The organism is Amycolatopsis sp. CFH S0740, from assembly GCF_004522315.1.
Lineage (GTDB): Bacteria > Actinomycetota > Actinomycetes > Mycobacteriales > Pseudonocardiaceae > Amycolatopsis > Amycolatopsis nivea.
The window spans coordinates 167,523-282,125 of the sequence record NZ_SDLS01000002.1 but is presented as its reverse complement, the minus strand read 5'-3'; the positions used below and the strand labels follow the sequence as shown (position 1 = coordinate 282,125).

The 114,603-nt window shown below is 68.4% G+C and carries 101 protein-coding genes, 1 tRNA gene and 1 riboswitch (2 of these 103 running past the window's edge); of the genes, 43 read left to right on the top strand and 59 right to left on the bottom strand.

What is annotated here, in order from left to right:
• The 4 genes in view from folE to folK are tightly spaced (at most 26 nt apart) and all read left to right on the top strand, a layout consistent with a single transcriptional unit that may run on beyond the window.
• On the top strand, nt 1–116 hold the 3' portion of the coding sequence (gene folE, locus EIZ45_RS04600; protein WP_037808279.1) for a GTP cyclohydrolase I FolE. 499 nt of this gene lie to the left of the window's left edge; 116 of the gene's 615 nt are visible here — the last part of the coding sequence; its start codon lies off the left edge, out of view; its stop codon occupies nt 114–116.
• 26 nt (nt 117–142) lie between these two features.
• Nucleotides 143–949, top strand: a complete 807-nt coding sequence (folP, locus tag EIZ45_RS04595) for a dihydropteroate synthase (protein ID WP_134662162.1) — start codon at nt 143–145, stop codon at nt 947–949.
• The gene (gene folB / locus EIZ45_RS04590; RefSeq protein WP_037808275.1) at nt 942–1,301 is read left to right on the top strand and encodes a dihydroneopterin aldolase; all 360 of its coding nucleotides are present in this window, start codon (nt 942–944) and stop codon (nt 1,299–1,301) included. The genes folP and folB overlap by 8 nt, the downstream gene beginning before the upstream one ends.
• Nucleotides 1,298–1,792 carry a 2-amino-4-hydroxy-6-hydroxymethyldihydropteridine diphosphokinase gene (gene folK, locus EIZ45_RS04585; RefSeq protein WP_134661997.1) on the top strand — a complete coding sequence of 165 codons (495 nt, stop codon included), beginning with the start codon at nt 1,298–1,300 and terminating at the stop codon, nt 1,790–1,792. The genes folB and folK overlap by 4 nt, the downstream gene beginning before the upstream one ends.
• Before the next feature lie 32 nt (nt 1,793–1,824).
• Here folK and EIZ45_RS04580 read toward each other — a convergent pair whose 3' ends face one another.
• On the bottom strand, nt 1,825–2,763 hold the full coding sequence (locus EIZ45_RS04580) for a MerR family transcriptional regulator (RefSeq protein ID WP_167754082.1): 939 nt from the start codon (nt 2,761–2,763) through the stop codon (nt 1,825–1,827).
• Nucleotides 2,764–2,833: 70 nt separating this feature from the next.
• On the opposite strand from EIZ45_RS04580, the gene EIZ45_RS04575 reads away from it, so the two are divergent.
• The 7 genes from EIZ45_RS04575 (at nt 2,834) to EIZ45_RS04545 (ending at nt 10,385) form a co-directional block, all read left to right on the top strand.
• Nucleotides 2,834–3,286 carry a DUF3180 domain-containing protein gene (locus EIZ45_RS04575; RefSeq protein ID WP_134661995.1) on the top strand — a complete coding sequence of 151 codons (453 nt, stop codon included), beginning with the start codon at nt 2,834–2,836 and terminating at the stop codon, nt 3,284–3,286.
• 69 nt (nt 3,287–3,355) lie between these two features.
• A complete protein-coding gene (locus EIZ45_RS04570; protein ID WP_081684628.1) occupies nt 3,356–5,218 on the top strand; it encodes a DUF6779 domain-containing protein in 1,863 nt (620 codons plus the stop codon).
• A gap of 665 nt (nt 5,219–5,883) precedes the next feature.
• On the top strand, nt 5,884–6,990 hold the full coding sequence (locus EIZ45_RS04565; protein ID WP_134661994.1) for a PrsW family intramembrane metalloprotease: 1,107 nt from the start codon (nt 5,884–5,886) through the stop codon (nt 6,988–6,990).
• Between the two features lie 259 nt (nt 6,991–7,249).
• Nucleotides 7,250–8,152: a Rossmann-like and DUF2520 domain-containing protein gene (locus tag EIZ45_RS04560; RefSeq protein WP_043827142.1), complete on the top strand. Its 903-nt coding sequence runs from the start codon at nt 7,250–7,252 to the stop codon at nt 8,150–8,152.
• Entirely contained in the window at nt 8,149–9,057 is a 909-nt protein-coding gene (panC, locus tag EIZ45_RS04555; protein WP_037808266.1) for a pantoate--beta-alanine ligase, read from the top strand. The genes EIZ45_RS04560 and panC overlap by 4 nt, the downstream gene beginning before the upstream one ends.
• Nucleotides 9,058–9,069: 12 nt before the next feature.
• Complete coding sequence (gene panD / locus EIZ45_RS04550) at nt 9,070–9,564, top strand: aspartate 1-decarboxylase (RefSeq protein ID WP_043827144.1); 495 nt, start codon at nt 9,070–9,072, stop codon at nt 9,562–9,564.
• Between the two features lie 47 nt (nt 9,565–9,611).
• Complete coding sequence (locus tag EIZ45_RS04545) at nt 9,612–10,385, top strand: type III pantothenate kinase (protein ID WP_037808260.1); 774 nt, start codon at nt 9,612–9,614, stop codon at nt 10,383–10,385.
• Here the strand turns inward: EIZ45_RS04545 and EIZ45_RS04540 are convergent.
• Nucleotides 10,382–11,116, bottom strand: coding sequence for an SDR family oxidoreductase (locus EIZ45_RS04540; RefSeq protein ID WP_043827145.1), 735 nt, complete (start codon nt 11,114–11,116; stop codon nt 10,382–10,384). The genes EIZ45_RS04545 and EIZ45_RS04540 overlap by 4 nt on opposite strands.
• 141 nt (nt 11,117–11,257) lie before the next feature.
• Here EIZ45_RS04540 and EIZ45_RS04535 point away from each other — a divergent pair, with 141 nt between their 5' ends.
• On the top strand, nt 11,258–12,112 hold the full coding sequence (locus EIZ45_RS04535; protein WP_134661993.1) for a sigma-70 family RNA polymerase sigma factor: 855 nt from the start codon (nt 11,258–11,260) through the stop codon (nt 12,110–12,112).
• 3 nt (nt 12,113–12,115) lie between these two features.
• On the opposite strand, the gene EIZ45_RS04530 is transcribed toward EIZ45_RS04535, so the two are convergent.
• A complete protein-coding gene (locus tag EIZ45_RS04530; RefSeq protein ID WP_043827147.1) occupies nt 12,116–12,430 on the bottom strand; it encodes a multidrug efflux SMR transporter in 315 nt (104 codons plus the stop codon).
• Between the two features lie 33 nt (nt 12,431–12,463).
• A riboswitch (guanidine-III (ykkC-III) riboswitch) is annotated at nt 12,464–12,526 on the bottom strand.
• A gap of 49 nt (nt 12,527–12,575) precedes the next feature.
• Nucleotides 12,576–13,340, bottom strand: a complete 765-nt coding sequence (locus tag EIZ45_RS04525; RefSeq protein ID WP_240690553.1) for a class I SAM-dependent methyltransferase — start codon at nt 13,338–13,340, stop codon at nt 12,576–12,578.
• A gap of 82 nt (nt 13,341–13,422) precedes the next feature.
• On the opposite strand from EIZ45_RS04525, the gene lysS reads away from it, so the two are divergent.
• A complete protein-coding gene (gene lysS / locus EIZ45_RS04520; protein WP_043827339.1) occupies nt 13,423–14,931 on the top strand; it encodes a lysine--tRNA ligase in 1,509 nt (502 codons plus the stop codon).
• Between the two features lie 162 nt (nt 14,932–15,093).
• Nucleotides 15,094–15,447 (top strand): Lsr2 family protein, encoded by a 354-nt coding sequence (locus tag EIZ45_RS04515; RefSeq protein WP_037354752.1) that lies wholly within the window; start codon nt 15,094–15,096, stop codon nt 15,445–15,447.
• A gap of 119 nt (nt 15,448–15,566) precedes the next feature.
• On the opposite strand, the gene EIZ45_RS04510 is transcribed toward EIZ45_RS04515, so the two are convergent.
• Nucleotides 15,567–16,394, bottom strand: a complete 828-nt coding sequence (locus tag EIZ45_RS04510) for an AraC family transcriptional regulator (RefSeq protein ID WP_134661991.1) — start codon at nt 16,392–16,394, stop codon at nt 15,567–15,569.
• A gap of 68 nt (nt 16,395–16,462) precedes the next feature.
• On the opposite strand from EIZ45_RS04510, the gene EIZ45_RS04505 reads away from it, so the two are divergent.
• Nucleotides 16,463–17,032 carry a TIGR03086 family metal-binding protein gene (locus tag EIZ45_RS04505; RefSeq protein WP_134661990.1) on the top strand — a complete coding sequence of 190 codons (570 nt, stop codon included), beginning with the start codon at nt 16,463–16,465 and terminating at the stop codon, nt 17,030–17,032.
• Between the two features lie 18 nt (nt 17,033–17,050).
• On the opposite strand, the gene EIZ45_RS04500 is transcribed toward EIZ45_RS04505, so the two are convergent.
• Nucleotides 17,051–17,866, bottom strand: coding sequence for a (2Fe-2S)-binding protein (locus EIZ45_RS04500; RefSeq protein ID WP_134661989.1), 816 nt, complete (start codon nt 17,864–17,866; stop codon nt 17,051–17,053).
• 374 nt (nt 17,867–18,240) lie between these two features.
• On the opposite strand from EIZ45_RS04500, the gene EIZ45_RS04495 reads away from it, so the two are divergent.
• Complete coding sequence (locus EIZ45_RS04495; protein WP_037808241.1) at nt 18,241–20,790, top strand: ATP-dependent Clp protease ATP-binding subunit; 2,550 nt, start codon at nt 18,241–18,243, stop codon at nt 20,788–20,790.
• Nucleotides 20,791–20,853: 63 nt separating this feature from the next.
• Complete coding sequence (locus EIZ45_RS04490) at nt 20,854–21,843, top strand: hypothetical protein (RefSeq protein ID WP_134661988.1); 990 nt, start codon at nt 20,854–20,856, stop codon at nt 21,841–21,843.
• Between the two features lie 6 nt (nt 21,844–21,849).
• On the opposite strand, the gene EIZ45_RS04485 is transcribed toward EIZ45_RS04490, so the two are convergent.
• Complete coding sequence (locus EIZ45_RS04485) at nt 21,850–22,242, bottom strand: hypothetical protein (protein WP_134661987.1); 393 nt, start codon at nt 22,240–22,242, stop codon at nt 21,850–21,852.
• Nucleotides 22,243–22,299: 57 nt separating this feature from the next.
• On the bottom strand, nt 22,300–22,725 hold the full coding sequence (locus tag EIZ45_RS04480) for a helix-turn-helix domain-containing protein (RefSeq protein ID WP_037808236.1): 426 nt from the start codon (nt 22,723–22,725) through the stop codon (nt 22,300–22,302).
• A gap of 133 nt (nt 22,726–22,858) precedes the next feature.
• Between EIZ45_RS04480 and EIZ45_RS04475 the strand changes: the two genes are divergently transcribed.
• Nucleotides 22,859–24,640: an Hsp70 family protein gene (locus EIZ45_RS04475; protein WP_134661986.1), complete on the top strand. Its 1,782-nt coding sequence runs from the start codon at nt 22,859–22,861 to the stop codon at nt 24,638–24,640.
• A 3-nt stretch (nt 24,641–24,643) separates the two neighbouring features.
• Here the strand turns inward: EIZ45_RS04475 and pcp are convergent, their stop codons facing one another.
• Together pcp and EIZ45_RS04465 are read right to left on the bottom strand one after the other, a co-directional pair.
• Entirely contained in the window at nt 24,644–25,249 is a 606-nt protein-coding gene (gene pcp, locus EIZ45_RS04470) for a pyroglutamyl-peptidase I (protein WP_134661985.1), read from the bottom strand.
• The gene (locus tag EIZ45_RS04465; protein ID WP_134661984.1) at nt 25,246–26,691 is read right to left on the bottom strand and encodes a M1 family metallopeptidase; all 1,446 of its coding nucleotides are present in this window, start codon (nt 26,689–26,691) and stop codon (nt 25,246–25,248) included. The genes pcp and EIZ45_RS04465 overlap by 4 nt, the downstream gene beginning before the upstream one ends.
• Nucleotides 26,692–26,837: 146 nt before the next feature.
• Here EIZ45_RS04465 and EIZ45_RS04460 point away from each other — a divergent pair, with 146 nt between their 5' ends.
• A complete protein-coding gene (locus EIZ45_RS04460) occupies nt 26,838–30,020 on the top strand; it encodes a BTAD domain-containing putative transcriptional regulator (RefSeq protein WP_134661983.1) in 3,183 nt (1,060 codons plus the stop codon).
• 69 nt (nt 30,021–30,089) lie between these two features.
• On the top strand, nt 30,090–31,109 hold the full coding sequence (locus tag EIZ45_RS04455; protein WP_134661982.1) for an amidohydrolase family protein: 1,020 nt from the start codon (nt 30,090–30,092) through the stop codon (nt 31,107–31,109).
• Here the strand turns inward: EIZ45_RS04455 and EIZ45_RS04450 are convergent.
• A complete protein-coding gene (locus tag EIZ45_RS04450; protein WP_134661981.1) occupies nt 31,098–31,511 on the bottom strand; it encodes an SRPBCC family protein in 414 nt (137 codons plus the stop codon). The two genes, EIZ45_RS04455 and EIZ45_RS04450, sit on opposite strands and share 12 nt — an antisense overlap.
• 115 nt (nt 31,512–31,626) lie before the next feature.
• Here EIZ45_RS04450 and EIZ45_RS04445 point away from each other — a divergent pair, with 115 nt between their 5' ends.
• The gene (locus EIZ45_RS04445; RefSeq protein WP_134661980.1) at nt 31,627–32,436 is read left to right on the top strand and encodes a helix-turn-helix domain-containing protein; all 810 of its coding nucleotides are present in this window, start codon (nt 31,627–31,629) and stop codon (nt 32,434–32,436) included.
• Between the two features lie 73 nt (nt 32,437–32,509).
• Here EIZ45_RS04445 and EIZ45_RS04440 read toward each other — a convergent pair whose 3' ends face one another.
• Nucleotides 32,510–33,316, bottom strand: a complete 807-nt coding sequence (locus tag EIZ45_RS04440; RefSeq protein WP_037808218.1) for an ABC transporter permease — start codon at nt 33,314–33,316, stop codon at nt 32,510–32,512.
• Nucleotides 33,313–34,290 carry a daunorubicin resistance protein DrrA family ABC transporter ATP-binding protein gene (locus EIZ45_RS04435; RefSeq protein ID WP_037809320.1) on the bottom strand — a complete coding sequence of 326 codons (978 nt, stop codon included), beginning with the start codon at nt 34,288–34,290 and terminating at the stop codon, nt 33,313–33,315. The genes EIZ45_RS04440 and EIZ45_RS04435 overlap by 4 nt, the downstream gene beginning before the upstream one ends.
• Before the next feature lie 108 nt (nt 34,291–34,398).
• On the opposite strand from EIZ45_RS04435, the gene EIZ45_RS04430 reads away from it, so the two are divergent.
• Both EIZ45_RS04430 and EIZ45_RS04425 read left to right on the top strand, forming a co-directional pair.
• Nucleotides 34,399–35,352 (top strand): endonuclease/exonuclease/phosphatase family protein, encoded by a 954-nt coding sequence (locus EIZ45_RS04430; protein WP_134661979.1) that lies wholly within the window; start codon nt 34,399–34,401, stop codon nt 35,350–35,352.
• A complete protein-coding gene (locus EIZ45_RS04425) occupies nt 35,349–35,783 on the top strand; it encodes an acetyltransferase (protein WP_037808217.1) in 435 nt (144 codons plus the stop codon). Before EIZ45_RS04430 ends, EIZ45_RS04425 begins: the two co-directional genes overlap by 4 nt.
• Here EIZ45_RS04425 and EIZ45_RS04420 read toward each other — a convergent pair.
• Nucleotides 35,770–36,573, bottom strand: a complete 804-nt coding sequence (locus EIZ45_RS04420; RefSeq protein ID WP_134661978.1) for a Sir2 family NAD-dependent protein deacetylase — start codon at nt 36,571–36,573, stop codon at nt 35,770–35,772. The two genes, EIZ45_RS04425 and EIZ45_RS04420, sit on opposite strands and share 14 nt — an antisense overlap.
• A complete protein-coding gene (locus EIZ45_RS04415; RefSeq protein ID WP_134661977.1) occupies nt 36,566–36,874 on the bottom strand; it encodes an antibiotic biosynthesis monooxygenase in 309 nt (102 codons plus the stop codon). Before EIZ45_RS04415 ends, EIZ45_RS04420 begins: the two co-directional genes overlap by 8 nt.
• Between EIZ45_RS04415 and EIZ45_RS04410 the strand changes: the two genes are divergently transcribed.
• Nucleotides 36,873–37,100: a hypothetical protein gene (locus EIZ45_RS04410; RefSeq protein ID WP_134661976.1), complete on the top strand. Its 228-nt coding sequence runs from the start codon at nt 36,873–36,875 to the stop codon at nt 37,098–37,100. The two genes, EIZ45_RS04415 and EIZ45_RS04410, sit on opposite strands and share 2 nt — an antisense overlap.
• A gap of 19 nt (nt 37,101–37,119) precedes the next feature.
• Here the strand turns inward: EIZ45_RS04410 and EIZ45_RS04405 are convergent, their stop codons facing one another.
• Complete coding sequence (locus tag EIZ45_RS04405; RefSeq protein WP_134661975.1) at nt 37,120–38,541, bottom strand: M1 family metallopeptidase; 1,422 nt, start codon at nt 38,539–38,541, stop codon at nt 37,120–37,122.
• 57 nt (nt 38,542–38,598) lie between these two features.
• Between EIZ45_RS04405 and EIZ45_RS04400 the strand changes: the two genes are divergently transcribed.
• Nucleotides 38,599–39,351: an alpha/beta fold hydrolase gene (locus EIZ45_RS04400; protein ID WP_205669810.1), complete on the top strand. Its 753-nt coding sequence runs from the start codon at nt 38,599–38,601 to the stop codon at nt 39,349–39,351.
• A gap of 46 nt (nt 39,352–39,397) precedes the next feature.
• On the opposite strand, the gene EIZ45_RS04395 is transcribed toward EIZ45_RS04400, so the two are convergent.
• The 4 genes from EIZ45_RS04395 to EIZ45_RS04380 form a co-directional block, all read right to left on the bottom strand.
• A complete protein-coding gene (locus EIZ45_RS04395; RefSeq protein ID WP_134661974.1) occupies nt 39,398–40,351 on the bottom strand; it encodes a peptidoglycan recognition family protein in 954 nt (317 codons plus the stop codon).
• 90 nt (nt 40,352–40,441) lie between these two features.
• Nucleotides 40,442–41,317 carry an A/G-specific adenine glycosylase gene (locus EIZ45_RS04390; protein WP_134661973.1) on the bottom strand — a complete coding sequence of 292 codons (876 nt, stop codon included), beginning with the start codon at nt 41,315–41,317 and terminating at the stop codon, nt 40,442–40,444.
• 23 nt (nt 41,318–41,340) lie between these two features.
• Entirely contained in the window at nt 41,341–41,832 is a 492-nt protein-coding gene (locus EIZ45_RS04385; protein ID WP_037808204.1) for a carbonic anhydrase, read from the bottom strand.
• A 106-nt stretch (nt 41,833–41,938) separates the two neighbouring features.
• Nucleotides 41,939–43,039: a LacI family DNA-binding transcriptional regulator gene (locus EIZ45_RS04380; RefSeq protein ID WP_037809317.1), complete on the bottom strand. Its 1,101-nt coding sequence runs from the start codon at nt 43,037–43,039 to the stop codon at nt 41,939–41,941.
• A gap of 178 nt (nt 43,040–43,217) precedes the next feature.
• Between EIZ45_RS04380 and EIZ45_RS04375 the strand changes: the two genes are divergently transcribed.
• Genes EIZ45_RS04375 through EIZ45_RS04365 form a run of 3 tightly spaced genes read left to right on the top strand, consistent with a single transcriptional unit; the run spans nt 43,218 to nt 45,856 of the window.
• A complete protein-coding gene (locus EIZ45_RS04375; RefSeq protein WP_134661972.1) occupies nt 43,218–44,132 on the top strand; it encodes a metal ABC transporter solute-binding protein, Zn/Mn family in 915 nt (304 codons plus the stop codon).
• Nucleotides 44,132–44,968 carry a metal ABC transporter ATP-binding protein gene (locus EIZ45_RS04370; RefSeq protein ID WP_037808198.1) on the top strand — a complete coding sequence of 279 codons (837 nt, stop codon included), beginning with the start codon at nt 44,132–44,134 and terminating at the stop codon, nt 44,966–44,968. Before EIZ45_RS04375 ends, EIZ45_RS04370 begins: the two co-directional genes overlap by 1 nt.
• A gap of 3 nt (nt 44,969–44,971) precedes the next feature.
• On the top strand, nt 44,972–45,856 hold the full coding sequence (locus EIZ45_RS04365; RefSeq protein ID WP_037808196.1) for a metal ABC transporter permease: 885 nt from the start codon (nt 44,972–44,974) through the stop codon (nt 45,854–45,856).
• On the opposite strand, the gene EIZ45_RS04360 is transcribed toward EIZ45_RS04365, so the two are convergent.
• The gene (locus tag EIZ45_RS04360) at nt 45,853–46,437 is read right to left on the bottom strand and encodes an NAD(P)-dependent oxidoreductase (RefSeq protein WP_134661971.1); all 585 of its coding nucleotides are present in this window, start codon (nt 46,435–46,437) and stop codon (nt 45,853–45,855) included. The genes EIZ45_RS04365 and EIZ45_RS04360 overlap by 4 nt on opposite strands.
• A gap of 57 nt (nt 46,438–46,494) precedes the next feature.
• Here EIZ45_RS04360 and EIZ45_RS04355 point away from each other — a divergent pair, with 57 nt between their 5' ends.
• Nucleotides 46,495–46,893: a helix-turn-helix domain-containing protein gene (locus tag EIZ45_RS04355; RefSeq protein WP_134661970.1), complete on the top strand. Its 399-nt coding sequence runs from the start codon at nt 46,495–46,497 to the stop codon at nt 46,891–46,893.
• Here the strand turns inward: EIZ45_RS04355 and EIZ45_RS04350 are convergent.
• The 4 genes from EIZ45_RS04350 to EIZ45_RS04335 form a co-directional block, all read right to left on the bottom strand.
• Nucleotides 46,847–48,163, bottom strand: coding sequence for a hypothetical protein (locus tag EIZ45_RS04350; RefSeq protein WP_037808193.1), 1,317 nt, complete (start codon nt 48,161–48,163; stop codon nt 46,847–46,849). The genes EIZ45_RS04355 and EIZ45_RS04350 overlap by 47 nt on opposite strands.
• Before the next feature lie 53 nt (nt 48,164–48,216).
• The gene (locus EIZ45_RS04345; RefSeq protein WP_134661969.1) at nt 48,217–49,440 is read right to left on the bottom strand and encodes a DUF445 domain-containing protein; all 1,224 of its coding nucleotides are present in this window, start codon (nt 49,438–49,440) and stop codon (nt 48,217–48,219) included.
• A gap of 48 nt (nt 49,441–49,488) precedes the next feature.
• Nucleotides 49,489–50,664: a DUF445 domain-containing protein gene (locus EIZ45_RS04340; RefSeq protein WP_051171477.1), complete on the bottom strand. Its 1,176-nt coding sequence runs from the start codon at nt 50,662–50,664 to the stop codon at nt 49,489–49,491.
• A gap of 81 nt (nt 50,665–50,745) precedes the next feature.
• The gene (locus EIZ45_RS04335) at nt 50,746–51,975 is read right to left on the bottom strand and encodes a DUF445 family protein (protein ID WP_134661968.1); all 1,230 of its coding nucleotides are present in this window, start codon (nt 51,973–51,975) and stop codon (nt 50,746–50,748) included.
• 129 nt (nt 51,976–52,104) lie between these two features.
• Here EIZ45_RS04335 and EIZ45_RS04330 point away from each other — a divergent pair, with 129 nt between their 5' ends.
• Nucleotides 52,105–53,970: a hypothetical protein gene (locus EIZ45_RS04330; RefSeq protein ID WP_134661967.1), complete on the top strand. Its 1,866-nt coding sequence runs from the start codon at nt 52,105–52,107 to the stop codon at nt 53,968–53,970.
• A gap of 526 nt (nt 53,971–54,496) precedes the next feature.
• Here EIZ45_RS04330 and EIZ45_RS04325 read toward each other — a convergent pair.
• The 4 genes from EIZ45_RS04325 to EIZ45_RS04310 form a co-directional block, all read right to left on the bottom strand.
• The gene (locus tag EIZ45_RS04325) at nt 54,497–55,936 is read right to left on the bottom strand and encodes an FGGY-family carbohydrate kinase (RefSeq protein ID WP_134661966.1); all 1,440 of its coding nucleotides are present in this window, start codon (nt 55,934–55,936) and stop codon (nt 54,497–54,499) included.
• Nucleotides 55,933–57,264 (bottom strand): MFS transporter, encoded by a 1,332-nt coding sequence (locus EIZ45_RS04320; RefSeq protein WP_167756340.1) that lies wholly within the window; start codon nt 57,262–57,264, stop codon nt 55,933–55,935. Before EIZ45_RS04320 ends, EIZ45_RS04325 begins: the two co-directional genes overlap by 4 nt.
• Before the next feature lie 76 nt (nt 57,265–57,340).
• On the bottom strand, nt 57,341–58,135 hold the full coding sequence (locus EIZ45_RS04315) for a DeoR/GlpR family DNA-binding transcription regulator (protein ID WP_037808176.1): 795 nt from the start codon (nt 58,133–58,135) through the stop codon (nt 57,341–57,343).
• A gap of 7 nt (nt 58,136–58,142) precedes the next feature.
• Complete coding sequence (locus EIZ45_RS04310; protein ID WP_134661965.1) at nt 58,143–58,754, bottom strand: histidine phosphatase family protein; 612 nt, start codon at nt 58,752–58,754, stop codon at nt 58,143–58,145.
• A 102-nt stretch (nt 58,755–58,856) separates the two neighbouring features.
• Here EIZ45_RS04310 and EIZ45_RS04305 point away from each other — a divergent pair, with 102 nt between their 5' ends.
• The 6 genes from EIZ45_RS04305 to EIZ45_RS04280 are packed head-to-tail and all read left to right on the top strand — an operon-like array spanning nt 58,857 to nt 64,874.
• Nucleotides 58,857–59,540, top strand: coding sequence for an HAD family phosphatase (locus EIZ45_RS04305; RefSeq protein ID WP_134661964.1), 684 nt, complete (start codon nt 58,857–58,859; stop codon nt 59,538–59,540).
• Between the two features lie 3 nt (nt 59,541–59,543).
• Nucleotides 59,544–61,229 carry a dihydroxyacetone kinase family protein gene (locus EIZ45_RS04300; protein WP_134661963.1) on the top strand — a complete coding sequence of 562 codons (1,686 nt, stop codon included), beginning with the start codon at nt 59,544–59,546 and terminating at the stop codon, nt 61,227–61,229.
• Nucleotides 61,229–61,684 (top strand): ribose-5-phosphate isomerase, encoded by a 456-nt coding sequence (locus tag EIZ45_RS04295; RefSeq protein WP_037808168.1) that lies wholly within the window; start codon nt 61,229–61,231, stop codon nt 61,682–61,684. Before EIZ45_RS04300 ends, EIZ45_RS04295 begins: the two co-directional genes overlap by 1 nt.
• 53 nt (nt 61,685–61,737) lie before the next feature.
• Nucleotides 61,738–62,778, top strand: coding sequence for a 2-hydroxyacid dehydrogenase (locus EIZ45_RS04290; protein ID WP_134661962.1), 1,041 nt, complete (start codon nt 61,738–61,740; stop codon nt 62,776–62,778).
• Nucleotides 62,775–64,223, top strand: a complete 1,449-nt coding sequence (locus EIZ45_RS04285) for an FGGY-family carbohydrate kinase (RefSeq protein ID WP_134661961.1) — start codon at nt 62,775–62,777, stop codon at nt 64,221–64,223. Before EIZ45_RS04290 ends, EIZ45_RS04285 begins: the two co-directional genes overlap by 4 nt.
• Nucleotides 64,224–64,874: a class II aldolase/adducin family protein gene (locus EIZ45_RS04280; protein ID WP_037808161.1), complete on the top strand. Its 651-nt coding sequence runs from the start codon at nt 64,224–64,226 to the stop codon at nt 64,872–64,874.
• Between the two features lie 16 nt (nt 64,875–64,890).
• Here EIZ45_RS04280 and EIZ45_RS04275 read toward each other — a convergent pair whose 3' ends face one another.
• From EIZ45_RS04275 to EIZ45_RS04220, 12 genes are all read right to left on the bottom strand, one after another.
• Nucleotides 64,891–65,256, bottom strand: a complete 366-nt coding sequence (locus EIZ45_RS04275; RefSeq protein ID WP_037808158.1) for a hypothetical protein — start codon at nt 65,254–65,256, stop codon at nt 64,891–64,893.
• Nucleotides 65,257–65,272: 16 nt separating this feature from the next.
• A complete protein-coding gene (locus EIZ45_RS04270; protein ID WP_134661960.1) occupies nt 65,273–65,833 on the bottom strand; it encodes a hypothetical protein in 561 nt (186 codons plus the stop codon).
• A gap of 58 nt (nt 65,834–65,891) precedes the next feature.
• Nucleotides 65,892–67,325, bottom strand: a complete 1,434-nt coding sequence (locus tag EIZ45_RS04265) for an MBOAT family protein (RefSeq protein ID WP_037808156.1) — start codon at nt 67,323–67,325, stop codon at nt 65,892–65,894.
• 576 nt (nt 67,326–67,901) lie between these two features.
• Nucleotides 67,902–68,573, bottom strand: a complete 672-nt coding sequence (locus EIZ45_RS04260) for a TetR/AcrR family transcriptional regulator (protein ID WP_134661959.1) — start codon at nt 68,571–68,573, stop codon at nt 67,902–67,904.
• Nucleotides 68,574–68,612: 39 nt separating this feature from the next.
• Nucleotides 68,613–69,569, bottom strand: coding sequence for a 23S rRNA (guanosine(2251)-2'-O)-methyltransferase RlmB (gene rlmB, locus EIZ45_RS04255; protein ID WP_134661958.1), 957 nt, complete (start codon nt 69,567–69,569; stop codon nt 68,613–68,615).
• Between the two features lie 30 nt (nt 69,570–69,599).
• A complete protein-coding gene (gene cysS, locus EIZ45_RS04250; protein ID WP_134661957.1) occupies nt 69,600–70,985 on the bottom strand; it encodes a cysteine--tRNA ligase in 1,386 nt (461 codons plus the stop codon).
• A 44-nt stretch (nt 70,986–71,029) separates the two neighbouring features.
• On the bottom strand, nt 71,030–71,716 hold the full coding sequence (locus tag EIZ45_RS04245) for an HAD family hydrolase (protein ID WP_043827186.1): 687 nt from the start codon (nt 71,714–71,716) through the stop codon (nt 71,030–71,032).
• A 55-nt stretch (nt 71,717–71,771) separates the two neighbouring features.
• The gene (locus tag EIZ45_RS04240) at nt 71,772–73,244 is read right to left on the bottom strand and encodes an ABC transporter substrate-binding protein (protein WP_134661956.1); all 1,473 of its coding nucleotides are present in this window, start codon (nt 73,242–73,244) and stop codon (nt 71,772–71,774) included.
• Nucleotides 73,241–75,238, bottom strand: coding sequence for a hypothetical protein (locus EIZ45_RS04235; RefSeq protein WP_134661955.1), 1,998 nt, complete (start codon nt 75,236–75,238; stop codon nt 73,241–73,243). Before EIZ45_RS04235 ends, EIZ45_RS04240 begins: the two co-directional genes overlap by 4 nt.
• A 180-nt stretch (nt 75,239–75,418) precedes the next feature.
• On the bottom strand, nt 75,419–75,883 hold the full coding sequence (ispF, locus tag EIZ45_RS04230; protein WP_043827349.1) for a 2-C-methyl-D-erythritol 2,4-cyclodiphosphate synthase: 465 nt from the start codon (nt 75,881–75,883) through the stop codon (nt 75,419–75,421).
• A 5-nt stretch (nt 75,884–75,888) separates the two neighbouring features.
• Nucleotides 75,889–76,533, bottom strand: a complete 645-nt coding sequence (locus EIZ45_RS04225; RefSeq protein ID WP_167756354.1) for a 2-C-methyl-D-erythritol 4-phosphate cytidylyltransferase — start codon at nt 76,531–76,533, stop codon at nt 75,889–75,891.
• Between the two features lie 67 nt (nt 76,534–76,600).
• Nucleotides 76,601–77,092: a CarD family transcriptional regulator gene (locus tag EIZ45_RS04220; RefSeq protein WP_009084200.1), complete on the bottom strand. Its 492-nt coding sequence runs from the start codon at nt 77,090–77,092 to the stop codon at nt 76,601–76,603.
• Nucleotides 77,093–77,366: 274 nt separating this feature from the next.
• On the opposite strand from EIZ45_RS04220, the gene EIZ45_RS04215 reads away from it, so the two are divergent.
• Nucleotides 77,367–78,047, top strand: a complete 681-nt coding sequence (locus tag EIZ45_RS04215; protein ID WP_134661953.1) for a hypothetical protein — start codon at nt 77,367–77,369, stop codon at nt 78,045–78,047.
• Nucleotides 78,048–78,093: 46 nt separating this feature from the next.
• Nucleotides 78,094–79,455, top strand: coding sequence for a DNA repair protein RadA (gene radA / locus EIZ45_RS04210; RefSeq protein ID WP_037808135.1), 1,362 nt, complete (start codon nt 78,094–78,096; stop codon nt 79,453–79,455).
• Here the strand turns inward: radA and EIZ45_RS04205 are convergent, their stop codons facing one another.
• The 6 genes from EIZ45_RS04205 to EIZ45_RS04180 all read right to left on the bottom strand — a co-directional run bounded on the left by EIZ45_RS04205 (nt 79,456) and on the right by EIZ45_RS04180 (nt 87,473).
• Entirely contained in the window at nt 79,456–80,550 is a 1,095-nt protein-coding gene (locus EIZ45_RS04205; protein ID WP_134661952.1) for a hypothetical protein, read from the bottom strand.
• Complete coding sequence (locus EIZ45_RS04200) at nt 80,547–81,152, bottom strand: RNA polymerase sigma factor (protein ID WP_043827190.1); 606 nt, start codon at nt 81,150–81,152, stop codon at nt 80,547–80,549. The genes EIZ45_RS04205 and EIZ45_RS04200 overlap by 4 nt, the downstream gene beginning before the upstream one ends.
• A 39-nt stretch (nt 81,153–81,191) precedes the next feature.
• Nucleotides 81,192–81,725: a hypothetical protein gene (locus EIZ45_RS04195; RefSeq protein WP_037808127.1), complete on the bottom strand. Its 534-nt coding sequence runs from the start codon at nt 81,723–81,725 to the stop codon at nt 81,192–81,194.
• A gap of 130 nt (nt 81,726–81,855) precedes the next feature.
• Nucleotides 81,856–84,390, bottom strand: a complete 2,535-nt coding sequence (gene otsB / locus EIZ45_RS04190; RefSeq protein ID WP_167756339.1) for a trehalose-phosphatase — start codon at nt 84,388–84,390, stop codon at nt 81,856–81,858.
• 41 nt (nt 84,391–84,431) lie between these two features.
• Nucleotides 84,432–85,883, bottom strand: a complete 1,452-nt coding sequence (locus EIZ45_RS04185; RefSeq protein ID WP_037808125.1) for a trehalose-6-phosphate synthase — start codon at nt 85,881–85,883, stop codon at nt 84,432–84,434.
• 84 nt (nt 85,884–85,967) lie between these two features.
• On the bottom strand, nt 85,968–87,473 hold the full coding sequence (locus EIZ45_RS04180; RefSeq protein WP_134661950.1) for a threonine/serine exporter ThrE family protein: 1,506 nt from the start codon (nt 87,471–87,473) through the stop codon (nt 85,968–85,970).
• A 209-nt stretch (nt 87,474–87,682) separates the two neighbouring features.
• Between EIZ45_RS04180 and EIZ45_RS04175 the strand changes: the two genes are divergently transcribed.
• Nucleotides 87,683–87,758, top strand: a tRNA-Thr gene (locus tag EIZ45_RS04175).
• Between the two features lie 268 nt (nt 87,759–88,026).
• Here EIZ45_RS04175 and shbA read toward each other — a convergent pair.
• A complete protein-coding gene (shbA, locus tag EIZ45_RS04170) occupies nt 88,027–88,698 on the bottom strand; it encodes an RNA polymerase sigma factor ShbA (RefSeq protein ID WP_134661949.1) in 672 nt (223 codons plus the stop codon).
• Nucleotides 88,699–88,977: 279 nt separating this feature from the next.
• Here shbA and EIZ45_RS04165 point away from each other — a divergent pair, with 279 nt between their 5' ends.
• Nucleotides 88,978–90,699, top strand: coding sequence for a class I SAM-dependent DNA methyltransferase (locus tag EIZ45_RS04165; protein ID WP_370318114.1), 1,722 nt, complete (start codon nt 88,978–88,980; stop codon nt 90,697–90,699).
• Nucleotides 90,700–90,706: 7 nt separating this feature from the next.
• Here EIZ45_RS04165 and EIZ45_RS04160 read toward each other — a convergent pair whose 3' ends face one another.
• The 7 genes from EIZ45_RS04160 to EIZ45_RS04130 form a co-directional block, all read right to left on the bottom strand.
• The gene (locus EIZ45_RS04160; RefSeq protein WP_240690552.1) at nt 90,707–92,758 is read right to left on the bottom strand and encodes a UvrD-helicase domain-containing protein; all 2,052 of its coding nucleotides are present in this window, start codon (nt 92,756–92,758) and stop codon (nt 90,707–90,709) included.
• Nucleotides 92,759–92,869: 111 nt separating this feature from the next.
• On the bottom strand, nt 92,870–94,069 hold the full coding sequence (locus EIZ45_RS04155; RefSeq protein WP_134661946.1) for an McrC family protein: 1,200 nt from the start codon (nt 94,067–94,069) through the stop codon (nt 92,870–92,872).
• Nucleotides 94,066–95,871 (bottom strand): DUF4357 domain-containing protein, encoded by a 1,806-nt coding sequence (locus EIZ45_RS04150; RefSeq protein ID WP_134661945.1) that lies wholly within the window; start codon nt 95,869–95,871, stop codon nt 94,066–94,068. The genes EIZ45_RS04155 and EIZ45_RS04150 overlap by 4 nt, the downstream gene beginning before the upstream one ends.
• Nucleotides 95,871–99,998, bottom strand: a complete 4,128-nt coding sequence (locus EIZ45_RS04145) for a DNA methyltransferase (RefSeq protein WP_134661944.1) — start codon at nt 99,996–99,998, stop codon at nt 95,871–95,873. The genes EIZ45_RS04150 and EIZ45_RS04145 overlap by 1 nt, the downstream gene beginning before the upstream one ends.
• Entirely contained in the window at nt 99,998–102,889 is a 2,892-nt protein-coding gene (locus tag EIZ45_RS04140; protein ID WP_240690551.1) for a DEAD/DEAH box helicase, read from the bottom strand. The genes EIZ45_RS04145 and EIZ45_RS04140 overlap by 1 nt, the downstream gene beginning before the upstream one ends.
• A 24-nt stretch (nt 102,890–102,913) precedes the next feature.
• Nucleotides 102,914–109,150 carry a protein kinase gene (locus tag EIZ45_RS04135; protein WP_134661943.1) on the bottom strand — a complete coding sequence of 2,079 codons (6,237 nt, stop codon included), beginning with the start codon at nt 109,148–109,150 and terminating at the stop codon, nt 102,914–102,916.
• Nucleotides 109,151–109,668: 518 nt separating this feature from the next.
• On the bottom strand, nt 109,669–109,947 hold the full coding sequence (locus EIZ45_RS04130; RefSeq protein ID WP_134661942.1) for a hypothetical protein: 279 nt from the start codon (nt 109,945–109,947) through the stop codon (nt 109,669–109,671).
• A 241-nt stretch (nt 109,948–110,188) separates the two neighbouring features.
• On the opposite strand from EIZ45_RS04130, the gene EIZ45_RS04125 reads away from it, so the two are divergent.
• The 3 genes from EIZ45_RS04125 to EIZ45_RS04115 are packed head-to-tail and all read left to right on the top strand — an operon-like array spanning nt 110,189 to nt 112,001.
• Nucleotides 110,189–110,527, top strand: a complete 339-nt coding sequence (locus EIZ45_RS04125; RefSeq protein WP_134661941.1) for a helix-turn-helix transcriptional regulator — start codon at nt 110,189–110,191, stop codon at nt 110,525–110,527.
• 2 nt (nt 110,528–110,529) lie between these two features.
• On the top strand, nt 110,530–111,372 hold the full coding sequence (locus EIZ45_RS04120) for an ImmA/IrrE family metallo-endopeptidase (RefSeq protein ID WP_240690550.1): 843 nt from the start codon (nt 110,530–110,532) through the stop codon (nt 111,370–111,372).
• Nucleotides 111,369–112,001 carry a hypothetical protein gene (locus EIZ45_RS04115; protein WP_240690549.1) on the top strand — a complete coding sequence of 211 codons (633 nt, stop codon included), beginning with the start codon at nt 111,369–111,371 and terminating at the stop codon, nt 111,999–112,001. The genes EIZ45_RS04120 and EIZ45_RS04115 overlap by 4 nt, the downstream gene beginning before the upstream one ends.
• Here the strand turns inward: EIZ45_RS04115 and EIZ45_RS04110 are convergent.
• The 4 genes from EIZ45_RS04110 to EIZ45_RS04095 form a co-directional block, all read right to left on the bottom strand.
• A complete protein-coding gene (locus EIZ45_RS04110; RefSeq protein ID WP_134661940.1) occupies nt 111,988–112,251 on the bottom strand; it encodes a hypothetical protein in 264 nt (87 codons plus the stop codon). The genes EIZ45_RS04115 and EIZ45_RS04110 overlap by 14 nt on opposite strands.
• A gap of 51 nt (nt 112,252–112,302) precedes the next feature.
• The gene (locus EIZ45_RS04105) at nt 112,303–112,917 is read right to left on the bottom strand and encodes a DUF4190 domain-containing protein (protein ID WP_037808111.1); all 615 of its coding nucleotides are present in this window, start codon (nt 112,915–112,917) and stop codon (nt 112,303–112,305) included.
• A gap of 72 nt (nt 112,918–112,989) precedes the next feature.
• Complete coding sequence (locus tag EIZ45_RS04100) at nt 112,990–113,559, bottom strand: helix-turn-helix domain-containing protein (RefSeq protein ID WP_037808109.1); 570 nt, start codon at nt 113,557–113,559, stop codon at nt 112,990–112,992.
• Between the two features lie 66 nt (nt 113,560–113,625).
• Nucleotides 113,626–114,603 carry the 3' portion of an MFS transporter gene (locus EIZ45_RS04095; RefSeq protein WP_043827198.1) on the bottom strand. The gene runs 348 nt beyond the window's last position, so 978 of the gene's 1,326 nt are visible here — the last part of the coding sequence; its start codon lies off the right edge, out of view — the gene reads right to left on this strand; the stop codon is at nt 113,626–113,628.

The window sequence follows — 114,603 nt, the reverse complement described above, 5'->3', positions numbered from 1 at the left end:
TGCGCGGGATCCGCAAGCCGGGTTCGCGGACCACCACGTCGGCGGTGCGCGGGATGCTGCGTTCGTCGGCGACGTCGCGGGCCGAGGCGATCGAGCTGATCCGGGGGCGCCGGTGATCCCCCGGCCGGGGCGCTGCGCCGTGATGGGCGTGCTGAACGTGACGCCGGATTCGTTCTCCGACGGCGGCCGCTACCTCGATCTCGACCAGGCGCTGGAGCACGCGCGCGAGATGTGGGCGCGCGGTGCGGACCTGATCGACGTCGGCGGCGAATCGACGCGGCCGGGCGCTTCGCGGGTCGACGCGGAGACCGAGGCCGCGCGCATCTTGCCGGTGATCCGGCAGCTGGCTTCCGAGGGCGTCGTGCTGTCGGTCGACACCACGCGGGCCGCGGTCGCGGAAGCCGCGGTGGCGGCCGGTGCGAAGGTGATCAACGACGTGTCCGGCGGGCTCGCCGATCCGGCGATGGGGCGGGTCGCGGCGGAAACCAAGGCGCCGTGGGTGCTGATGCACTGGCGCGGGCACAGCAAGGACATGAACGCGCTGGCCACGTACACCGACGTCGTCGCCGAGGTGCGCGACGAGTTGCTGCAGCGGGTCGACGAGGCGATCGCGGCCGGGGTTGCCGAGAGCGAGATCGTGCTCGACCCGGGTCTCGGGTTCGCGAAGCACGCCGAGCACGACTGGGTTCTGCTGCACGGGCTGGATGCGTTGCTGGACTTGGGTTTCCCGGTTTTGGTGGGTGCCTCGCGCAAACGCTTCCTCGGCCGTCTGTTGTCCGGAAAGGACGGTGTGCCGAGGCCGCCGGACGGTCGCGAGGTCGCCACCGCGTCGATCTCGGCGCTGGCCGCGGCGGCGGGCGCTTGGGGCGTGCGGGTGCACGAGGTGGGGGCTTCACTGGACGCCGTGGCGGTGGCCGCGGCCTGGCAGCAAGGACGGGCCGATGGCTGACCGCATCACGCTCACGGGACTGCGCGTGTTCGGCCGACATGGGGTCTTCGACCACGAGAAGCGCGACGGACAGGAATTCGGCATCGACATCGTCGCGTGGCTCGACCTCGGGCCCGCCGCGGCATCGGACGACCTGACCAAGACGCTGCACTACGGCGAACTGGCCGAACTGGCGGCGGGGATCGTCGCCGGGGAGCCGTACGACCTGATCGAGAGCGTCGCCGGGAAGATCGCCGACGAGGTCATGCGCGACGATCGGCTGACCGCCGTCGAGGTCACCGTGCACAAGCCGTCCGCGCCGATTCCGCTGACCTTCGACGACGTCGCGGTCACCGTCCGGCGGGAGCGGTGAGCCGCGCGGTCCTGTCGCTGGGCTCCAACCTCGGCGACCGGCTCGGCTACCTGCGCAGCGCGGTCGACGCGGTGCGCCCGGCGCTTGTCGCCGTGTCCGGCGTGTACGAGACGAAAGCCTGGGGCGTCGAGGATCAGCCGGATTTCCTGAACGCGCTGTGCATCGTCGACGACCCGGCGCGCGACCACTGGGCGTGGCTGCGCGCCGGGCAGGCGGCCGAACAGGCGGCGGGCCGGGTGCGCGAACTGCGCTGGGGCCCGCGCACGCTGGATGTCGACATAGTGACAGTGCAGGGCGTGACGTCCGACGATCCGGAGCTGCTGCTGCCGCATCCCGGGACCCCGGACCGGGCGAGCGTGCTGATCCCGTGGCTCGAGATCGATCCGGACGCGGAGGTTCCCGGGCACGGCCGGGCCGCCGACCTGCTCGCCCGGCTGCCGGAAGCCGACCGGGCGGGCGTCGTCCTGCGGCCCGGCCTGACCCTGTCGTGAGTGCCTAGGCCGGTTCTAACCGGCTTGGACGCTCACGAGGCCCGCAGCGCCGCCAGCAGGAACTGCACTTCCTCTTGGCGGCTCGGGATGGCGGGCCAGCCGTTGATCGTCGCGAGCAACTGCCAGTACCGCTCGGCGCGCGGATCCGCCCCGACGGCGATCCCGTCGGCCATCCGGTTGCGGACCGCCGGGTCGGCCGGGTCCTGGTCCGGCCGGGCCGAGGCGGTCGCGATCGCGTCCGCCAGCGCCCGTCCGGCCGGGGAGCCCGGCGCGTGGCCCGCGTCGAGCGCGGACCGGGCGTCGGTCATCCAGGCGGCCCAGTTTTCCTGCTGAGCCTTGGTCGGCTGCTCGTACTCGCCCGCTTCCCGCGCGGACGAATGCCGCTCGCTCATCGTGCGGATGGACTGCCGGAATCCGGGGTCCTGCACGAGTTCGGCGAACTCGATCCAGGCTTCCAGCTGTTCCGGCGTCGGATCATCCGGAAGATCCGGTTTCGCCGACTGCATTCGCGCGTAGAACTCGGGATCGACATCGAGCCCTTCCATCATTTCGGCCCAGAACTCGTCCACCAAACGGCGGCGTTCCTCGTCCGGCATTTGGGCGATGCGATTCATCAGCTTCACTTCCTCCAGCTCGGAATCCCGTTTCAGCACCGCGCGCAATACCGCGCGGCGCAGCCGCAACCGCCGGATCTGCTCGTCGAGCGCGTCGACGTGGCTCGTCGCCAGGTCGCGCACCGTCGTCTCGCGCGCCAGTGCGCGGGACACGTCGGGCAGGCCGATGCCCAGCTCGCGCAGCGTCCGCACCAGCTCCAGCCGGGCGAGCGCGTGCGCGTCGTACAGCCGGTAGCCGGCTCCGGTCCGCTGCGTGGGCGGGAGCAGGCCCTCGTCGGAGTAGAACCGGATGGTCTTCACCGGCAGCCCGGTGCGCCGGGAGAGTTCGCCGATCGTGAAGACCGTGGTCGCAGGCATGTCAGGCATCGTGGAGTCTCCAGTCGCTGGAGAGTCAAGCCTGCCAGAACGGGCTCGGTACGGTGGAGTCATGCACTTCACGCGGTCCCGGGACCTGGTCGTGGCCGCGGCCCTCGGCCTCGCCGTGGTCTATGTGCTGTTCCAGGCCGCTTACGGCGATCTGCCGCAGCTGCCGTTGCTCGCCGGGGTGACCTTCGCGGTGCTCGCGATCGCGGAGGCGGGGTTGGCGCTGTCGATCCGGTCGCGGATCAAGTCCGGCCGGGTGCACGGCAACGCGGTCGGGATCGCGCGGGCGGTGGCGCTGGCGAAGGCGTCTTCGCTGGCCGGGGCGTTCCTCGGCGGCGGCTGGCTGGCCGCGTTCATCTATGTTTTCCCGCGACGTGACGAACTCGTCGCCGCGGTCTCCGACAGCAAGTCGGCGGTCGTCGGGGTGGTGTCGTCGGCGCTGCTCGTAGCTGCCGGTTTGTGGCTCGAGCACTGCTGCCGGACGCCACCGGAGGACCGTAAGGGAACGACCGGTTAACGCTTCGATGGCGCCGCTCGAAGTACCGACTAGGTCTCATTCGGATCACCGGAAGGTACGGTGTCAGGCATGACTGGCGTGGGTGACGACTCGCACGGCCGCCGCCCTGGCAGGCCGTGGCTTGTCGTCGGATTGCTCCTCGCCGTCGGCGCCACCCTCGCGTTGGTGCTCAGCGACGACCTCCGGTACCTCCGGCTCGGGATCGTCGCGGCGCTCTGGGCTGCCCTGATCGGCGCCTTCCTGGCTGTCCGGGCCCGCAAGAACGCGGCGCACAGCGAGGACGCGGTCGCCGAGGCGCAGGCGGTATACGAACTCGAGCTGGAACGCGAGATCGCGGCCCGGCGGGAGTACGAACTCGAGCTCGAAACGGAAGCGCGCGAGGCCGCGCAGGCACAATCGCGCGAAGAATTGGATGCGCTGCGTGCCGAAGTGGCTGCGCTCCGCGAAAGCCTGCAGTCGCTGTTCGGAGGCGAGGTGCTGCTCGAACGCGTCGCGCTCACCGCGCAGGCGACCCGGATGCGCTCGCTGAACGACGAGCAGCGGCTCGTTTCAGCCGGTTCGGAAACCAAGAACGGCAATGGCAAGAAACCGGCTCAGCTGCTCGCTCCGAAGAAGCCGGTGGTCGATGTTCCGGAGCGGCCGACCGAATTCATGGACCGGGTGCTCGACGCGGCTCCCGCGGAGCGTCGCCGGACTCCGGCGAACGGGACGGCCAAGACCAATGGCGTCAAGGGGACTTCCGGTGCGAACGGCTCGATCAGCGCTGGACTGAACGGTTCCGGACCGAATGGTTCCGGATCGAATGGCGACCGTTCGACCCAGCTGCGTACCCAGCAGATGCCGCGGCTCAAGCCGAAGCGGCCGGAACCGCCTGCCGAGCCGGAGCCGTTCGAGGACGAGGTCGAAGCGGGCAGCCCCGCTCCGCGCGGTGGCCGCGATCCTCGGGCCAACCTGGCGGAGGCGTTCGTGCCCCGCGGCGACTCGGGTCCGCACGAGGGGCGGGCCAGTGTGGCGGATGCCTTCGCTGCGCGTGAGCCGCGGAATGGAGCGCCGGATGCCGCACGGCCCACTCGTGGTGGTGCGCCGGAGCCGCAGGTCGAGCGTGGGCCTCGGGGTGGTGCGCCGAAGCCGCGCGCTGATCGTGCGCCTGAGCCGTATGAAGCTGAGCGTCGTTCGGCGGGTGACTCTGGGTCGCACGTGATTCCGGAGCCGTTCGAGCAGGACGGTGGCAGGGCGCGCAATGTGACTGAGCCGTTGCCGCGTGAGGCTGAGCGGGTTCGGGAGCCGCGTGGGCCGCGGCCCCAGAAGGAAGCTGTGGAGACGTCTCGGCGGCCTGAGGCGCAGCCGACCCGGACTGTGGCGCCGGTGAACAAGCCGGAGCCGGTCAAGGAGGATCGGCCGGTGCCCCGGTTGGCGGCACGGCCCGCGCCGCAGCGGGAGGAGCGGCCGGAAGCTGCTGAGCAGACTGCTATTTCCCGGCCTGCTGAGCCTGCTCGGCATGCTGAACCGGCTCCGAAGGCGGAGAAAGCGGTGCCGGAGAAGGAAACCGCGGTGGAGTCGCAGACGCGGGCTCCGTCTCGGTTGGAGCAGTTCTCTCGGTCGGATTTGTCGCCGTTGGCGGAGGACACGCCTACTGGGCGGCATGGGGCTCCTGGGGCGGATGGGGTTAATCCGACGTTGCCGGAGTCGGTTCGCAGTTCGGTGAGCAACGGGACTGGGGGGCGGCGTCGGCGGCCTGAGGGGGAGGCTGTTTCGGCTTCGTCTGGGGGGCGGAGGAGGCGGCCTGAAGGGGAGCCGCCTGCTTGGGAGGCTCCTGCTGAGGAGGCTGCCTCGGCTGGGCATCACGCTTCTGGGCGGTCGGTTACTGAATTGCTTGCGGCTAATGGGAAGACGGAGGGGAGTCCTCGGCGTCGGCGTCGGGCTGAGGATTGATCGGGCTGTTTCGGCTCGTCGCCTGGCGGCGACATTGCGCCCATTGTTGCGTGGGGCACCCCGAAGCTTGATTGTGCTGACGGTCTGGGGTGGCTTGTCAAGGCGGGAAAGATGCCTTGACAAGCCACCCCAGACCGCAGGGGAGCTTCGTATCGGGGTGCGGGGGTGGTGTGGGTGCACTTCGAGTCGGGTGCATCGGTGGCGGTTTCGTTGGTGGTGGGGCTTGCGCCCCAAAGTGGCGTTGGGTGCATGTGGCGCACCCAATGTGGCATTGGGGGCATCGCGGGCGGCGCGCAGCGGGAGTCGTGAAGGAGCCCTTCACCCCCGGCGGGTGGTCGTGAGGGGAACCCTGAGGGAATCAGAGTCAATGAGGGTGGCCCTCACGTACCTTCACCGGGGTCACGCGGCCCGGGCGGCCACGTCTCGACCGCACCCGCAACCTCGCCTTAAGTTTCTGGCATTGGGAATCAGATTCCGTCAGGGTGGCCTCACGAACTTCTGGGGCGCGAGATGAGGGTCACGAGGCATCGCGCGGAGGGCTGAACCCGGTGCGCCCAACCGGCATCCCTTGGGGGGCCTGCGTATGGTGACCGCTCGTGAACGGCACCCTTTCTGCCACGCCGCCTGGGTCTGCGTCCACCGGCTCTCGTTCGCGGCATATCACCGTGCTCCTTCCGGTGCTCGGGTTGATCGTCGTGGCGTTGTGCGGGCTTTTTCTCTTCGGGCTCGCGACTGCGCGCGTCGGGTGGCTGGCGGTCGCGATCGGGGTGGTCGCTGCGTTGGTGCCGGTCGGCGTGGTGGTTGCCGGGTTGCTCTGGGTTGATCGCTGGGAACCGGAGCCGGCGAAGCTGCTGCTGATTGCTTTCGCTTGGGGCGCTTGCATTGCCACGGTCACCGCGCTGCTGATCAATACCGGGGCCGAGGCGTTCGGTGACCTGCTTCTCGGAGGTGGCAACGGCAGCAAGGTGAGTGCGCTCGTCTCCGCGCCGTTGGTCGAGGAAGCCGCGAAGGGCGTGTTTGTCCTGTTGATCTTCTGGCGGCGCAACGAGGAATTCGACGGGATCGTCGACGGCGTCGTCTACGCGGGGTTCGCGGCCGCTGGGTTCGCCTTCACCGAGAACATCTATTACTTCGGCCGCGCCTTCGCTGACCACGGCTTCGGCAACGGGACCAGTTCCGGCGTGCTTGCCGCTTTCCTCGTGCGTGGGGTGCTTTCGCCGTTCACGCATCCGCTGTTCACCGCTATGACCGGCATCGGGTTCGGGATCGCGGCGCGGTACGCGCAGCGGTGGGTTCGGATTCTCGCGCCGCTCGCCGGGTATCTCGCCGGGGTCTTCCTGCACGCGCTCTGGAACGCGGCGGCCACGCTCAACGGCGGGAAGTCCTTTCTCACCTTGTACTTCCTCGTGATTCTGCCGCTGCTGATCGCCGCGATCTACGTGATCGTGGTGCAGCGGAGGCGAGAACAGCGGATCGTCGCGGCCGCGTTGCCGAAGATGGCGGCTGCGCGGTGGATCGCGCCGTCGGAGATCGAGTTGCTCGCCAGTCTTCCTGGGCGGCGGCAATGGCGGAAGCAGGCGCGCAAGCAGTCCGGGCGGGCGGCGGCGCGGGCGGTAGGCCGGTATCAAGCGAGCGTGACCGAGCTCGCATTCCTTCGTCGTACTCGGCTGCGCACCGAGCAGGACCGGCAGCGGCAGGAAGAGTTGTTGCAGGCACTGCGGGACGCGCGGGCGGATGCGGTGCGATTGGCGAACAATCGCGACAGTCGGTGAACATTCCCCGTCCGGGGTAGCTCGACCGTGCCAAAAGTGGCGCTCCACCGGGGGATTCGAGGGTACGGCGACCGCGGGAAGCCGAACGCCAATAGGGTACGGGCGCGATTGGACGCCCCGGGTGAAGCTGGTCACCCGGGCACCTCGATCCAGCCGGGTCGGGGCTACTCTCGCGCCGTCGTCTGGTACCCGCGACGAAAGAGCGGGACTGGAACGAACACGAGGAGTTTCGAGCCATGAGCGTCCACAGGCGCACGCCATGAACCGACCGGCCCGCCTTGCCGTGGGCGTCGTTTCCGCCGGCCGCGTGGGCAGTGTCCTCGGTGCGGCATTGGCCAGGGCAGGCCACACCGTAGTCGCCGCTTCGGGGCTGTCCGCGGCCTCGCTGAACCGCGCGGAACGGCTGCTGCCGGATGTCCCCTTGCTGCCGCCCGACGAGGTCGTGCGGAGAGCGGATCTCGTCTTGCTCGCGTTGCCCGACGACGCGCTCGCCGGCACCGTCCGTGGTCTGGTCGCTACGAATTCGGTACGCGCGGGCCAGATCGTGGTGCACACCTCGGGTGCGCACGGCATCGACGTGCTGGCCCCGGTCGCGGAAGCCGGCGCGCTGCCGCTCGCGCTGCACCCGGTGCTCACCTTCACCGGACGCGAGGAAGACCTGGAACGCCTTGTCGCGGCAAGCATCGGCGTCACCGCGGCACCGGACGACGACGCGGCGTGGAACGTCGGCGAGGCGCTCGCCGTCGAGATGGGCGCCGAACCGGTGCGGGTTCCCGAATCCGCGCGGGCGCTGTATCACGCGGCGCTGGCGCACGGCGCGAATCACCTGATGACGCTGGTCGCCGACTGCACCGAAACCCTGCGCGGCGCCGGAATCGGGCATCCGGAACGACTCGTCGCACCGCTGCTTTCGGCGGCATTGGACAATGTCCTTCGCCACGGGGACCGCGCCCTCACCGGACCGGTCCCGCGTGGTGATCTCGGCACCGTCCGCAAGCACCTCGACGTGCTCACGGACCGGGCGCCGCAGATCGCCCCGGCCTACCGGGCGCTGGCCCGGCGCACGGCGCAGCGGTCCCGCGCGGCGGGCCTGCTCGATCCCGCGGCCGCGGGCGAACTGACCGATCTTCTCGCCGACCCCGCTGAAGGACAGACCCCGTGACGACACCGAAATTCCAGCGCGGAACGCTCAACACGTTCCAGCCGCCCGAGCACATCAGCAAGGTGAGCTGGGGCCTGCGCAGCGTCGGCCGGAAGGTCGCGCTCGTGCCCACCATGGGCGCGCTGCACGACGGCCACCGCGAGCTGCTGCGCCGCGCGAAGCGGCTGCCGAACACCGTCGTCGCCGCGTCGATCTTCGTGAACCCGTTGCAGTTCGGCGAGGGCGAGGACTTCGAGGCGTACCCGCGCCAGCTCGAAGCCGACTTGGCGACATTGTCCGAAGCGGGCGTCGAACTGGCCTTCACGCCGAAGGCTTCGGACCTGTACGCGGACAACGCGATGGTCACCGTGAACCCGGGCCCGCTCGGCGACGAGCTCGAGGGCGCTGTGCGGCCCGGGCATTTCTCCGGGGTGCTGACGGTCGTCGCGAAGCTGTTCAACCTGCTGCGCCCGGATTACGCGTTCTTCGGGGAGAAGGACTACCAGCAGCTGGTGCTGATCAAGCGGATGGTGGCGGACCTGAACATCGACACCCGCGTCATCGGGGTGCCGACGGTCCGGGAACGGGACGGTCTCGCGCTGTCCTCGCGCAACGTCTACCTGACGCCGGAACAACGGGAAGACGCCGTGGTGCTGTCGGCCGCTCTGTCGGCCGGGGCGCACGTCGGACGGGACGGGGCGGAGGCCGTGCTGGACATGGCGCGCAAGACGCTCGCGGCCCGTCCCCAGGTGGAAGTGGATTACCTGGAATTGAGGGGAACCGATTTGGGGCCGGCGCCCGTCGACGGAGAGGCGCGGTTGCTGGTCGCGGCCCGGGTGGGGAGTACCCGGCTGATCGACAACGCGGGAGTGCTGCTCGGAAAAGCCGTGGAACATCCGAGCGGGGATCCGGACGCAGGGGAATAGGGAGAGTCCACGATGTATCGCACGATGCTGAAATCGAAGATCCACCGGGCCACGGTGACCCAGGCCGACCTGCACTACGTGGGCTCGGTCACGGTCGACGAGGACCTGATGGAGGCCGCCGATCTGCTCGAGGGCGAGCAGGTGTCCATTGTGGACGTCACGAACGGCGCCCGGCTGGAAACCTACGTCATCACCGGCGAGCGCGGCAGCGGCGTGCTCGGCATCAACGGAGCCGCCGCGCACCTGGTGCACCCGGGCGACCTCGTCATCCTGATCGCCTACGGGCAGATGGACGACGCGGAGGCGCGCGCGTACCGGCCGCGAGTGATCTTTGTGGACGATTACAACCGGATCGTCGAGCGCGGGGACGACCCGGCGCACGCCCCGGACGGATCGGGCCTGCTGAGCGGCACGGTCACGCTGCCCGAAGAGGACACGATGACCTTCCCGGTGGCCGAGACCGCGGACGCGCGCCGGCTCGACGCGTTGCTGCACGCCGAAAACTGACCGATCGACGGCGGACGATTCGCGGGCCGCGGTAAGGAAAGACCTCGTTGCTGCTCACTGTCGACGTCGGGAACACCAACATCAATCTCGGTCTCTACCAGGGAACCGAGCTCCTCGGCGACTGGCGGATGCGCACCGACGCGCAGATGACCGCGGACGAACTCGCGCTGACCATGCGGGGCTTGCTCGGCCCGCACGCCGACGCGGTCACCGGGATCAGCGCGCTGTCCACGGTTCCCGCGGTGCTGCGGGAATTGCGGGTGATGCTCGGCCGCTATTACGCGCGGGTGCCGAAGATCGTCGTCGAGCCCGGCGTGCGCACCGGCGTCGCGCTGCTGGTGGACAATCCGAAGGAAGTCGGCGCGGACCGGCTCGTGAACACCCTCGCCGCGCACCATTTGCACGCCACCGCGTGCGTGGTGGTCGATTTCGGCACCTCGACGAACGTCGACGCGATCTCGGCCCGGGGCGAATTCCTCGGCGGGGCGTTCGCCCCGGGCATCGAGATCTCGGTGGACGCGCTCGCCGCCCGCGCGGCCGCGCTGCGGAAGGTGGAACTCGTCCCGCCGCGTTCGGTGATCGGCAAGAACACCGTGGAATGCCTGCAGTCCGGCATTCTGTACGGGTTCGCCGGTCAGGTCGACGGGCTCGTGCGACGGATTGTGCGCGAATTGCAGCACGACAGCGCAGAACCGGTCACGGTGATCGCCACCGGCGGGCTCGCCCCGTTGGTGCTGGGCGAATCCGAGACGATCAAGGAGCACGTGCCGGACCTGACGCTGCTCGGCCTGCGGCTGGTGTACGAACGGAATGTGCGTTAGCCGATCTGCTCGGCGAGGTAATCCTCGAAAGTGCGCGCGCCGGTGTCCGCGTCGAGGTTGAGGTTGCCGCCGGTGCGATAGACCTTTCCGGCTGCGCCGGGAATGCGCACCGGCATTTTCAGCCGCCGTCGTCCGCGAGCCCGCACATACTTGTCGACCAGCTCGCCCATGCCGTACACCTTGGGCCCGGCGAGATCCCGTACCCGCCCGGCCGGATCGCCGAGCGCCAGCTGTGCGATCCGCTCGGCCACCTCCCGGACGTCGACCGGCTGGAAATTGATCGCGGGCACCGGCACGACCGGCAGTTTCGCCACTGTCTGCACGGCATTGAGGCAGAAACCGTGGAACTGGGCCGCGCGGAGGATGGTCGAGGGCACGTCCGACGCGGCGACGAGCTTTTCGGCCTCGTGCTTGCGGCGAAAATAACCCAGCGGCACCACGTCCGCGGCGATCACCGAAATGAAAACCAGGTGGCCGACTCCGGCGCGTTCGGCCGCGCGGACCAGATTCCCGGTCGCGACGTCGTCGCCCTTCGGACCGCCCGCCAGGTGCACGACCACGTCGGCTCCGTCGATCGCGGGAGCCAGGCCTTCGCCGGTCATCAGGTCGCAGGCGAACCGGTCGGGGCCGTTCGCGGTGCGGCTGAGGACGCGCACCTTCGCGTCGCCGAGCGCGGGAACGACCAGTGTGCCGAGGGTTCCGGTGCCGCCGGTGACCAAGATCGTCGTCATGGCAATTCCTTCCGGGTACAGTGCCGCTGGGCTTGGGCACTGGGGGTGTCCTACTGGGATGAACCCGGCCGAGGCTGGAATGTGACAGCGCGGCCTTGGCCGCTCCGTTGAGGGTGGCGGTGGGGCGGGGAGGGGTGACAAGTGGACGAGAAAAGCCTGCTCGCGGCCCAATTCGAGGAGCAACGTCCACGGTTGCGCGGAGTCGCTTACCGGATGCTCGGGTCGCTGAGCGAGGCCGACGACGCGGTGCAGGAAGCCTGGCTGCGCGTCGACAGCGCGGACATTTCCGCAGTGCAGAATTTGCCTGCCTGGCTCACCACCGTGGTCGCGCGGGTGTGCCTGAACCTGTTGCGCACGCGCGAACGCCGTCGGGAGGATTCGCTGGACGCGTTCCCGCTCGACCGCGGCGACGACGGCGCGGACCTCGCCGAAGAAGCCCAGCTGGCCGATTCCGTCGGCCTGGCGATGCTGGTAGTGCTCGACGTCCTCGGCCCGGCCGAGCGGATCGCGTTCGTGCTGCACGACATGTTCGCCGTGCCCTTCGAGGACATCGCGCAGATCCTGGACCGCAATCCGGCGGCGGTCCGGCAGCTGGCCAGCCGAGCCCGCCGCCGGGTCCGTGGCGGGGAAGCCGGGCCTGCCGATGCGAGCAAGCGGCGCGGGGTCGTCGAGGCGTATCTGGCCGCGGCTCGCGAGGGAGACTTCGCGGGACTGTTGAAGGTGCTCGACCCAGACGTCGTGCTGCACTCGGACACCGGCGCGGCACCGGTGGTGCTGCGCGGCGTCCGAGCGGTCAGCAAGGGTGCGCTGCTCGCTTCGGAAATGGCGCGCAGCACGCAGGTCGCGGTGGTCGACGGCGTTCCCGGATTGGTGCTCGCCCCGCGCGGCAGGCTGGCCGTGGTCCTCAAGTTCGTTTTCGACGGCGACCTGATTGCCGGGATCGACGTGATTTCCGCGCCGGAACGGCTGCGCGGGCTGGAGATCACGCTCGGATGAAGCTCAGTGGAACAGTTTCAGCCCGACGACCCCGGCGACAATCAGCACGAGACAGGTGATCCGGCCGACGGTGAGCGGATCGTTCATCGCGACGATCCCGTACACCGCGGTTCCCACCGCGCCGATGCCGACCCACACCGCGTATCCGGTGCCGAGCGGAATTTCGCGCAAGGAATACGCGAGGCCGGACATGCTGAGCAGCAGCGCGCCGCCGAACAACACGCTCGGCCAGAGCCTGCTGAAGCCTTTCGAGGTGCCGAGCGCCGCGGCCCACACGGTTTCGAGAAATCCGGAAACAACGAGAATGAGCCAGGCCATGATCGAGAACCTTTCGCAGTGACGGATGCGTTCACTGCGCCGTCTTGTCGTCACCGGGTACGACGCGCTCGTCCGGGGCGGGAGCACCGCCGCTTCCGAAATTAGCACTGCGGAGCCGCGACGAGGTGGTGATTTCGGTCGCCGCTCAGCCCCGGCGAGCCCGCATAACCGTCGTGACCAGTGGATAGTCGAATTCGCCTGTTCCCGTCTCCGGAACGGATTCCAGGTACTCCCTGGCTCGCGCGAGCGTCCGGTCGCGGTCCGGCTCCGAAGCGACGAGCAGATGCGAATGCGTGGCCACGGTCGCCAGCAGCGAATCGATCGAGCGGCGGTGCTGGTGGGCGAACCGCTCCTGTTCGAACGGGCCGAAGCCGTCCGCGCGCAGCGTTTGCTCCGCGTCGGCGAGGTAGCGGCTGGTGCCCGTGCGGATGATCCGGGCGAATTCGAGCACCCACGGCACTGATTCGTCGTCGTGATTCCACAGCGCCACGACGGCCCCTCCCGGCCGCAGCACCCGGCGGATCTGCGCGAACGCCGGCGTCAAATCGAACCAGTGCAGGGCCTGTCCGATGAACACCGCGTCCGCCGACGCGTCCGGCAGCGGAATGTCCTCGGCCTTGCCGAGCAGCGCGGGAACGTCCGGCAGTCGCCGGGACAGTTCGGCGAGCATGTCCGGATCGGGCTCCACCGCGGTCACCGAGCGGCCGAGGCCGGCCAGTCCCGCGGTGAGTTTTCCGGTGCCCGCGGCGAGGTCCAGCACCTCGCGTACCGGTCGGTTTGCTCCGGACATCCCCCATTCGAGTGCGGCCGGGGGATAGCCCGGCCGGTGCCGGGCGTACGCGCCTGCCTGGTCGCCGAACGAAGAAGCCCGCCGGGCGTGCAGTTCCGCATCAGTGCCGGGATCGCTCACGAGTAACCACCCTAATACCGTGAGTGCCCCGGTAGGGGAATCCGGTTGACGCGGTTCACCAGCGGCTTCGTACGCTATGGCCATGACCGAATTCCCCGCGTCCGACGCACTGCCCGATGACGACCTGCCCGAACAGATGCGGGTGCGCCGGGACAAGCGCGACCGGATAATCGCGGAGGGCGCCGATCCTTACCCGGTAGAGGTTCCGCGTACGCACACTCTCGCGCAGATCCGTGCCGAACATTCCGGTCTCGAAGCCGACACCAGCACCGGTCAGTCGGTCGGCGTCACCGGTCGCGTCATGTTTCTCCGCAATACGGGCAAACTGTGTTTCGCCACTCTTCGTGAGGGCGACGGCACGGAACTGCAGGCGATGCTGAGTCTCGCGCAGGTCGGCGCCGAGTCGCTCGCCTCGTGGAAGTCCACTGTCGATCTCGGCGACCACGTATTCGTGCACGGCGAGGTGATCACCTCGAAGCGCGGCGAGCTTTCCGTGCTGGCCGACAGCTGGCAGATCGCGGCGAAGTCGCTGCGCCCGCTGCCGGTGGCGTTCAAGGAGCTGGCCGAGGAAACGCGAATCCGGCAGCGTTATGTCGATCTGATTATGCGGCCGAAGGCGCGCGACGTGGTGCGCACGCGCTCCGGCGTGATGCGTTCGCTGCGCGAGTCGTTCCACCGCCGGGGATTCACCGAGGTCGAGACGCCGATGCTGCAGACGCTGCACGGCGGAGCCGCGGCCCGGCCGTTCGTCACGCATTCCAATGCCTTCGACCTCGATCTGTTCCTGCGCATCGCGCCGGAGCTGTACCTCAAGCGCTGTGTGGTCGGCGGGATCGAGAAGGTTTTCGAGATCAACCGGAACTTCCGCAACGAGGGCAGCGACTCCTCGCACTCGCCGGAGTTCGCGATGCTGGAGTACTACGAGGCGTACGCCACTTACGACACGAATGCCGTGATGACGCGCGAACTCATCCAGGAGGCCGCGGAGAACGTGCTCGGCACCCAGGTCGTCACTCTCGCCGACGGAACCGAGTACGACCTTTCCGGCGAATGGACGACACTCGGCATGTACGAGTCGCTCTCGGAAGCGCTCGGCGAGGAAGTGACGCCGGATACTCCCGCCGAAACACTGCACAAGATCGCCGCGGCGCGCGAGATCGAGGTGGATCCCAAGCTAGCGCACGGCAAACTCGTTGAGGAACTGTGGGAACATCTCGTCGGCGACGGACTGCACGCCCCCACATTTGTCCGGGATTTCCCGCTCGAGACGTCTCCGCTCACCCGGCAGCACCGCACCCGCGCGGGCGTGGCCGAGAAGTGGGACCTGTACGTGCGCGGATTCGAACTCGCCACCGGATACTCCGAGCTGGTGGATCCGGTCGTGGAACGGCAGCGGCTCACCGAACAGGCGCGGCTCGCCGCTGCCGGGGATAGCGAGGCCATGCGTCTCGACGAGGATTTCCTCCGCGCGCTCGAGTACGGAATGCCGCCGAGCGGCGGGGTCGGAATGGGGATCGACCGGCTGCTCATGGCACTGACCGGGCTCGGTATCCGGGAGACGATCCTCTTCCCGCTCGTACGCCCTGAATAGGTCGCGGCCCCGTCGCACGGTCGGATTTTCTCAATGCGGATTTGCCTACGGCGGGGCAAGCGGGTATTAATATGGGTGTCAAAGACTTCTGTAGCTCGGGGCTTGCCCCGAAACCAGATCATGTAGCCAGATCATTCGGGCAAGCCCCGCAGGAGGAATCAGATGGCACAGAAGGTGCTGGTCTCTCTGGTCGACGACCTCGACGGCAGTGAGGCGGAAGAGACCGTTGAGTTCGGTTTGGACGGTGTGAGCTACCAGATCGACCTGTCGAGCGAAAACGCCGAGGAACTGCGGGACGCGCTGGCGCAGTATGTCGAGCACGCGCGCCGCGCCGGCGGCCGCAAGCGCGCGCCGCTGCGTCCGGTCGCCGGCGGCAAGTCCCCGGCCCGCCCGGCCGCGGTCGACCGCGAGCAGAACCAGGCGATTCGCGCGTGGGCCCGCAAGAACGGTTTCCAGGTTTCCGACCGCGGGCGCATCCCGTCGGAGGTCGTCGAGGCTTACCACAAGAAGAACTGACCGGGCATTTCCGGAACTCGCGGATGCGGTCCTCCGGTTAGCGAACCGGAGACCGCCTTCGCGGACTGCCTGCCAAACGGCCGTCGGGAACATTCCCGGCGGCCGTTTGGCGTTCCGTATTAGTTTCCCGGCTTTGCGCCGTCCGGCGCGCCCGACATCAGCCGGCGAGCGGAGCGCGCGTACTCCGCGGGAGGCGCTCCGGTCACCGTGCGGAAATCGCGGATGAAGTGAGGTTGGTCGCTATAGCCCAGCCGAGTCGCCAGATCTGCGTAATCCGGCGGGATCGGTGCGGCGAGCAACCGAGCCGCTTCGTTGAGGCGGTAAATCCGGATCGCCCACTTCGGCGTTGTTCCGACGTGCTCGGCGAACAACCGCTGCACCGCCCGGACGGACAGTCCGAGTGCCGCCGCCAGTTCCGCGACCTTGGTGATCCCGGGATCCGCGGCGATTGTTTCCACCGCGTCGGCGGCCTCCCGGGTCGCGCGCGGAATGGGACGGCGGCGTGCGATCAGCAAGTTGTCGATTGCATTGATCATTTCCGCGTCGGTCCGCGCATTCCGGATGGATTTTTCGGCGAGCGCGGCGTCCGGCCCGAAGACCTCGGCCACGTCCGCCGCGCGATCGGCGAGGGTGCGCACCGGGGCGTCGAGGAACGGGCGGAAGCAGCCGGGCCGGATCCTCGCCCCGATCCCGTGCACGCGTCCGGTGAGCCGGTGCGTGAAAAGCTGGTGCGCCGGACCGTAAACCCCGCACGCGCCGGGAAAGAACGTCACGTGCACTGACAGATTCGGCAGCACGTGCTGGTCGTGGGGTTCGGTCAGGTCCCAGCGCAGGATCCAGTGGTGTTCCACGAATTCGCGCAGTTCCGGGGCGGGCGGATGCCGGGTCAGCGTGAACTTGGTGCGAGCCGTCCGCTCGTTCAGGATGCCGCTCGGGATCCGCCGCATGGCTGAAAACAGTAGTGCGTCGCGTAATTTCAAGACGGCCGCCGAGCCCGGGTGGTTGGCTCGGGAGCATGTCGAATCACTCCGGACTGCTCGCCCCGGCCGCCGCCGAACTGCGGCGCGTCGCGGCGGCCGCCCCGTCGCTGACCGCGCCCACCGCGTGCGCCGACTACGACGTTCGCGGCCTCCTCAACCACCTTCTCTACTGGGGCCCGTGGCTCGCCGCCGCGATCCGGCACGAGCCTTACGAACCGCCCGCGCCGACCGAAGCCGAGGCGTCCCTCGTCGGCGACGACTGGCCGAAGGCGTTGGAAGCGATGACCGACGACGTGCTCGCCGCGCTCGCCCCGGCAGAGGCGTGGACCGGCACCATCACGTTCGGCGGCTCCGAGTTGCCCGCCGCGGTCGTCGGAGACATGGTGCTCGGCGAGCTGGTTTGCCACGCCTGGGACCTGACGCGGGCGAGCGGCACTGAGCTGAACTGTCCGGACGAAACTGCCGAGGTTGTCCTCGCGTTCGCGGCGGGGATGGGCGAGGAGGCCCGTAAGGGCGGCGTCTTCGGCCCGGAAGTCGCGGTGCCGGAAACCGCGCCGGTGCTGCATCGGGCGCTCGGCGCGACGGGCCGGGACCCCTACGCCTGAAATTTCACTCGATGGAGATCATCGGGGGCAGGTGCGCGGACAGCTGTCGCATTCCGCCTCGCCGGGTAGGAGATAGGAGAAGCAACAGCTCTCCCGGCGGCGCTCCCAAACCCGGTGTCCGTCGTCGTTGACCGCCATTCGCAAGGTGGACGCCGAGGTCAGCGGGCGGTACTGCGCGTCGAGCACCAATGCGGCATCCGCGACGCCAGCGCCTTCGGCCTCGGCTGTCCCGCCTTGCCGGCCAACCCGCCACAGCGCGCCGTCCAGCGCGTCTGTGGCGGCTGCCCAGAGCATGCGGCGGCCGAGGCGGGTGCCAGGAGCGTAGGCGCGGACGAAGCGGGCAGCGTGGCCGACGAACTGCGCGCGCAGCACCGCGGCAAGCGCGCGCTCGTCGCGGACGACGGTGGCCTCGGCGCGGACACTGCCCGGGTCCGTGGGCAGGCAGTAGAAGGCGTCGCTGAGCACGGCCATGCCCTCGGGATGCGGCCGGTCGGGACCGAGGCCGAACGCGAGCTGCTCCGGCTTCAGCGACGGCACCCGGCGCTCGTGGTGCAGCAGCAGCGCGCCCACGTACGCGGGGACGTACAGGTACCAAGACATCACGTAGCTGGCCGCCGTGCGCGCGGGTGCCGCGCCGTGCTGGTCGAGGAGCCAGTCGGTCAGCCGGGACCGCCACTCGGCGAACAGCTCGGGCTGTTCCAGGAGGTCAGCGCAGCGGAACCAGCCCTCGGGGACGTCGCGGCGCAGTTCGTACCGGGCGCTGGTGCGCAGCAGGGAGGACTCGAGACCGTCGCCGATCTCGCGGGCGTCGTCGCGAGAGCGCTGCGGGTTCACCGGTCCACCCCCTGTTCTGGGCACAGCTTGCATTAGGTGTGCCTAACCTTACATACGGCGCGGCATTGCGCCAATCGGGTGGCCAAGGGGTGAGACCACCCGGACGCGCGGGGGTGTTCGCGCTGAGCGGACAGGGGCGCCGGGGCGGAATCCTGATCCGGTCCCGTACGTTCGAGAGGGAGTAAAGGTGCAGCGCAACCGGATGAGCAGCGGTGACCGACCGGGTCGCCGTCCGGGTGCGAACGGGCCGCCAGAAGCCGTAGTGGTACGCAAGCGCGACCGCTTGGCTACTAGAGTGGTCTCACGGTGCTGTCCGCCGCGGACGCGATCCGCGGAGGTTACGGGCCGCCGACGCAGCAGTCGAGGGAGTGCGCATGTTTGAGAGGTTCACCGACCGCGCGAGGCGGGTGGTCGTCCTGGCCCAAGAAGAGGCCCGGATGCTCAACCACAACTACATCGGCACCGAGCACATCCTCCTGGGTCTGATCCACGAGGGTGAGGGTGTCGCCGCCAAGGCGCTGGAGTCGCTGGGCATCGCCCTCGAGGGCGTGCGCCAGCAGGTCGAGGAGATCATCGGCCAGGGCCAGCAGGCGCCGAGCGGGCACATCCCGTTCACGCCGCGGGCGAAGAAGGTGCTGGAGCTGTCGCTGCGCGAGGCGCTGCAGCTCGGCCACAACTACATCGGCACGGAGCACATCCTGCTCGGCCTGATCCGCGAGGGCGAGGGCGTCGCCGCCCAGGTGCTCGTGAAGCTGGGCGCGGACCTCAACCGGGTCCGCCAGCAGGTGCTGCAGCTCCTGTCGGGCTACCAGACCGGCGAGAAGTCCGCCGAGAGCGGTTCCGGCCGCGGCGAGGGCACCCCGTCCTCCTCGCTGGTGCTCGACCAGTTCGGCCGCAACATGACCGTGCTCGCCCGCGAGGGCAAGCTCGACCCGGTCATCGGGCGCGGCAAGGAGATCGAGCGGGTCATGCAGGTGCTGTCCCGCCGGACCAAGAACAACCCGGTGCTCATCGGCGAGCCCGGCGTCGGCAAGACCGCCGTCGTCGAGGGGCTCGCGCAGAGCATCGTCAAGGGCGAGGTGCCCGAGACGCTCAAGGACAAGCAGCTCTACACCCTCGACCTGGGCTCGCTGGTCGCCGGTTCCCGGTACCGCGGTGACTTCGAAGAGCGCCTGAAGAAGGTGCTCAAGGAGATCAAGACCCGCGGCGACATCATCCTGTTCATCGACGAGCTGCACACGCTCGTCGGCGCGGGCGCCGCCGAGGGCGCGATCGACGCGGCGTCGATCCTGAAGCCGATGCTGGCCCGCGGCGAGCTGCAGACGATCGGCGCGACCACGCTCGAGGAGTACCGCAAGTACATCGAGAAGGACGCCGCGCTGGAGCGCCGCTTCCAGCCGATCCAGGTGGGCGAGCCGTCGCTCGAGCACACGATCGAGATCCTGAAGGGCCTGCGCGACCGGTACGAGGCGCACCACCGCGTCTCGATCACCGACTCGGCGCTGGTCGCGGCCGCGACGCTGGCCGACCGCTACATCAACGACCGGTTCCTGCCGGACAAGGCGATCGACCTGATCGACGAGGCCGGGGCCCGGATGCGCATCCGCCGGATGACCGCTCCGCCGGACCTGCGCGAGTTCGACGAGAAGATCGCCGACGTGCGCCGGGACAAGGAGTCCGCGATCGACGCGCAGGACTTCGAGCGGGCCGCGCGCCTTCGCGACGAGGAGAAGCAGCTCCTCGGCCAGAAGGGCGAGCGGGAGAAGCAGTGGAAGGACGGCGACCTCGACGTCGTCGCCGAGGTGGACGACGAGCAGATCGCGGAGGTGCTGGCCAACTGGACCGGCATCCCGGTGTTCAAGCTCACCGAGGAGGAGACCACCCGGCTGCTGCGCATGGAGGACGAGCTCCACAAGCGCATCATCGGCCAGGAGGACGCGGTCAAGGCCGTCTCCCAGGCGATCCGCCGTACGCGTGCGGGTCTGAAGGACCCGAAGCGCCCGTCCGGTTCGTTCATCTTCGCCGGCCCCTCCGGTGTCGGTAAGACCGAGCTGTCGAAGGCGCTGGCGTCCTTCCTGTTCGGCGAGGACGACGCGCTCATCCAGATCGACATGGGCGAGTTCCACGACCGCTACACCGCTTCGCGGCTGTTCGGCGCCCCTCCGGGCTACGTCGGCTACGAAGAGGGCGGGCAGCTGACCGAGAAGGTGCGGCGCAAGCCGTTCTCGGTGGTGCTTTTCGACGAGATCGAAAAGGCGCACCAGGAGATCTACAACACCCTCCTGCAGGTGCTCGAAGACGGCCGCCTCACCGACGGTCAGGGCCGCACGGTCGACTTCAAGAACACCGTGCTGATCTTCACCTCGAACCTGGGCACCTCGGACATCTCGAAGTCCGTGAGCCTCGGCTTCTCCTCCGGAGCGGATTCGACGAACCGCTACGAGAAGATGAAGCAGAAGGTCAACGAGGAAATGAAGAAGCATTTCCGTCCGGAGTTCCTGAACCGGATCGACGACATCATCGTCTTCCACCAGCTCAACCAGGAACAGATCATCCAGATGGTGGATCTGATGATCGGCCGGGTCGAGACGCAGCTCAAGGCCAAGGACATGGAGATCGAGCTCACCGAAAAGGCGAAGGCGCTGCTGGCCAAGCGCGGCTTCGACCCGGTGCTCGGCGCCCGTCCGCTGCGCCGCACGATCCAGCGCGAGATCGAGGACCAGCTGTCGGAGAAGATCCTCTTCGGCGAGGTCGAAGCGGGTCAGATCATCGTGGTCGACGTCGAGGGCTGGAGCGGCAACCCGGAGGACCGCGACGACGAGGCGCACTTCACCTTCCGCGGGGAGAAGCGTCCGTCCTCGGTTCCCGACGCTCCGCCGGTGAGCATCGGCGCCGCCGAGAACGGCGAAGCCGAGAACGAGTGAGTTAAGCAAGGAAAAAGGGCGGCTCCCAGGTTTGGGGGCCGCCCTTTTCTCTATTGTCGGGTTATGGGGTCTTCTTCGAGAATCTCGCGGCACGCCACGGCGAGCACCGGTCTTTCGCTGCTGAGCGACCGGCAGCTCACCGAACGGCTGGAATCCGCCGAGGTGCTGTCGGAAGGAATCGGCGGCACCGGTGCCCGGCTGGATGTCGACGGAGTCCCAGTCTTCGCGAAGCGGGTTCCGCTCACCGCACTGGAGCGGCAGTATCCGCATTCGACGGCCAATCTCTATGGCCTGCCTGCCTTTTGCCATTACGGCCTAGGCTCGCCGGAGGGCTCGGCGTGGCGGGAGCTGGCGCTGCACACCATGGCGAACGGCTGGGTCCTCAGTGGCGCGTGCGAGAACTTCCCACTGCTGCACCATTGGCGGATCCTAGCCGTTCCATCGGGCCGGGTGCCAGACCGTCCGTTGGAAGAAGATGTCGAGTACTGGGGCGGTTCCGCGGCGGTCCGCAGGCGGCTCACGGAATTGCGGGACGCGTCGTCGAGCGTTGTTTTGTTCTGCGAGTATTTCCCGACCAATGTGCATCGGTGGCTGCCTGGCCATCTGGATCAGGTCGAGCGCCTTGCCGGGCAGGTCGCCGAGACGCTCTCGTTCCTTCGTGCACAGGGAGTTCTGCACTTCGACAACCACTTCGAGAACTTCCTGACCGACGGCGAGCGGTTCGTCCTGACCGATTTCGGCTTGTCCTTCGCGCGCCGGTTCGATCTGACCGCGGAGGAGATGGCGTTCGCGGAGCTGAATGCGGGGCATGACCGGGCTTACGGGTCGATGTATCTGGTGAACTGGCTGGTGACCGAGGTGTGCGGGACGTGGGACCGAGAGAGCCGCCTGACCGCGGTCCGCCGCACGGCTGCCGGGGAGCTTTCGTTGCCCTCGCCGGTTGCTGAGGTAGTGGCTCGCCATGCTGCGGCGGCGGTGGAGATGAACGCCTTTTACGGGCGGTTGCTGGAGGACCGGGAGACGCCTTTTCCGGCGGAGGTTTTCGCGGGGTAGGCGCGACTAAATATCGAACGCGATCTCGCGGCGACGAATCATCGATGCGCGCGAAGAATTCGTTCGAGGTGTAGATCTCGTAATCGAGGATCCGGCGACGGCGGCTGCGTGGATGTGCCGATCGAAGGGATCGGTCAGAGCGACAGCGTCCTGCCCAGACGGGTAGTCGTCGATCCGGCCGTCCATCGTTCCGGCGATCGCGTCCCGGATTTTGGTGATCTCGGTTCCGCTGAGGCCGGAATTTCGCCTGCGGATGCTCGGGATGGTCTCTGCGAGAATGTCCTCGGTGTAGAAAACGTGGAACATGCTTGCGTTTCCCGTGTCCTTGAGCAGAAGCAGCCAGTCTCGGAGCGTTCTGGCGTGCAGGACATTGGCATCGGGAAGCACGCGCGTGGGCATCGCACCACGATACGAGGGCGAAATTTTCGCGGGGCGGCCCCTCCTGTTCGATTCTGACTATTCGATGCCGAGTTGGTCTTCGATCGCGAGCAGGTCGTTCAACGCGTCTCGTTGTTTGCGCAGTCGTTCCCGGCGGAAGGCGAGAACGTCGTCGCGGCGAAGTTTGGTGTGGCTGCCGGTTCGGGTGCTTGGCAGGTCGCCGGCGCGGACGTGTTTCATCAGCGTGGTCCTGGAGATTCCGAGCAATTCCGCGGCCACGGTGGTGGTGATGACCTCCGGCATCGCGCCGACGGTCACGGTTCCGCCCTCGGCGACGATGGAGATGATCTGGCGCAGCAGTTCGCGGATCTCGCCACCCAGTTCGACACCGTCGAGCGTGACCTGGCCGCCCGCGTCGGCGATCAGTTCCGCGGCGGCGTGTGCCTCCTGCTGGGCGCGCGGGGTCGCGAACAATGACTCTCGCGCGGTGGTGGTCGGTGTCATGATCTCTCCGGTTCACGGCTGTTGACGTACTCAAGTGTGCCTCAGCTTCACTTATGTTGGCAACTTGGTTTCAGTTATATCTGTCACCAGGGCCCATGAGACGATGCGGTGGGGTTTTGGGGAGGGGAACTGCGTGGACGTCCTGTCGATCGACTTCGGTACTTCCAGCACGGTCGGCGTCTTGGCGGCTTTCGGGCGCGGGCCGCGGGCTATTGAGGTTGACGGGTCGGTCACCATGTCTTCCGCGGTGTACGCGGAGGAGGACGGGCGGCTCGTCGTCGGGCAGGACGCGGAGCGGCGGGCTCGGCTGGATCCCAGCCGGTTCGAGCCTAATCCCAAGCGGCGGATCGACGACGGTGAGCTGCTGCTCGGGGATCAGGCGGTGCCGGTCGTCGACGCGTTCGCTGCCGTGTTGCGGCGGATGGGCGAGGAGGCCGAGCGGCAGCTCTCCGGGGTTCCGGACGAGGTGCGGTTGTCGCATCCGGCAGGCTGGGGTGCGCAGCGGCAGCAGACGCTTCGGGCTGCCGCGGGGAAAGCCGGGTTCGTTCAGGCGCGGTTGGTGCCGGAGCCGGTCGCGGCGGCGGCGCATTACGCGACTCTCCGCGAAACGGGTGCGCCTAGCGGGCCGATCGCGGTGTACGACCTCGGCGCGGGCACGTTCGACTGTGCGGTCGTCGGCGCGGGTACCGCGGTTCTGGCGGAGGACGGGTTGCCGGATCTCGGCAGTCTCGACATCGACCAAGCCTTGCTAGTCCATATTGGACGGTCAGTGTCGCACGCGGATCCGGCACAGTGGCAACGGCTTCTTCGGCCGCAGACGACCAGTGACCGGCGGTTGCGGCGGGTGTTGCTCCAAGACGTCCGCGACGCCAAGGAAAGTCTTTCCCGGCACGCGCATACCGAGGTGCCGATGCCGGATCCGTTCGGCGACGTTCTCGTCACCCGCGCCGAATTGGAAGCGTTGGTTCGGCCGAATCTGTTGCGCAGTGCGGAAATGCTCGCGGCGACGATCGCCCGGGCCGGGCTTACGCCGGATCGGCTCGGGGGCGTGTATCTCGTCGGCGGGCCCAGCCGGATGCCGTTGCTGGCTTCGCTGGTCGGGTCGACGCTTGGCGTGGTGCCGACGACCGAGGACCAGCCGGAGACGGCGGTCGCGTTCGGCTTGCATCACGTGGATGTGCGTCCGGCAGCGGCCATGCCCGCGCCAGCACCGGCATCTTGGCCGCCCGTGCAGCAACAGCCCATGCAGCAACAGCCTGCTCAGCAACTGAACCAGCGGCCCCCAGCCCCCATGCCGCCCCCGCAGGGATGGCAACAGCCGCATCAGAAGAAGTCCCGCAAACCGCTGATCATCGGCGCGATCGCCCTGACCGTGCTCGTCGTCGCCGGGATCGTGACCGCTGTCCTCGCCACCCGCGGCGACGACAAGCCCGCGGCCAACCAGCCAGTCGTCCCGCCGAACACCACCACCTGCGCTGGTTCACAACCAGCGCTCCCCGGCGAAAACGGCCTCACGAAGTGCATCCGCCGCCTGGCCGGTCCGACTATCCAAACCCGCGCCACCTGCTCCGACGACCCGGAACTGGCGAAAGCCCTAGGCGCGGTACGCAGCGCGCTGTGCCGCTTCCCGGACAAGACCACCGTCGCGTTCCACGAAGGGCTCACCCTCGCCCAGGTCGAGCCGAGCGCGCGCAAGGACATGGCAGGCCGCATCGAGACCGACACCTGGCGCACCCGCACCGGGCTGAGCGGCCGCTACGTCGCGGGAGTCGGGCCGAAGCTCGGGCTGCTGATCTACCAGGCCGACGGCATTCCGGTGGTCGGCACGGTGATGGACACCAGCCCGTCGCACACCAGCCGCCGGCCACAGGACCTGGTGCAGTTCTTCGAGAAGACCGTCCAGCCTGGCGAATAGAACTCAGTACAGGGTGCCTGCCGAGGTGGCCACGTCCTCGTGCACGGTCAGCGCGGTGTCCGCCACGATCTCGAGCGCTCGCGCGATCGAGTCCAGCGGCATCCGCGCTTCCTCCGGCACGTGCACGAAACCGCCGCGCAGTCCGGGAAACTCCGTCGCGATCAGGTGCATCAGGCCGTAGAAGACTTGATTGCACACGTACGTCCCGGCGGTGTACGACACGGCCGCGGGCAGCCCCGCCGACTCGATCGCCGCGACCGCCGCTTTCACCGGCAGCGTGGTGAAGTACGCGGACGGCCCGCCCTCGACCACCGGGACGTCGACCGGTTGCGCGCCTGCGTTGTCCGGGATCCGGGCGTCGATCAGGTTGATCGCCACCCGTTCCGGCGTGACGTGCTGGCGGCCGCCGGCGAGCCCGGCGCACACGACCAGGTTCGGCCGGTGCGCCAGGATCGCGGCCCGCAGCGCCGGCAGCGACGCGTCGAACTCGCACGGCAGCTCTACCGCCACCGTGTCCGTCCGCCGCGTCGCTGCCAGCGAAGCAGCCTGCCAAGAAGGGTTCGTCGCCGCGCATGCGAACGGCGCGAACCCGGTCAGCAGAACCGTCACTTGGCGGCCGGCTTCAGGTCGCCCGGGTAGAGGTACTCGTCGGACGGCTTGCCGTTGCCGTAGATCCACGCGTCGAAGAAGCCCTGCAGGTCCATGCCGGACACCTTCTCACAGTACTTCTGGAAGTCCTGCATGCTCGCGTTTCCGTCGTGGTGCAGGCGGTTCCAGGTCTTGAGCACCTGGTCGAACGCGTCCTGTCCCATGTACTTGCTGAGCGCGTGCAGCATGACCGGGCCCTTGGAGTACACGTAGGTGAACTCGTGGCCGGGGCCCATGTCGTACAGCTTGCCCGCCCAGAACGAATCGCTGGCCGACGCGACCTGGTCGAGGTACCTGGCGTCGAGGTCGGTGCCGTTCTTCTGCGCCCACAGCCAGGTCGCGTAGGAGGCGAAGCATTCGTTGAGGCAGACGTCCTTCCAGTGGTCGACGGCGACCGTGTCGCCCCACCACTGGTGCGCGTTCTCGTGCACGATCGTGCCGATGTTGCCCGCGCGGCCGGAGTAGATCGGCCTGCTCATCGTCTCGAGGGAGAACCCGATCGGCTCGGTCAGGTAGATGCCGCCCGCGGCGTCCACCGGGTACTTGCCGAACTTCGATTCGAGGAAGTCGAGGACCTCGGGCAGCTGCGCGTCGGCCTGCTTCGTGGCGTCGGTGGTGCCCGGCGCGTACGCGCTGACGATCGGGGTGCCGTCCGCGCGCTTGCGCTGGTTGAAGGTCCACTTGTCGATCGCGACCGTGGTCATGTACGGCGCGGTCGGGGTGTCCTCCGCCCAGACGTGCGTGGTGCCCGCGCGCGTCCGGTACTTGCCGACCTCGCGGCCGTTGGCGATCACGCCCCACTCGTTCGGGACGGTGATCGACAGCCGGAACTTCGCCTTGTCGCGCGGGGTGTCGTTGACCGGGTACCAGGTGGTGGCCGACTTCGGCTCGCCCGCCGCGAACGCGCCGCCGGACTTGGTGAACTGCCAGCCGTTCTTGCCGAGGTTCGGGTCGTCGATCGCGACCGGGACGCCGTGGTAGGCGACCTCCGTGGTGAACGGAAGGCCCTTCCACAGCGGCAGCCTCGGCGTGATCACCAGTTCGTGGTCGCCGGTGCGGGTGAACTTCGCGGGAATGCCGTTGACCCGGACCGCGTCGACGGTGAGGCCCCGCAGGTCGAGGTCGAACGAGCTGAGCGACTGGGTCGCCTTCGCGTGGACCGTCTGGACGCCGGCGAGCTGGTGGGTGTCGGGAGCGTAGTTGACCCTGAGGTCGTAGTCGGAGACCTCGTACCCGCCGTTGCCGTCTTGCGGGTAGTAGCTGTCCCCGGCGCCGTCCGAACCGGGCGTGGGCTTGTCCCAGCCGGCCGGTCCGGCCGACGCGATCCCAGTGCCGAGCGTCAATGCGGTGAGGGTGGCTGCGACGGTCACTGCCGGGCGATGCCAGCGGTGCAGTGCTCTCATGGGCGCTCCTGTGTCTGCGGGTGAATCCTCCGCAACGTAGCGCCGGGAAGCCGGGCAGTAACCGCTTTGGCCGCAGTTTGTCCCGAAAGTCCACACTTACGTCGGGCCCCGACACGGCGAGGGCGTTGTCTGGAAAGGTGGACCTCATGCGCGTCGCGCTGCTGGGCCCGCTGCGAGCGGAGGGGGAGGACGGCACGCCGATCGACATCGGCGGAGCCCGCCTTCGCATGCTCCTTTCCCGGCTCGCGCTCGACGCCGGCCGCGCGGTTCCCGCCGAGGCGCTGATCGACGGTCTGTGGGGCGCGGAACCGCCTGCGGACGCGGCCAATGCGCTCCAGTCGCTGGTCTCGCGGCTGCGTCGCGTGCTGCGGCCCGCGGGGGCCGAGCTGGAGTCGGTCAACGGCGGTTACCGGCTCGCGGTGCCGCCGGAAGCGGTGGATCTTCACCGGTTCGAGCAGTTGTCCGCCGAGGGGCGCCGGGAACTTGCCGCTGGCCGGGACGGCACCGCCGCCGAATCGCTCGCCGCCGCGCTCGCGTTGTGGCGAGGACCGGCGCTCGCGGACGTGCTGGACGCGCCGTTCGCCGCCGCGCCCGCGACGCTGCTGGAGGAGCGGCGCACGGAGACCGCCGAGGACTGGTTCGAAGCCGAGCTGCGACTGGGACGGCACGCGGACGTGCTCGCGGAACTCACCGCCGCCGCGCAAGCGCATCCGCTGCGGGAACGGTTGGCCGGCCTGCGAATCCGTGCGCTTTCCGCGGCCGGCCGGCAGGCCGACGCGCTCGCCGCGTATTCCGCGATCCGGACGACGCTGGCCGACGAACTGGGCGTCGACCCGTCGGCGGAACTGCAGGAAGTGCATCTGCGTGCGCTGCGCGGCGAGTACACGCCGGTCGCCGCGGTGGTCGACCGGTTGCCGCAGCGGCTGACCAGCTTCATCGGCCGCACCGACGAGCTGAAGCTGCTGGCCGAGCTGCTCGAAGGATCCCGGCTGGTCACGCTCGTCGGCCCAGGCGGCGCCGGCAAGACCCGGCTCGCGACGGAAGCGGCTTCGCGGCATCCGGCGCACTCGCGCGGGTTGGTGTGGTTCGTGCCGCTGGCCGGTGTGCGGGACGCGGAAGACGTGCTGACCGCGCTGCTCAACGCGTTGGAGGTCCGCGACATCCGGACGACGGAGACCGACGCGCGACGTCGGCAGGTCGATCCGTTCGAGCACGCGGTGGAGACGCTCGGCGGCGCGGAAGCGTTGCTGGTGCTGGACAACTGCGAACACCTCGTGGACACCGCCGCGGAGCTGGCCGAGAATTTGCTGCGCCGGCTGCCGGCGTTGCGGGTGCTCGCCACGAGCCGCGAGCCGCTGGCGATCACCGGGGAAGCGTTGTGCCCGCTCGGTCCGCTGCCGGTGCCGGACGAGGCCGCGCCGCCCTCGGACGTCGGCACGCTCGATTCCGTCCGGCTGTTCCTCGACCGCGCGATGGCGGTACGGCCGGGGTTCCGGCTCGACGAGTCCACAGTGGACGCGGTACGGCAGATCTGCTGCCGGCTCGACGGAATGCCGCTGGCGCTCGAACTGGCCGCCGCGCGGTTGCGGTCGATGACCGCCGAACAGATCGCCGAACGGCTCGACGACCGGTTCCGCTTGCTCACCTCCGGCAGCCGCACGGCGTTGCCGCGCCAGCGCACGCTGCGCGCGGTGGTGGAGTGGAGCTGGGATCTGCTGAGCGACGCGGAGGTCCGGCTCGCGCGCAGGCTCGCGGTGTTCGCGGCGAGTTTTTCCGAGGAAGCGGTGGAAAACGTCTGCGCGGACGAGGCACTGCCCGCGGAAGACATCGTGTACGTCCTGGGTTCGCTGGTGGAGAAGTCCATTGTGGACGTGGTGGGCATGCGCTACCGCCTGCTGGAAACCCTGCGCGCCTACGCGACCGAGCGGCTCGCCGAATCCGGCGAACGGGAGCGGATGCGGGAGGCGATGGTCGCCTACTACGCGGAATTGGCCGACCGCAACGAACCGTTGCTGCGCGGACGGGACCAGCTCCAGGCGATCGACGTGTACGAGCACGAAAGCGATAACTTCAACGCCGCGCTGCGGGCGGCGATCGAGTCCGATTCCGCGGCAGCGGCGGCCCGGCTGCTGTTCGGATTGTTCTGGTATCTCAACATCGTCGGCCAGAACGAGCGGGGCGCGCTGTTCGTGGACGAGGTGCTCGAACTGAGCGGCGAGCTGCCGCCGGACGTGGCGGCGAGCCTGCGGTTGATCCAGGTGCTGATGCGGGTCATGGCCGGGCCGCAAGAGAAGGTGGACGTCCCCGACCTGATCGAGGAATGCGTGCGGACCGGCGCCGCGGACCGGAATCCGTGGCTGTGGGTGGGGTTGCCGATCGTGGCGTACCTCAACGGCGAGCGGGACCTGGCGCTGCGCGAGATCCGCCGGGCCGTCGCGCGGGACGACGTCTGGAGCCGCGCCGCCGGGCACTGGGCGGAGAGCTTCGTCCTCGGCGACACCGGCGATCTCGGGAGCGCGGACCGGGCGCGAGAGCTTGCCCACCAGGGCTTCGCCGAGGTCGGCGACCGCTGGGGACTCGGGATGACGCACGGGTTCCGGGCCGCGGCGCGGTCGCAGGCCGGCGACCACGAGGGTGCGATCGCCGGGTACACCGAGGGATTGCGGCTGGTGATGGAGCTGCGGTCAAGGGACGACATCGTGCAGCAGTGGTGGCGGCTGGCGGTGGAGCGTTCGCGCTCCGGAGATCAGGAAGGCGCGTGGCGGGACATGGAAGCCGCCGAACGCTACGCGGCTGCCGGCGTCAACAACGGCTTGCGCCTGATCGTCTTGCTCGGCCGTGCCGAGTTGCTGATCCGTGAGCGCAATGTCGCCGAGGCGCGCGAGGTGTTCCGGGAAATGAAGGCGGCGCGCGCGGATTGGCCGACTCCGGAGGGTTTCGAGGCGGAATGGCTCGGCACCATCGAGGCCGGTTTGCTGCTCGCCGAAGGCCGCCCGGACGAAGCGGAGCCAGCGGTGTTCGGCGTGGTCGAGCAGGCGGCGAGGCGCTTCGACATGCCGGACCTCGCTGCCATGGTCGAACTGCTGGCGCGGATCCGGTACCAGCAGGGGCGGCTGGAGTCGTCGGCCCGGCTGCTGGCGCTGAGCGCGGTGGTGCGCGGCCGGTTCGACCTGGGAAGCCCGGAGGTCCGGGAGCTCATCGAGAACCTGACCAGGGAGCTGGGCGAGGAGCGATACGAGGCGCTCGTGGCCGAGACCTCGCAGCTGGACCGGGCGGAGGCGATCGAGGCGGTCCGTGCGGAGCGCTCGCCTGTTATCGACGATAACTAAAACTTGCTTCCACTGATGTTTCCGGTGGTACGCTCCGTTGGGTATCACCGGAAACGCAGAGGAGCTGTCATGCGCATCGTCGCCCTGGAAGAACACGTGGTCCTGCCTGTCCTGCGCGACGCGTGGGCGAAGGCGGGCCTCCAGCCGCACGGCTATCCCGACGACCATCCGGTCACGCGACGCCTCCACGACGTCGGCGAGGGACGTCTCGCCGACATGGACGACCAGGGCATCGACGTCGCAGTGCTGTCCCTGTCGACGCCCGGCGTGCAAAACCTTCCGGCCGCCGACGCCGTGCCCGTCGCGCGGGAGGCCAACGACGCACTCGCCGAGATCGTCGCCGCCAATCCGACGCGATTCCAGGCCTTCGCCACGCTGCCGACGTCCTCGCCCGAAGCCGCCGCTGAGGAGCTGGAACGCGCGGTCAGCCTGGGTTTCCGCGGCGCGATGCTTTACGGTCGAACCGGCGACAAACTGGCCGACGCCCCGGAATTCGACGACCTCTACGGAACCGCCGCACGACTCCGCGTCCCGCTGCACTTCCATCCCCAAGCGCCGGTGCAGGCGGTACAAGAGGCGTACTACTCGGGCCTGCCCAACGGCGTCGGCGCGGCATTGGCGACCGCCGGGCTCGGCTGGTACTACGACCTGGGCGTGCAGTACCTGCGGATGATCTTCTCCGGCGTCTTCGACCGGCACCCCGAGTTGCAGGTGATCGCCGGACACTGGGGCGAGGTGGTCTTGTTCTACCTGGACCACGTCGGCTTCCTGCGGGAAATGGCCGGGCTGCGGCAGCCGCTCGCCGACTACTTCCGCCAGAACTTCTGGATCGCGGGCAGCGGAACGGTCAGCGAACGCTACCTGCGCTGGGCGGCGGAAGTGGTGGGGACGGAGCGGATGCTCTATTCGACCGACTATCCGTACACCTTCGGCACCCGGCCGGGCGGATTTCCTTACCTGGACACGAGCGGCGGCGTCGCGCGGTCGTTTTTGGAGAAGGCACCGTTCAGCGAGGAAGAGAAGGCGGCCATTGGCTCCGGGAACTGGGAGCGGCTGACCGGCCATCTCGCGGGGGCTTCACTCGGGTGAGCCTAGGTGATCGAGAGTCCGCTTGATCACTTCCAGACCGGCCGACATCGGTTTGCTCATCGGCGCTGCCAGTTCGTCGGGCAGCACGTCGCGGATCCACACCAGGCGGCACCGCTGTTCGCCGTCGTCGAGTACCTGCATAGAGGCGTTGTCGTGTTCGGGCCGGACGTCGCCGCCGACGACCGCGTAGACGATCCGGCGGATGTCGTGGTCAACGCCGATCCGCCGTTCCCGGACGACCGTGCCGTCGGCGAAGGTGACGACCCGGCAGTCCTCCTCGGCCCGGCTGTCCAGCACGAACCCCGGCGCCATCCGCCGGGGACCCGCGGCGAAGTCGCCGATCACCTCCCACACGTCGTCGGCGCTGGACTCGATCACCGCTTCTTCGCGGATGGACGCCATGTCTCCTGCTCCCTTTACGTGCGGTGGCAATGGATGTGCCAGCCTGCCCGGTCCCCGCCGCTCGCGTCTTGAAGATTTTTGCGGAATTGTCAGACCCTCGCCGTAGCCTCCGGGCGTGCTCTCCTTCGTCGATCTCGCCACTCGCCCGGAGTTCGCCGTCGGCACGGTGGACTGCCGGGACGATCACCGCGGCTGGTCGGCCGAGCGGCCGCGCGAGGACGTGCGGCTCGTGCTCGTGCGCCGCGGCGGGTTCCGCCGCCGGGTCCGCGGGGTCTGCGCGGACCTCGACCGCACCGTCGGATACCTCGGGATGCCCGGCGAGGAGGAGCACTTCGCCCATCCCGCCGGCGGTGACAAATGCACCTCGATCACCCTGACGCCCGCGTTCTGGCGCACCCTGGCCGGCGACGCACCGCTGCTGGAGCGTTCAACGCTCTACGTGGACGGCACACTCGACCTCGCCCACCGTCGGCTGCTCGCCGCCACTCGCGCCGCAGACCCCGAGTACGCGGCGACCGAAGGACTGCTCGGCCTGGTGGCTGTGGTGGTCCGGCAGGTCGTGGCCACAGTCGCTCCGGACGGCGGCCGGGCAGGCGACCGTGCGCTGGCAGCTCAAGCCCGCCGCGCGATCGGTGACGATCATCCCGCGGCGGACGGCCTGATCCCGCTGGCGGCCCTGCTGGGCGTCTCGCCTTACCGGCTCAGCCGGGCCTTCACCCGCGAACTGGGAGTGTCGCTGACCCGGTACCGCAATCGCGTGCGCGTAGCCCGCGCGCTGGACCGGCTGGAGGCAGGCGAACCCAGCTTGGCCGCCCTCGCCGCCGACCTCGGGTTCGCCGATCAGGCCCACCTGTGCCGAACGGTGCGCGCGCACCTCGGACACACCCCGACCGCACTGCGCTGGCTGCTCGCCACAAAAAAGTGAGTGTCTGTGCCCGGCTGTGGAACCCGGACACAGACACTCACCCACAGCGTCCACACCCCCGTGCGGGACGCCCTCAGACCCGCTTGCGGTAGGCCCACGTCGCGAGCGGGAAGAACACCACGACCGCACCGGCCATCCACGCCAGCGCGCCCAGCAGGGAGCCGCCGTACGCGGCGCCGCCGTTGAGCAGGCCGCGCATCACGTCGGACATCAGGCTCACCGGGCTGATGTCCGCCCATGCCTTGAGCCAGCCCGGCATCGTGGCCGTCGGGAGGAACACGTTGCTGCCGAAGGTCAGCGGCATGATGAAGACGAACATCACGCCCTGCGCCGCGCCGGGGGACTTCATCAGCATCCCGACGAACACCGAACCCCAGCAGAAGCACAGGCCGAACGCGATCGCCAGCAGGATCGCGAGGACGAACTCCCCGGGACCGGTCTGCACGCGGAAGCCCATCACGGTCGCCACGGTCAGCAGCACCGTCAGGCACACCACGTACCGCACGAGGTCCGCCAGCACCGCGCCCACCAACGGTGCCGAGCGGGCGATCGGCATGGAGCGGAAGCGGTCGAAGACGCCCTTGGTGATGTCGGTGTTGAGCTGGGTGCCGACCGTCAGCGAGGCCTGCAGCACGTTCATCACGATCAGGCCGGGCACGAACGACTGCAGGTAGTTCTCGATCGAACCGCCCAGCGCGTTGCCGAACAGGTAGGTGAACATCAGCAGGAAGATGATCGGCATCAGCGTGACGTCGGCCAGCTGTTCCGGGTTCTTGCGGATCTTCAGGATTCCCCGCCAGGCAAGCGAAAACGCGTGCTTCGCGCCCTGGACCGGGCTGATGTGCCGGGGCGGGGCCGCCACGGCGGTCGCGGTGGTCACGACCGGCTCCCTTCGAGTTCGCGTTCGGGCTTCGGTTCTTCGGCGGCGTGTCCGGTCAGGGCGAGGAACACCTCGTCGAGGCTGGGCAGCCGCAGCGCCAGTTCGTCGGAGGTGATGCCCGCCGAGTCGAGCCGGCGCACCAGCGTGGACAGCAGGACCGGGTCGGAGACCGGCGCGGTCAGCAGTCCGGTCGCGTCGTCGCGGACCGGGCGGGCTCCGGTGAGCTCGGCCAGGATGCGGTCGACCTCGTCGAGGTCGCTCAGCGACGTCGGCCGCACCTGCAGCGTCTGCCCGCCGACCCGCCGCTTCAGCTCGTCGGCGCGGCCGTCGGCGACCACGTGGCCGTGGTCGAACACGGTGATCCGGTCGGCCAGCTGGTCGGCCTCCTCCAGGTACTGCGTGGTGAGCAGCACCGTCGCGCCGTCGGCGACGAGGCTGCGGACGACCGCCCACACCTCGTTGCGTGCGTGCGGGTCGAGTCCGGTGGTCGGCTCGTCCAGATACAGCACGGCGGGGCGGCCGACGAGGCTCGCCGCCAGGTCGAGCCTGCGCCGCATGCCGCCGGAATACGTCCGGATCGGCCGCTTGGCCGCGTCGGTCAGCTCGAACCGCTCCAGCAGTTCGGCCGCCCGCGCCCGCGCGTCAGCCCGGGACAGGTTGAGCAGCTTCCCGATCAGCACCAGGTTCTCGGTGCCGCTCAGGTCCTCGTCCACCGACGCGTACTGCCCGGTGAGCCCGATCAGCCCGCGCACCCGGACCGGGTCGCGGACCACGTCGTAACCCCCGACCGTGGCCCGCCCCGCGTCGGGTCTCAGCAGGGTCGCCAGGATGCGGACCGCGGTTGTCTTGCCCGCGCCGTTCGGCCCGAGCACCCCGACCACCTTGCCGAACGGGACCTCGAGGTCCACCCCGTCCAGCGCCTTCGTCTCCCCGAAATGCTTGACCAGGCCCTCGGCCTGGATCGCGTGCGACATGACGCCTCCTCCTGTGTCGCTCAAGCACACAGTGGACGGAGGCGCTGGCAAGCCGCGCACACGGCGCTGACACGGACCTGTCAGCGCCTGCCCGGCATACTCTGGATCATGGTGATGGAGGCGCGGACGCGAACCCGGCTGGTCACGGGCCTGCTCGTGCTGGTCGGACTGCCCCTGGTCACAGTGGCCTTGCTGCGCACGATCGGCTGGGACGGCAGCAGCTGGTACCTGACCGCGCTGCTGGCGCTGACCCCGTACGTCGTCATCTACGGCGTGCTGCTCGCCGCGCTCGCGCTGGTGCTGCGGCGCTGGTGGGTCGGCGGCGTCGCGCTGGCGTTGTCCGCGCTGCTGGCGGTGTTCGTCGCGCCGCGGGTGATGTCCGACGACCAGCCCGCGGCGCAGGGGAAGACAGTGCGCGTGCTGGCGGCCAACCTCTACCTCGGCCAGGCCGATCCCGCGGCGCTCGTGCGGCTGGTCCGGGAGCAGCGGGTCGACGTGCTGAACCTGGTGGAAATGACGCCCGCCGCGATGTCCGGACTGGAGAAGGCCGGGCTCTTCCAGACGCTGCCGTACCGCGTGCTCCATCCGGCGTCCGGTGTGGACGGTTCGGGCATCGTTTCGCGATATCCGCTTGCCGAGCAGGATTACACTGGTGATTCGGTTCAGAATCAGCCCGGCGCGGCGGCGGATCTCGGCGGCGGAACGACGTTGGAGATCGTGGCGGCGCATCCGCGTTCGCCGGATTCCGGGTATTACCAGTGGGAGCAGCAGATGCGGGACCTGTCGCGCGCCATCGGCGAGCACGGCCTGCGTGTCGTGGCAGGCGATTTCAACGCCACCCTCGACCACGCCGCACTGCGAACGGTGCTGTCCCGCGGATACGTCGACGCGGCGGAGGCGCGCGGCGACGGCCTGATCCCGACCTGGTCGACGTCGGCGGTCCCGCTCGTGCCGCTGGATCACGTGCTGGTGGACCGCCGGGTCGCGATCCGGGATTACCAAGTGTTCGATGTGCCCGGAAGCGATCACCGGGCGGTTTACGCGGAGGTGCAACTGCCATGACGACCTTGCGGCCGAGCAGCGGGGAAGCCGAATACCCGCGGCTGCTGGAGATCTGGCGCAGTGCCGTCGAGGCAACGCACCATTTCCTGGCGCCGTCGGACGTCGAGTACTACGCCACGCGTGTCCCGGTCTACTTCCCGGAAGTGGAGTTGACCGTGGCGGAGGTCGACGGAATCGCGGCCGGTTTCTCCGGGATCGCCGAGGGAAAGCTGGAAATGCTGTTCGTGCACGACGATTTCCGCGGTCGCGGGGTCGGGTCGGCATTGCTGCGGGCGGCGTTGGACCGTTTCCCGGGCCTCACGCTGGACGTGAACGAGCAGAACCCGCAGGCGGTCGGTTTCTATCTGCACCACGGGTTCGAGGTAGTCGGCAGGCAGGAAACGGATCCGGACGGTCGTCCGTTCCCGTTGCTGGAGCTCAAACGAGCTTGACCAGCGTCTCCAGCGCGCCGGCGGGGATCGAAATCCCGCGCCCGTGGCGGATCTGCGGTTCGCGCGGATTGATCCGGATCAGCGCACCCGTGGCCGCGCTGGCGAGTTCGGAATACCGGCGCACGGTCGGAACCGCTTGTCCGGCACCGATTTCGACCACCACCGCGTCACGGTGCGCGCGCCGCCACGCCGCCAGTTCGTCGAGCTGTTCCTGACTGCGGTCCGGAACCCAGTCGAAATCCCCGAACATCAGGATGTTGGGCCGGGCGAGGCTGCCGCAACGCGGACACGACGGCAAGGGCGGCCGGGCGCGCATGGTCGCCTCGTCCAGATCGACCGCGACGTCCGCGGCCGACCAGATCTCCCGCGAACACCCGGCCAGGCACTGCAGATGGTGGATCGACCCGTGCGCCTCGGCGACGTGCGGGAAGCCCGCCGCCTGGAACTGTCCGTCCACATTGGACGTGAAGACCCGGACGCCGCCAGGTTTCGCGAGCCCGCATTCGAGCAGCAGACCGAACCCGCGGTGCGGCACCGTGCTCCGGTACAGGTCGAGCCGGTGCCCGTAGAAACCCCAGGCCAGCTCCGGGTCCGAAGCGAAATGCTGCGGGTCGGCCAGCTCCTCGAACCGCAGCCCAAGCCCGGCGTACGGCGGATAAGCCCGCCAAAACCCTTCCCCGCCACGGAAATCGGGCAGACCGGAGTCGACACCCATCCCGGCGCCGGCGCACACGAGCAGCGCGCCGGCACCCGAGATCAGCTCGGCGGCGCGGGCGAGTTCGTCACTCACCCGGCTTCGATGCCTGCACGACCTCGAACTCCAGCAGGTTCGCACCGGTCGACACCGGGTTCTTGCGCTCGCCCGCGTGCGCCTCGCGCGCCGGACCGCCCGCCCAGGCCTGGTAGTGCTCCTCGGTTTCCCACTTCGTGTAGACGAAGTAGCGCGTCTCGCCCGCGACCGGGCGAAGCAGCTCGAAGCCGAGGAAGCCCTCCTGGTTGTCGACGGAGTGCAGCCGAGCGGCGAACCGCTTCTCCAACTCCGGGCCGGTGCCTTCGGGGACCTCGATTGCGTTGATCTTGACCACTGCCATGGCTCGAGTTTATGGCACCGACTTCGTCGGCGAGCGATCCCGCGTTGGGGTCAAGCAGCCACCGGCTGGTTCGGCCCTGGTCGGCGTGCTGGTCACGGCCAAACAGCACGGCCACTACGAGCTGGGCGCGGTGGACTACGCGACGGTCGCGGTCGGCCCGGACGAGGCGGCGGACGTCGTCCAGCTGGGGCTGGTCGGCACGGTCGCGACTCCCGCAGCAATCTGACCAGGTCGTTGCTCGGCAGTCAGGGCCGCAACCCGCCCGGATAGAGATCGGCGTCCGACGGCAGTTTCGACCCGTGGAACCAATCGTTGAGAAACCCGCTCAAGTCGCGTCCGGCGACCTTCGACACGAGCTTCTCGAAATCCGCCCACGTAGCGTTGCTGTTGCGGTGCTCGCCCACCCACTCGTGCAGCACCTTCTCGAATCCCGGCTCGCCCAGTTCCCGGCGCAGCGCGTGCACCGCGAGGATGCCCTTGTCGTACGCGCCTTCGAACAGGTGCTCCGGCCCCATGTCGACGAGCTTCTGGCCCCAGAAGTCCGTGCTGCCCTTGGTGATCTCGACGGCCGCGCGGTAGCGGTCGTCCAGGTTCTGGCCCTCGCGTTCGCCCCACATCCACTGCGCGTACGACGCGAAGCATTCGTTCAGGCAGATGTCCGCCCACGAGTTGAGCGACACCGAATCGCCGAACCACTGGTGCGCGTTCTCGTGCACCAGGGTCAGGATTTCCGCCCATTTCGCATAAGTGGGACGGGTTTGCGTTTCCAGGGAGAAATGGATGTCCTCGTCGAGGTAGATCCCGCCGGCCGCGCTCTGCGGGTATTTGCCGAACTTGCTCTCCAGGAACGAGATCACCTCCGGCAGCCGGTCGCCGGTGGCCTCGCGGGCCTCGGCGCCGGGGGCGTAGCCGGAGACGATCGGCGTGCCGTCCGGGAGCGTGGACCGCTGGACGGTGAATTTGTCGATCGCGATCGTGGTCAGATAGCTGGCCACCGGATTCGGATCGGCCCACGTCGTGGTGGTTTTGCCGTCCTTGGCGCTGGTGCCCTTTTCCCGGCCGTTGGACAGCACCGTCCAGCCGGTGGGCACGTGCGCGGTCAGCGTGAAGGTCGCCTTGTCGCGCGGGGTTTCGTTGACCGGATACCAGAACGATGCCGAATGCGGCTCGCCGACCAGGTACGCGCCGCCGTCCTCGGAGCGGGCCCAGCCGTTCTCCGATCCGCCGTCGTGCGGGGTTTTCGCCGGAACACCCGAATAGCGCACGCGCGTCCGAAACGTCGAGCCCGACCGCAGCGGTTCGGCCGGAGTCACGACCAGTTTGTTCTTCTCCCGGCTGTACTTCGCCGGTTTCCCGTCGATCTCCACCGAGGCGACGTCCAGTCCGCGCAGGTCGAAGTCGAAGCGGCTGAGGTCTTGGGTGGCTTTCGCGGCGACCGTCGTGTCGCCGTCGAGGCGGCCGCTCGGCGGGTCGTAGCTGACGTCGACGTGGTAGTCGAGAGCGTCGTACCCGCCGTTGCCGTCGTCGGGAAAATACGGGTCGCCCGCGCTGTTCGCGCCGGGTGCGGGATGCATCGGCGGCAGTGGAGCGGCGGGTTCGGCAGGGCTGCACGCGGACAGCACAAGCACGCCGAAGAGGGCGAGGACGGCGGGCTGACGGCTGCGCATTCCTTCACCCTAGGGGCAGATTTGTGATGAGGTAGCCGGGAAAACCCGGGAGGATTAATGCGACCAGGCCTGATCGACTTCGGCGGCGACGAACGCCCTGGCGTGTCGATCTTGCTGTTGCACGGGCTGATGGGCCGCGGCCGCACGTGGTGGCCGGTCGCGCAATGGCTCAAGCGGTACGGCCGCGTGCGCGCCCTCGACGCCCGCGGGCACGGTCGCGCGCCGCACACCGGTCCGTGGACCACCGAGCAGTTCGCCGAGGACGTCGCGGACGTGCTGGCCGACGTTGGTCCGTCCGTGCTGATCGGGCATTCGATGGGCGGGCTGCACGCGTGGGCCGCCGCGGCGAAGCACCCGGAGCTGGTGCGCGCGGTGGTCAGCGAGGATTTCGCCCCGGACCAGCGCGGACGCACCGTCGAGACCTGGCGGGGCTACTTCGAGAGCTGGCCGGTGCCGTTCGAATCGCTGGCCCACGTGCGCGAGTTCTTCGGAGCCGCGGGCGACTACTTCACCGAATGCGTCGAGGAACGCGACGACGGGTATCACCTGATCGCCGACCTGGAGAACCTGTACGAGATCGCCGCCGAATGGGGCCGCCGGGACTATTGGTCCATTGTGGACGGTATCCGCTGCCCGCTGCTGCTGGTCGAGGGCGAGCGCACCGCGATGCCACTTGGCCAGCAAGCCGAGGTGGCGGCACGAGTACCGGGCGCGAAGCACCTGGTCGTGCCCGGTTCGGCGCATTTGCCGCACGCCGAGGCTCCGGAGACCTATCGCGGCGCGGTGGAGGCGTTCCTGTCCGGCCTGTGACGCCCCACGCGTGCCGCCCTCGCTGGCACACGTGAGGCGTCCCCGGTCAGCGGGCCAGCTCGGTGCGCCACGCGGCGGTCGAGCGGTCTGCCGGCACGATCAGCGGCCAGACGTCCGCGCCCAGGTAGGCGGACTCGTCGCTGGCGCGAGCCGCGGTGCAGCTGTCGCGGGAAAGCCCGTGGTCAGCGGCCAGCGCGGACACGGCGGCCGCGGTCGCCTTGCCGAACACGCCGTCGGTGGGCACGGCGAACCCGGCGGCGCGCAGGAACCGTTGCGCGGTCATCACCCGCGGCCCGGTGTCACCCGGTTTGAGCAGCGGCCACTCCGGTGCGTCAAGGCGCGCGACGGACAGACCGAGCTGCTGGCCGACTGCTTTGCGCAGCTCCGGGAGCCGGTCGTAGAGCACCTGGCCGCAGCACTCGGTCGAGTTGAAGTCGCGGTGGCCCTTGATGAACTCGGGCGTGATGCCGTATTGGTGCGCGATGTAGGCGATCAGCTGCACGAGCGAATCCCAGAGCGCGACCGGCACGTCGACCGTGCTGTAGAGGCCCTCGTTCTCGATGCCGAGGCATTCGCTGTTGTGGTTCGCGACGTTCGCGCCCTGTACGTGCTGCGTCCCGCCGCGCAGGATTTCGAGGCTGCGGTGCCGCCCCTCGGTGACGAAGCCGCCGCGGCTGTTCGTGAACTGCTGGCCGGTGTCGATCCAGCCGCGGGTGTCCATGTGAAAGTTCTGGATGTCCCGCGAGATCTGCAGCGCGTGCGCCAGCGAGTAGTCGGTGTTGTTGCCCGGATCGACGGTGTGGTGCACCACGATGTACGTCGGCTTGTGGTTCTCCACCACGATCGCGCCCGACGCGGGCCGGGCGTTCCACTCGGCTGTCGAATGGATGACCGGAGCGGTGACCGCCGCCGCGGATTTCGCCGTGGCGAAGCCCAGCGCACCCACGGCAGTGACGGTGAGGCCGCCCTTCAAGACGGCACGACGCGATGCTTCCCCCATGCGGAACTCCTCAGCCCGGAAGTGCGACGGGGGAAAGCTAACCCGGCGCCCGGGGGGTGACAACTTTTTGCCGACTTTCGTCGTAGTGCGTCAGTGTTCCCCGGGAAGCGCGAACAGCCCGTCGCGGGTTTGCTCCAGCAGACCGTCCACGAGCAGCGAATCCAGGCACCGGTCGCGCTGGCCCGATTCGTGCCACACGAGGTCCAGCCGAGCCTTCTCGACCGGCCCCTCGGCACCGCGCAGGACGTCCAGCAGCAGCCCGCGCACCTGTCGGTCGGTGCCGGCGAACTTCTGCACCGGCTTGGCGGGACCGGCGTACTCGGGACGGCCGTTGTGCTGCCACTTGCATTCGGCGAAGATCGGGCAGTCCGCGCACTTCGGCGACCGAGCGGTGCAGATCAGCGCGCCCAGCTCCATCAACGCCGCGGACAGCTTCGCCGCAGGCGCGTCCTCGGCGGGAAGCAACGCCTCGACGTCCGCCATGTCGCGAGTATTCGACGCCGGGCCCGCGTCGCCCGCGCCATGAACGGCACGCGCGACGACGCGTCGGACGTTGGTGTCGACCACGGGCGCGCGCTTGCCGTACGCGAACGCCGCTACCGCGCGCGCCGTGTACGCGCCGATGCCGGGCAACGCGAGCAGCGTGTCTACATCGGACGGCACGACATCGCCGTGCTCCTGGGCAATGACGGTGGCGGCGGCGTGCAGCCGAAGCGCGCGACGCGGGTAGCCGAGCTTGCCCCACGCGCGCACGACGTCGCCGGTGGTCTCCGCGGCCAGCGCCGAGGGCACCGGCCAGCGGGCCATCCACTCCAGCCAGATCGGCTGGACGCGCGAGACCGGCGTCTGCTGCAGCATGATTTCGCTGACCAGCACGCCCCACGCCGAGCAGTCCGGCTCCCGCCAGGGCAGGTCCCGGCCGACGTCGGCGAACCACTCGATCAGAACATCGGTGTCTACTGCCACCCCGCCATTGAATACGACGGCCCTTACTTGACCTCGGTCAGGCTCCCGGCCTTCACGTCGTAGACGAATCCGCGCACGTTGTCGTTGTGCAGGAGGAAGTCGCTGCGCCGGGCGCGCTCCATCGAGGTGCGCACGCTGTCCTCGACCTTGCGGAACGCCTCGACCGCCCAGGTCGGCCGCAGCCCGGTCGCGGTCTCCAGCTCGTCCTTGAACTCGTCCTCGGTGACCGTGGAGAGGCCGCAGTCGGTGTGCTGGACGATCAGCACCTCGCGGGTGCCGAGCTTGCGCTGGCTGAGCGCGAGCGACCGGATCATGTCGTCGGTGACCACCCCGCCCGCGTTGCGCAGCACGTGCGCCTCGCCCTGCAGCAGGCCGAAGATCTCGAACACCCGGATCCGGGCGTCCATGCAGGTCAGGATCGACACCTGCAGCGACGGCTTGGGGGAGGACCGGTCGCCGGGAACGATGTTCCCGATTTCCTGATTACGCTTGAGCAGCACGTCGATGGAGGTCATGGGGCACCTTTCGGCCTGCGCGGGCGGTTCCCACTATGGAACCGGCCCGGACCCGCGTACACAATGCGGTGGGCCGGAAATCACGGCAAAGGCTGGGGTGAACCGCTCAGCCGCCGAACCAGGGCTCCTCGACCGTCCGCGGCGGCGCTGACGTCCTCCCGACCCGCAGTTCGGTCGGCAGCGTGATCACCTTCGGCCCGACCCGCTCGGCGGAGCTGAGCAGCAGCCGTCCGGCCACCTTGCCCTTCTCCAGCACCGGTTGATGCACCGTCGTGAGGCCGGAGCGTTCCGCCTCGGCGATGCCGTCGAAGCCGGTCACCGTGAGGTCGAGCGGCACTCGCAGCCCGCGTCGCGCGGCCTCGGCCAGCGCGCCGAGTGCGAGGATGTCCGACGTGCACACCAGTGCGGTGACCTGCGGATACGCGTCCAGGAGCTGACGTGCGGCAGAGGCGCCGTCGTCCACCGTGTGGTCGAAGCGCTCGACCACCGGGACGGTCGCCCAGTCGACGCCCGCCGAGGAAAACGCCGTCGCCAGCGCCTCCAGCCGGGTGCGTTGCACGTGGAAGTGCGCGCCGCTCTGGCGTTCGGAAGTCACGAAGTCGTCGTTGCGCTCGCGGCCGAGCCGCATGCAGAGAACGCCGATCTGCCGGTGGCCCAGCGCCACGAGATGGTCGGCGAGCTGGGTGACGGCGGCCGCGTCGTCCGGACCGACGCGGTCCACGCCCTCGATCCGGGGCTGGTCGATGATCACCGTCGGCACGGGCCGTTCCAGGACGGCCGCGAGATGCGGGTCGTCGTCCGGCACGGAGTACACGACGAACCCGTCCACGCCCGCGCGGTGCACCGCGGCGAGATCCTCGCGACCGGGGCTGGCCGGCACGAGATGCAGGCCGACGCCCGCGTCCTCGCAGGCCAGCGCGAGTCCTTCGAGCACGCCGACGGCGGCCGGGTCGCGGAAGGCGTAGGAGAGGTTCTCGGTCAGCAGCAGCCCGACCGCGCCCGCCTTGCGGGTGCGCAGCGAGCGCGCGACCGGGTCCGGGCCGGGGTAGCCGAGCCGTCGCGCGGTCTCGAGCACCCTGCGGCGCAGTTCGGGGGAGAGCTGATCCGGGCGGTTGTAGGCGTTGGACACGGTGGTCCTGGACACCCCGAGTTCCGCCGCGAGCGACGCCAATGTCGCCTGCCTCCGGGTGCGAATAGGACGGCCCATCCGCAAACCGTAACGGTTCAGATCGTTTTCCAGAAGCGACACCCCTGTGGTGAGCGTCTCGATCCGCTCGGTGATCAAGAGCGCGTGCGGCCACCCGGTGGAGTGAGGCTCGCCGTTCGGATGGGGTAAAGTGAATCTGACAACGGTTTCCATTAGCAGTTCGACCCAGGAGTGCCCGATGACTTCCCGCCGCACCACGAGCGTCCTCGCCGCCGCGTCGGCTCTGGCTGTGTTCGCGCTCGGCGCGTGCTCCAGCACGTCGTCCTCGTCCGGTTCCGGGGCGGGAGGGGGCACGGGCGACCAGGTGAAGGTCGTCGCCTCCACCGATGTCTGGGGCAGCGTCGTGTCCGCCGTCGGAGGCGACAAAGTGCAGGTCACGTCGATCATTCACGATCCATCCGCTGACCCGCACTCGTACGAATCGACCGCCGACGACGCGCTCGCCGCCAAGAAGGCGCAGCTGACGCTGGCGAACGGCGGCGGGTACGACGAGTTCTTCACCAAGCTGTCCGGCGAGGCGGCCTCGGCGAAGAAACTGGTCGCCTACGACATCGCCAAGCCCGGCGAGGAGAACGAGCACGTCTGGTACGACCTGCCGGGCGTCGCGAAGGTCGCCGACCAGGTCGCGGCCGCGCTCGGCGAGATCCAGCCCGCGTCGAAGCAGAAGTTCGACGAGAACGCCAAGACCTTCAAGGGCCAGCTCGACGGCCTGATCAAGAAGGCGTCCGCGCTGGGCACCGCGCACCCGGACACGAAGGTCGTCGTCACCGAACCGGTCGCGCACTACCTGCTGAAGACCGCGCACATCGCCGACGCCACTCCGAAGGCGTTCTCCGACGCGATCGAGAACGAGACCGACGTGCCCGCCGCGGCGGTCTCCGAGTTCACCAAGCTGATCAAGGAGAAGCAGGTGAAGGCGCTGGTCAACAACGTGCAGACGGTCACCCCGCTGACCAAGCAGGCGGTCGCCGACGCGAAGGCGTCCGGGGTCGCGGTGGTCGACGTATCCGAGACGCTCCCGGCGAACGTCACGGGCTACATTGACTGGATGACCAAGGATGTGGACTCGCTGTCGGGGGCTCTGAACAGCTGATGTCCGTCCAGCTTCCGGAAGCCGGCCCCGCGGTCCGCGTGCGCGGGGCCGGGCTCGCCTTCGGCGACCGCACCCTCTGGTCCGGTTTGGACCTCGATGTCGAGCCGGGCGAATTCCTGGCCGTCCTCGGTCCGAACGGTTCCGGCAAGAGCAGCTTCCTCAAGGCGCTGCTGGGGATGCAGTCGCTGTCGGCGGGCACGGTGGAAATCGCGGGCGGGCGTCCGGGAGGGGCGAACCGCAAGGTCGGCTACATCCCGCAGCAGCGCGCGATCGACGATTCGCTCACGCTGCGCGGCGTCGACCTGGTCGGGCTGGGACTCGATGGGCACCGCTGGGGTCCAGGCCTAGCCGGAATGCGGGCACGGAAACGCCGCGTGGCGTCAGTAATCGAATCCGTCGGCGGCACGCGCTACGCGAAACAGCCAGTCGGCCGCTTGTCCGGCGGCGAGCAGCAACGACTGCGGGTGGCACAGGCATTGGTCGGCGACCCGACGGTGCTGTTGTGCGACGAACCGCTGCTGTCGCTCGACCTGGCACACCAGCGCGCGGTGAGCGAACTGATCGACGCGCGCCGGCGCGAGGCCGGGTCCGCGGTGCTGTTCGTGACCCACGAGATCAACCCGGTCCTGCAGTTCGTCGACCGCGTGCTGTACCTGGTGAACGGCCAGTTCCGAATCGGCAAGCCGGACGAGGTGATGACCTCGGAGACGCTGTCGGATCTGTACGGAACGAAGATCGAGGTGCTGCGCGTCGGCGGGCAGATTCACATCGCCGGTGCGCAGAGCGCGCTGTGCGAGGACGAACCGCATCACCACGAGCAGGAAGCAGTGGGCTGAGCCTTGGACGGCATGTTCGACTTCGCCAAGACGTGGGAGCTGATCTCGGAACTGGACAGCGTCCGCATCGCCCTGATCGCGGCCGCGGTGCTCGGCTTGCTCGCCGGGGTGCTCGGCCCGCTGATCGTGATGCGCCGCATGTCCTTCGCGGTGCACGGAACGTCCGAACTGGCCTTCACCGGCGCGGCCGGTGCCCTGTTGCTGGGCGTCGGAGTGGAATACGGCGCACTGGCCGGTGCCGTCGCCGCCGCCCTGTTGCTGGGAATCCTGGGAATCCGCGACGCCGACCGCGATTCGGTGATCGGCGTGATCCTGTCCTTCGGCTTGGGCATGGGCGTCCTGCTGCTGTCGTTCTACAAAGGACGGTCAGCGAACAAGTTCGGCATTCTCACCGGCCAGATCATCACCGTGGACAGCACGAACCTGACCGCATTGGTGATCTCCGCCGCGGCGGTGCTGGCGGTGCTGGCGATGATCTACCGCCCGCTCCTGTTCGCCAGCGTCGACCGCTCGGTGGCCGAGGCGCGCGGGGTCCCGGTCAAGACGCTGACGGTGCTGTTTTCCCTGCTTGTCGGTGTCGCGACGGCGCTGAGCGTGCAGGTGGTCGGGTCGCTCCTGGTGGTCGCCCTGATGGTGACCCCCGCCGCGGCCGCCGCCCGGGTGACGGCCAGCCCCTTGCGCGCCACGGTGCTGTCGGTGGTGTTCGCGGAGGTCGCCGCACTGGGCGGGATCGTCTTGTCGCTGGCTCCGGGGCTGCCGGTGAGTGCGTTCGTGACTTCGATTTCGTTCTTGATTTATCTGGTATGCCGGGTGATCGCGTGGGTCCGCGACCGCCGACGCGGAGTGCGGACTAGCCCAGTGGAAGCGGCCCCGGTTCCGGTCGGTTAGCCGTAGACGGTCACCTGCTGGCGAGTGACGGTGGGCTTTTCGACCTGATCGAGGACAGCGGTCGCGAGGTCCGCGTAGGACAACGGGATCGACGCTGCTTGAGGATCGAGCACGTCTCCGCGAAGGCGGTACTCGCCGGTCGCGGGTGCTTCGAGCGACAACCCGGGCGGCGGTGTGATGACTAGCCAATCCACCTTTGTAGTTTCCTGCCAGGAGGCCAGGCCGTTCATCCGTGCTTCGGCGAAGGGACGCAAGGAAGCGGGAAAGGCTGTGGGGTCTTCGTACACTCGGCCGCTGGCGGTGCGCAGAGTCGCGGCGAGTCCGATTTCGATCACCCTGGATTCGCGCGCGACCTGAGCGAGGTTCCTGACTAGGCGCACGTAGTAATCGGGGTCGAAGTCGGCGAACGATTCGGGCGGGGCAGTAAACGGTGTCACCGCGTTCACCAGTCCCGCGACCTTGCCTGGCACCACGCTCGAGACGCTGTCCGAGTCGGTCAGATCGCCCGCGACGACGGCAAGCCCGGCTCGGCCGCCAGCGCCGAAAACCACGAGCGGGCTGTTTCGCTGTTCGGGCACCATGAGCTGGACGGTATCCACGGGAAACTGGTTACTTCAACGAAACCGGAGGCTGGCGAGATGGCTGCCGACGCTCGGATGGACCCGGCGTGCCCGATGGCCGCCTTCCCCTTCCACGTCGGCGGAAAGTGGACCGGAATGGTCGTCGTCGCACTGCTGGACGGCCCACGCCGCTTCAACGACCTGAAGCAAACCCTGGGCGCCAGCAGCGCCAAAGTCCTGACCGAAACCCTTCGCGACATGGCCCGCGACGGCCTCATCACCCGCACCGATCACCAGGCCAACCCGCCCCACGTCACCTACGAGCTGACCGCACTCGGCCGCAGCCTCTTGCCGGTCATCGACGCCATGCGCGAGTGGAGCGACCAGCACCTAGCCGCACTCCTGGCACACCGCCAAGCCAGTCCGTCCGCTACCGGATCGGATGCTGAGCCAACGCCGTCTTCACCGCCGCGATAAAGCCCTCATCCGTAAACGGCACCAACCCGCCAGCCACATTCCGCTCCACCGCCTGCAGCACCACCACGTGCGAGTTCACGAACTGGTCCACCGCCTGCGACTGCGGCGTCTTGTCCGTCGAATACGCCAAATACGTGAGGTTCGTGAACGCCGCCTCCAGATACCGCGACGACGCGAGGCTGAACGAGTCCCCGTAAACCAGCGTCGGCTGGTCGATCGTGCCGACGATCGGCGGGGCCGAGCGGTGCACCGGCTGGTCGATGCTGCCGATGAATTCCCCCGCGCGGTCGGTGACGCCGTCCGGGCGCAGGTTGTAGCGGGTGTTCGTCTTGACGCCGGTTTGGCCGAGCAGCAGCGGCAGGTCCGCGACCGCGTCGTACTGGCCGTCCGGGGCGCTCAGCCAGCTGTTCGTCGCGCCCGGCTTGATCGTGTCGGCGAGTGCGCGCGTGAGGACGAGGCCGCCTTCGTCGCGCCAGTGCGTGTCGTTGGGGGCGTAGATCGGGTGGCCGACCCTGGCCGCTTCGGCGGCGAGTTGCGGGCGCAGGTCGAGCGAGTGGCCTTCGGTGGTGATCTTATACCAGTCGTTCGGCGAGGCGGCCTGCGAACATTCCTTGCCCGGGTAACTCGCGGGCAGGAACTGCGGCACCATCGTCGTCTTGTCCGGCGTCACCACGAACACGAACTTCCGCCCGGACGCTTCGACCGCCGCGCGCAGTTCGTCGATCCGCTTCATCGTGGTGTCGATGTCCTGGGTCGGCGTGCACTTCGCTTCGGAGTCGTAGCCGTAGTACAGCCAGCCGTCGGTGCCCTGCACGACCTTGCGGTATCCGGCCTGGCTGGAACCCGGTCCGCTCGGCGTCGACGGGCCGGTGTTCGGCGCGCCCGGCTGCTGCAGCGGCGGGGCCGGGATCGGGCCGGAGTTCGACGCGGAACCCTGGTCGAGCGGAGCGGCCTCGCCGAAGACGCCCTCGCTGATCCCGTTCGCCGCGTTGATCGCGCCGGCCCGGAACGACAGCTGGTCGGTCGCCCATTTGGGGAGGTTGGTGAAGAACTTGAAGCCTTCGCCAAGGCTGGGGAACCCGGCGAGCTTGTGGTTTTCGATCTCGCTCGGCCGGACCCCGACGACCCACAGCAGGGTCGGCGTCACGAAGAACAACAGGGCGCTGACCAGCGCGGTCAGCTGCCGTTTGCCGTGCCGCGGGCGATGCAGCGCGTGCTCGCGGGGCAGGTAGGCCTCGTGGACTGCGGGCAGCTGCGGTGGCTCGGACACGTCACTGAGGTTAGCCAGTTCGAGTGAGCCCGGCGCGAACAACCGCCGAAAAGTCAGCCGAGCATGAGGAGGACTTGCAACTCGCCGACGAGGAACCCGATCACGCCGCCGACCGCGATCAGCTTCCACTCGTCCTGCCGGAACGCCGGCCGCAGCAAGCCCTCGAATTCCAGCGGCGTCAGCGCGAGCATCCGCTGCTCCACCATCTTCGCCACGTCCATCGCCTCGGTCAGGTACCCCTCGGCGTATCGCGCGGTCAACGGCATCTCGGCCAGCGCCCGCTGCGCCGCGGCGTGCTTCATCTCCTGCAGCCGCTGCGCCCCGACGGCGAGCGCGACCACCGGTTTCGCGGCGCTGACCTGCGCGTCCACCGCGTGCCCGACAGCGCGTTCGACCATCGCCACGAGCCGGTCCGACTTCGGGCCGCGCAGCAGGGCGTCGAGCAGATTCGGGACGGTCAGCACCTCGCCTGCGACCAGCTCGCCGTACTGCCGGGCGACCTCGGCGCGCCGTCGCTGGAACTTGCCTTGCAGGATGACCCGGCCCAGCCGCACCGGCTCGCGCGGCAGGAAGATCATCTTGATCGCCAGCCAGTCGGTGAACAGCCCGATCGCGCCGCCGAAGATCGGCAGCACCAGCGGCTGCCGGGTGAACGCCCACACCAGGGCCTGGACCAGGCCGAGCACGAAGCCGAAGACGATCCCGGCGCGCGCGATGAACGTCATCTCCGGCCGGGACGTCTCGCGGATCAGCCGGACCAGCAGCGCCCGGTCGCGGGTGAGCCGTTCGACGGTCATGTGCCGGACGTCGAGGACCTCGTCCAGGTTGTCGCGGACCTCGTCGAGGAACTCCCGCACCAACTGCGGCGTGCTGGCCTGCACCTGCTTGATCAGCAGTTCCTGGGCGAGCGTGGGCATGACCTCCCACAGCCGCGGATGATGCTGTTCGAGCACGTCGCGGGCGATCCCGTCGACCGCCCGCAGCAGCGGCTGCTCGAGTTCGCGGGTGACGATCACCGGGTCGACGCGGGCGAAGACCTCCTCGATGTCGAGCAGGTTCGCGGTGAGCAGGTCGGTCGCGATCGCGGCCATCCGGCCGCCGTGCTTCGGCACCACGCCCTGCCAGCCGAGGAACGGCCGGATGCCGACGAATTCGAGCGGACGGAACATCATCTCGATCGCGACGCGTTTGGTGACGTAGCCGATCAGCGCGGCGACGAACGGCATCGAGACGTACACCGGCCAGTGCCGCGCGAGGTCGTCCAGCACCGCGTTCACCGGGTCTCCCTCCCCCGTTCCGGAAGGAAACCGTATCGCGTGCGCGGGCTAACCGAGGAGCAGCAACGCCTGCAGTTCGCCGACGAGCCCGCCGATCACCGCGCCGACCGCGATCAGCTTCCATTCGTCCTGCCGGAACGCGGGCCGCAGCAGCTGCTCGAACTCGAGCGGGCTGAGCCGGCGCATCCGGTCCACGATCGTGTTGCGGACGTCGAGCGCGTTGATCGCGTACGTCTCCGCGTGCCGGATCGTGTCCGGCACCCGCTCGGCGGCCTTCGCGGCGGCGACCTGCTTCATTTCCTGGAACCGCTTCGTGCCGACCGCGATCGCGACGAACGGCTTCACGACGCTCGCCTGCGCGTCGATCGTCTTCTGCACCTCGCGGCTGATCAGCGAGAACAGCCGGTCCGATTTCGGCCCGCGCAGCACGGCTTCCAGCAGATTCGGCACGGTGATGATCTCGCGCGCGATCATGTCGCCGTAATCGGCGGCCACCTCGTCGCGGCGCTTCTGGAACACGCCCTGCCAGTTGTAGAAGCCGAAGAACCGTTTCGGCTCGCGCGGCAGGAAGATCATTTTGAGTGCGAGCCAGTCGGTCAGCCAGCCGATTCCGAGCCCGAACAGCGGCAGCACGATCGGCGACTTCGTCAGCGACCACACCAGCAGCTGCACGCAGCCGAGAATGAACCCGAACCAGAGGCCCGAGCGCGCGATGAACCGCATTTCCGGCCGCGAGATGTCGCGGATCAGCCGGTTGAGCAAAGCCTTGTCGCGCACCAGGTTCGTGACGACCATGTGCTTGAGGTCGAGCACGTCCTCGATGTTCTGGGAAATCTCGCGCATGATCTTCGTGATCGCGCGCGGGGCCTCGGCCTGCACGCGTTTCAGCAGCAGTTGCTGCGCGCCGGACGGCAGCATTTCCCACAGCCGCGGCTGGTAGGTCTCCATCACCTCGCGGGTGACGTCCTCGACCACGCGCAGCAGCGGCTGTTCGATCTCCTTCGCGACCTGCTCCGGGTCGAGCCGGGCGAAGATCTCCTTTGGATCGACGAGGTTGGTGGTGAGCATTTCGGTCGCGGTCGTCGCCATCCGCTCGGCGTTCGCGGGCAGCACGCCCTGCCAGCCGAGGAAGGGCCGCAGGCCGACGAATTCGAGCGGCCGGAACATCATCTCGATGGCGACGCGCTTGGTGACGTAGCCGATCAGCGCCGCGATGAACGGCATGGAGACGTACACCGGCCAGTGCTCGGCGAATGTGTGCACGCGCGTCCCCTCCGTGTTGCCTACGGAACGGTAACCCGCGCACTAGTGGAGCAAGAGCAGCACCTGCAGTTCGCCGACGAGCCCGCCGATGACCGCGCCGACCGCGATCAGTTTCCATTCGTCCTGTTTGAACGCCGGCCGGAGAATGCCCTCGAACTCCAGGGGCGTCAGCTGCTGCATCTTCTCGACGATGGTGTTGCGGACGTCGAGCGCGTCGGTCGCGTAACTCTCGACGTGCTTCACGGTCTCCGGCAGATACGCGATGGCCTTCTCCGCCGCGGCCTGCTTCATCTGCTGGTACTCGCGCCCGCCGACGGCCAGCGCGACCAGCGGTTTCGCCAGGCCCGCCTGCGCGTCGACGGTCCGCTGGACCTCCCGCGTGACAAGCGCGAACAGCTTGTCCGCACGCGGTCCGGTGAGGACGGCTTCCAGCACGTTCCCCGCGGTGAGGACTTCCTCCGCGATCAACGCGCCGTAGTCCGCGGCGACCTGCGCGCGACGTTTCTGGAACATGCCCTGCCAGGTGAAGAACAAGAACCGGCGCGGCTGGCGAGGGTAGAAGATCATTTTGAGCGCGAGCCAGTCCGTGACGAAGCCCGTGACGAAACCGAAGATCGGCATGATCACCGGTTGTTTCGTGAGCGCCCACGCGATGAGCTGGACGAGCCCGATGACGAATCCGAAGCCGATTCCGCTGCGCGCGATGAACCTGAACTCGGGCGCGGCGACCTCGCGGATCAGCCGGCAGGTGAGCGATTTGTCCCGGACCATGGCGTTGATCAGCATGTCGTTGACGTCGAGCACTTCGTCCACATTCGACGCCACTTCCCGCATCAGCCGCTTCACGACGACGGGCGCCTGCGCGCGGACGCGGTCCACCAGCAGTTGCTGCGCGCGAGCGGGCAGCATTTCCCACAACCGCGGCTGGTAGGTCTCGAACACCTCGCGGGTGACCTCGTCGACCGCCTTCAGCAGCGGTTCTTCCAGCTGCGCGACCATTTCCTCCGGATCGAGCCGGGCGAAGACCTCTCGCGGGTCGAGGAGGTTCTTGGTGAGCAGGTCGACCGCAGTGGTGGCCATTCGCCGGGCGTTGGCCGGGATGACGCCCTGCCAGCCGAGGAAGGGCCGGATGCCGCGGAACTCGAGCGGCCGGAACATCATCTCGATCGCGACGCGTTTGGTCAGGTAGCCGATGAGCGCCGCGATGAACGGCATGGTCGCGTACACGTGCCAGTGCGCGGCCAGGTCGGCGGCGATGGCTGAAAGGTCCATGCGTCTGCCCCGTTCGCCCGCGCGGTACGTCGGGGGACAGGATGCCATGCGTGACGTCGGGTTTCGCGCTTCGTAATACAGCCGTTTGGCGGTACGTGCCGCAGGTGCCCGCATCACTAAGGTGGCCCGATGGTCGCGCCCGAGAAGCCGCAGCACCCCGCCTTTGCTGTTACCCGGAAGGGATACGACCCGCACCAGGTCGACGCCCGCATCGCCCAGCTGACCAGCGAACTCAAGACGACCTCCCACGGCCGCGACGAGGCGGTGGCCACCGCTGGCGAACTCACGAAGGCCCTGACGACAGCCCAGTCGGAGCTGTCCGAGGCGAAGGCCGCGCTGGTCCGAGTCACCTCAAGCCCGGCCGGTGCCGGCGCGATCTCCGAGCGCGTGCGGATGATGGTGCAGCTGGCCGAGGAGGAAATCGCCGACCTGCGCCGCTCCGCGGAAGCGGACGCGTCCTCGACGCGTACTGAAGCGGACCGCTACGCCCACGAAACCCAACGGGCAGCGGACAAAGCGGCCAAAGAAGCGGAAGCGGAACGCCAGCGTTTGCTAGCCGAGACCCACGCCGACTTGGCCGCGCGCTCGGAGGCCCTGGACGCCCGCGTCGCGGCTGCGGAGCAGGACCTGGCTGCGCGACAAGCGGATCTGGAGTCCCGGATCGCCGCCGCGGAAGCGGACATCGCAAGCCGGACGGCCGCAGCGGACGAGGAGATCGCGACCCGCCTGGCGGACTTGGAAGCGCGACTGAAGGCAGGAAACGAAGACATCGCGACGCGGACTGCGGCTGCCGATGAGGACATCGCAAGCCGGACGGCCGCAGCCGATTCGGATATCGCGACCCGCACCGCGGCAGCCGATGAGGACATTTCCACGCGCACCGCAGCGGCGAACGAAGACATCGCCACTCGGACCGCCGCGGCTGATTCGGAGATCGCGACCCGCCTAGCCGCCGCAGAAGAAGACATCGCGACGCGCACCGCCGCCGCCGACGCGGATATCGCCACCCGCACCGCAGCGGCCAACGAGGACATCACCACCCGCACGGCTGCGGCCGACGCCGAAATCGCGTCCCGCACCGAAGCCGCCGACCGCGCCCGCGCCGAGGCAGACCAGGCCTCCGCAGCAGCCCGCGCCGAAGCCGATCAGGCTGCCTTGACTGCCCGCACCCAGGCCGACGAGGCGGCCGCCGAAGCCCGTGCCAAGGCGGATGCGGAAGCCCAGCACGCCCGCCTAGCCGCCGACGCCGAAGCCCGCCGCATCCGCGACGAGAAGGACGCCGAAGCCCTCCGCATCCGCACCGAAGCCGACGAAGCCGCCGCCCAGGCCCGCGCCGAGGCAGACGCCGCAGCCGAAGCCGCCCGCCAAGCCGCCGACGAGGAATCCACCCGACGCCGCGCCGAAGCCGACGCCGCTGCCGAAGCGGCCGCCGCCCAAGCCCGAGCCGAGGCCGACCGTCGAGCGTCGGAAGAGATCGCCATCAAGAAGGCGCAGGCAGAGACTGCCCTCGCCGACGCTCTCCAAAAGCAAACCGAAGCCACCGAATCGCGCACCCTGGCCCTGGACTTGCGCACCAAGGTCGCGGACCGGATCGCTGCGACCAACGAAGCCGTCCAGGAGGCGTTGCGCTTCCTCGGCTCGCAGGAGGAGGACGCTGTTTCCGCTCCTCCGCAAGGTTCCGCCTCGTCGCCGACTTCCGCTCCTCGGCAAGCCTCCACTCCGTCGCCGACGGATGCCCCTTCGGGAACTGCCGCTCCGGGGCAGACCTCGACGTCTTCATCGGCTGACGCACCTTCCCAGCCATCAACCACGTCACCGACCGACGCCCCCTCAGCAACCGGCTCGTCCGCACCGGCTTTGCCCCAGCCGACCCCGCGCCCAGACACCCAGTCGCCCGCGGGGCCGCAACAAACGGCCAAGTCCTCCGAACCGCCGACCCCTCGCAGCAACGGCAACGGCCGCCGCCCCGGCCGCCCGCGCGCAGGTCGCAGCTAACCGCCTCGACCGCACCGTCGGAGCCACCCCAGCCGTCTCGACTAGCCCAACTCGCGAGCGACCGGGCTGGCTCGCCCGCTCCCTTGCCCTTGGCTCTGGCCCGCCAGTTTGCTGGCGTGGTCGGGTTGCGTCGGCGTCGGCGTGCGAGTTTGCTGGCGTGGTCGGGCTGGTTCGGCTTCGACGTGCGGGCCTGCTGGCGTGGCCGGGTTGGCTCGGCTTCGGCTGCGAATCCGCTGGCGTCGCCGTTCTAGCTCGGCCTCGGCCTGCGGGCCTCCTGACTTCGCCGCGCTGATGGCTCGTTCAGTTGCCGGTCGCGCAAGGCTCCGAGTTCGCCGCTCTCGTTGGCGGTTGGGCGAGCTCGTCGGCGACGAGAATCGCCAGTTTGCTGGCCGGACTGCCAGACCGGCCCCGCGCCTTCCAACCCCGCCCGCGCCTTCCAGGCACTCGACCTGTCTCGTCTCAACCGTCCGGCAGCGCCCACGATGGGGTCCAAGTCTCAGTCAGCCGCGCAAAATCTCCAGTCGCATCACCCCGCCGCCACCGTGAACAGCTCGTCGTCAATCCAGCCACGATCCCGCAGCTCTCGGCAAAACCGTTGGTACGAAGCCAACATCGCCGCCGACTCACCGGGCACGGGCTCAATCAACGACCCCACCGGCATTCCCTTGCACACCGCACTCAGCCCACCCGACGTGCACCCCGCCGCCGCGAGGAGTGCTGCGCCGTAGCCTGTTTCTGCTTGCGGTGCGACTTGCAACCCAAGCCCGCTCACCGTGGCCCGGATCTGCGTCCACAAAGGACTCTTGCTGCCACCGCCCGCTGCCAGGAGCGGTTCGCGGACCGGGACCCCCAGATGCCGCAAATGGTCCAGGGCGAGTCGTTCCAGGAAGGCGACTCCTTCCAATCGTGCCCGGTGCAGTTCGACGTCGTCGGTTGGAGTGCCGAGGACGAAACCCTCGGCGTCACCATGGGCGAAGGGAAAACGTTCTCCCTTGCGCCGCAACGGGAAAGCCACGACCTCGGCCGGACCGCGCGCAGCTGCGGCGGCATCCAACTCGGCCAGCCGCGGACTGTCCGAAACGGACTCGCCGCCAGTGTTCGACGCACCGCCTGGCAGCCACCAGCCGTCTGGGTGCCGGTGGCTGTACATGACTCCGGTGGGATCCGGCACGAGCGATTCCGTAACACCCTTCAGGACATAGGTGGTTCCGAGGATTCCCACAAATCGCCCTGGTTCGACCGCGCCTGCGGCGAGTTGTCCGGCGCATCCGTCTGTCATGCCTGCCACCACGAGACATCCGGCAGGCAACCCGGCGACCGGCACCGAGATTTCGCCGAGCACGCTCGTCGGCGCGACTACCGGAGGCAGCATTCCGTCAGGCACGCCAAGACCGGCGAGTACCTCGGACGGCCATTCCCCAGCCAACGGGTCGTAACCGCTTTTGAGTGCGTGCGACCAATCCGCCGCGACCGGATGTCCGGTCAGTGTCGCCGCGATCATCTCCGGCGTGTGCCGGACGGCGACCGCCTCGGTGTGCTCGGCCAGCCAGGCGATCCGGCCGAGTGCCGCGGTCGGCGAGACACCCGAACCCAGTTTCCGCCACCGTCCGGCACCGAGTTCGACGGCTTTCGCGTTGTAATCCGCTCCGCGCCGGTCGTCGTACATCAACGCGGGCGTCACCGGTTCGCCCGCGGCGTCGACTCCGACGATCGTTCCGGACGTCGCCGCGATCGCCACCGCCGCGACTTCCGCGCCGCGGCCGGGCAGCGCGGCCGTGACCTCGTTCAGCACCGAACCGACCGCGGGCCACCACGCCGACGGATCCTGTTCGCTGCGGCCACCGCCCGCGCGCACCGGTGCCGGCAGCGACGCCGATGCGGTGGCGAGGACCGAGCCGTCGCGCACCGCGAAGGCGCGAACCCCCGCGGTGGCGACGTCGATGCCGACCGAGACCTGCTCGTTCACGCCGTGCTGACCCTTTCTTCGACATCTTGCAAGCTGCCGTCGCTCGCGAGTGCCTTCTCGGTTTCCTCAGGCAGCTTCAGGAATCGCACCAGCACCGCGGCCACCAGATACAGCGCGGCGAAGATGATGACGACTCCGGCGGCACCGGCCGGTCCGAGGAACAGCGACACGATCGCTGGTCCGACGAACGCTGCCGCGCCTGCGCCGAGGTTCAGCAGGGCCATCGCGCCGCCCTTGTGCTCCGGGGCCAGCGACGGCAGCAGCGCGGAGATCGGCACGAACCCGGCGAGCGTCGCGCCGTAGAGCGCGCCGACGATCAGCGCGAGCCAGTAGTACTGCGAGCCCATCGCGACCGGCACGAAGTACAGCAGCAGGATCGAGATCGCGCAGCCGATCGCGCCGAACCAGAAAATCGTGGTGCGCCAGCCGATCCGGTCGCTCAGCACGCCGAAGATCAGGTTGAAGAAGATGTTCGTCCCGTAGATCACCGAAACGAGCAGCAGCCACCGGCTTTCCCCGAATCCGATCTGGGAGATGAAGATCGTCGGGAAGAACACGAGCATGCCGAATTCGGGCGCGGTGTTGATGACCCGCACGATCATGCCGACACCGACCCGCGGTTTCTTCCACGCGATCGAGACGCTGGAAACGAGGCTCTGCACCGGTTTCACGTCCGGCGGCGCGAGCCTGCGGTACCCCGTGCGCTGCCGGACGCCGAACACCGCCACGAGCCCGCCGACGCCGAGCAGCACGACCGCCACCCACAGCGTGCCGTAGTGGCCGAACAGCGGATTGGTGAAGCTGGCGACGAGCGCGCCGAGCGTGGGCAGGCCGCCGGTGAAGGCGAAGTAGAACCACCCGACCGCCGCGCCGAGCCGGGCGACCGGGGCCACCGCGGTGATCCACACCAGGAATCCGAACGCGAACATCGGATAACCGAATCCGCGGATGCCGTAGCAGATCAGCATCGCCGCGTAGTTCCCGCCGGCGAGGCCGATCGTCAGGAACAGCGCGTCGAACACCAGCCAGATGACCAGGCCGATGATCATGACCCGCCGAGGGCCCCACAGTTCGGACAGCGCGCCCGACAGCCACGACGCGAGCATCACCGCGACGCCGTACACGGTGATCACGTACGACGCCTTGATTTCCGTGCCCGCGCCGTTGTCCGCCATGTACGGCGCGATGAAACCGGATTCCACTCCGTCGCCGATCATGAACAGGAGCAGTCCGACATACCCGAGGAACAGGGGTGCGGGCAGCCCCCATTTCGTGAGCAAGCGCCCGAAGCCCGACTTGGGCAACTCCGCTGTTGCCGACTCGTTCATACACGCCTCCATGACGTCGAGATCCAACGTATCATGGACTGTGTGAACTTCGCACGCAAGAGTGTTATGAAGTCGATCAGTTCTCAGGGTCTTCGGCGACCTGCACCTCGACCCGGCTGCGCATCTCGTCGACGTAGTGCGGATCAGCACCCTCGTCCACGATCAGCAGGTCGTAGTCGTCCAGCGGCGCGAGCCGGTGCAGCGCCGTGCGCTTCATCTTGCTGTGGTCCATCAGCAGCACCTTGTGCCGCGCGGCGGCCAGCATGGCCCGCTTGATCATCACGATCTCGGGCTCCTGGTGGAAGCTCATCGACGTGCTCATCGCCGAGGTGGACACGAACGCGATGTCCACCGAGAGCCGCTCTATCGACTCGATGCTCTGCATGCCGAGGAACGAGTCGTGGGTGGGCGAGTAGTCGCCGCCGATGCAGATCAGCCGCAGTTCGTGCACGTTCTTGAGCACGTCGATCGCGGCGAGGTAGTTCGTGGCCACGGTCAGCGGCGTCACTTCGACCAGGAGCCTGGCCAGCGCGAGCGCGCTGGTGGAATCGTCGAGCAGCACCGACATGCCCGGCTCGACCTGCTCCACCGCGTGCATCGCGATCACCCGTTTGGCGTCGACGTGCGCGTTCATCCGGTATTCGGCGTTGCTCTCGAACACCGTCGACGGCATCGCCGAGACCCCGCCGCGGTACTTGCGGACCAGGCCGCGCCGGGACAGTTCGTCGATGTCCCGGTGCACCGTCATCATGCTGACGCCGAGCAGGTCGACGAGCTCGCCGATGGTCGCCGAACCCTGCCGGAACACGTGCTCGGTCAGCTTCTGCTGACGGTTCTCGCGGGGATGGGCGGCAGGCTTTTCGCTCGACATGCCGTGATTATCGCGGTTCCACTGGGAGGTTGAAGCGCACCAGGGCAGTTCGGTCACCACTCACCTCCAGTTCGGTGACGGCCGCGTTGTCCAGGCGCGGAAACACGCTGCGGTAGCGGGACAGCGGGATGCCGAGCAGCTCGCAGAGGGTGAGCCGCAACAGCGTGTTGTGCGCGACGACCAGTGCGGTTCCGCTGGTCGCGGCGGCAATCGAGCGGAGCGCGCGGGCCCCGCGCCTGGCCGCTGCGGCCGGATCGTCGGCGTCGGGGAACGCGCCGGCGATCGGATCGGCGAGGAAGCGTTTGACCGCGTCGGGATCGGTCTCGCGCACCTCGTCGCGGGTGCGGCCCTCGGCGATGCCGAAATAGGTCTCCCGCAGGTCGGGGACGATTTCCGGGACCAGGTTGAGTGCCTCGGCCGCCGGTTCGATCGTGTGCCGGGCACGTCGTTGCGGCGAACAGAACAGCGCGTCCGGTTTCACCCGGCGGGCGTACGCGGCCAGCGCGTCCGCCTGGCGGATCCCCTCCTCGGTCAGCGCTACCTCGCTGGTGCCCGCGTAGCGGTTCTCCGCGTGCCATTCGGTCTGCCCGTGCCTGGCGAGCAGCAGCCGTGCACCCACTCGTGCCCTCCTTGTGTGAACACCCTTGCGAACTTCTCATCTTCGCTGTTAACTTAACATTGCTCGTGTGAAGCGGGCTCGCTCTCTGAAGGGATCTGGTGGATGACTCTCGACGCGGTGGTGTTCGACCTCGACGGTGTCCTGGTGGAAAGTGAACACCTCTGGGAGGAGAACTGGGTCGCTTTCGCAGCTCGTCACCAGGTCGAGTGGACGGCGGAGGACACGGCCTCGGTGCAAGGCATGAGCGCGCCCGAATGGGCCGGCTATCTCGCCCGGCGGTGCGGGGTGCCGGACCAGGCACACGAGGTGGAACGCGCGGTGGTCGACGGCATGATCGCCTCGATCGACGCGGGCGAAGCGCCGCTGCTCCCCGGTGCGGGTGCGATGGTGCGTGAGGTCAGTGAGCGGGTCCCGGTCGCGCTCGCGTCGTCGGCGGCCCGCCGGGTGATCGACGCGGTGCTCGAAAAGCATCAGCTCACCGGCGAGTTCACCGCCACGGTGTCCAGCGCCGAGGTCGCGCGGGGCAAGCCGAATCCGGACGTGTACCTGGAGGCGGCGGCCCGGCTCGGCAAATCGGGCAGCGAATGCCTCGGGGTCGAGGACTCCAGCAACGGCATCCGGGCGGCGGCCGCGGCCGGGCTCACCGTGATCGCGCTGCCCAACCCGACGTACCCGCCGAAGCCGGACGCGCTGGAGCTGGCCAGCGCGGTGGCCGAGAGCAATGACGACGTCCGACTGAAGCTCCTGGCCTACCTGGCCGGCGAGCCGGTGGCTGCGAGGGACTGAACCATGACCACCTTGGGTTCCCCGGACACGTTCAAGCGGCAGTGGCTCGACGGGTTCGTCACCGCGTACGGCCGCACGGTCCAGAAGGTGCCGGACGCCTACGGCGTCGTCCGCCGCGAGGCCCCGGCGAGCTCGAAGGTCGCGGTCGTGATCGGCGGCGGATGCGGGCACTACCCGGCGTTCGCCGGTCTCGTCGGCCCTGGGCTGGCCGACGGCGCGGTCGTCGGCGACGTGTTCACGAGCCCGAGTGCCGAGCAGGTCTACCGCACGGCTCGGGCGGCGGACAACGGTGCCGGCGTGCTCTTCGGTTTCGGCAACTACCAAGGCGATGTGCTCCACTTCGGACTCGCCGCTCGCAGGCTGGCGGCGGAGGGCATCCCGAGCCGCACCATCCTGGTCACCGACGACATCGCGAGCGGCCCGGCGACCGAACCGGAGCGGCGGCGCGGCGTGGCGGGCGATTTCCTCGTCTTCAAGATCGCCGGGGCGGCGGCGGAGCGCGGCTACAGCCTCGACGCGGTGTACGAGGTCGCGGCGAAGGCGAACGCTCGCACGCGGACCTTCGGCGTCGCGTTCGGCGGTTGCACGCTGCCCGGCGCGGACACGCCCCTGTTCACGGTCGCGGACCAGGAAATGGAGCTGGGCCTCGGAATTCACGGCGAACCGGGCGTCCGCACGGTGGGCCGGTTGTCCGCGGCGGAACTGGCCGACGAATTGGTCGACGGCCTCCTGCCGGAGCTTCCGGAAGGGGACGGCCGCGTGGTTGTCCTGGTGAACGGGCTCGGCCGCACCAAATACGAGGAAATGTTCGTCACCTACACCCGCGTGCACGAACGGCTCGCCGAGGCCGGGCTCAGTCCGGTGCATTCCGAGGTCGGGGAGTTCGTCACCTCGCTCGACATGGCCGGCGTTTCGCTGTCGATCCTGGTGCTGGACGACGAATTGGCCGAGTTGTACGCCGCGCCGTGCGATACCCCGGGCTACCGCACCAGCGGTGCCGAGCTGACCGCGGTCGATCTTGAGTCCACAGTGGACGAATTGCTGACCGAGGAGGCTCCGGGGACCAGCGTGGTCGACCGGGTTCTCACCGCGGCTCTGCGCAGCATCGAGGAAAACGAAGCGGAACTGGGCAGGCTCGACGCGGTGGCCGCGGACGGAGACCACGGGCTCGGCATGACGCGCGGGATGCGCGCCGCCGTCGCTGCCGCGCGGCGCGAGCCGGACACGGTTTCCGGTGCGCTGCTGGCTGCCGGTACGGCGTTCGCCGATGCGGCTGGCGGTGCCTCGGGCGCGTTGTACGGCGTGCTGCTGGCGGAGACCGGTGCCGGTCTGCGCGGTGTCGATGCCGGGGACATCACCACGGCAATGCTCGCCGACGCGGTCGACGGTGCGGTGCGCGCGTTCTGCGAGCTGGGCAAGGCCGAACTGGGCGACAAGACAATGCTCGACGCGATCGAGCCGTTCCGGGCGACGCTGCGGGAGCAGTCGGGCTCGGAAGTAGTGCAAGCCTGGCGGAAAGCCGCTGGAGCCGCGGTCGTAGCCGCGCAGGAGACCGCGCACTTGCGTCCGGCGAAGGGACGCGCGGCGCGGCTGGCGCAACGGAGCGAGGGTCATTCGGACCCGGGTGCGGTGTCGTTCTCGCTGCTGGTCACTGCAGTCGGCGAGGAGCTGGAAAGGAGCGCGGACTGATGCGCATCGTGGTAGCGGCGGACAACGCCGGGGTCGAACTGAAGAATCAGCTGCGCGACCTGCTGCAGGCCGACGAACGAGTCGCCGAGGTGACCGACCTCGGCGTGCCCGACGCGGCGGACGACCGGGCGTACCCGTTGCTGGGGCTGGCCGCGGCGGAAGCCATCGCTCGCGGCGAAGCGGACCGCGGCGTCCTGGTGTGCGGCACCGGCATCGGCATGGCGATCTCGGCGAACAAGGTGCCCGGCGTGCGGGCGACGGTCGCGCACGATTCGTACTCCGCCGAGCGGTCGATCAAATCGAACGACTGCCAGGTGATCACCTTCGGAGCGCGCGCGATCGGCCCTGAGGTGGCGAAGAAGATCGTGGCCGAATGGGTCGGGTACCGCTTCGATCCCGCGTCGGCCAGCGCGACCAAGGTCGCGCACATCACCGAATACGAGAACGCCCACTGACCAAGGCGTCCGTCGTGGCGCACAATCGGCACAGAGCGAGTGAGGGAGCAGAGTTGCACATTCTCGCTGCGGGAGACCACTTCGTCAGCCCCGGCCTGCTGGCCGGAGCCGTCCGCGCGGAACTCGGCGGCGGCCACGAGGTCGCCGAGCTGACGCTGCCGTGGCCGGTCGAGCCGTTCGGGCCGGTCGGCAACGTGCTGGAGGCGAGCGGTACCGAAGACCAGGTGATCGAGGCACTCGCCGGTGCCGAGGCCGTCGTCACGCAGATGGCCCCGTTCACCAAGAAGGTCTTCGCCGCCGCGCCGGAGCTCAAGCTCGTGTCGGTGTGCCGCGGCGGGCCGGTGAACGTCGACCTCGTCGCCGCCACCGAGGCCGGAGTCGCCGTCACGTACGCGCCGGGACGCAACGCGGGCGCGGCGGCCGAGTTCGCGGTCGGCATGATCCTCGCCGCGATGCGGCGGATCTCGACCTCCTCGGCTGAACTGCTCGCCGGCACCTGGCGTGGCGACTACTACGCCTACGACCAGGCCGGGCTGGAGCTGGGCGGCACCACGGTCGGGCTCGTCGGCTACGGCGCGATCGGGTCGCGGGTCACGAAGGTGCTCGTCGCGTTCGGGGCGAACGTCCTGGTAGCCGACCCCTATGCCGACCGTGCCGCGGTGGCAGCCGATGGCGCGCAGCTCGTCGAGCTTGACGAACTGCTCCGGCAGAGCCGAGTAGTGAGCCTTCATGCGCGGCTCACCGAGGAAACCCGGCACATGATCGACGCGAGCAAACTCGCTCTCCTGCCGGAGGGCGCGGTCCTCGTGAACACCGCTCGCGGTGGCCTGCTCGACTACGCGCCGCTGCCCGACGCCCTGCGTTCCGGACGGCTCGGAGCGCTCGCCCTCGACGTTTACGACGTCGAACCGCCGCCGGCGGACTGGGCGCTGCGCGACGCGCCCAACGTCATCGCGACCCCGCATCTCGCCGGCGCGAGCAGGCAGACCGCCGAGCGAGCGGCAGCGATCGTCGCCGCGGAAGTCGGCCGGTACGCCCGCGGCGAGCAGCTGGCCAACCTCGCGAATCCCGAGGTACTGGAGCGGCGGCCGTGATTGTCGGGGTCGACATCGGGACGTCGCTCACCAAGGCCGTGGTGTTCGACGAGGACGGCAGATCCATCGCGAGCGCGTGCACGCCGTCCGAGGTGTACCACCTGCCGGGCGGCCGGGTCGAGCAGGATCTCGACCAGGTCGTCGGCACGGTCGCGAAGGTGGTGCGCGAGGTCGCGGCCGCGCTGCCCGAGCCGGTGTCCGCGCTGGCCTTGACCGGACAGGGCGACGGGCTCTGGCTCCGCGACGAAGCAGGCGCCGCGGTGCACCCGGCGATCTCGTGGCTCGACGGCCGGGCGAACACGGTGCTCGCGAAATGGCAGGCCGACGGCGTGACCGCGGAAGTCTTCCGGCGCACCGGTTCCGGCATGTTCCCTGGCTGCACCGCGGCCATCATGTCCTATTTGGACACCCATGAACCTGCGGTGCTCGACCGTGCCGCCGTGGCCGGATACTGCGTGGACGCGGTGTTGCAGCGGCTCACCGGCGAGATCACAGTCGACGTTTCGGACGCGTCGCTGCCGTTCCTGAACCCGGCCACCCGCAGCTACGACGACGGTGCGATCGAGGCCTGCGGGCTGGGACATCGCCGGTCGTTGTTCGCGAAACCAGCTCCGGCGAAGTCGGTGTTCCGGCTCGACCGGCGCGGTTCGGAACTGCTCGGGTTGCCGGTCGGATTGCCAGTCACCGCAGGGCCGTTCGATCTGCCAGCCAGCGCGATCGGTGCTGGCGTACGGAAACCCGGCGACGGCATCCTCACCGCCGGGACCACGCTCGCCTGTCAGGTACTCACCTCCGACCCGACGTTCGATCCCGAAGCAGAACCCGCAGGCATGTTCCTGTGCACGCCCGATGAGCGCGAGTACCTGCACGCAATGCCCGCGATGGTCGGCACGGCAGGCATCGATTGGGCCTGCCAGTTGCTGGGCATCAGCGTCGAGGAAATCGACCCGCTGCTGGCAAACAGCAAGCCGGGCGCTAGCGGGGTTCGCGCGCTGCCGTTCCTTTCGGTATCGGGCGAACGCGCGCCGTTCGTCGACGCCGGAGCACGCGCACAGTTCTCTGGGCTGAGCCTCGAAACCGGTCGGGCCGACCTGGTCCGGGCGCTGTGCGAGTCGATCGCTTACGCCGCAAGGCATTGCTTTGACGCCGCCGGCCTGTCGGGACAGCTCTACGCCTGCGGCGGGGGAGTCCGTTCGCCCGAATGGCTGCAGATTTTCGCCGATGTACTCGGTCGTCCGGTCGTGATCCCGAGCGATCCCGGCGTCGGCGCGCGCGGTGCCGTGCTCACCGCCGCGGACGCGCTCGGAACGCCGTACGATCGGGATCGCTGGGCCGCGAACGCGCGAACGGTCGAGGCCCGGCCCGAAAATGTGGCTGACTACGAGCGCGGTTACGCCGACTACCAGGCTTCCCTGTCTGCCGCGCGCGGACTGTGGAGGCTGTGAATGATCCTGGAGAACGAGCGTGCCGCGGTCTGCGAGTACGCCCGCCGCTTGACCGCGGACGGCTTGGTCGTCGGCACCTCAGGCAACGTGTCGGCGCGGGCGGGTGACCTGGTCGCGGTAACCCCGACCGGCGTTGACTATGCCGCCCTCACTCCCGCCGACATCCCCGTGGTGGACCTCGACGGCAAGATTGCCGACGGTGCGCTGAAACCGACGAGCGAACTCCCGATGCACCTAGCCGTGTACACCCGCGCCACCGACCCGGAATCCGCCCCGGTGAACGCGGTCGTGCACACGCATTCGGTGCACGCCACCGCAGTGTCCACTTTGGTCACCGAAGTCCCGCCGATCCACTACATGCTCGCGGCAATCGGCCCCACGGCTCGCGTAGCCCCGTACGCGACCTACGGCACCACCGAACTTGCCGACGCGATGCTGCAAGCCCTGGACGATCGCCGAGGTTGCCTCCTGGCCAACCACGGCACGATCACCTATGGCGACTCGCTGGGGAGTGCGTACAGCCGGGCGCAGCAACTGGAATGGGTCTGCCAGGTGTGGCTGACGGCTCGATCCGCCGGTACTCCGGCTCTGTTGCCGCCAGCGGAAATCGAGCACGTGGTGGAGAAGCTCAAGGGATACGGCCAGCGATGACCGGCTAGGGCGCGACTTACGGCAGCGGTACGAGCGCTCCCATGCCTGCCCGTACGAACTGGGTCGACAGGCGTTGCGGCAACGGGTTCGGGTACAAAATGATCGACGCGAACGGCGACGGCGTGTACCCGGCCCCGCCGTTGCTCTGCAGGTGCACGCTGACGTGGACGTTGCGGTCAGCGGGAATCTCGAACGACACGGTGCCCCAGGAAACGACGTACTGGCGGCCGTCGATTCCCGCGATCGGGATGTACGCACCGGCGTGGAAGATGTGCGTGGAAATGTCGATCATGAGCAATCGCCGCGGGCCGTCGTGCGGGTCGACGTACGGGATGACATTCGGGGTGGACGACAGGTCTGGCGGCTCGGTCGGGTCAGTCATCGGTCCGGGCCTTCCGTCAGGGCGATGAGCGAAGCTTACCCTCGACGGATCGGTCGTCTGGTGCCGAAGGCCGGAGAGTCGCGCGCATCCGGCCGATTCGGCGCAGGATCCGTTCGCGGTTCTTCGCGGCTTTCAGCCAGGTCGGAAGCGCGGCGAGCATGGTCATGAGGCGTAGACCCCCGCCGTCCGCGGGCAACTGCTGCTCCCGAATCCGAGCGGCGACATAGGCTTCGAGGTAGTCCAGGTGTCGTTCGTTGTAGGCCCACAGCACATGTCCGTCGAAGTCGGTTTGCAGCCACAACGGGTGCTGCAGGAAAGGATCACGCGCGTTCCCCAGCGGAACTGGCGCGAGCTGAACGGAGTTTCGCGCGTCCTGAGTGTGACCGCAACGGCCGCACACTAGCCGTCTCGGGGCGAACAGGATCCTCTCAGTCGGCGGCGCGCCTGGTACGACGACGACTTTCGCGCAGCGCTCACAACGAGGGCAACGAACCAGCACCTCGTCAGCGGTGAAATCCCCTATCCACAGCTGTTGGTCGCGAAACCGCTCCCCGCCGTTGCTGGCTGCTGACCTCATGCGGGAAGCCTGACGTTCGCCTGTCCGGGACGTCAACCGGAATAAAGCGGCTCCGCGATCAGAACTGGTAGTACAGGAACGGGCTGAACGTCCCCGTAGCCACCAAGATCGCCGCGTAAACCAGGCCCACCGTCATGACCCCGATGCGCAGTGCGGTCGCTCCGCGGCTTCGGGACGATTCCAGCAGCGGGCCGGTCACCGGATGCGCCGGGAGGATGAACACGATCAGCGCCAGCAGCAGGATCACCAGCCGCTGGTTCGTCAGCGCGCTTTCCACGACGTCGCCGAGGCCGCCGAAATCCGGGATCAGCATGTGGCCGATCATCGACAGCGCATGACCCAGATCGGCTGAGCGGAAGAAGACCCAGCCGAACACGACCAGGATCAGGGTCAGCACTCGGCGGGCGATGCGGGCGACCGGGCTGGCGGGAGCGTCGCCGAGGTGGAAGCGGCGTTCGATGACCAGAAGTGCGCCGTGGTAGCAGCCCCAGATCAGGAACGTCCATTGCGCGCCGTGCCAGAAACCGGTCAGCACGAAGACGATCGACAGGTTCCGGTACGTCTTTCCGGCGCCCGAACGGTTGCCGCCCAGCGGGATGTAGACGTAGTCGCGGAACCAGCGGGACAGCGACATGTGCCAGCGGCGCCAGAACTCCGTGATCGTCACCGACGAGTACGGGCGCGCGAAGTTCTCCGGCAACCGGAAGCCGAGCATGCGGCCGAGGCCGATCGCCATGTCCGAGTAGCCGGAGAAGTCGAAGAACAGCTGCAGGGTGTAGCCGATCGCGCCGAGCCAGGCCGTCGTGAAGGTCATCTGGTTCGCGGGGGTCGAGAAGCAGGCTTCGACCATCGGGCTGAGCGAGTCGGCGATGATCGACTTCTTGCACAGGCCCAGCGCGAACCTCGGGAAGCCCGCCGCGATGTCGTCCAGCCGGTGCGAACGCCGTTGCGGAAGCTGGTCGGCGATCTCCCGGTAGCGCACGATGGGACCCGCCACCAACTGCGGGAACATCGCGATGTACGCGGCGAACGACACCGGGTTGCGCAGCGCGTGCCGCTCGCCGCGGTAGATGTCCACCACGTACGAGATGTGGTGGAAGGTGTAGAAGGAAATGCCGATCGGCACCACGATGTTCGCGACGCCCAGGTCGCCGCCGAACCAGTGCGCGACGGCGGCGATCTGCTGCGTCGCGAAACCGGCGTACTTCCAGATGACGAGCACGAGGACGTCGAGCGTGATGACGCCGATCAGGATCCGCTTCCGGCGCGTGCCGCGGACGTCCCACGGGCTCGGCTCCAGCGCGGGTCCGGCCAGGAAGTTCACCGCCATGCAGAGCAGCAGCAGGAACAGGTACGGGCCGGCGCCGATCGTGTAGAACAGCAAGCTCGCGACCGCGACGATGCCGTTGCGCCAACTGCGCGGGCACACCAGGACCGCGATCAGCACCGCGGGCATGAAGTACCACAAGAACAGCGGCGAAACGAACGACATCGGTGACGGACCCCCTCGGTTCCGGAGGAGACCTTAGCCCGAGCGGGTGGCTTCGCGGGGCGATGCCCGACGGATCACAGCACGAATCACCGAGGGTGACGGATTTGGGGGGATTTCGCCCTTCGCGACGGGGAAGTGGGCGGGTCGTGGAGCTGCGCCGTGGCTGGGGCGGGGAGTCTCATGGGGCGGGCGGCAGGCCGGGGGCGGCGGCTGGGTGGAAGGGCGGTGGGTGCGCGAGAGGGCAGGGCGGGGTGGGGTTGGTGCGGGAGAGCGGTGGGCGTGCGACGGGGTAACGCGCGGGGACGGTGGGCGCGCGGGCAGTGCGCGGGGCGGCGATTGGTGCGCGGTCGCGAGAGTGGTGAGCGTGCGATGTGGGGGCGGCGGAGCGGGATGTTGATGGGCGCGCGATGGCAGTGCGCGAGCGGCGGTTGGGGCGGCGGAGCGCGAAGGTGATGGACCCACGACACGGCAGCGCGACGGCAGCCGGGCCCCCGGAGCGGAAGAGCGCTGGCCGTGAAGATGCGCGACCACCAGCGGAAGCAGCCCGAGAGAGCCGCGCAAGCGAAGCGTCCAGGCTCAGTCGGTGATCCGGTCCAACCACTCACCCATCAATGCCTTCTCCGCCGCACTCAACCCCGACACCTGCGGCAGCACCGCCCGCAAAGCCGTAGCCGCCGCGGCGGGACCAGGTGTGCGGGACACCGGCCGGTCCGTGGTGATCGCTGCGATCACCGCTTCCCGGGCCGCGGCCGAGACCGCGAGGTCGCGGGAATCCGCAGGCGTCGAGATCAGGCTCAACGTCGCCCCCGAACCGGCGGCGTGGATCAAGGCCGCCGCAAGCGGCTCTGGCACCCGGAGTCGTCCGGCTGAAGCGATGCGGCTGACGCGCGTCGCGAGGATCTCCAGGGACTTCTCCAGCGCGGGCGAACGGCCGGGACGGGTGGTCATCAGCCGGTACAGCGCGGGGTTGGCTAGGCCGAACTCCAGGTGCTGATCCCAGCCCCGCCGCAGGTCGTCCAGTGGGTCCTCGGCGGGCGGCTCGGCGGTTTTCGCCTCCAGGTAATCCTCGTAGCCCTGGACGGTGATGGCGTCGAGCAGACCGTCCTTGTCTCCGAACAGTCGATAAATCGTCGGAGGTTGGACGCCTGCCGCCGAGCTCACCGCACGGGTCGACACCGCGTCCGGGCCGTCGCTGGTCAGCAGGTCCAGTGCGGCCGTGATGATGCGGGCGCGCGCGTCTTCGGGCATGTTATCAACGATAACAGCCCGTTGATTCCAGCGAAAAACTCAGACGCGTCCGGCGATCCGGCGACGGCGGGCGACCTCGGCCAGCAGCACCCCGGCGGCGACCGAGGCGTTCAGCGATTCCACGCCGGCCGCCATCGGGATCGAGACGGTCGCGTCGCAGGTTTCGCGGACCAGCCGGGACAGGCCGCGGCCTTCCGAGCCCAGGACGACGACCAGCGGGTCTGCGGCCAGTTCGAGCGCGTCGATGTCGACCGTGCCGTCGGCGTCGAGGCCGACGATCATCAGGCCCTTCGAAGCCCACGCGCGCAGCTGGCGCGTGAGGTTCGTGGCGACCGCGATCGGCAGCTTCGCCGCGGTACCAGCACTCGTGCGCCACGCGACCGCGGTCATTCCGGCGCTGCGGCGTTCCGGCAGCAGCACGCCCTGCGCGCCGAACGCCGCGGCGGAGCGGATCACCGCGCCGAGGTTGCGCGGGTCGGTGACGCCGTCGAGCGCGACGAACAGCGGGGTGTTGCCCGAGTCGCGCGCAGCCTGCATGAGGTCGTCCGGGTGCGCGTACTCGAACGGCGGCACCTGCAGGCCGAGGCCCTGGTGCATGGCCCGGTTGGTCTTGCGGTCCAGTTCCTCGCGCGGGATCTCCAGAATGGAGATGCCCTTGTCACCGGCCAGCCGGACGGCCTCGTTGACCCGGTCGTCGATGTCGATGTTGAGCGCGACGTACAGCGCCGTGCCCGGCACGTCCGCGCGCAGCGCCTCGACGACCGGGTTGCGGCCGGCGATCAGCTCCGGGCGGTCGGCCTTCTTCTGCCGGGCCTGGTCGCGCTTGTTGGCGGCGTTGGCAGCGCGGTACGCCTTGTGCCCGGGCCGGTCCTCAGCCCTCGGCGTCGGGCCCTTGCCCTCGAGCGCCTTGCGCCGCTGCCCGCCCGAACCGACGACGGCGCCCTTCTTGGTGCCGGTCTTGCGGATGGCACCTTTGCGCTGTGAGTTGCCTGCCATGAATCCTCAATCTCTGCTGCCGCGAGGAGGTCAGGAGTTCCTGACCGTCCATTGCGGACCGTTCGGGGTGTCTTCCACCGCGATCCCCGCCGCCACGAGACGGTCGCGGGCGGCGTCCGCGCGGGCGAAGTCCTTCGCCGCACGGGCCTCCTGGCGTTCGGCCAGCAGGGCTTCCACGAGCGTGCCCAGCGCGTCGCGGACGGGAGTGTCCGAGCCGCCGTCCGCCCAGTCCGGCGACAGCGGGTCGATGCCGAGCACGGCGGTCATCCCGCGGACCGTGCCGGCCAATTCGAGTGCCTTCGTGGTGTCGCCCCCGTCGAGGGCGGCGTTACCGTCGCGGACCGTGTTGTGCACCACGGCGAACGCGGCGGGCGTCGCCAGGTCGTCGTCCATCGCCGCGGCGAATTCCGGGGAGACCGGGCCGATGTCCACCGAACCGGCCGACTCCGCCCGGCGCAGGAACGCTTCGATCCGCCGGTAGCCCTGCGCGGCTTCGGTCACCGCGCCTTCGGAGTACTCGACGGTGGACCGGTAGTGCGGCTGCACCAGGTAGTAGCGCAGTTCGGGCGCGCGGTAGCGCTCCAGCATCGCCGGGATCGCGACCGTGTTGCCCAGCGACTTCGACATCTTCTCGCCGGACATGGTCACCCACGCGTTGTGCAGCCAGTAGCGGGCGAACCCGTCGCCCGCCGCGTTCGACTGTGCGCGTTCGTTCTCGTGGTGCGGGAACACCAGGTCAACGCCGCCGCCGTGGATGTCGAACTCGGCGCCGAGGTAGTTGGTCGCCATCGCCGAGCACTCCAGGTGCCAGCCGGGACGCCCCTCGCCCCACGGCGTCGGCCACGACGGCTCGCCCGGCTTCGCGCTCTTCCACAGCGTGAAGTCGCGCGAATCACGCTTGCCGCGGGTCGGCGTCTCGCCCTGCTGGACCTCGTCGAGCTGCTGTCCCGACAGCGTGCCGTACTCGGGGAACGACTTCACCGAGAAGTACACGTCGCCGTCGACGGCGTACGCGTGCCCGGCTTCGATCAGCCGCTCCATCAGCTGGACCATCTGCGTGACGTGCCCGGTCGCGCGCGGCGTGACCGACGGCGGGAGGCAGCCGAGATCCTCGTACGCCTTCTCGAACGCCCGCTCGTGCGTCGCCGCCCATTCCCACCAGGGACGACCGGCGTCGGCGGCCTTGGCGAGGATCTTGTCGTCGATGTCGGTGACGTTGCGGACCAGCAGGACGTCCAGTCCACTGTGGAGCAGCCAGCGGCGGAGCACGTCGTAATTCAGCATGCCGCGGACGTGCCCGATATGCGGTACTCCCTGCACGGTGGCACCACACACGTAGATCGACGCCGTTCCGCTGCGGACGGGAGAGAACTCCCGGGGGGCACGGGTCGCGGTGTCGTACAGGTGCAAAGCCACGAGGTAAAGGGTACCGGGGGCACTGTGGGAGACGTCGCAGGACGTCAGAGCACGCCGTGCTCCCGCAGCACGCCCAGCAGCGCGTCCGGCCGCTGCGCCGTGGGCAGCGGGTCGACCAGGGCGAACCGGCAGCCCAGCGCACGGGCGCCGCCGTCGGCCTCCTCGCTGTCGCCGACCATCAGCGTCTCCTCGGCGCGCACGCCGAGCCGCTCGATCGCCGACTGGAAGATCTCCGGCTCCGGCTTCACCGCTCCGACCTCGAAGGACAGGGTGAACTCGGCGACGTGCGCGTCCCAGCCGCGCTGGCCGAACGCGGGCCGGATGTCGAACGCGATGTTGCTCAGCACGCCCGCCTTGCGCCCGCTGCTCGCGACCGCCTTGAGCGCGGCCTCGGTGTCCGGGTAGGGCGTCCACTGGTCCGGGGCGATGAGCTGGGCGTACAGCGCCTCGGCCTGGTCGCGCCGGGGCACGCCGGACAGCCGCAGCACCTCGAGGTACACCTTCCGGTGCAGCTCCGGGTCGCGGTCGCGGTTGTGCCAGGCGTACAGGTGCTCCTCGTCGAGTTCGACGGACTGCTCGACCGGCGCGGTCATCCGCCGCATCAGCTCGGTCTGCGCTTCGACGTCGAGCGCCTCGCCGTCGTCGTCGCGCACGTCCTCGAGCCAGCCGTCCTGCTGCTCAAGCCGGAAAAGAGTGCCGGAGAAGTCGAACAACACCGCGTTGATGGCCACGCGCCAACCCTATCGGGCGACCCGGGTGCGCCGCCGCCCGTTTGTGGTGCCCGGCTCACGCCGCCGGGACGTAAAGCTCCACGAACTCCGGCGTCGCGTCGAGCCGGACGCGCAGGATCGGCACCGCCTTGTTCACCGGGTCGCCGCGGTCGTCGAACGAGATCATGCCGCTCGCTCCCGGGACCGCGGACTGTCCGTGCAGCCGGTTCCTCGCCTGCAGCACGTCCTGCGCGGTGACCTGCTCCGGAGACACCCGCGGGATGCCGCGGATGGCCCAGATCACGGTCAGCACCGCGTCGTGCGCCAGGATCGCGATGCCGTCGTCCAGCCGTTCCCTCGGGAAGACCGCGGTGAAGCAACCGGCGCACCCGGGTTCCTCGAAGCTCGCGACGGCCGCCTTGTTGAACGACTCCGGATGGTCGCGCCAGGCCTGCGGATGCGCGAGTCCCGGCGCGAGCACCGTGACGTTCGCCTGGAGGCCGCGGCGCATCTCCGGGCCGGGCGGGCCGACCTGGGCGAGGTCGCCGGTCAGCACGGTGAGGTGTTTGTCGAGGCAGGGCCGCTGGGCGAGCTGCGCGACGAACGACTTCAGGTGGTCCTCGCGGCCGGCGAAGTACACGACGTCCGGGTTGTCGCCGCAGATGTTGGGCATCATCTGCAGGAAGGTGTTCTCGATCCCGGGCAGGCTGGAGTCGTAGGACTCGGTGCGCCCGACGATCCGGTGCGTGGCGTCGGCGAACGTCTTGGTGAACGCCGTGGCCAGCGTCTTCGGGTACAGGTCGCCCGGGTTCTGGTCCTGCACGACGGTCGCGGTGTGCGCGGTCGGCTTCACGTAGCCCGCCATCGAACTGCCGTAGGTCGAGCTGGTCGGGGACACCCGCAGGAAGCCCGGGATCTGCGAAAACTCATCGGCGGCCAGGTGCGAGGCGACGACCGGGACACGGTGCTCGGACAGCTTCTGGATGGCGCTGCGCGCGGTGTCGAGGCTCAGCCCGATGCCGGTCACGCCCACGATCCGGTCGGCTCCGGTCCGGTCGATCAGGTCGTCGACCACCGGCTCCCACTGTTTGAGCTGGCTGCCGGGGTTGGCCAGCAGCAGCCGGATGAGCGGCACGCTGCCCCACGACTGCGTTTTGTTGGCCCGGTGCTGGGCGACATACGCCCCTTCGAGCTGATGCCGTACCCATTCGCGGGAAAGAATGTCGTGGTCGGTGAGCGTCATCGGCAGGAGCACCGCGATGGTCACGTACGGCTTCCCGGAACCGACGGTTTCGGTATTTTCCTGATGAATTCTGTTTTCCACATCAGCGAGGTCGGGAGAAAACACGAATTCGCCGTCAGTCGTGCCGATGCATTCGGAATTCTCACCGCGTTCCTCGACGCCGGCGCCGCACGTGCGATTCGCCTCGCTGATCGCCGGGACGACGACGAACGCGGCGACGACGATCACCACGACCAGCAGCACCGCGCCGCCGCCCCACAGCCACTTCGCCCACGCCGGCCGCGGCGGTTTGATCCGTTGCGTCATCGGTAGCGCTCCGCTCGCTCGTGCAACAGCATCGATCCTCGTCCCCGGCCTTGGGCCAGATGGTGGAATCCGCTCTCGATGGTGGCGTTGAGGGTGCCGCCCGGGTCGCCGAGCGGATCGCGCGCCAGCCACAGCGAAACGACCAGCCACGCCACGGTCGTCTCCAGTTCGCCTTCCCACTCGCCGACACGCTGCTGCACCTGGGTGTAGGGGTCCGCGTTCTCCACCAGCCGGTTGGGCGCGGCGGTGATCGTGTCCAGTTCGGCCAGCCACGCTTCCGCGGTCGGCACGTCGAACTCGGCGTGCGGCGCGCTGAGCGGTTTGCACAGATGCGTCACCACCGCCTCGACGTTCTCGAGCGCCAGGTCGTGGTAGCGAGCGGCGGCGACGCGGCCGTTCTTCTCGTAGAAATCGCGGCAGCGCGTGTGCACCTTTTCCCAGCTCAACGGGTGATCGTCGGCGCGCGTCGCCAGCTTCCGCAGCAGCAACCGGCGCAGCCACGGGTGCAGGACGTAGCGCGACGGGTCGTCCGGATCCGCCCGCAGCCACAGCTGATCGGCGAGCTGCTTGAACAGCGGTCCCTCGCCCATCGGATTGCGCAGATCGAGAATTTCCTTGTGGAACAGCATTTCCACGTCGACCGCGGCGCTCGCGGTGACGAGTTCCTGACGGCTCGCGGTGGAAAAGTCCTGGAGCAGGTAGTCGCACATCTGCGCGAGCAAAGTCGACTCGCTGCCGTCGTCCAGGGTTACCTTGGTGTACAAGGATTCCCGCAACGTGTTCGGATTGCCCGGCTCGTAGCGCGCGGCGAGCGTCTGCAGCACCTCGCGCACCGCGCCGGGGTGCCCGTCGGTGAGCCGGGACAGGAACCGCGGCAGCCGCGACGTCGGGTGCACGTCGTGCGCGGCGGCGACATCGACGACGTCGCCGCTGGAAAGCGTGCCGAGTTCCAGCAGGTACCAGGGAGACCAGCGGTTGTCCGGCTGGCCGGGGATCCAATCGGTTTCCACGTGCGCGGGCAGCCGCGGCACCGGCCAGTCGAGCCCGCTGGTCCGGTGCTCCGGGTTGCGCCGGATCTCCCGGTCGCTGCCCGGATGCGCGGTGACCATCGACCAGCTTTCGCTCCAGTCCGGATTCCACGTCCGGCTCGTCGCGATCACCACCAGCGGGTCGGCCTCGTCCGGCGTGTGCCTGCGCGCCTCGGCGAGCGCGCGAAGGAAGTCCTGTCCGCCCTTCGTGTGCGCGTTGTCCAGCAATACCAGGCAATTCATCGTCCGGCGGGTGCCGGAGATGCCGGAGTAGGCGCGGCGCAGGTCGGCGAGGAAGGCGTCGCAGATGATCGCGTCGACCGCCGCCCGGTCCTCGTCGTCGCCGTGGGCGTGCTTGGCGATTTCGATCAGGAAGTCCTGGTGGTTGCCGTGCCCGGTCGGCATGGCTTTGACCTTGCCCATCAGCCGCCGCCGGTCATACCAGCTGAGCCCGCGCAGCAGGAGTTCGGTCGCCTCGTTCCAGCCGGGAAGGCTGTTGCCCGACGTGACGCCGCCGACGAGCTTCACGACGTCCACGATCGCGTCGCGATTGCGTTCCAGCGGCTGGTTTTGCGCGATCAGATCCCGGAGTTTGCGCAGTGCGGCCCGCCGGTCGCCGAGTTCGACCGGAGCGCTGAGCACGAGCATGCACAGCCACAAGCGAGGAAACGCGATACGGCCGAATTGCCGCCATTGCCGGCCGAGATCAAACGCCAAGTGGCCCAGCAGTTCCCGCGGCTGGATCTGCTCCCAGTCGCGCCGCTCGAAATCGACGAGCGCGTGCGGGATGTCCTCGCACCGGGTGCGCAATTCCTCCAGCAGCGCCGACTTCCCCGCACCGCGCACGCCGAGCGCGACCGCGATCGGCAGCGGTCTGCTCTGCCCGCCCGGACGGGACAGCAGTTCCTCGACCAGCCTCCCGGTGATCGAACGTACTCCGGACAATCGATGCGCATCGACGGGCATCGTCCCCCTTTGGCCGGGCGGCCCCGCTCCCTGCCGCCGCAAACGTCGCGGAATAACTATAATGAGCCGCGGGTGCCCGCGCAGAAGTTAGCGAAGATCGTTTTCCGATGACCGGGTGGTTAGCGCTGGTCAGGTATCGCGAAGAATGGAATATTACGATTCCGGGTGAGCGAATTTAACTCAGCCGCGGATCAGCAGCGCGGTCGCGACCGCCGCGATGCCCTCGCCGCGTCCGGTGAGGCCGAGCCCGTCCGACGTGGTTCCCGAGACGCTCACCGGTCCGCCGATCGCGTCGCTCAGCACCTGCTGCGCCTCGTCGCGCCGTTTCCCGATTCGCGGGTGGTTGCCGATGACCTGCACGGTCGCGTTGGAGACCTGCCAGCCTTCCGCCCGCAGCAGGGCACGCACCTCGACGAGCATGTCGGTGCCGTGCGCGCCGTCCATGCGCGGGTCTCCGGTCCCGAAGACCGCCCCGAGATCGCCGAGGCCCGCGGCGGACAGCAGGGCGTCGCACAGCGCGTGTGCCGCGACGTCGCCGTCCGAGTGGCCCGCGCAGCCGTCGACGCCCGGCCACCGCAGACCGGCCATCCAGCATTCGCGGCCCGGTTCGACCGGATGGACGTCGACTCCGTTGCCTACCCGCAGATCGGTCACAGGGGATCCTCCCGGTCTCCGCCGGCGACGAGCGCTTCGGCGAGGGTGAGTTCGAAGGCGCTCGCGACGCGCATCGCGTCCGGATCGCCGGGGACGGTGGCCGCGCCCGCGGTGTCGGCGAGACCGGGGTCAGCGGAATCGGCGAGTGCGGAACGGAAAGCGGAAAGGGAAAAACCAACCGGGGTTTGCGCACTGCGAAGACCGTCGCGATCGACGGTGGCGGTGACAATTCCGGATTCGTCGGTGGCTTTCACCGTGTCGGACATCGGCAGCACCGGAACCGCGACGGGCGCGCCGTTCCGGACCGCGGCCAGCACGCGGCGGACCGTCCGTTGTGGAGTGAACGCCCGCAGCGCGTCGTGCACCAGTACGACGGCGTCCGAGGCAAGCAGGGGCTCGACGGCGGCGAACGCCTGCCGGAGCGAGGAGCCGGGAACGACCCGGCATTCGAGGCCGCGCAATGCCTCGGAAAACGACTTCGCACACCGCTCGGGGGCTGCGGCGACCACCAGATCGATCTCCGGTGTGCCGAGCAGCCCCCGCACGGTGTGCGTGAGTAGTGCTGCACCGCCGACCGCCGCGAGCGCGAGCTCAGGATCGGCCGGACGGTGCGCGACAGTCACGAACGCGACGCTGTGCACCTGTGGGTTCATCAGGTCGTGATCGTAGGGAACCGGTTGCCTCGGCGGCTAACCGGAGGACCCGGGGTCAGACCGTCGCGGTCTCTAGCACCTCGTCGAGGAGCGTTTCCGCCTTGCCCTCGTCGGTGCCCTCCGCGAGCGCGAGCTCGCTGACCAGGATTTGCCGTGCTTTCGCCAGCATGCGTTTCTCGCCGGCTGAAAGTCCGCGGTCCTTTTCTCGCCGCCAGAGGTCGCGCACCACTTCGGCCACCTTGTTCACATCGCCGGAGGCGAGCTTCTCCAGGTTGGCCTTGTACCGACGAGACCAGTTCGTGGGCTCTTCGGTGTGCGGAGCACGCAGAACATCGAAGACCTTGTCCAGTCCTTCTTGCCCGACGACATCGCGCACGCCGACGATCTCGGCGTTGTCCGCGGGCACGCGAACCGTAAGATCCCCTTGCGCGACTTTGAGGACGAGGTACTTCTTTTCCTCGCCCTTGATCACGCGGGTCTCGATCGCTTCGATGAGTGCGGCACCGTGGTGCGGGTAGACGACGGTCTCTCCGACCTTGAAAACCATGTGTCCTCTGCCCCTTTCGCTGACTCCATCCTATCACGGCCCGTCGGCGGCCACCTAGCGACCCGGGATCGTCGTCGCAGGTCAGCGGCCTGAGCAGGGCTTGACAAACCGGTTTTCGCCGTGCTCATGCAGGTGAGCCGACAGCGCCCCGACCGGCGCTGTGGGATCCTTTGTGGACAGTCGATCGGCCGGGAACGCACACCGGTTCCGCGCGCGGAGAACCGCCCGGCTAGTCTTCGGGAAGGACGAGGCCGTGAAAGGGAAGGACTCTGACGTGAGGCTGCAGAATCGCCGCGTGCTCGGCGCAGGCGTGTCGGCGCTCGGCGCCGCACTCGTGCTCGCCGGTTGCGGAGCCGGTCAGATCACTCAGACCGACACCCAGCAGCCCGCCGTCAACGGCACCTACGCCCAGGTGAAGACGATCGTGCTGCGCAACGCCGCGGTGCAGTACCCGGCGCAGGGCCCCGGCTACGCGGCCGGTTCGCCCGCCCCGCTCACGCTCACCGTGATCAACCAGGGCCAGCAGGACGACAAGCTCGTCTCGGTGACCTCCGAGGGCGCTTCCGGCCCCGCGCAGATCTCCGGGGACACGGCGATCGTCGCCGGCCACTCGCTCGTGATCGGCCCGGCCGACGCGGTCGAGCAGGGCGCCCCGCCGCAGTCGGAGTCGGCGAACAGCACGCCCGCCTCCGACGCGAACCAGCCGGCCAGCGGCGCGCCCAGCTCCGCCCCGAGCAGCTCGGCGAGCTCGGCCCCCAACTCGGCGTCGAACGCGCCGCAGACGGGCGAGAGCGGCGGCGCGGCGAGCCAGCTCGGCTCCGGCAAGGTCGTGCTGCCGGGCCTCAAGCAGCCGCTGTGGCCGGGCGCGACGATCAAGGTCACCTTCACCTTCCAGAACGCCGGCCCGATCGTGGTCGAGCTGCCGGTCGCGGCACCCGCGCACGCGGGCTCCTGACCGCGTCGCCGCGAGTTTTGTCGGTGTCCGCCGATAGCCTCGCGGAGTGGTGAAGAAGACCAGCACCGTCCACCGGTGCGCGGAATGCGGGTACGAAACGGCGAAGTGGGTCGGTCGCTGCCCGGAATGCCAGGCGTGGGGCACGCTCGAGGAGCGCGGCTCCGCGAAACCGGCGATCGCGCGGGTGGCCGCCGGAGCGCCGAGCGCGCCCGCGAGGCCGATCGCCGAGGTCGACGTCGAGGCAGCCAGGGCGAAGGCCACCGGCGTGCCGGAACTGGACCGGGTGCTCGGCGGCGGGCTCGTGCCCGGCGCGGTCGCGCTGCTGGCCGGTGAACCCGGGGTCGGCAAATCCACGCTGCTGCTCGAAGTCGCGTATCAATGGGCGGTCACGGCGGGGCGTTCGCTGTACGTCACCGGCGAGGAATCCGCGGGACAGGTCCGGCTGCGCGCCGAGCGCACCGGCAACGTGCACGGTGAGATGTTCCTCGCGGCGGAGAGCGACCTGTCCGCGATCCTCGGGCACGTCGACGCGGTGAAGCCGGGCGTGCTGATCGTCGATTCGGTCCAGACCATGGCATCGCCGCAGGTCGAGGGCTCGCCGGGCGGGGTGACGCAGGTTCGCGCGGTCACCTCCGGGCTCGTCGCGCTCGCCAAGGAACGCGGGCTGCCGGTCTTGCTCGTGGGACATGTCACGAAGGACGGTTCGGTCGCCGGTCCGCGCGTGCTCGAGCACCTGGTGGACGTGGTGCTGCAATTCGAGGGCGACAAGCATTCCACGCTGCGAATGGTGCGCGGCATCAAGAACCGGTTCGGCGCGGCGGACGAGATCGGCTGTTTCGAGCTCACCGAGGGAGGCATCGTCGGGGTGCCGGACCCGTCCGGTCTGTTCCTGAGCCGGACCGCGGAAGCGGTGCCGGGCACCGCGGTCACGGTCGCGGTCGAGGGGAAGCGGCCGCTGCTGGGCGAGGTGCAGGCGCTGGTGTCGAGCAGCGGGATGCCACAGCCGCGGCGTGCCGTGAGCGGCCTCGATTCGGCACGGGTCGCCATGGTGCTCGCCGTGATGGAGAAGCGCGGCCGGCTGAAGCTGGGCGACAAGGACGTCTACGTCGCGACGGTCGGCGGCATGAAGATCACCGAGCCCGCCATCGACCTGGCGCTGGTGCTCGCGCTGACCTCGTCGCTGCACGACGTGGCCCTGTCGCCCCGGCTGGTCGCGGTGGGCGAGGTCGGGCTGGCGGGCGAGATCCGGCGGGTGCCGAACGTCGGGCGGCGGCTGGCCGAGGCGGCCCGGCTCGGCTTCACGCACGCGTTGGTGCCGCCGGATTCCGGCAAGCTCCCGGACGGCATCCGAGTGCTGGAGGTGCCCGACGTGGCGAGCGCGCTCAACGCGGCGAACCACGCGAAATGATCAGTCTCCCGCCCGGTCGGTGGTCTCGGAGGAGAATTGCGCGGAGCTGACCAAAGTGCCGGGCGCGAATCCGGTGCCGCGGCTCGCGGAGAGCACTTGGAGGTCGGTCAGCTGAAGCTGTGTCCGGTTGAGCGAGACGAGCACTCGGTACGGGCCGGCGAGCACCGCGTATTGCACGAAGTCCGGAGCGTCCTGCACCAACTGGAAGCCGAGCACCGGGTTGTCCATCGCTTTCACGAAAGCGCCCCGCAGCTCGCGCGACGCGTACCCGGAAGCGAGGACGTTCAGGATCATCCCGGTCGCCGACGGATAGGTGATGAGGGTGGGGCCATCCGGAGCGTTGTAGTTCAACGGCTGCGGCAGCGGCCCGTCGCGCGTCGGCGACAACTCCGGAGGGATGCGGTCCTTCAGGAGGCGATTGGTCAGCTGGTTCGGGTCGGTCGGCAGGCCCGCGACGAAGTCCGGGGTCGGCTGGGACCAGCCCAGCTGAGTGGTGGAGGCCTCGTCTCCGGGGAAGCGCGCGTCGCGTGTGAACCGCCCGCCGGGCGCGGACTCCTCGGCCTGGGATGGCCCCGGCAGTTTCGCGCTGTCCCGGGGATCCCCGCCGAGCAACGTCGGCGGTTCGGCGCGGGTCCAGCGACGTTTCCAGACGCCGGACGGATCGGCCGGGATCCACAGGTCCACTTGTTCCGGGACCCTGAACACACTGCTCCCGCTCACCAGCACGGCGCGGCTGTACTTGGTCACGACGTGGGTGAACGGCGCGCCCGCTTCGCGCCGGTCCACCGGGGCGGCCGGGCCGGCGGGAGCCAGCGTCGTCGGCGCGGTGGCGAGTTCCCGGACCACGACCACGCCGCCGGTGACGAGCGCGACCGCCGCGGCCACGGCGATCCACCGCCACGCGCCGGAGCGCTTTTTCCGTTGCGGGACAACCGGTTCTGCCGATTCGCTCACTGCCGCGGCGGCCCGCATCATGCTCGCGCGGGCCCGGTCGAGTTCGGTGCGGTCGGTGGCCGTCTCGTGCGGGTGCAGCGCGGCGAGGGCCTCGTCGAGTTCGGCATCGGACCACAGATGCCGCACGGTGTCGTCGTTCACTGGTCTTTCGCCTCCTCGCGGGTCGACGCGCCTGCGTTGGTGCGCAGCCATCTGCGGATCCGGTGCAGTCTCGAACGGACGGTGCCCGGCGGGATGCCGAGCGCCTCGGCGACTTCGACCGGTTCCAGCCCGGCCCACGAGACCAGCAGCAGCGTGTCGCGGTCGGCGACGCTCAGCTTCGCGAGCGCGCCGGCCAGCTGTGCCGCGCGGGCCTGTGCGTCCACCTGCTCGGCGACCCTGGTGTCGTGTCCGCCGTGGCCGCGGTCGCCGGAATTCGCGAGCCGCGCGGTGGCTCGCAGCGCCCGGGTTTCGCTGCGGACGTGGTGGCGCAGCAGGTTCGTCGCGATCCCGTACAGCCACGAGCGCGCGGTGCCCAGCTCCGGTTGGTACGACTCCCGGCGGCGCAGCGCGACGAGGAACGTCTCGGCGACGAGATCGTGCGCGGCATCCGGGCCGACGCGGCGCGCGAGGTAGCGGTGCATGGTCGCCGCGTGCGCGTCGAACAGCCGCCCGAAGGCCGGGGCGGGATCGGGTCCGCCCAGGTCGGGGCGGTCCTGCGGGCCGGTCGACACCGGCTCGGGACCGTCGTGGGTCACCTGCATACCCACTCTTGCCCGCGGCGCGGGCGAGCGTTCACGGCCTCACCAGATGGGATGGTCGCTGAACTTCTCCAGCGTGCTCACCGACGGCCGGACGAACCAGAGCCCGGCGCTGTAGCCGATCAGGCCGATGGCGAAATTCGCGAAGGTCGCGAGCAGTTCGGGCAGGCCGAGCTTGCCGTGGTTGCCCCAGAGATCCACCAGCGCGGACACCCCGAGCGCGATCAGGCAGCTGATCGACAGCACGGTGAAGCAGGCGGTCAGCGTCGCGCGCGTGCCGCGGGCCCTGGCGGTCACCAGGTAGTCGCCTTGCAGGCAGCGGCGTGCGGACAGCACGACCACGGCGATGGCGAGCACGGACAGCATCGGCAGCAGCAGCGCGGCGAGACCGAGCAGCCCGCGCGGCAGGCTGTGCCCGTGCAGCGGACGGTTCACGAGCGCGGTGATGCCGAAAACGAGCAGCGTGCCGATCGCCAGCGAAACCCCGATGACCACGGACGCGACGCGCACCCGGGCGGCGAACAACGGCGGCAGCGGGGCGTACTCCGCGGACTGCTGCCCGTAGTACTGCTTCACCGCATCACCTCCGCGCCGGCAACCCGAACGAACGTGCAAATGCTCGTGAAGACCACCTTAACGGAATGCGATTCCGGCAAGGCGGCCTTCACGGCACTTGTCACCGAGGCGTGCTAACGGGCTTGCCTGATCAAGCCTTCTCGGCAAGGAGATTCGCGCACCGGATGAGGCCGATGTGCGAGTACGCCTGCGGGTGGTTGCCGAGCGAGCGCTCCGCGACCGGGTCGAACTGCTCGGGCAGCAGCCCGGTCGGGCCCGCCGCGTCGACGATCTGCGCGAACAGCTCCTCGGCCTCGTTGCGCCGCCCGGTGCACAGGTACGCCTCGATCAGCCAGGCCGCGCAGATGTGGAAGCCGCCCTCGCCGCCGGGAAGGCCGTCGTCGCGCCGGTAGCGGTACACCGTGGAACCGCTGCGCAGTTCGGCTTCGATCGCCGTCACGGTTTTCTGGAACCGGTCGTCCGCCGGGTCGATGAGGCCGGTGAGGCCCACGAACAGGGACGCCGCGTCGAGGTCGGTGCCGTCGTAGGCGGTGGTGAACGCCTGCACCTCTTCGTTCCAGCCGTGCTCGAGCACGTCGGCCTTGATCTGGTCGCGCAGCGTCGGCCAGGCGCCGGGGACGTCGCGGCCGTACTCGTCGCCGAGCCGCACCGCGCGGTCGATGGTCACCCAGCACATCACCCGCGAGTACACCCGGTGCCGCGGCACGTGCCGCTCTTCCCAGATGCCGTGGTCCGGCTCGTTCCAGCGCCGCGTGACGGCCTCGGCCATCGCGCGCACCATCTGCCAGTCCTCGTCGCGCAGTTCGCCGCGCACCTCCGCCAGCGTCGCGACCAGTTCCACGACCGGGCCGAACACGTCGAGCTGCACCTGGTGGTTGGCGAGGTTGCCGACGCGCACCGGCCGCGAACCGGCGTACCCGGGCAGCGATTCGATGACCGCCTCCGCGCCGATGACGCTTCCGGCCAGCGTGTACAGCGGGTGCAGCCGCTCCGGGCCGGCCAGTGTGGCGAGCACGCCGTGCAACCACTTCAGGTAGCCCTCGGCCTCCTCGTGCGAACCGAGGTGCACCAGTTCGCGCACGGTCATCGCGGCGTCGCGGATCCAGCAGTAGCGGTAGTCCCAGTTGCGGACCCCGCCGATCTCCTCCGGCAGCGACGACGTCGCGGCGGCCAGCACGCCGCCGGTGTCGGTGTTGACCAGCCCGCGCAGGGTCAGCGCGGAGCGGCGCACCAGTTCGGTCTGCACGGTCGGCAGCTTGAGCTTCGCCGCCCAGTCGCTCCAGTACCGGCCCGCCCGGTCCCGGCGGTCCACTTCGGACAGTTCGTGCGCGGAGAGATCCGTGGTGCCGCAGCGCAATTCGAGCACCACCGGCTGCTCCGGCGTCGGCTGGACGAGCGCGGTCGCGGTGTCCTGCAGCCCGTCGGAGGCGATCGACCATTCGACGCCGGGCGAGCGCAGCACGAACGGCTCCGACGTGCCCAGCACGCGCAGGCCCTCGGCCTCGGCGACCAGCCGCACCGGCACGCCGCCGAATTCCGGCCGCGGCGCGAACACGACCTGTGCCACCGCCTCGCCGGAGATCACGCGCACGAGGTCGGTGCGGTGCCCGGGGCTTTCCGGCTCGAGATAGTCCGTGACGAGCAGTCGCGACCAGCGCGTCTCGACCGTCATCGTGTTCGGCAGATACCGCTGGCCGAGCGGGAGCCCGTTGCGGTGCGGTTTGATCGAGAAATGCCCGGCCCCGGGGCCGCCGAGCAGGTCGGCGAACACCGCGGGGGCGTCCGGGCCGGGGTGGCACAGCCAGGTCAGCTTCGCGTCCGGCGTCACCAGCGCGACCGAACGCTCGTTGGCGAGCAGCGACAGCCGCTCGATCGGCGGCGCGGACTCGCCGTACAGCCAGTTGCGCCGCTCTTCCAGGAGGAACGCGAGCACCATCGCGACGTCGACGGTGTCGGGCACGTGGTACTCGGCGAGCGATTCGCCGTCGCCGACCTTGATGCCGAGGTCCGGACCGGCGAGCCGGGCGAACGCCTTCTCGTCGGTGACGTCGTCGCCGAGGAACACCGCCGCGGTGGCCCCGACCTGGTGGCGCAGGGTGTCCAGCGCGTTGCCCTTGTCGGTCTTCACGACCGCCAGCTCGACGACTTCCTTGCCGTCGGTGGTCGTGACGCCCTCCCACTTCGACGGGCCTTCGTGCACGTCCGAGAGGACGCGCCGGCCCGCGTTGTGCTCGGCGCGGCGCACGTGCACCGCGATGCTCGCCGGCTTGACCTCGAGCGACACCCCGGGCACGTCGAGCACCAGCTGTTCCAGCTCGTGTTCGAGCCGCCGGTGCAGCGCCTTCGCGTCCTCGTCGAGCGCGTGGATGAAGCCGATGTCGAACTCGGACCCGTGGCTGCCGACCAGGTTGACCTCGGACGGCAGCCGCGACAGCGTCGCGAGGTCCCGCAGAGCCCGGCCGGAGATCACGGCGGTGGTCGTTTCGTGCAGGCCGGCGAGCGATCTCAACGCGCCGACGGACTCGGGCAGCGGCCGCGCCTCGTCCGGGTTCGCGGTGATGGGGGCCAACGTGCCGTCGTAGTCGCAGGCGACCAGCAGGCGCGGGGTACGGGCGATCTGCACGATCGCGCGCCGTAGCTCCGCGGGCAACGCCTCGGCGGTCAACACTCCTCCTCAGGAGGTCCAGCGCGGTACGGGGGAGGGGGTCAGTCGGCCGGTTCGGCACCCAGCGCCTGGAGGAACGAACGCGCCCACCGGTCGACGTCGTGGGTGAGGACCTGGCGACGCATGGCGCGCATCCTGCGTCGGCCCTCGGCGGGGTCGAGCGTAATGGCAGCCTCCAACGCGTTCTTCACCCCGTCCAGATCGTGCGGGTTGACGAGGAAAGCGCTGGTCAGTTCGGCCGCGGCGCCGGCGAACTCGCTGAGCACCAGCGCGCCGCCGAGATCGGGGCGGCACGCGACGTACTCCTTGCAGACGAGATTCATCCCGTCGCGCAGCGGAGTCACCACCATGACGTCGGCCGCGGAGAAGAAGGCGGCCAGCTCGGTGCGGTTCACGGATTGGTGCAAATAGTGCACGACCGGGTGGCCGACGCGGGCGAACTCGCCGTTGATCCGGCCGACCATCTGCTCGATCTCGCCGCGCATCCGCTGGTAGTGCTCGACGCGTTCGCGGCTCGGGGTGGCCAGCTGCACGAACGTGACGTCGCCGGGTTCGAGACGGCCTTCGTGCAGCAGTTCGTGCAGGGCCTGCAGCCGCAGGTCGATGCCCTTGGTGTAGTCGAGCCGGTCGACGCCGAGCAGCACCGTCTTCGGGTTGCCGAGGTCGCGGCGGATCTGCTTGGTCCGCTCGACGACGCCCTTGCTGCGGGCGAGCGAGTCGAGGCCGGCCGCGTCGATGGAGATCGGGAACGCGCCGACGCGCACCGTGCGGTCGCCGACCTGCACCATGCCCGGCCGGGACCGCACGCCGACCGCGCCGCGGGTGGGTTCGAGGCCGACCAGCTGCCGGGCCAGCCACAGGAAGTTCTGCGCGCCGCCGGGCCGGTGGAAGCCGATCAGGTCCGCGCCGATCAGGCCGCGCACGATCTCCGCGCGCCACGGCAGCTGCATGAACAGCTCGACCGGCGGGAACGGGATGTGCAGGAAGAAGCCGATGCGCAGGTCGGGCCGCAGTTCGCGGAGCATCCGGGGCACCAGTTGCAGCTGGTAGTCCTGGATCCACACGGTCGCCCCCTGCGCGGCGACGGCGGCGCTGGCCTCGGCGAAGCGGCGGTTGACCTTCACGTAGCTGTCCCACCACGACCGGTCGAAGACCGGCCGTTCGACGACGTCGTGGTACAGCGGCCAGAGCGTGGCGTTGGAGAAGCCCTCGTAGTAGTCGCGGACCTCGGCCGAGCTGAGCGACACCGGGTGCAGGACGAGGCCGTCGTCGTCGAACTCGTCCACGTCGACGTCCGGCACGCCCGGCCAGCCGACCCACGCGCCCTTGCGGGAGCGCAGGAACGGTTCGAGTGCCGAAACGAGTCCGCCCGGGCTGGCGGTCCAGCGTTGTTCCCCGTCCGCGGTCCGTTCGAGGTCGACGGGCAGCCGGTTGGCCACCACGACGAAATCCGCGGACGGTCCGCTGTTCCGGTCGGCAATCGCGTCAGTCACTCCAGCTGCTCCCTCGTCCTCGGCGGGTCGCGGCCCCAAGAGAAACCCTAGCGCGCGAGGAGTGACCGGCCGGTGACCAACTGGTTACTCCAAACGCCGTTCGGTCGGTTCCATCGGCCCGGCGAGCCGGGGTCCGGAGAGCTTCCGCTCGAGCCTGCCGAGGCCGGTGCGGACCGGCTGGGCGAGGTATTCGCCCAGTACAACGCCCGCCGCGAGGGCGAGCCCGATGGCGACCGCGGTCATCAGGGTCGAGATGTTCCCGCCTGGCGAAACCGCTAATTGGTATAGACCACGATAGGTGGAGAGACCGGGCAGCAGCGGAGTGATCCCGGACACGGCGACCACGAGCGGAGTAACTTTCAGCCGCCGCGCCATCACGCCGCCGCAGAACCCGACGAGCGTCGCCGCGACCGCCGAAGCGCTCACCGCGTCGAGCGTCGCGATGATCAACGCGCCGTACACGAGCGCACCGATCGCACCCGCCGCGGCGGCGACGAGCATCGCGCGCAGCTTCGAGTACGACGCGAGCGCGAAGCAGGCGGCCGCGCCGGCCCCGCCGACGACGATGATCGGCAAGTGCTGCGCGGTCGAGGCGGGGACGTCGGGCAGCGGCGTGCGCGGCAGTTCGAGCATCACCGCGAGGCGCAGCGCGAGCACGACGCCCGCGATCAGCCCGGCACTCATCAACGCGGTTTCCATCGTGCGGCCGGACGCGGTGACGTAATAGCCGGTGATCCCGTCCTGCACCGCGGAAACCGTGGAGAGCCCGGACAGCAGCACGGTGACCGCCGCCGCGACCACCAGCGTCGGCCGGTCAGTGGTCAGGATGTTGCTGCTGACTATGACCATCGCCGACAGCGTCGCGAACAGCCCGCCGACCACCTGCTGGAAGAAGAACGGCAGGTTGACCTTGTTGAGCAGCCTGCCGATCCGGTCGACCGCGGCGGAGATGACCATCGCGACAAGCGCGATGTCGAGGCCCCCGCCGAGCAGCAGCGTGATGAACCCGGCCAGCCCGCCCCAGGCGGCGGTCGCGGTCCAGCGCGCGTACGGGTGCGGCGCGGAGGTGATCCGGTCCAGTTCGGTGACCGCTTCCTCCGCCCCGGTGTTGCCGCGGACGATCTGGCGCACGAGCGCCTCGGTCTCGGTCAGCCGGGTGTAGTCGAGACTGCGTGAACGGACCACTCGCAACGCGGTCACCGGCGCGAGGTCGGTCCCGCGGTGACAGGTGACGGTGATCGACGTGAAGATGACGTCGACCTCGCAGTGCGGCAGCCCGAGCGCGGAGGTGAGCGCGAGAATGGTCGCGGTGACGTCGGAAGCCCCGGCGCCGCTGGCCATCTGCACTTCGCCGATCCGCAGAGTGAGATCCAGGACGAAGTTGACGGTCGCGTCGTCCGGCGGCTTGGGACCGATCGCCTCCTCGGACTCGACCGCGGGCTGTTCGGCGGTCGGAGCCTCGAGAATGTGCCAAGCGCGCCGGCGCAGCAGATTCGGCCGATGCCGCTGGCTGGAGCGCGGGTGCGGAGGCTCGAGAATCGGCCACCGTCTGCGGGCGGCCCCCTGGCCGGCACGCTCGTTGATCTTCATGATCGATCCCCACCTCCTCGTTCGTTCCCGGGGACCATCGGCCGTACCGCCCCAGCTGTTGCAGTGGTGTCCGACACACCTGCCACCGATCGTGCCGCATGGGGTTGGATCTTGCCGATTTCCGGTGCTGACCTGGGAGTTAGGGCGGGTTGTCCGGGTGCGGCGGAAGCGGCCCGATATACTTTCGGCGCGCCCGTCGCCGGGTGCGTGCCGGTATAGCTCAGTTGGTAGAGCATCTGTCTTGTAAACAGAAGGTCAGGGGTTCGAACCCCCTTGCCGGCTCCAGGAAAAACAGGCTTTGAGCTGCTCAGTTAATGCAAGTCAGCATTAACTTGTTGCGGCAAGTACCGGGCATGCATCACGAACGTTCACATCGTTGCTCGCTGTGTCTGGCTGCGAGTCGGCCGGAAGGGGCTCGGCTGCCAAGTCCGCTTTGAGGGAAATTTGTCCATAGTGGACAGTTGCTCGTGCCGGCTGTGCTCCGTGTTGCTTCGGCTGGGGGCGGCCAATCTGTGCGGGCTGACGTGGAGTCCTGGCATCTGTGGACTGCGGGTCATGGGGAGTTGGCATGGAGGTGGCGGTGGGGGATCGCGCGCTCCACTCGGCAGTGCTCGGCCCGATCGTGTCCGGCTGGGGAGCTCGCAGGCACGAATTCATTGCTGGCCAGGCGACGGCGGAGCTTGTCGAGGGCGCGGTGCTGGGCCACTCGTACTGCGCCGGGGGTCGACGACAGCAACTCGGCGGTTTTCTCAGAGGTCATCTCGCCGATGATCCGGTGCACGAGGATGTCCTGTTGCGCGGCCGGCAACGTGTCCATTAGCGCTCGCAGCATGTCCTGCAGTTCTCCTTGCAGCAGGGCCTGCTCCGGCTCATTGTCGGAATCTGCTCGGTCCGGGATGTCGGCGACGGCGGTGGAGCGGTCGCGCTGCTGCTTGCGATGGAAGTCGGCCACCTTGTGTGAGGCGATGCCGAAGACGAAGGCGAGGAAGTGGCCTCCGGTATGCCGATACCGCGGAAGCGCGGTGAACACTGCGAGCAGTGTGTCCTGGGCGACGTCGTCGGCCGATGCGTAGCCCTGGCGCGAGGAGCTGATCCGCGCCCGGCAGTACCGGATGACCCTGGGCTGAATGGCCCCAAGCAGTGCGGCGGTCGCAGCCCGATCACCGTCGCCTGCGGCTTTGGCGATCGAATCAAGGTCGATGTCGGGCTCAGTGCGGAGAGTCATGACAGCGCCTCGCCCTCGGTTGCACGATCAATGATGTTGACGCGACTAACCTAACTCGCACGCATGTTCACAGTCAACAGGATATCTTCTGTCGTGTTACGCTAACGCTCGAAATATGGGGAGGTGGGCATGTCAGACGAGGGGACGGTGACCTCGGCGGAGATCGCCCGGTTGGCCAATGTGGGCCGGGCGGCAGTGAGCAACTGGCGGAAGCGGCACCCGGACTTCCCCGAACCGGTGATCGGGGCCGGTGGTGGTACGTCGTTCCGGCGGACCGAGGTGGAGCAATGGCTGCGCAAGCAGGGCAAGCTCGCTGACGCGACTGCGGCTGACGAGGTCTGGCGAGTGCTGGACGCGCAGCCGAATGCTCTGGACCTCGTCGCCGATGTCGCGGCCTATCTCGTGGGCCAGCCGGGAGCCGTGCCTCCGGTCGAGGTCCGCGATCTACTCGACGGCCTAGCTGGGAGCGAGCGCGCAGAGTTGGTCGAGTCACTCTGTTCCCGCGCGTTCGATCGTCAGCAACGTCAACACTTGGTGACGCCTTCGGGTCTGTCGCACTTGATGGTCGCGCTGGCATGTCCAGTCAACGGCACGGTGTTCGACCCCGCTTGCGGCCCCGGCAACCTCCTGCATGCGGTTCCGGACGGCAACGTTCTCGTCGGGCAGGAGGTGGACCCGACGCTGGCTCGGCTCGCCGGTGCACGCCTGCGCGCAGACGTCGCCGTCGGCGACGCATTGCGGGCCGATGCGTTTTCCGACCTGCGCGCTGACCTCGTCCTTTGCGACCCCCCTTTCGGTTACCGCGATTGGGGCCACGAAGACCTAGCCGTGGACCCGCGCTGGGAGTACGGCTTCCCGGTGAAGGGTGAACCTGAGCTCGCGTGGGTGCAGCACTGCCTGGCTCACGCGAAGCCCGGCGGGACGGTGGTGATCGCGCTGCCGGCCGGAGTCTCCGGCCGTCGGTCGGGCCGGGTCATCCGGCAAGCGCTACTTCGTCGCGGCGCGGTCCGGGCAGTGGTCGCGTTGCCGGCCGGAGCGTTGATGTCCACCGGGATTGCTGTGCATTTGTGGATCCTGCGCAACCCGTCCGAACAGCGCGCCAACCCTGTCCTGCTGGTCGACGCGAGCCATCATCAGCCCCCGCGCCGGGGCCTGGTCGACTGGCCCGCGCTGGAGGCCGCGGTCCTGAGCGCTTGGCAGGAGTTCCGGGATACCGGCGCGGTGACGGAAATTCCGGGCAGATGCCGGGTCGTCGAACCCATCGACCTGCTGGACGAGGACGTCGACCTAACTCCTGCGCGGCACCTTCCGCAGGCACCGGTCGAGCTCGACCTCGCCGCGGTCGCTGTGTCACGGTCACGGTTGTCGCAGCTGCTGGGCAACCTTGCCGAGCAGCTGCCGCCCGTGCGGAAAGCAACGCGCATGACCCGAGCGATGACAACTGTCGGCGACTTGGCCCGCGCTGGTGCTGTGACGCTCCTTCAGCAGACCGCGCCGCTGCGTACCAGCGAGTCTGGCAATGGTCCACGTCTCCTCACCGGCAGAGATGTCCTGACCGGCCAAGCTCCCGCCGAGCGTTGTGCTGATGCCGAGACGTCCGCAGTACTCCTCCGACCGGGCGATGTCGTCGTCCCTCTGCTGGCGGCCGGCGACGGTGCCGTTCGACCGTTGGTGATCGAAGAGGAAGGACTGGCGCTCGGTCCGAACCTGCAGCTCCTTCGCGTGGATCAAACCCGGATGGACGCGCATTTCCTGTGCGGCCACCTGCGCGGAATGAAGCCGCGAGCCGTGGCGTCGACGCTGTCGGGGGTTCATCGGACGGATGTCCGGCGGGTTGAGGTGCCGGTCCTTGACCTGGACCGGCAGCGCACTGTGGGCGATGCGTTTCGCCGGATCGCGGTGTTCCAGGCCGAGCTGAACGACGCAGTCGGCTTGGGGGCGGAGTTGGCAGCGCAGTTGATCGACGGACTTGCCGACGGGGGCGTGGAACCCGGGGAGTGAGACCTGCTCAGCTCGCCCTGCGCTGCGATCGCCCGGGGCTGGGCAGAAACGGGCTCGGGGGACCGCTCCACGACACTGCCAAAGCATCGCGCGCACGGGTGCAGGCCACGAACAACAGACAGCGCTCCTTGAGCAGATCGTTCTCATGCTGTCGCCGGTCAACCTCGGCGGGGGTGATCTCCTTGGCGAACGGTACCGCTTTCTCGTTGACACCGACGACCGCGACGCACCGGAACTCCAGCCCCTTCATGGCGTGCATGCTCGCCAGTCGCACGCCTTCGACGTCCGGGCCGGGTTGGTCCTTGACCCGCACCGAGGACACCCCCGCTCCCTTCAGCTGGTCGTGCACTTTGTCGAGTGTCAGGTTGAACCGTGCGCAGACCGCGATCTCGGATGGCTGCACTCCCTGGTCGAGCCAGCCGCGTACGTGCTCGACCACCCCGGCAGCTTCCTCCTGTGCAGACGAGTAACCCATGCTGATCGGCCGCTTGCCATGCAGCAGCGAGCGGTAGCCGGCGAGGTTGTCGGTACCTTCACCCCCGAGTTCCTCGACGGGCGTTCCATCGATCACGCTGGTGGCCCACGCAAGGATTTCCGCGGTGCTGCGGTAGTTGACGCGCAATCGGCTGCTGCGTCCGGCGACGGAGATGCCGACTGCGCGCAGCGATACGCGCGAATCGTAGATCCGCTGATGCGGGTCGCCGGTGACGAAGAGATCGTCCGGTCCGGACTTGACAGCGGCCCGTAGAGCCCGCCACTGCGCCGGGTGGAGATCCTGTGCTTCGTCCACGACGACATGGTCGAAGCGATGGGCCTCCGATTTGGCCAAAAATTCCGCTGCCTGGTCGCAGATCTGGAGATGAGTCGTGGTCCCCGCTGCGTCCAGTGCAGCCTGGAACGCTTCGACCGCAGGCCAGACTGTCGCTCGCTGGGCTGGGCGCAGGGACGCCCCGCGGCCGCGCCGGTCGGCCAGCAGGTAGTCCTTGGCCGTGCGTACCTGCTGCGCGAGCACGATGTGGCGGAACTCCTGCATCAGGAACTGTTCCGACCACGGCAATTGCTGGGCACGGATGATCCGTCGCCAGATCTGTCGTTCGTCGGCGTCGGTGATCGGGGACGGTCCGCGTCCCGAGACTTCCCGGACCACGCGGTTTGCGTACGAGTCGACGGTGGTCACCTGTACCCGTGCCAGCAGATCGTCGTCCTCGACCAGCAGCGCCAGATTCTCGCGGAGGCTTTTCGCGAGCGCGTTCGTGAAGGTGGTGAGCAGGATGCGGCTGTCGGCAGACCGAGACAGCAAGTGCTTGACCCGGTGCAGGGCCACCACGGTTTTGCCGGTGCCCGGGCCGCCGGTGACCTGGGCCGGACCGTTGAACGAGACCCGATAGGCCACGCGGCGCTGCGAAGGGTGCAGGAACACTCGCCATGCGGCGAATGGTTTCTCCAGGATTTCGGTGAGCTCGTCCGGGTTCGTGACAAGGGTGATCCGGCTACGGGTATTGATGATTGCCCGTGCCAGGCTGTCGTCGGCGTCATCAGCTTCGGCAGGGCGCCGTTCGGCCACGACGTCGCGGTAGACCTCTTCGGGAGTGAACCCTTCGGCGAGGAACTGCAGGACCTCGAACTGGTCTTCAGGAAAGAGCCCGCCGAACGCGTCCAGCTGCCCTTTGTCGGTGATCGCTCGGGCGGCTCGCAACACCTGGTCGTCGACGCCGAGATCGCGCAGCACGGTGTCGGAGTGTTTGGCGAACAGGAGGGTCGGTGACTGGCTCGCCGCCTGCTCCAGCGGTGGCGTGAGCTGCTCGATCGCGACGACGTTGCGGACCTCGACTGCCCTGGTGGCGGTGTTAACGGTGTACAGCCGTTTCGCGGCCCAGCCGTAGGCGTCATCGTGGGCGACGACGTTCAGCAGCAGGAAAATGTCGCTTCCGTCGTCGGGTGCCAGCACGACTCCGCGCCAGAATTTCGTGACACGGATGGTGCGCATACGGGGATCACGTGCGTTGTCGACCGACTCCAGGTGCAGACCTTTGTCCGCATGCAGCTCAGCGACAGTCAACTGCTGGAACTTCTGCATTGCTTTGCGGACGCCGGATTTGACCTGCCGGTCGAGGGTGTCGTAAGTGTCCCAGAAGGTCTGCGCGAATCCGAGCTGAGGCATGGTAGCGGATCATATCCCCGGTATCAGGAATCGGGACAGTGCGTGCATCGACCGGCGTAGTCCGGCCGGAGATTGGTCGAGATCCACTGCATGCTGATGGATGACGATGCCGGAACGTCGGACACGGTGCGTTTCCTGCGGTGCATTGCCTTTGGCGTAGAGGAGGTGACCGGAAGGAAGTCCCAGCGCGGTGCAGTAGGCGAGCATCTGGTAGAGGTCTGCGTCGGGAAAACCGGATGGCTTCTCGGCCTTGTACTTCGCATCGGCGACGGCGAGCGGGGTGCCGTCCTCGGCGTAGCGGACGAAATCCGGAATCATGCGGATCGCGCCCTTTTCGTCGAGGTGGACGGTCGCCTGCGAGGCGCAATAGCCGGGTTCCGATTTGAGTTCGTCCAACAGCATCGCGGTCACGAAATCCTCAAACACGCGCGCCATGTCGAAAAGAAATCCGCTAACTGTCACGTCACCTGGTGCGTTTTCCACCGAGTAGCCGTGGAGCACTATCTCGGCCAGCCGGAGGGCGGAGTGATAACGAGCGTTCAATCGGCTGGGCTGCCAGGAGGGTAGGGCGGAACCACGTGGGATCGGAGTGACTTCGGTCAATTGTGCCCGGAGCCGGAGCAGTCGTGTGCGGACCGCGTCGGGAATACCGCTTGGCATCCGCAGCAGGCGTTCGCCGGCGGTCCGGAGGAGCTGGTTTTCGGCGATGTCCTCGGTGAACTCATCATACGTCGTTTCCAGCGGCATGAGCCGTCCGTGATGACGGCGGGCTTGTTCGCACATTCGGACGCGTCCGCGCATGATCAGCGCGGTTTCGTCCACGCTGCGGTATCCCTTGATCAGGCCCTGGCGAAGTGCGGCGTCAGCTTGGCCTGCGAACAGTCGGGCGAGAGCGGGCATCAGCTCTTCGTCGGCGGCGACCTGGACATCCTCGTCCCGCCAGCCGCTGCCATTCCGGCGGAAACCGAGCAGGTAGAGCAGCCGGGCGATGGGCAGCTTGGGGGTGATGCGCAGTTCCAGCGAGCCGCCACCGGGCAGGTGCAGCGTGGCGACGCCGACCGTACCTTTGGCTCGGACTCGCCAGTGACCGGGCATGAATGGGTCCGGCGCTGCTTCGATGGCCCGCACGCTCGTCAGCGCGCGTCCTTCTTCATCGTCGAGCTCGATCGAGCGCTCAGGCCCGAACTCGACCAGCTCGACGGGGCTCATGACGTGATCGCCGAGCGCAGGGCCGCTAAACCGTAGCGTTTCTCGACGTCGATGCCTTCGCCGTAGTGGTGTTCTTCGAGCAGTGGCTGGATCTTTGTCCGCCAGGTGCGTTCCAGTCCGCCGTCGCGGTACACGCCAGGCTTCATCAGGTAGGAAGGACCGATCCGGAAGTCGGGATCGGCGATGCGGGCGTTGAGTGCGTCGAGCAGGTCTGCGGGTTCGGTGTCGCGGCCCTCACGCTTTAGCCATCGGCGCAGGAGTCCGCTCGTCGGTTCGGCGCGCGGCGACAGTTCGACGAACGCGAACCGGCGCCGCATCGCTGTGTCGACCAGCGCGATCGACCGGTCTGCGGTGTTCATGGTCCCGATGACGAACAGGTTGGGCGGCAGCGCGAAGTCGTTGCCGGAGTAGGTGAGCCGGACCGACCGGTTGCGGTACTCAAGCAGGAAGTACAGCTCGCCGAACACCTTGGCGAGGTTGGCGCGGTTGATCTCGTCGATCACCAGGAAATGCGGCACATGCCGATTGCCCTCGCTCGCCGCGAGGTCGGCGAGTTCGCGCAGCGGTCCGGCGGTGATCCGGAAGGCAACCTCGCGCGTCTTCGGATCTTCCTGGGGTCGGAAGCCTTCGAAGAAGTCCTCGTAGGCGTAGGACGGATGAAACTGTACGAGCTTCACCTGCTCGGGTCCGCTGCCGAAGAACTCGGCCAGTTTCAGTGCCAGGTAGGTCTTGCCCGTCCCGGGCGGTCCGTAGAAGATCAGCTGACGGTCGTCCCACAGGAGTTCGCGTACTTCGTTGAGCCAGCCGATGTCGTGGACCAGCGTGTCCTCGAGTAGCTTGTCCGTTGGTTCAGGCAGTTCCAGCTCGCGACGGGCGACGAGCGCGGCCATCTCCAGACTGGAATCGCCGCTCGCATCGTCGGCCTCCTCGGCAAGCTCTCGGTCGCTGCGCCCGAGTCCGGCGACCAGCCCCGCGACCGAGGTGAGGTCGACGACATCCTGCTGGATGGAGAGTTTCTGTTGCAGCTCCTCGGGAAGCTCGTCGTAAGGATAGCCGCCGCTCTGCCATTCCGCGGGCCGGCGAAGGTTCGAACGCCCGCCGTCTGACATGACTTGTACGGCGTCGCCGGTGATCTCCCCGACATAGACGAGGCCGTTGGAGATCGTGCAGATCGTGTCGCCCGGCTTCATCTTCGAGAGGAACGCGTGCAGGTCGTCGACGAGCCATTGCCGCTGGGAATACGTCAGCACCGACTCGTAATCCTCATCGACGACTGTACGGAGCTGATCCTTCGTCCAAGTTTCCCCGGTGACTCCGCGCAGGCGGGCTCCGGCGAGGCTGACCAGTTCGTCGGGCAGCCACAGTCGTTGGACGAGATCAAAACCGGTCACATTGGACCCGCGGATCAACCAGGTGCGCTGAGTTCCTTGTGACGGCGCGGAAATGAAATCGGAGAGCGGATGCCCCTCCGCGGACTTCCATTCGAGGAAGCCGTTGGCGCTCCGCCCGAGCAGGATCTCTGCGGCGGCCGATGGTGAGTTGCAGACGATGTCTTGGGTCGTTTCCAGGAATCCCGGCCAGCTTGTGGACTCGGTCATCCGGTGATCGTCGATGATCTGCTCGCGGAGTCGATGGGACGACGACATGTGGACTGAAAACGACGGCACCACGTCCGGCCGCGCGGGCGAGCCGGCCAGCACGACGAACTGCTGGCTTCCGTTGGAGCCCTTCTCCTCCAGCAACCGTCCGCGAGCGATGGGGCCACCACGTGGGTGCTGGAGCTGAAACTCGGGATAGGCCATCAGGACTCCTCGCCGGTTGCGGTGGCTGCGGGATGGCGGGGTCCGTGGCCGGCGGGGATGTCAGCGAGCGGTGACCAGCCGGTGCCGCCGTTCGTGATGGCGGCGGCCATGCGGTCGTAGGCGTCGAGAACGAGGCGCTTCGTACGGAACTCGCCGTGGTCGCGCTCCTCGTACTTGCGCACCACGAAGAACGAGTCCAGCACGTGCTCGGCCTCCTGCCGAGTGAGGCCGTATATGTGCATGAATGCGGCGTCGAGGTCGGCGCGCAGCAGCTCCCTGCGCGCAGGGTCCCAGCGGAACGGGGGGCCTTCGTCGCCCATCTCCTGTGCGTACGGCCGCAAGCGCCGCGAGGTGTAGGACAGCTCCAGCACGTACGGGATCACCCACTCTGCTAGCGATCGGGCCGGCTGCCACGGCACCAGCTCGTCGAAAGCGACAGGGGTCGGGCAGGAAAATTGCTTCATCACGTGGTACTGGATGTTTGTGCCGCTCAACTTTTGCCGAGCAACGTAGTCGAATATCAGCGATGACCATACGGCGTGAAGCAGGTAGCCATGCTCAGGTTTGTTTGGAAATGCGATTAGACACGAGTCCCCAGCTGCACCCATCGGCAAGACGGATGGAACGAAGGTCCGCGCGTCACTGCTTCGCGCGATCTTCCTCCAACTCAGCAGCCAGTCCCGGTCCCACCGCTTCTGACGCGCCGTTGGCACATCGTGCCCGGCAGGGTCGCCGCGGCCGGACAGTTTGCCGCGTTTCCCTCGGCCGTCCAAGGCGTCGGTGACCTCGTGGCGGGCCACCCAGTAACGGGCGAGCGGCTCCATATACGGGTCGTCGTGCTGGGCGGCCGTGGGACGGGGCAGCGCCCCGACGTTGAGCTGGGCCTGGGTGGCGTCGCGGTAGGTGGAGAAGCGGTGGTCGAAATGGCCGAGCATCTTCGCCTCGTACAGCGGGAGGAACTCATCGCCGCCTCGGTGATACGCCCAGCCGTCGAACTCCGCGTCGGCGAGTGCGTCAGGCTGCTGGAACAACCCGGAGTCGTTGGCCATGTGGAACAGTGTCCCGAATGACAGACCCCAGGGGTTCTGGTCGCCCGCATCTCGGATGAGGACGGGGTGCCGGCGGTAGGCACCAAGCGTGATCTCGGCGTCGGTGCGGGTGCGGAACATCGGCAGGGTGCCGGTGTTCGGGTTGATCGCCAGCACCTCGTCCGCACTGAGCTCGAACCGGCGCTCGGGGACGTCCTCGACGTATCGGGTGAGAAAGGCGAACCGTGTCGTGTCCGCTTGCCAGCGAGAGCCGCTCATCGCGGTGATTGCGAACCGAACGCGGTGATCAACACCAGCGAAGATCTTCGCCTCGTTCTCGAAGTCGTAGAAAGCGATCAACCGTTTGGCTTCGAGCGTGTCGGCGAAGAAGGGGGCGGTCGTCTTGTCGGTCGCGAGCCCGGTCGGCGTGATGACGCCCGCCGCGCCTTCGGGCCCGACGATCGCCCGGATCGTTTCGGCGAACACGCTGTAGGTGTTGATGTCGCCCTGACCAGTGAGCGGATAGCGGCCACTGTTGTGCAGCACGTGGCTGATGCCGTCGGAGGTGCGCAGCGTGTCGAGATAGGCAGCGTGGAGCGGCGCGTCGTCAACCGAGTCGGCCAGCTCGTCGATCATTACCCGGCGGATCGCGGCGGTTTTCGCCTTGACGATGTCGTCCCGGCCGTGCGCCTCGAAGAACTCCTTGTCCTGGATCTTCACCCGCTCCCAGGGCGGGTTGCCGACGACGCAGGAGAAGCCGCCTGCCCAGCCGGTATGTTCATCGACGCCGGCGCCGCCGGCGGGGACGGTGAAGATCTCGGGGAACGCCAGATGCCAGTGCAGGAACCGGTATTGCGTGCGCAGTCGGGTGATCTCGGCTCGGGTTGCCGCCGGCACGGAGTCGTCGTCGGGGTCCTGCAACGCGAGGAACACGTCCTGAGTGATGGCTTTCGGCGCGTCGAGAGTCTTGTGCCACAGGAACGCCGCGCACCAGGCGTCGGCCACCTCCCGTACGGTGCGGTAGTCGGGTGCCGCTTCCACCTCGGCATACCGCACTGCCTGTTTGCGGACGTCCGCCAGCTTGTCGGACGGTGCGGCCGCGATGGTCCGGAACTCATGCGCAAGGTCGGTGTTCACGACGCGGACCGTCGTGGTGACGTCGAACAGTGACATCTGCGCAGTGCGGGAGCGCTTCGCCAGATCGCGGGCAACTCCGGCGTCATCACCAATGATCGGTTTGAACGCGCTTTCCGGGATACCAGCGCGCAGCAGCGCCGGGGTCGCGCCGATGAGAGCGTTGCCGCACTTGACGTGGGCGTCCAGGAAGTCCAACGGCTTGCCGGGCTCCAGGGCCTCCAGCCACAGCGAAACCTTGGCCAGCTCGACGGCCATCGGATTCAGGTCTACCCCGTAGATACACCGGGCAATGACCTGGTGCAAGGCGTGCTGCACGGCGTCGACGGTCGGCTCGGGGTTGCGTTCCCGGACCGCTGCGACGTGTTTGGCGATGCGACGTGCGGCGGCGACGAGGAAGTGGCCCGATCCGCAGGCCGGGTCGCATACTGTGAGAGCCAGCAGTTCGTCCACAATAGACTCAGTCGGATCTGAATGACCGGACGCCGTAGCGGCCTGTTCGCCCCGCTTTACGGCGTCGTCGATGACCGGGTCCAGCGTGGTGTCCAGCAGCAACGCGATCAGTGACGCCGGCGTGTAGTAGGAGCCGGTGGTCTTGCGGGCGTTGCCGGCCAGCTCGACCAGCTTGAACTCTCGGTCCACCGCGCTGTGGTGCGGCACGAGTTCCAGCAACGACTCGTAGATCGAGCCGAGTTCTTCAGCACCGAGATGGCGGTAGTCCACCGATCGCCACCGCCGAGAGCCGACATCGCGTACCTGTGCGAGATGGCGCACCGCCGTCAGGAGCGCGGCGTTCGACAGCGAGAGGCCGCGCAGCGGTGCGTCGGCCTCGGTATCGTCGAAGATGCCGCCGAGGCCGGGCAAGCCGAGTTCGGGCCGGCCATCGACATCGCCGAGCGCATCGAGCACGATTCGCAACGCTCGGTAGAGGTCGTCGTGCGCGGTGCCTTTGCGTCGCCGGGCATGAGCGCGGAGCTTGGCGGTCGAAAAGTAGCGCGCGTAGCGTTCGCGCGCCTGGTCGCTGGCGTCGGGATGGTGCAGGGCATCGCGGTCTTCGGCGACGAAGACGAACAGCAAACGATAGACCAGCCGCAGCAACGCATTGTGCAGCGCGCCGACGTCGATGTTCTCTCGCAGCACTGAGTTCGCGGGATGTTTGAGGAACCCGGTGCCGAGCGTGGTGATCGCGTTCTGGACACCGATCCGCAGGCTGTCGAGCGCGCGGGTGCCCGACGCGATGGCGTCTGTCCGCCACTTCTCCAGCCAGCACGTCGACGGTGCCGCCTCCTGGTCGACCGCGAACCGCGTGACGTGCAGCAGTCGGTACAGCAGGACGAATTCGCTGAACAGCTCGCCGTCGAAGATCGCTTCCAAGTCGAACTCGACGTAGGAGGCGGTCGCCAGGGCGCTGGAGTCGCGCAGCAGCCGCAGCTGGCGGCCGTTGGTGACGACGCCCCACAGATGTGCGTCCGTACGGTTCAGCAACTCCTGGACCAGCGATTGCGCCGGAACAGTGCCCGCGCCGCCGGGTCGCTTGTCCAGCAGGACATTCCACGGTGCCAGGTGGATCGGTACATGGTTCCAGCGATGGCTGACGTCGAACGTCTTGGTGCCGTCATCGGACGCGATTCCGGTGGCACCGAGCCGGGTCAGCTCGCCAAATCCGAGCTCGTCGAACAGGGGCAGCAGCCACCCCGAAACCGCCAAGCCGGTGTGGTCGGCCGGCGTGTCCGGATCGGCGGCGGCCGGGAGCTGGGACCGCAGCTCGGACCAGAGCGACTTGAGATAGTCCCAATGGCGTTCCGCGTCGTCGCGTACCGACCGTGAACCGACGACGCGGTAGTCGGCAGGGAGCGAACCGGCGACGTCCTTGCCCTCGGAGATGCGGACCAGCATGTCTGCGGGCAGAAGACCGCCGATCGTCTGGACCGCGGTGAAGACTTGGTTGCGGGCTGCGCTGGACATCAGGCGGTTCCTCCAGAGACCGGCAGGTAGACATAGGCACCGAGAATGTCGGCCGGCTTCTGTGCGGCCACGGTCACGCCGCGGACGATCTCCGCAGCTGCGCGGCGGGCGCTGCGGTGGGATTCCAGCAGCTGGGCGGCGAGTTCGTCGCCGTACTTGTCCAGGTGCGGCTTCGTTTCGTCGAGCGCGTCGAGAACCCGCGCCATTGTGCGGACCGCGAATTCGCGATCGGTGTTTTCGTCCGCGGCGATATCGGCCAACGCCAAGGCGTCTGCGGGATCGAGCCAAATAGCCTTGGCAGGCGAGCCCTGGAACGCGACCAGCCGGGCGTCCTCGGCGACCGACTGTCGTTCGCCAGCCCGGGAAGGCAGGGTCAGGTGGAACCGATAGCGCACGAGCAGCAGCGTGGTCCGCGTTTCGACCGCCTTCGTGCGGATCACCCCGCATCGGCGCGCCGGGCGTCGCCCAGCGGTCTGATCGTCGAGCGCGGCGTTGAGCACGTAACCGGCGATAGCCCCCACGACGGGGTCCGTGCGCACCAACGCGGCTTCGCCTCGGGCTACCGCGGACGTGGTGCGGAACGGCACGGGGCGGCCGGTTTCGACGGCGTCGCCTCCGACGACCGGGGCGAGTGCGTCCCGCAGGCCGACCGGAGTTCCGCTCAGGTCGGCGGTAAAGCCGTTTTCATCGGTGCGCAGCACCGCCTCTAGCGAGGCGAGCGCTTGCCGGGTGAACTCGCGGACTTCTTCAGCGCGGCCCAAGGTCTCGCGGATGGATAGGACTTCCTTGGCCACCTCGTCCGGACGGATAGTACGCTGCGCAAATCGCGAACGGGACGCCTTTTCCCGCTCTGCCGCCGATTTCCAGTCCGCTTCCAGCTGCCCGGTCATCTCTTTGATCGTCTCGACGTCGAACAAACTCGCCTGCTCTGGGCGTTCGTTGCGCATCAACAGCCACTCGACCACCGCGTTCGTGACCGCCGAGGACGATTCGTCCGGCACGGAAACGGAGATGCCCAAGTCCTTGCGGATCTGGCGGTGTTTCTTGATCAGAACTTCGAGAACCTTGCCGTCGATGCCGTTGTCGCTGCCGTAAAGAGTGATGACCTTGACCGTGTCGCGCTTCTGCCCAAACCGGTCCACACGGCCTTCGCGCTGGTCGTGCCGGGTCGGGTTCCACGCCAGGTCGTAATGCACCACGGCATCGAAATGATGCTGAAGGTTGACGCCTTCGGACAAGCAGTCGGTGGCGACCAGGACGCGCCGGGCTGCCGGATCCTCGCCAGCCAGATCGGCTAGCTCTTCGATCCGCTGCAGCCGCTGCTGCGGCGACAACGTGCCAGTGACGGCGCGCACGACGGTCTTGCGACCGAGCTTGCCGTCCAGCTGCTCCGCGACGTACTCGGCAGTCGGAATGTATCGGCAGAAGACGATCGGGTGATAGCCGTCGGCCAAGAGCGCCTTGAGGTGCTTGACCAAGGTCGCCAGCTTGCGGTCCTCGCCGGGGCTTTCGAGTTTTGCTGCCCGCTCGGCAAGCTCGGCGAGGCGGGCACTGGCGTCTTCAGTTTCGGCACCGGGCGCGACGTCGAGTCCTTCCAGCGCGTCAGCGTCGCCCGAGTCCCGGGTGAGTGGTGCGCCCAGCCGATCCGCCTCTTCGGCGGTCCCGGCAGCGGCAGTGGCCGAGCGGGTGCGCAGGGTCTGTGCGGCCGCGCGCGGCGAGGAAACCAGCGACCGCAGCAGCGCGATCGCCGACCACCAGGCGATCCGGGCTTCCCGCTTGCCCCGGTCGCCGGCGGCGTTCACCCGGTCGCTCGCGTAGCCGATCGCGTCGTCCAAGAGCGCTCGGTAGGCCGGTGAGAGCTGGTAGGTTTCGTCTTTGAAAAAGCGGTCGGCGGGGAATTTCGTGTCCTCACGCAGATTGTCGTTCGCCAAGCCGTCTTCGGTGGTGAGGAACTGGCGGACATCGGCTCGTTTGCGCTGCACGAAGTGGGCGGCCAGCAAACGTCGTCCGGCGTCGGAGTCCATCTGGACGTGGGCGAGCTCAGGCCGGAGAAGGCCGAGAAGTGCGCGGAACGAGGCCTCCTTACCACTGTGCGGCGTAGCGGTGACCAGCAGCAGGTGCCGGTCTTCGTCGGCCGCGACCTTGTGCAGCAGCTCGTAGCGGAGCTGGTTCTGCGTGGATGCGCTCTCCTCGGCGGCGACGCAGGTGTGCGCCTCGTCGACGATGACCAGGTCCGGGCAGTGCCGCACGAAGTCGTCCCGGTGCCGGGTCGACTTGATGAAATCGGTCGAGACGATCACGTTCGAATACTTGTCGAACAGCGACTGGCCCAGATCGAGCCCCCGCTCCAACCTGGACACAGTGGACGCGAGCACAAGCTCCGCGTCAATGCCGAACTTGGCGCGCAGTTCCTCTTGCCACTGCTCGGCGAGAGCGGGCGAACACAAGACAGCGAGGCGCTCGGCAGTTCCCTGCGCCAGCAGCTCGCTCGCGATCAGACCGGCCTCCACGGTCTTGCCGATCCCGACATCGTCGGAGATGAGCAGCCGGACCACGCGCTGCCGCAGCGCCATCATCAGCGGAACCAGCTGGTAGGCCCGGGGTTCGACCGCGATCCCGGCGAGCGAACGGAACGGCCCGGCCCCGGAACGAAAGCCGATCCGCAGCGCTGAACGCAGCAGACCGGCCGCATGATCATCGCCGAGATCGTCCGGAACCGGAGGCCGGAACTCGGCGCTGCGGACTTCTTCGAATGCCGGGAACACCGCTGCGACGTCGTCGTCTGCGCCGCCCAACGGGCGCAGCACGAGCATGTCTTCGGCACTTTCAGGAAGAACCACCCAGTCTCGGCCCCGGGCGGACACGAGCGAACCAGCGGTGTAGGTCGTCATCAGTGTCATGATCTCTTTCGTCGCTCAGAGTCCTACAGCAGATCCGAACACGCTGCGATGCTGTTCGACGACCGCCGTCCAGTCGTCGTCGTACCGGAACCGCACGACATCCCAGCCCTTGTCGTAGAGCCGTTCTGCGGCATCGGCGTCTCGCTGGGCGATTTCGCTGTCGTCATGGACCGGTCCGTCGATGAAGACGGCCACCGGGGCGCCGGGAAGCCGGTAGACGTAGTCGGGCCGCGCCAGCGCATCCGGCACGAACTTCTGGGTCTCGTCCGGCAGCCGCAGGCCGTGGTGCTTGAGCCACTCGACAAACCGTACTTCCAAACTGCTCTCCGCTTGCTCCGACAACCGGGCCAGCTGCTCGGAACGGCCTTCGCCGGCACCCGTCGGAACCGAACGGGCACCGGCAAGACGGACCAGGAGATCGCGGACCGAATGCCGGTCGATCTCGCCGTGATCGGACTGGTTGCCGTAGGTGAGAAGGCATTCGTAGCAGCCTCGGGCACACGGCCGGTCCTCGTGCGGGCCGCCCCGATCCGTGCCGTCGAGGTCGAAGTGGCAGATGTCGAGAGCGGTCGCGGCCGCCCTCGCGAGCGCATCCGGCTCCGACTGCATCAGCTTGAGCACGCCGGCACCGCCTTCCGCGGCTTCGGTGAACAGCATCCGGTCGCGCGGACCCTCGTCCGGTGGCAGCAGTTCGCTGGTCAGCTCGGAATCCTCGAGTTCGAACTCCGCTTCGATGCCGCGTTCCAACGCGTACATCAGCGACACAGCGACCGCTCGATCCACCGGCTCGGCCAGCTTGAAAACCAAGACATTGCGGCGGTCTTCGACGTAGGGAATGACCCGCTTCTTGCGCCGTGACTCGTTTCCCTTGGAGTCGACGACCGGCAGTTCGCTCGAGTCGCCTGCCGCGTCGGCCGCGTCCTGTTCGTTCATCCAGCGGCCGTCGGCCGGGTCGAGCCAGAATCCGTCCGGCTCGCCCTCCTTCGCGCGCAGCCGACCGACATTGGTGATGCGCACCGTCGCGGAATCGCCGTAGATGACCGTGGCGAGGTCGCCGTGGCCGTCGCCTACCAGAGCGTCACGGCGGCCGGGCCGCTCGCCGTGGTCATGGAACCGGTACGACGTCACCAGCCGGAACCCGGCCCGGCGGCGCTCCTCCTCGTCGGAGGAAATCCGTTCCCGTTTGCGGGTGTAGACGGTGTGCAGTTGCAGCAGCCCGGAGGTCGCGGCGGGCAGCCGCTCGCCGCACATTTCGCACTTTGCCGCGTTGGCGAGTTCGTCGTGGTGGTAGCCGCAAGTCGTGCACCGTTGAGCCGTCGTGGTGACCACATCGCCGCTGGAGTCGGGCGGCAGCTGGATCCGAGTGACCTGGTAGCGGGCGCCTTCGTGGTAGACCAGTGCGCCCGGCCCGAACTCGCGGATCGCGAGGAACCGGGGGCGCTGCACGTAGTCGCCGTCGCTGAATCGGCGGCCGGAAGACGGGATGTAGGCAGCCAACGGAAGCCGCGGGAACGAGTAGCCCGGCAGAAAGCCTTCGCTGGCCAGGTAGCGATACGGATTGAAGTCCGACAATACCGAGTTGTGGTCGACGTTCTCGTTCTTCAGCAGCCGCAACTGGGTTTCCGCCTCGCGCCGACGGGCCACCGCGATGTCCTGGTCGCGTTTGGTGAGAGTGTGGTCGAGTACCCTGCGGTTCTGCTCGGCCTGGTCCCGTAACGCGGCAGTGAACAGGTTGCGCCAGCGGTTGAACGCCCGATTGAACTCTTCGCCTGCCCCGCGCGACACTTTGTCCAGCCAAAGGTCGTCCCACCAGGGCATTTCGGCGAAGTCGGCCAGCAAACTGCCGAATACCGCCCGTGCCGCGGCGGCGGTGCGCTCCTGCGCCCCGGCATCCCGACGTTTCTGGTCGATGTCGTCGAGCAAGTCGAGGTCCGGTGCAGGCGTCCGGGCTTCCTTGTCGTAGCTGACGTCGAGGACCTGTGGAATGGTGTTGCCCAGTTTCAGCCCTGCTTCGGCCAGCCAGATCGCCTGGACGTGCGATCGCACCAGGTCTTCGTTTGTCAGATCGAGCCGGGGCCGGGTGATCACCCCGGACACCATCCGTTCCGAACGGCGGAAGTAGTACTGGTCATGGCTGTTGCCGGTGGCGCAGTAGGTGGTGACCAGCGCTGGCTGGCCTGACCGGCCCGCCCGGCCGCTGCGCTGCGCGTAATTTGCCGCAGTCGGCGGCACATTGCGCATCATCACCGCGTTGAGCTCGGCGATGTCCACTCCCAGCTCCATCGTCGGCGAACAATAAAGCAGCTTCAGATTGCCCTTGCGGAAGTCGTTCTCCCGCTCTTCCCGCACGCCCGGCGGCACCTGCGCCGTGTGCTCTTTGGCCACCAGACCGCCGAGCGCGCCGGCCGCATCCCGGTAGAGCTCCCGGAAAAACGGGTTCACCCGGGGGCCCTCTCCAGTGGCATAGGTCCGCGCGAGCGGATCGTGCGCGCCGACCTCGCCTGTCCCGGCCTTCCAGACCAGGGCCACGGAACGCACTCGGTAACCGGTGAGCATTTCGCGCGCCGAACCCCGGCCGCGGCGCGCGTAGGGAGTCGGGACCTCGACTTCGGCAACTTGACCGCCGTCTTTCAGGACCGTGAGCAAGTCCTCGATGACCTTCTGCGTGTCATCGATCGAGAGGTCCTTGAAATAGGGCAGTCGGCGCAGGTATTTGCCGTACTTGGTACGACCTGACACGAACAGTGCGGCCCGGCCCATCCCAGGCCGCGAGCTTTGCGGGAAAGCAGTGCCTACCTCCGGCCGGTCGTTTGCGGCGGCCAGCACCCAGGGATCGACCAGCCGTTCCTCGCTGGCGCGCTGGAGATTGTCGAAATCATCCCGGAAAAACTGCACGTCGATGGCGAGCCCGCGGCGCAGGTGGTCGAGCAACGCTTCCATGATTTCCCTGCGCAGCGCTGGATCGGCGTCGCGCAGATCCGGGTGCACGGCTTGCCATCGCACGCTTTCTTTGGACAGCCAGTCGAGGTCTTCGTACTGGATCTGGAGCAAGCCGGTCTGCTCCAGGTTCGGCATAGTGACCCGCCAGCCGCGCTGCAAATCGGTATAGAGCCGGAAGGCGATCACGTCTTGCAGGGTCTTGGCTGCGTTGCGCTGCATCGACGGCGTCAGATTTTCGCCCTGCGCATAGTCTGCGGGTTCCAGATTCAACGCGGCGGCGACCCGGGCAGCCAGCTCCTCGTGCCGGACGCCCTCCTCGCCCGCTTCCGCTACGGCTCGATAGAGCGCAGCGCGCAGCTGGGTGACCTGGACGAAGTCGTTGAAGTGTCCTGCTTGCAGCGAAGCGTCCTGCCGGTTGTCCACAAAGGTCAGCAGTTTGCGCGCCTTCTTGTCCAGCGCAGCGGCGGGAACTTCCTTGAGCGAGCGCAAGATCGACGCGGACACCAATGAGGTGGCCGACGAGCGGCCTTCCTGGTCGAGCGTCGCGAGTTTCGCGAAGTCCTTGCCCCGGACCTGCTCGTAGCTGACGTTGCACTGCAAACAGAATCGGAACGGTGCGGGGATGAATGCGGCGGTGAGGTCGCCTGCGCCCTCGTTGCCGAATTCGTCGACAGTGATCGTGACAGGCAGCCGCTCCCGGTAGGAGTCCTTGACGACATCCTCGCCATGTTCCTCGACCAACCAGGAGTCCGGGACACGGCGATCGGAGACGGCTTCGCGGGCGGTTCCCGGCCACGGCCGTGCGGGATTGACGTACAGATAACCGTCGCCGGCGCGACCGCCGGTACCGGCGGTGTCCCGGCGCGGTTCATAGCGAAAACCCCCGCCCCGTGCTTCCGTGCGCCACACCGTCAGGTACTCCTGACCGCACTCCCGGCAGAAGGCGAGCGGCAACAGGATTTTGCCGCCTGAACCTGGCTGCACCCGCTGGTAGTCGCGGGTCCGATGCCGAGTGCTCGGATCCTCCAAGGTCACGTAGACCGTGTCGCCCTTGGACAGGAACTGGTGCAGGCGGAACGCGAACAGCGGTCGTTCGGTCGTCGGATGCCGAGCCTCGGAACCGGCCTTGAGCGTCTCACGGACAGCGTGTGCACACACCTGCTGGTCCACTCTGCTCCTGGCAGCCAGTTCCCTCGCCGCGTCTTCGATCTTGGCCGGCCTGCTGCGCACCAACCGGCCGGTTTCGTCACTCGTGAGGCCGAACCGGGTTTCGATCCAGCGAGCCAGCGGATCACGCACCAGATCGGCGTAGGCACGGGGAGCGTGGGCAGCTTGCAGCCGATCGGCCGGGACCACCGCGGGCGGCTCGTCGGTGGCGCGCACCAGCGTTTCGCCGATGACGTGGTCGGGGGCTACCTCGACGCCGAATAACGTTGTCGCAACCTTCGCGACCACGGTTTTCCGATCCTCGAAGGTGTCTTCGCTCGACATCGTGGCGGACGTGCCGATGCACTGGACGTTCTCGGCCTGGCAGGCTTCGCGGACCCGCCGGATGAGCAGCGCGACATCGGCGCCCTGCCGTCCGCGGTAGGTGTGCAGTTCATCGAAGACGAGGAAGTCCAGGCCGTTGGCCATCCGGATCAGCGAACGCCGGTCGTCCGGACGAGTCAGCATCAATTCGAGCATCACGTAGTTCGTGAGCAGAATGTCCGGGGGATTGTCGCGGATCTCCTTGCGCCGCTCTTCGTTCTCCTGCCCGGTATAGCGCGCGTAGGTCACCGGCTCTCGGCCCGCGCCGTAGCCGTCGAACAGGAACTTGTCCATTTCCTTGAGCTGGCTGTTGGCCAGTGCGTTCATCGGGTACACGATGATCGCGCGGACTCGCTTGCGAGGCGTGGCGCCCTCCCGCTCCCGATCCTTCAACACCCGGTCGACGATCGGCACCAGGTAGGAGAGCGACTTCCCGGACCCGGTGCCCGTTGTCAGGACGTAGGAGGCACCGGACTGCGCGACCTCGATCGCCTCGCGCTGATGCCGGTGCAGCGTCAACGGGCGCCCGTCGCACACGGCGGAATTTTCGGTCTTGCCGGCCTGGAAGATGCGCGCGCATTCCGGATGGAGCAGACCGTCTTCGCGGGTCAACTCCAGCAGCGTACCGCCGGAGGCGAAGAACGGATTCAGCGACAGCCACGGGTCCGGCCACTGCGACTTGGCGTCCAGGTCCCGCTCGACGTACTCCGAGATCCGTTGGTCGCGGATCAAAGTGCCGCCACCGGTGAACTCGCGATAGTCCTTGATCAGCTTCTCGTGCATGCTGAAGACGTCCATCCCGTCCGAGGCCGCCGCTGCGGCGGCCGGAGCGGCGCCGATCGCAGGCTTCGCGATTCGAACGCGGGCGAGTCCCTGCACGGGGTCGAAAGCATCCCAGCCAGGGACCGCGACAGTCGCGGTCGCCAGCGGGAGAAGGTCGTCGCGCACGGTCGCCGCGTCGACCGGGCGGTCGACCGGATCCTTAGACAGCAGCTTCTCGATGAGCCGGGCGAGCTCGCCGGGCACGTCCTGGCGGAGCAAGGCGACCGACGGAGCTTGCTCGTCCAGATGTTTCTGCCCGAGCTCATGACCCGACGTACTGGAGAACGGCGGAACCCCGGTCAACAGTTCGTACAGCACACACCCGAGCGCGTAGAGATCCGCGGCCGGGCCCACGGTCGAGTCCTTGAACTGCTCCGGGGCCATGTAGCGGGCGGTGCCGACGGTGACTCCGGTGCTGGTGATCCGGCTGTTGTCGGCCTCGTCGAGGACCAGGCTCATGCCGAAATCGAGGACCTTGACTGTGCCGCCGTCCACCACCATGACATTGGACGGCTTCAGATCACGGTGGATGACGTGCTCGCCATGCGCCGCGGCGAGGCCGTCTGCGATCTGCGCGCCGAGCGCGGCGACCCAGGCGGGCGGCAGCTGTGGATGCTCCGATATCAAGTCGCGCAATGTGCGGCCGTGCAAAAGCTCCATCGCGAGGTACGGCAGACCGGCGGCGTCTACGCCGCCGTCGATCAACCGCGGCAGGTTCGAATGGTCCAGCCTGCGCATGATCCGCACTTCGCGGGCGAAGCGTTCGGTCGCCTTGTCGACAGTTGCTGAGTCGATGGCCTGGCCGGACCGGCTGCGGAGAATCAGCTTGATGGCGACCTGCCGGTCCTCGGAGGACTCCGCGCGGAGATCTTCGGCCAGGTAGACCTCCCCCATGTTGCCCCTGCCCAGAGGGGACAGCAATGTGAAGCGTCCGGCGACGACTTCCGGGTTGCCTGGCACTGTGGTCCTCCCCGCATGGCGCTTGATCAGTAATGCTCGAAGGGTATGTCGATGTAACCACGCGTAGCGCAACAGATGCTGGCTCGATTTTTGGCGATTTGTCCAACAGAGCGCCGGGAGCTGCCCGGCGGCACCAGCTACGGCAGTGTGCGAGCAGGTGGGCACTGAGCTTGCGAGATGACTCTGATGCGCTCGACTTGTGATCAAGCCATTTCGTTCGATGAACCTGTCGCACACGCGTCGCACGGACGTAGCGGACGGGCCTGAAAGGCGCGGGGTTTGACCTGGACTGTTCCCCAGGCTCTGAGCTGCGCAAAAGCGCCAGCTGGCCAGGGATGACTTTGGTGGTCTGTCCCTGTAAACAGAAGGTCAGGGGTTCGAGCCCCTTGCCGGCTCCGGGAACGCGACTTTGTTTCGCCGCGCGAGATCGGCTTGCCCTCGGATGCCGAGGCTCCAGCGGTCTTGTCGGCACGCAGATTTCCGCTGTCGCGGGTGCCGGCTCGCTATGCGGTCGCGGCTCAGGCGGCGAACCGCGGGAGATCGGCGGCCGGGAGGTCGATCGCGGCGCGGCCTGCGTCGGTGAGGAGCGCGGGAACGCGCTCGCCGTGCCGCCCCGCGCGCAGCGGGACGACGAGGGCCAACCGCACGAGGCGGTGGGCGGTGAACTGGTCGCAACAGGCGATGCCGTCGATGTATAGATCGGGCTCGCAACTGCAGGTCATCTCGGCCCGGCCGCGGCCGACGGCCCTAAGGGTGGCGCGTTCGCGGTGGTTCAGCGGAAAGATCTGGGCCGACATGGGTGCCTCGCGGGTTCCGAGTTGCCTGGTGCTTCATCTCACTGTCCGCCCGCTGTCTGGTGCCAGCCAGATCCAGATCTGCGGCTGTTTCGAGGTACCAGTTGCTCCGCGAAGTGCGGGGAAAGATCCTTCTCGGCTTTGCTCCGCGGTTGCGTCATGCCTGTTCGCGGGTGCGTGAAGCGGGCAGGCGGAGTACTCTGAATCAGTCGGTTGATCTTTGATTCACGACGAGGGGAGGATCGTGAGTTCACCACACGCGGGTGCGCGGATCGCGCGTGCCGTCGAGGCTGCCGGGCTGAGCCAGCGTGCTCTCGAGGCGGTGACGGGTATTTCGCAGTCCACCCTGTCGCGGATCGTTTCTGGCGCTCGCCCGGCGAAGATGCCGGAGATCGCCGTGATCGCGCGCGCGGTCGGCGCCACGGTCGCCGAACTCGCCGGTTCGGGTTCGGTGGCCGCTCGGGTGCAACGCGCCGCCCGGGCAACGAACGGGTCGGGCATGCAGCGGATGCGCGAGACGCTGCTGCACTACCTGGAGCTGGACGCTTACCTGGACGACCAGGCTGTGCCGGCGACGGTGTGAGCGTGGCGAAGGTGACCGCGGAGACCGAAGGCCTTGCCGCTGCAGAGGAGTTTCGTGCCGAGCATCGCCTGGCCCTGCAGCCGTTGGGTGATCTGGTGGCATTGATCGAGCGGATCACTGGGTTCGATGTCGCGGTGCTGGAGACGGGGCCGGACGAACACGGCCTGACTATGCGGGATCCCGCGCGCGACGCGGTGTTCATCGGGGTCGCCCGCACCCGCCGTCCGATGCGGCAGCGCAGCACTCTCGCGCACGAACTGGCACACGTGCTGTTCGGCGACTGGGCCGACGACCACGACGGCGACTGGGCGGATCGGCGATACGCGGAACGCCGAGCGGACGCGTTCGCCCGGCACCTGTTGCTCCCGCTGGACGGGGTCGGCCAGTTCGTCGCCGGCCGGGACATCACGCTGGCTACGTTGTCGAACGTGGTCCAGTGGTTCCTCGCCTCGCCCGCCATGGCCGCGATCCAGCTGCACGAGGGCGAACACATCGACGCCGCCGCCAAAGACCGATGGATGGCAACCACGACGCCGCAGCTCGCGGCGAGGTTCGGCTGGAGCGATCAGTACGCCGCGCTGCAGACGGAATCCGATCACCCGCGGGCCCCGCAGCGGCTGCTTGCCCGGGCGATCGTCGGCTACGCGGAATCAGTGGTGCCGGTCCAGACCATCGCCACCTTGCGTGGCGTCCCCGCCGCACAGGCCGAAGCCGAACTGCGGGACGCCGGGGTGTCTCCGGCTCCGCAGCGAGTGTCCTGGGCCGAGGCAGCGGACGTGCCCGACGTCGAAGTCGACCTGGCTGACCTGGACCGCGACCTCGCCGCGCCGGACGGGGATCGATGACTCAGCGGCCGATCATCGACGCCGGTCCGAGCCTGAATTTCCTGTCTGTCAACCAGGAACGTCTGCTCATCCGGGTGCTGGGGCCGCTGTCGGTGCCGGAGACCGTGCAGGGCGAGGTGCTGCGGAAAGCGCAGCAGGACACCAGGTTTCGCGCGGCCGAAGCGACGTGGCACAAGCTGACGCCGAAGTGGGTGCAAGTGCTTTCCGATGACCCGACTCCGGAGCTGGCGGCGGTGGTCGAGCGGATCACCCGGCTTCCCTTGCTGCAGCGGCTTCGGCAGCCTCGGGATCTGGGCGAGTTGATGGTGGTCGCGCACGCCGTCGTCGCCGCGGAATCGGGGCGGACGGTGCGGGTGCTGATAGACGACGGGCAGGGCGCGCGGCTGGCCGCGGCCGAGGCGGCCAGGCTCGAGCGTCTGCGGGCTCAGGCGAAACCGGTCGGCACGGTCGAGCGGGTGAGCACTTTGACGGTTCTTGAGGTCGCCGCGCGGAAGAGGCTGGTCGCCGACCGCGGTGCGATGCGCGATCTGTACGGGCGCATACGACGGCCTTCCGCCGATCGGGAAGACCCGGTTGCTGGCGAGCCAGATATGGCCCTGACCAGCCGATTCGTTGTCAGGTGTGGCTGATCGCGCTGGCCGGCACGTGAAACGTGCTTCGGCCAGCGCGATCGGTGACGCCGTGGTCCAGAATGACGACCGCGGTCGCTCCGTCCGGTTCCGTTTCCGTCACCCGGCACGAGATACGCAGCTGCGCTGGATACGGCGACTCGGTCGTGCGGTCGGTGTCGAGCACCGGCAGCTTTTCCACGAGGGTGACCTGGGTGCCGTCGGCCTCGGAGAACTGGACTTCGACCCAGCCGGGGAACGCGTCGTCCATCACTCTCGTGGCAATGCCGTGGAGATAGGCCATGGGCTAGGAATGCCGGAATCAGAAGCCGTCGCAGGTGGCGGTCGCGAAGTTGCCCGATGCCTTTGCCGTCTTGGCTTCCTTGCCGTCCACGACGACCTTGCAGGCCACCTCTCCGCCCTCGGCGCCGGTGGTCACCGACAGGCTGCCGCCCTTGAACAGGCCCTTCGTGGTGATGTCTTTCGACCACGGCAGGGTCTGCGGCTGGTCCTGGTTGGAGGACGCGTTGCCGTCGCCGATGGTGGTGTAGGTGATCGAGGCTTCCTTCGCGGTGCCGGTGACCTCGTAGTGGATCGTCACGACGCGGTTCGCTTCGTTGTTGACCTCGTTGACCACCTTGGCGGCCGTCACGGTCCACACGATGCAGATCGCCAGGCCGATCACCGACAGCACGAGACCGGCGATCGAGAGGCCCTTGTTCGTGGCCTTTCCGGACCGCGTCCGGACGAAGCCGAGTGCCGAGAAAATGATCCCGAGGATCACCAGCGGCCACGCCACGAGCCCGACGACCGGGACGAACGAGAAGATCAGGCCGATCAGTCCGAGCACGAACCCGGCGGTGCCGAGCCCGTTCTTCGGCTGGGCGGGCGGGGCCGGGTAGGGAGCGGGCGGCGGAGGATAATCAGGGGCGGACATGAGAGCCTTTCGTGATCGAACGTGCACAACCAGGTCGCACTGATCGCCCCGAGTGTTACGTGATGTCTGGTATCAATTCATGCGCGGTTCCACATGCACTCGTTCGCCTTGGAGTCCGAAGAGGATCAGCAGTTCGACCGCGCCTCCGTCGGCTGAGCCGAGCCAGTGGGGTTCCGTCGTGTCGAACTCCGCCGCCTCGCCGGGCGGGACGGTCAGGTCCTTCGCGCCCACGATCAGGCGAAGATGCCCATTGAGGACGTACAGCCATTCGTAGCCGCTGTGCGTTTTCAGCGCGGGTTCGGCGGAGCGGCCGGGGATGAGCATTTTGTACGCGTGCACGCCGCCCGGTCGCCGGGTCAGCGGTACGTAGGTCATCCCGTGCTGGTGGATCGGGCGCAGGTGGACGCGCGGGTCGCCGGCGCGGGGTGCGCCCACCAGGTCGTCGATCGGCACGTCGTAGGCGCGCGAGAGCGGCAGCAGCAGTTCCAGATTCGCCCGGCGCTGGCCGTTTTCCAGGCGGGACAGGGTGCTTTCCGAGATGCCGGTCTCCGCTGACAGGTCGGCCAGGGTGATGCCGCGCCGGGTGCGCAGGGTGCGCAACCGCGGGCCGACCGCGTCCAGGACTTCGTCGATCTCACGCATGGTGCCTAGTCTTACTCGTGAGTGGCTATGCCGGTTAGAACCGGCATAGCCACTCACGAGCCCGCGTCAGCCGACCAATTCGGGAGCCGGTTTCTCGGCACGCCGCACGGGGGCGGTTTCCGGGAGGATCAGCAGGCAGACCAGGCTCAGCACCAGCAGCGCGGCCAGGTAATAGCCGACCGCGAGTGCGTCGCCGGTCGCCGCGACGATCCGGTTGGCGATCATCGGGGAGAGACCGCCGCCCAGCACCGCGCCGACGTGGTAGCCCACGCCGAGACCGGACTGGCGCTGCTCGCGCGGGAACAGTTCGGCGAACCAGGTGTACATCGGTCCGAAAAGGATTCCGGTGGCGGCGAAACCCAGCAGCAGCGCGACGAATACCGAGCTGATGGTGCCCGCCGACGCGATCGGGAACATCACGAGCGCGGCGATGATCGACAGGACCGCGCCGGTCACCATCACCGGTTTGCGGCCGATCCGGTCGGACAGCCAGGCGGATCCGACGTTCGCGGCGGCGTGGCACAGCAGCGTGATCGTCGAAATGGTGACGATCGGCGCGCGCGGGAGACCGAGGCCTTCCGGGGCGGCGGCGGTCGCGTAGGACAGCATGAACGTGACGAGCGCGAAAGTGCAGGCGGTGAGGCCGAGGTTCGCACCGGCGATCAGCAGCAGTCGTCGCCAATTCGAGCGGAGTACGTCGGCGAGCGGCTTTTTCGCACGCGTTTCCGCGGCGGCCATTTTCTCGAATTCCGGGCTTTCCGAAACGCCGCGGCGGACCCAGATGCCAATCGCCAGCACGATGCCGCCGGCGAGGAACGGGAGACGCCAGCCCCAGTTCATGATGTCGTCGTTGGGCAGCAGGAGAACCAGCGCGAACGCCAGGTTCGCCAGCACGACACCGATCGGTGAGCCTAGTGCGACGAAGGAACCGTAGAGGCCGCGCCGCTTTTCGGGTGCGTGCTCAACGGCGAATACGGCCGCACCGGCGCTTTCCCCGCCGCGGGCGGCACCGTGCAGCAGGCGCAACCCGACGAGCAACAGCGG

Bases quoted from the DNA above. Each gene is read 5' to 3' on its own strand.
- folP (WP_134662162.1), top strand. From the start codon at position 143: ATGGGCGTGCTGAACGTGACGCCGGATTCGTTCTCCGACGGCGGCCGC.
- folB (WP_037808275.1), top strand. From the start codon at position 942: ATGGCTGACCGCATCACGCTCACGGGACTGCGCGTGTTCGGCCGACAT.
- EIZ45_RS04580 (WP_167754082.1), bottom strand. From the start codon at position 2,763: ATGCCTGCGACCACGGTCTTCACGATCGGCGAACTCTCCCGGCGCACC.
- EIZ45_RS04575 (WP_134661995.1), top strand. From the start codon at position 2,834: ATGCACTTCACGCGGTCCCGGGACCTGGTCGTGGCCGCGGCCCTCGGC.
- EIZ45_RS04570 (WP_081684628.1), top strand. From the start codon at position 3,356: ATGACTGGCGTGGGTGACGACTCGCACGGCCGCCGCCCTGGCAGGCCG.
- EIZ45_RS04560 (WP_043827142.1), top strand. From the start codon at position 7,250: ATGAACCGACCGGCCCGCCTTGCCGTGGGCGTCGTTTCCGCCGGCCGC.
- panD (WP_043827144.1), top strand. From the start codon at position 9,070: ATGTATCGCACGATGCTGAAATCGAAGATCCACCGGGCCACGGTGACC.
- EIZ45_RS04540 (WP_043827145.1), bottom strand. From the start codon at position 11,116: ATGACGACGATCTTGGTCACCGGCGGCACCGGAACCCTCGGCACACTG.
- EIZ45_RS04530 (WP_043827147.1), bottom strand. From the start codon at position 12,430: ATGGCCTGGCTCATTCTCGTTGTTTCCGGATTTCTCGAAACCGTGTGG.
- lysS (WP_043827339.1), top strand. From the start codon at position 13,423: ATGACCGAATTCCCCGCGTCCGACGCACTGCCCGATGACGACCTGCCC.
- EIZ45_RS04515 (WP_037354752.1), top strand. From the start codon at position 15,094: ATGGCACAGAAGGTGCTGGTCTCTCTGGTCGACGACCTCGACGGCAGT.
- EIZ45_RS04510 (WP_134661991.1), bottom strand. From the start codon at position 16,394: ATGCGGCGGATCCCGAGCGGCATCCTGAACGAGCGGACGGCTCGCACC.
- EIZ45_RS04505 (WP_134661990.1), top strand. From the start codon at position 16,463: ATGTCGAATCACTCCGGACTGCTCGCCCCGGCCGCCGCCGAACTGCGG.
- EIZ45_RS04495 (WP_037808241.1), top strand. From the start codon at position 18,241: ATGTTTGAGAGGTTCACCGACCGCGCGAGGCGGGTGGTCGTCCTGGCC.
- EIZ45_RS04490 (WP_134661988.1), top strand. From the start codon at position 20,854: ATGGGGTCTTCTTCGAGAATCTCGCGGCACGCCACGGCGAGCACCGGT.
- EIZ45_RS04485 (WP_134661987.1), bottom strand. From the start codon at position 22,242: ATGCCCACGCGCGTGCTTCCCGATGCCAATGTCCTGCACGCCAGAACG.
- EIZ45_RS04480 (WP_037808236.1), bottom strand. From the start codon at position 22,725: ATGACACCGACCACCACCGCGCGAGAGTCATTGTTCGCGACCCCGCGC.
- EIZ45_RS04465 (WP_134661984.1), bottom strand. From the start codon at position 26,691: ATGAGAGCACTGCACCGCTGGCATCGCCCGGCAGTGACCGTCGCAGCC.
- EIZ45_RS04460 (WP_134661983.1), top strand. From the start codon at position 26,838: ATGCGCGTCGCGCTGCTGGGCCCGCTGCGAGCGGAGGGGGAGGACGGC.
- EIZ45_RS04455 (WP_134661982.1), top strand. From the start codon at position 30,090: ATGCGCATCGTCGCCCTGGAAGAACACGTGGTCCTGCCTGTCCTGCGC.
- EIZ45_RS04450 (WP_134661981.1), bottom strand. From the start codon at position 31,511: ATGGCGTCCATCCGCGAAGAAGCGGTGATCGAGTCCAGCGCCGACGAC.
- EIZ45_RS04435 (WP_037809320.1), bottom strand. From the start codon at position 34,290: ATGTCGCACGCGATCCAGGCCGAGGGCCTGGTCAAGCATTTCGGGGAG.
- EIZ45_RS04430 (WP_134661979.1), top strand. From the start codon at position 34,399: ATGGTGATGGAGGCGCGGACGCGAACCCGGCTGGTCACGGGCCTGCTC.
- EIZ45_RS04425 (WP_037808217.1), top strand. From the start codon at position 35,349: ATGACGACCTTGCGGCCGAGCAGCGGGGAAGCCGAATACCCGCGGCTG.
- EIZ45_RS04410 (WP_134661976.1), top strand. From the start codon at position 36,873: ATGGCTCGAGTTTATGGCACCGACTTCGTCGGCGAGCGATCCCGCGTT.
- EIZ45_RS04415 (WP_134661977.1), bottom strand. From the start codon at position 36,874: ATGGCAGTGGTCAAGATCAACGCAATCGAGGTCCCCGAAGGCACCGGC.
- EIZ45_RS04405 (WP_134661975.1), bottom strand. From the start codon at position 38,541: ATGCGCAGCCGTCAGCCCGCCGTCCTCGCCCTCTTCGGCGTGCTTGTG.
- EIZ45_RS04400 (WP_205669810.1), top strand. From the start codon at position 38,599: ATGCGACCAGGCCTGATCGACTTCGGCGGCGACGAACGCCCTGGCGTG.
- EIZ45_RS04395 (WP_134661974.1), bottom strand. From the start codon at position 40,351: ATGGGGGAAGCATCGCGTCGTGCCGTCTTGAAGGGCGGCCTCACCGTC.
- EIZ45_RS04385 (WP_037808204.1), bottom strand. From the start codon at position 41,832: ATGACCTCCATCGACGTGCTGCTCAAGCGTAATCAGGAAATCGGGAAC.
- EIZ45_RS04380 (WP_037809317.1), bottom strand. From the start codon at position 43,039: ATGGGCCGTCCTATTCGCACCCGGAGGCAGGCGACATTGGCGTCGCTC.
- EIZ45_RS04375 (WP_134661972.1), top strand. From the start codon at position 43,218: ATGACTTCCCGCCGCACCACGAGCGTCCTCGCCGCCGCGTCGGCTCTG.
- EIZ45_RS04370 (WP_037808198.1), top strand. From the start codon at position 44,132: ATGTCCGTCCAGCTTCCGGAAGCCGGCCCCGCGGTCCGCGTGCGCGGG.
- EIZ45_RS04360 (WP_134661971.1), bottom strand. From the start codon at position 46,437: ATGGTGCCCGAACAGCGAAACAGCCCGCTCGTGGTTTTCGGCGCTGGC.
- EIZ45_RS04355 (WP_134661970.1), top strand. From the start codon at position 46,495: ATGGCTGCCGACGCTCGGATGGACCCGGCGTGCCCGATGGCCGCCTTC.
- EIZ45_RS04340 (WP_051171477.1), bottom strand. From the start codon at position 50,664: ATGCCGTTCATCGCGGCGCTGATCGGCTACGTCACCAAGCGCGTCGCC.
- EIZ45_RS04335 (WP_134661968.1), bottom strand. From the start codon at position 51,975: ATGGACCTTTCAGCCATCGCCGCCGACCTGGCCGCGCACTGGCACGTG.
- EIZ45_RS04330 (WP_134661967.1), top strand. From the start codon at position 52,105: ATGGTCGCGCCCGAGAAGCCGCAGCACCCCGCCTTTGCTGTTACCCGG.
- EIZ45_RS04320 (WP_167756340.1), bottom strand. From the start codon at position 57,264: ATGAACGAGTCGGCAACAGCGGAGTTGCCCAAGTCGGGCTTCGGGCGC.
- EIZ45_RS04315 (WP_037808176.1), bottom strand. From the start codon at position 58,135: ATGTCGAGCGAAAAGCCTGCCGCCCATCCCCGCGAGAACCGTCAGCAG.
- EIZ45_RS04305 (WP_134661964.1), top strand. From the start codon at position 58,857: ATGACTCTCGACGCGGTGGTGTTCGACCTCGACGGTGTCCTGGTGGAA.
- EIZ45_RS04300 (WP_134661963.1), top strand. From the start codon at position 59,544: ATGACCACCTTGGGTTCCCCGGACACGTTCAAGCGGCAGTGGCTCGAC.
- EIZ45_RS04295 (WP_037808168.1), top strand. From the start codon at position 61,229: ATGCGCATCGTGGTAGCGGCGGACAACGCCGGGGTCGAACTGAAGAAT.
- EIZ45_RS04280 (WP_037808161.1), top strand. From the start codon at position 64,224: ATGATCCTGGAGAACGAGCGTGCCGCGGTCTGCGAGTACGCCCGCCGC.
- EIZ45_RS04275 (WP_037808158.1), bottom strand. From the start codon at position 65,256: ATGACTGACCCGACCGAGCCGCCAGACCTGTCGTCCACCCCGAATGTC.
- EIZ45_RS04270 (WP_134661960.1), bottom strand. From the start codon at position 65,833: ATGAGGTCAGCAGCCAGCAACGGCGGGGAGCGGTTTCGCGACCAACAG.
- EIZ45_RS04265 (WP_037808156.1), bottom strand. From the start codon at position 67,325: ATGTCGTTCGTTTCGCCGCTGTTCTTGTGGTACTTCATGCCCGCGGTG.
- EIZ45_RS04260 (WP_134661959.1), bottom strand. From the start codon at position 68,573: ATGCCCGAAGACGCGCGCGCCCGCATCATCACGGCCGCACTGGACCTG.
- rlmB (WP_134661958.1), bottom strand. From the start codon at position 69,569: ATGGCAGGCAACTCACAGCGCAAAGGTGCCATCCGCAAGACCGGCACC.
- EIZ45_RS04240 (WP_134661956.1), bottom strand. From the start codon at position 73,244: ATGACGCAACGGATCAAACCGCCGCGGCCGGCGTGGGCGAAGTGGCTG.
- EIZ45_RS04235 (WP_134661955.1), bottom strand. From the start codon at position 75,238: ATGCCCGTCGATGCGCATCGATTGTCCGGAGTACGTTCGATCACCGGG.
- EIZ45_RS04220 (WP_009084200.1), bottom strand. From the start codon at position 77,092: ATGGTTTTCAAGGTCGGAGAGACCGTCGTCTACCCGCACCACGGTGCC.
- EIZ45_RS04200 (WP_043827190.1), bottom strand. From the start codon at position 81,152: ATGCAGGTGACCCACGACGGTCCCGAGCCGGTGTCGACCGGCCCGCAG.
- EIZ45_RS04180 (WP_134661950.1), bottom strand. From the start codon at position 87,473: ATGAAGATCAACGAGCGTGCCGGCCAGGGGGCCGCCCGCAGACGGTGG.
- shbA (WP_134661949.1), bottom strand. From the start codon at position 88,698: ATGACTCTCCGCACTGAGCCCGACATCGACCTTGATTCGATCGCCAAA.
- EIZ45_RS04155 (WP_134661946.1), bottom strand. From the start codon at position 94,069: ATGAGCCCCGTCGAGCTGGTCGAGTTCGGGCCTGAGCGCTCGATCGAG.
- EIZ45_RS04150 (WP_134661945.1), bottom strand. From the start codon at position 95,871: ATGGCCTATCCCGAGTTTCAGCTCCAGCACCCACGTGGTGGCCCCATC.
- EIZ45_RS04145 (WP_134661944.1), bottom strand. From the start codon at position 99,998: ATGTCCAGCGCAGCCCGCAACCAAGTCTTCACCGCGGTCCAGACGATC.
- EIZ45_RS04140 (WP_240690551.1), bottom strand. From the start codon at position 102,889: ATGACGACCTACACCGCTGGTTCGCTCGTGTCCGCCCGGGGCCGAGAC.
- EIZ45_RS04130 (WP_134661942.1), bottom strand. From the start codon at position 109,947: ATGTCGGCCCAGATCTTTCCGCTGAACCACCGCGAACGCGCCACCCTT.
- EIZ45_RS04115 (WP_240690549.1), top strand. From the start codon at position 111,369: ATGACTCAGCGGCCGATCATCGACGCCGGTCCGAGCCTGAATTTCCTG.
- EIZ45_RS04110 (WP_134661940.1), bottom strand. From the start codon at position 112,251: ATGGACGACGCGTTCCCCGGCTGGGTCGAAGTCCAGTTCTCCGAGGCC.
- EIZ45_RS04105 (WP_037808111.1), bottom strand. From the start codon at position 112,917: ATGTCCGCCCCTGATTATCCTCCGCCGCCCGCTCCCTACCCGGCCCCG.
- EIZ45_RS04100 (WP_037808109.1), bottom strand. From the start codon at position 113,559: ATGCGTGAGATCGACGAAGTCCTGGACGCGGTCGGCCCGCGGTTGCGC.